Origin of the sequence: Ewingella allii, from assembly GCF_044430645.1 — a bacterium.
Classification (GTDB): Bacteria; Pseudomonadota; Gammaproteobacteria; order Enterobacterales; family Enterobacteriaceae; genus Ewingella; species Ewingella allii.
The window spans coordinates 1,206,322-1,321,664 of the sequence record NZ_JAWUDN010000001.1 but is presented as its reverse complement, the minus strand read 5'-3'; the positions used below and the strand labels follow the sequence as shown (position 1 = coordinate 1,321,664).

Sequence of the window (115,343 nt, the reverse complement as noted above, 5' to 3'; positions counted from 1 at the left end):
CAGAAACCCGGCATAACCTGGCGGTAACGCTGTTTGTGACTAACCGCGACAACATGACGGCAGAACAGCAAGCGGCGCTGGCCAGCAACGCGGGAAACATGATCCGCTGTGCGTTTCGTGAGAATAGCGAGTTCGATGTGAAAAAGACCTGGCCCTATTCGCGTTTCTCTTTTTCTAACCTGGGCCGGGAGCTGCACAGGGCGTTTGATGATGTGGATTCGATCGTCTTCTCGCTGACCGATATTGTCAGTGAGCTGACGGTGCCGCGCCTGGCTTCCTTGGTGGTGGAGATTAAAAATGCCTAATTTTGCCGCCAAATTAAAAAGCCTGGTGTTGCCGTCATGGATGAATGAGGGCGAACCCGCCGCGCTGCTGCGTGCAAGCGGCACGTTCTGGCTGCGGGTGTATGACTGGGTTAACTGGCCGCTGCGCCAGTTCGACCCGCTGACCTGCGCCGAGCCGCTGCTCAAGCTTTTGGCCTATGACCGGGACATAACGCGGTTTAACGGTGAGCCGCTGGCGCTATTTCGCAAGCGCGTGGCCTACGCCTTTATCAACGCCAGCGAGGCGGGTTCTGTTGCGGGGTTTATCGCTATTTTTGCCCGCTTAGGGATTGGCTACGTTGAGCTGTTGGAGCGCCAGCCGGGCATTGATTGGGATGTGATCATTGTTCGCGTCACCGACAGCCAAATCGCCGGTAACAGCGATTTGTTGCTGGAAATTATCAAGAAATACGGCCGCACCTGCCGCCGCTATCAGTTTGAAGTCATGACCGCCCTGGGCGTAAACCTTCATGCAGGATGGTATCAGGGTGAATACATTTGCTACGCCGCCACGTTGGGCGACGCCACCACAGACAGCAGCGCAACGTTTAGCGCACGTTTATAAGGAAATAGGCATGTCTCAAGCAGTTATCACGAAAGCCTTTGTGGAATGGAAAGCCCGCCAGGCTATCGATAATCAGCCGGTTGTGTTGGATGAGTTTATTTTTGCCAACGTGCCAGGGCTGGATGTTAACAAGCCTATCGACAACACCGAGGGAGTACCGAGCGCCGATCATATTGTGCACCGCCAGGCGGTGAGCAAGGCGGGCGCGGTTAACGCGGGTTCGGTGGTGTATTCCGTGACGATGGGTGCGGAGGTGGGTGATTTTAGTTTCAACTGGATCGGGCTGGCCAACAAAGCCACCGGCGTGCTGGCCATGATTATTCACGCCCCAATGCAGCAGAAAATCAAAAACGATAATGGCCAACAGGGCAATGTCCTGGTGCGCTCGATGTTGATGGAGTACAGCGGGGCGCTCGCGGCGACCAACATCAACACCCCCGCCGAAACCTGGCAGATTGATTTTACCGCTCGCCTGGCGGGCATGGATGAGGCGGAACGCCTGGCCAATAAGGATATTTACGGCAACGCGGCCTTTTTTGATGCCGGTTTTTTAGTGGCTAAGACGGGTCAGCAATTCTACGTTACCCAGGGCGTGGGCTACGTTGGCGGATTGCGTGCCGGCCTGGCCAGTAACGAAAATATCACGGTAGGCGTGAAGCCGGTCAAAGTATGGGTGGACGTGTGCTATCAGGGGACGCTAACCAGCGCTTACCAGACGGTCATTAAATTTACCCTGGCTGAAGCGCTGCAAAATTACGTCAGCAATGGCATTGCCCACTACGTGTTTGCCCTGGCGAATATCGACGCCGCAGGCAATATCACCGACCTGCGCCCGAAAGGCTCGCTGAATGAGCAGGACGGAAACAGCACGTTTGTGCGTAAAGATAAAAATCTTGCGGATATTGCCGATCCGCAAACGGCCTTAAGCACCTTGGGCGGCGTGCCGAAAATCCGCAAAGTGAATAACAAAGCCCTGACCGATGACATTGCTTTGACGTCGAGTGACGTAGGGGCATTACCTTTAGGCGGCACGGCGGTGGCGGCCAACAAGTTAGCCACGCCGCGAAAAATTGCGGGCGTGGATTTTGACGGCTCTACAGATATCAGCCTGGCGGCGGGTAACGTCGGGGCGCTACCTTCAGGCGGCACCGCAGTGGCGGCCAATAAGCTGGCTACAGCGCGAAAAATTGCCGGGGTGGATTTCGACGGTTCGAAAGATATCAACATCACGGCGAGTAACGTGGGGGCAGTGCAGCAGGGCGGCGGCCAGAACATGGGGCCGAATAAAGTGATGCTAGGCTGGGACGGTGGCAAGCTGATTGCGCAAGTCGATGACACCCCTATGGGGGCACTTTATAGCGAGAGAAATAAGCCCACTGCTGAAGATACTGGCGCGGTATCAGTTAAGGGCGGGGATGTTGGGTATCTTAATAACGCCGATCATTACAAAATTAAACCAGCACTATGGGAGGGTTACGGCTCCCTTGCCGGTCAATACAGCAACGCCGCAGCACCATTTTTTATCCCACGGGGGCATCGCGCTGATGCCACTGTAGGCCAGTACGCCCCGATGATTAAAGCGATTGTTGAAACGGCTCAATATGGATTCCCTGCCGCTATCAGCCTGGGTGCATACACCGCGGGAGATAAGCGCTATCCGAGCGCGGTTATTCACGTCATCACCGACAACGGCACCAGCATGATTTGGCAATTTGACCCGAATAACGGCCGCTTGACCTGCCCCGGTGAAATTCATTCAGGTGGAAATATTATTTCGGCGAGCGGCGTCTACGAGGAGCGCGGCGCAACGCGGGTTTACAGCCCAAATTACCGTCCAACCCCTGCTGATGTTGGCGCATTGCCCGCAACGGGTGGACAGGTAAACGGCCCAATTAACACGGCGGGGGAACTTAAGGAGTGGGGACAGCGTGTTTTCAGCCCAAACAACCCGCAGCCAACGCCTCAGGGGCTGGGAGAGATTAATACTTACTTACTCGCTCTTACCCCGAATGCCCGTAACCCCGGCGACTTGGTGGCGGGGTCTGAATTGCAGCCGTCCACCGCTGACGGTATCGCGTCCGGGTGGGCGGTTAGCGGTACTTGGCGATGCATGGGTATGACCCGAACGATTAATGACCCTCACCGGACTACTTTATGGATGCGAGTATCATGAAATATTCATTGCTAACTAACCCACGCACAACCAACGTTAACACCCATATTGACTGTGACGTCACGCTGGAAGACGGGAGCGTTATCCCGTTCACGTCTGCCCCTGATGCCGATACGGAATACGGTATCGAAATCTATAAGAAATTGAAGACGGGTAAATTTGGGAAGGTGAACAAAGCCCCACAGAACGGGGGAATTTATTTTTGGGAGCGGGATGACTGGACGCTGTTCAAAACAGCCGATGCGGTTGCCGTTGAGCAGGCGGAAAAGATTAAAAGCGACAGATTGAGCGAAGCGGGCCAGGTACTGAGCGTATTAAGTGATGCCGTTGATTTGGGTATTGCCACAGACGAAGAAAAGCGCCGTTTTGACGAGTGGCGCAAATACCGCGTGGTTGTTAGTCGAGTTGATACAGCCTCGCAAAATATCGCTTGGCCCGAGGTGCCGCAGTAATGTGGCGTAAAGCGACGTTAAGTATTGGCCAGAACATGGCCGCTCTGGCGTGCTCTGTTTTGCCGGTGCATCCGTGGGTTTATGGCGTTGGCCAGGAGGCGGGCGAGGGCAGCTATTTAAGCCCGAAAAACGCCACGCATTACCTGGCCAGCAAGCTGACCGGCGACGATGGCGAGATCAGCGCAGTGGTGTTTATGGTCTGCGCAACGTCTCAGGCGGAATTCATGAATAACCTGGCGGCGTTTTCTACCGTCCTGCCTCTGCCGGTGTTTTCCCAGGTGGCACGCCGGGCGCAGGAAGCGGCAACGCTCGCCATTACAAAAATGCAGATCCCCGGCAAGCTGGCGGGCGGTTTGCCGCCAGCGGTACCGTTATCAACCGCCACTAACCGTTTGGCCATGAATGCGCAGCGCATTGCCGAGGCTAAGACAGAGGCGGCCACCGGCGCGAGCGTTGGCGGTCTAATTTCCGCACTATCCGATTTTGCCAAGGCCCGGAGCACGGCACTAACCGGCATTGGCCAGGCGTTAGCAGACTTGCAGGGCAAGGCGGCCCCGGCGTGGGTGTTTACCGCCAAGGGAACCCCGGCATTTATCGCCAGTGAGCTGCAAAAAAATATCCCACAGCAGGACGCTATTTTTACCCTGGCCACGCTCTTTACTGGCCCGGATTTATCGCCATTGGAGGGCATGATAAATGACAATCACCACGCTCGCGCTGAACGGTGAGGCCATTGCGCTGCTGGCCATGAAAGTGACGCCAACGCTGCAATTTCAGGAAAAAGACCAGTCCGGCCAGTCCTCGAGCACGAACAACGCGGAGCAGGGCATCAAAGCCAAGGAGCTGCGCATTTCCGGCATCATTCCTTTTCGTAAAGCCAATATTTTGAAGCGCATTTTTGAGCTGGCCGAAGCCAAAGACGCCAGCGGGAAGTTACAAACCTACCGCGTGGCCAACCTGGCGGCCCAGGCGGTTAACTTCCGGGAGGGTACATTTTCCGGCGCGGTGGACGCACCGCCGCAGGATGGGAAAATGGCCTGGCTGGTGACGTTTACCCTGCGCGAAAAGGGCAGCGTAGCCGAGAAGCGCGAAGCCCGCGCCGGTGGCAAAACGGCGACAACCAAACAGGGCGGAAAAGGGGGCAGCGGCGGAACGGCGGCGGCCGAGGGTGACGAAAAGCTAAGTTGGTTTGAAAGCAAAGTGCTGAAGCCAATCAATAGCGCATTGGGGCCAGAATGAAACCGGTAAAAAGACTCTACTTATCCAACACCGCCGCGCACCTGGTTGACGTCAATCTTGCGCTGGAATTAAGCGCGTGCGGCCGGGGATTTATCACGGCGCAAACCGATCAGGATTTTACGGGTAAATTGGTGCGCCTGGACGTGGGTTATCCTGAATTGGTGCTGCGCTGGTTCACCGGTTACGTGGAGCGCTCGCAACCTGCGGATAACGGCTATCAGCGCCTTTTTGTGCGCGAGCTGGTCGGCGTCTTCGAGCGCAATTGGCCATGTTCGTTCCAGCATCCTACGCTGCGTGACGTGGCCAAGTGGCTGACCGAGGAAAGCGGGCTGGAATTTACCGTTCCAGCGGCCACCTATGCCGATAAGCCGATCCCCCATTTCACCCACAGCGGCACCGGCTATCAACTTCTTGCCGCGCTGGGCCGGGCGTTTTCCATCACCGATTACGTGTGGTACCAGCTGCCCGATGGCGGCGTGTTTGCTGGTAGCGCGGCGGATGCACTTTTTGCAGGTAAGCCGGTGGAGATCCCCAACGAATTTAGCCAGGGCGCGGCGGCGGGCAACACCATGACCGTGCCGGTTATTCAGTCCCTGCGCCCAGGCGTTGAGGTGAACGGCCAGCGCGTCACCACGGTGAGGCTGCATAACGATGATATGGCGCTGACTTGGACGCCACGCAATAAGGCCACCGGCCAGGCGCTACAGAAGACGCCGATTCAGCGCCAAGTGGAGGGGGCTTTTCCTGAGCTGGCCAGCGGTCTGCACTTGCCGAAAATGGCCCGCGTCGAGGCCCACAGCGAGCCGGTGAGCAATGGCAATATTGCCGATCCGTATCGCCCGCGCTATGCCGTCGATTTGCAGCTGTTAGACGCAGACGGCAAGCCGGTGCAGGGAACGCCGGTTTACCCGGCCGTGCCGCTGCCCTTGCCGATGGCGGGCGGTGAGTCCGGCATGTTCCAGTTTCCACCGGTTGGCACGTTGGTAGAGGTAGGCTTTACGGATGGCCGCCCGGATAAGCCTTTTGTGCGCCAAACCATGGCCCAGGGCAACAGCTTGCCAGCGGTCAAGCCGGGGGAGCAGTTGCAGCAGCAGCGGGATGGGGTATCCCAACGCGTGACGGTTGCGGGCGACTGGGAGCGCCAGACAGACCAGACAATTAGCGAATCATCCATGCGCCGAGTGATCCAGGCAGACGATGAAAGCCGAACGCTGGTAGCCAGGGAAACCACCATTCAGGCCACGGACAAAACAACGGTGTTAGGCACGCACAGGCTGATGGCCGGTTCGGTGCAACAAATCGCGGAGGGGGATTACAGCCTGGCCACTCAGGCCAACTTTGTGGCCAGCATCAAGGGCAACGCCACTACTGACGTGATCGGGAATAGCAGCGTTAACGTGGCGGGCCAGCTGGTTGAGAAGGTCGGCAAATTGCGCAGCAGCGTGGCCGCTGTTCGCCAGGAAATCATCGCGCCGGTGGTGTGGGTAGGTAGCCAAAGCATCAACGTGTGCCAGCTGATGATTGAAACCCTGGACGTGGTGAAGCAGCTGGCAGAGCTGACCGCCGCCCATACGCACCAGGACACCGGCGCACCGTTAAATGCAGCGGCCATCAAGGCAACCGGCAGCACGGCCACCGGGCTGGCCAAGACATATAAACCCGTGATTGGATAGCATTCATCCCCGCCAAACCCAGGCCCGCCGCGCGCGGGCTTTTTTACGCCCGTCATTTACCCGCCTAGAACGGCCACCACGCGCCGCGCCCTTCAAAACGCAATCCGTGCCGACCAAAAACGATCAAGCCGACAGGGTGCGACAGGGGCGGGGGTATGGTGACGAAACAAAGCGAGACGTGACGAAAATTGCACTACACCGCACCCGCCTGCGGTTTTTGTGTTGGTTTATTTTTTCAGTTTCATTTTTCTACAAACCCTAGCGCCAGCCCGCGCCCCGCCTGGGACTTCGCACGCAAACCCAAACTGAAAATATTGAAAAGAATTTCAGTATTTTTCAAAATAAAGTCTGATACATTAATACGCGTAGGGTGTAATTAATTGATTTTAAGTGTTTTTTATTTTTTTTATGTGCTGTGATTTCGAATGGAGGTAATTGATTTTGTAAATTAACCTTTATTTATCAAAATGTTATAATTATTTTTTTTGAAAAAATATGTAAAAAAATTGCCAAGAGATATGTTGGAGTGTAGAAATAATATGTATCTCTGCTGGACGCATAGAAAATGTACTTTTTACCATTATGACAAACCGATAATCGAGTGATTCTCAATGGACACGAAACTAGATTTGAGCCCATCTAAACTTGCATCTTGGTCACATGCGGCTTTGATTTTAAGCAAAAAAGTTCAAACGGGCTCAAAAAAAGCTAATGATGAACTTAAATATCTGCTAACCGAATTTAAAAGCATAGAAGGTATTTATGAGCATTTTTTTTCAATGGTACCTATTGATCATGACCTAGCTACTAAGCTAGATTCATTGTATTCAAAAATAAAGTTTGAAATGGATTATTTGACAATTAATGATCCCGGCTATCCAAATACTTTAAGAGATATTAAAGGGGTTCCACCTATAATTTATTTTAGAGGTAACTCTGATATTTTAAAGCTATCTAAAAGCATTGCATTTGTAGGCACTAGGGAGCTCGATAATGACTTGCACCGTATTCAAGGTGTTGAAGCTATAAAACGATTGTTCAATGCAGGGTATAAAGTGATTGTTAGTGGTTTGGCTAAAGGGTCAGATACTTTAGGACATCGAACCGCTCTAGATTTGGGTGGTAAAACAATTGCAGTGTTAGGAACGCCCCTTGATAAAAGTTACCCGTCTGAGAATAAACTCCTACAAGAAGAAATTGCTAATTCTAATCTTTTAGTAAGTGAATATCCAATCGGAATACTTACGCAAGGTTCTTCTTTTGCAAATAGAAATTTAACTACAGTAAGTTTATCAACGCACGGTGTTGTCGTTGCACGTGCCAGTGATAAAAGTGGTACGCAACATGCTATAAAGGCATGTTTAGAACAGAATAAGCCACTTTACATTCTAGAAAATAATATTCATGAGCCTGAATATACATGGGTTGCTAAAAATAAAGCTATATTGAAATTAATAAAATAAAGGTACTTTAAACCAAGGAATCGCCATGAAGGCAATCATATTTGATCTAGATAAAACGTTATTTGATACCGAGTCTTGTGATGTTTACCTTAGAACACGTGCAGGCCGTGATGCCATCTGTGGACTTCTGAGGGCTGGCGTTTTAAATACTCCACCGGTTGACCCTAGGATCGTTGCATATGTTAACGCACTGGCCATCCATGAGGGAATTGATGTTTATATTTTCTCCGATTCCCCACAAGAATATTGCGAGACAGTATTAGAGATAAACGGAATTCGTATTGAAGAAAGTAAAGTATTCGGTGCGCAACATAAACCTTGCATTCCACCAAATCCTATTTTTTCAAATTATGAAAATGTACTCATCATTGGTGACTCACCAAGGGATATTTATCTAGGGCATATTAAAAAGTGTCCAACGATATTTTTTACGCCTTTAACTAATTTTGACATAAAGTTTATAACTGAACAGAGTCAGCCGACAGCAGTTGCTGAAAATTTAGATGTTCTGGCTGAAAAAATCAAAGCTTTTTATCAAAATGAAATGATCTATGTAGCTCCAGATATTGAGAGGCATTTTTTAAAAGCTTCAATTGATGAAAGTATGATTGTTGACATTCCATCAGAAGATATTGGTTATTCTAAACAATATATCCCGGACCCAGGCTCTTGGCGCCCTCATAATCAGCAAGATAAATATACTTGGTTTAATGTCAGGCGAGTGATTAAACCATCTAAAGATTTAACTCCAGAACAATTAGAAGAAAAATTTAAAATGCAGTTTTATAATGCAGATGGAAAAATTGGAACATCTGGTTACTTACATCAGGTTGCTTACCATAGCTGTCTTGATTTTATTACATGGATTCAGAGTAAAAATATTACAGGGGATATATATTTGATTGCCACACCTGCATCTGTACCATTGGAATGTAATCATTCGTTTCCAATGTATCAAGTTGCTCAATGGTGGTGTAAGTGGCTATACATGAAAAAAAAGAATGGGCAGATTAATTTTAAAGTCTCTAATGGATCTTGTGTTGAGCGTTTCTGGCCTACAGTCCCTGCGCATATGTCGACAGGAGTGCGGCTGGTTTTACCCCACCTTGATACCTTAGGGGTTTTCAAGGATACAAAACCGTTTCCTCAGACAGCATCAGCAGTGATTATACTCGATGATATAGTAACTTCTGGTTCTCAAATGAAAGCTGTAGCAACACTACTGAAAGCCACTAATATCGTTCCAGAGGAAGTACCCATTTATGGCTATGCACTAGCAAAAACATATCGACCGGGCTCAACCTTTGAAGCGACTATTGCTGCCTTTATTGCTGCAGAGAAAGCAGGTGCTTAACTTAATGTCGCCATCCCGTCGCCATTAGATGGCTTTATATTTATTAATTTATTGATTTAAAAGGAATTTAAAAATAGAAAAGAAAAAACCCGATAATCTTGAACCTAAACAGGCGGGATTATCGGGCTCTCCAAAGTGGGGACTTCAAAGAAAAGCAGTGGCATTAATTAAGACTGCCTTTCCTGAACAAAGTTCGTTCAATGCTGCAAAAATCTAAAAAAATTATTGATTTTTTTAACGCGCATTGCGAATCAATGGGTTACATCAGCCTCCCGGCCAGACAATCACTATCAAGGTACCTGCCAAGGTCAGCAATACGTTAGCGATGGCGTAGGTTCCGGCATAACCGAGGGCTGGAATGTTGCTGCGCGCGGTGTCGCTGATGATCTCCATGGCCGGTGCGCAGGTGCGCGCCCCCATGATGGCGCCGAACAGCAGCGCGCGGTTCATGCGCAGCACGTAAGCACCGAAGATAAAGCAGATAACCACCGGCACCAGACTGACGATTAACCCTGAAATCAGCATCTGGCCACCAATCGCGCCTAACCCTTGATTTATCCCCGCACCGGCACTCAGGCCTACTCCGGCCATAAATACCATCAGGCCGAACTCCTTCACCATGTTCAACGCGCCCTGCGGGATATAGCCGAAAGTAGGGTGGTTGGCTCGTAAGAAGCCGAGCATGATCCCGGCGAACAGCAGCCCGGCGGCGTTGCCGACGCCAAAACTGAAGTTCTTAAATTGGAAAGTGATTAGGCCAATCATCAGGCCAAGAATAAAGAAGGCGCAGAAGGCCAGCAGGTCGGTGACCTGACTGTGAATCGAGATAAACCCGATGCGATCGGCCACGGCTTTCACGCGACGCGCGTCACCACTGACCTGCAACACGTCGCCCTTGTTGAGTACGATGCTGTCGTCGATCGGCATCTCAATCTGGCTGCGGATAACGCGGTTTAAGAAGCAGCCGTGGTCGGTCAGGTTCAGTTGGCTCAGGCGTTTGCCCACCGCGCTGCTGTTCTTCACCACCACTTCTTCAGTCACAATGCGCATGTCCAGCAGGTCGCGGTCAAAGACTTCTTTACCGTTACGGAAGCTTGGATCAAGGCGCGAGTGGGCGTCAGGGTAGCCAACCAGCGAGATATCGTCGCCCACTTGCAATACGGCATCGCCATCCGGCGTCGCCAAAATGCCGTTACGGCGAATACGCTCGATGTAGCAGCCCGTCTGGCGATAAATACCCAGCTCGCGCAGGTTCTTCCCGTCGGCCCAGGCGACGAGTTCCTGACCCACGCGATACGCGCGGATCACCGGCAGGTAAACCTTGCGCTTGCTGTCAGTGTCGAGGCCGCGCTCGCGGGCGATCTGTTGGGCGCTGGTTGGCAGGTCCTGGTGCTGTAATTTTGGCAGATAGCGCGCGCCAAAAATCAGGCTCACCAGGCCGATTAAGTAGGTCAGGGCATAGCCAAGGCTCAGGTTATCCAGTTCCGGACCGAGCATTTTACTGCCACCGAGGGTGTTCCTGAGAGTATCTCCCGCCCCCACCAGAACCGGCGTGGAGGTCATAGAGCCAGCCAGCATACCGGCGGTCAGCCCGATGTCCCATCCAAATAGCCGCCCAAGTCCCAGCGCGAGGAGCATCGCCGTGCCGACCATCACCAGCGCCAGCATCAGGTAATTTTTACCGTCGCGGAAGAAAATGGAGAAAAAGTTCGGACCCGCTTCAACCCCGACGCAAAAAATAAACAGCATGAAACCGAGATTGAGCGCCTCAGTGTTAATGCTGAAATGTTGTTGGCCGAGAAGCAGGGAAACGACTAATACGCCTATAGAATTTCCGAGTTGGACCGAGCCCAATCGTACTTTTCCCAGACAAAGTCCGAGCGCTAAAACTACAAATAATAACAGGATGTAATTCCCGTTTAACAAACTAGCGACGTTTATGTTCACAAGGATAACTTATTGTTTACCAACAAATTCTTGATATAAGGGGTTGTAAGGGATAAATTCAATTGCATTATATTTTAACCGTTTATTCTAAGGCTAAGGATATTAACGATCACTAAAACAACGCAATTTAGCGCGTTATTTTAGTCATAGATTGTTCATTCAGCCAGATAAAAGCGGGTGTTAGCATCTTTTAAGCATGTTTTGTGTTGCACAGGCAGTGCAGCTTAGCAGGGGAACTGCGGGGCGGGGACGAATTGACTCAATTTTGTTGTCGCTTATGAGCAAAACTTTAAGGAGGAAGTACTGATGCATCTGCGTTCGCGCGTCGGACCTATCATTTGTTGCGTGCTTTTCACGCTGATTTTTGTCTTACTGAAAACGGAAGTGATTGTGGTTCGCCACATTACCCCGGGTCCGGAATATGGCCTGCTGCTGTTTATTTTTCCCGGCATCATCACGGCTCATCTGGTGCAGCGGTCGGCGCTGTTTTATGCCTTTCTCGGTGCGCTGCTTGCCATTCCGGTGTGCTACTTATTGCGCATTGTCTACTTCGTACGCGTGCGTACTTTTATACAAGAGATGGCTTATGCCGGTAGCGCCATTTTCTGGTGTGTGATGGGCGCGCTGTTTTACCTGCTGATTCGGGCCATCGTGCTACATATGACCAAAGAGTAGTGTGAAAGAAGTTAAAAAATAAAGGCGCTCATTGAGCGCCTTTTTGCTGTGTAGACTTTGCCACGTCTCAGTCAAATTAAGACTGGAACAGAGCCAGATGTTCTTTAGCGTAAGCTTCGAAATCTGTGCAACCACCAATGTGGGTGGAGTCAATGAAGATTTGTGGAACAGTTTCAACCGGCTTACCGACAGTTTTTTCCAAATCGGCTTTTGAAATGCCTTCAGCGTGGATATCAACATAACGGAAATTGAAATCATCACGTTCTTCAGTCAGTTTTTCAGCCAACTCTTTTGCACGTACACAATAAGGACACGCAGGGCGCCCGAAAATCACTGCAAACATGGAGACTCCTTGATTTTTTAATGCCAGTAAAATGAATAAGTTAAAGTGTGATGCATTTTTATTTTGTTAACTGCATCACCTTTTGATGTCGGTACTATGCCTGTTACGCACGTCAAAAAACAGTAGGATTTACCTGTCAGTTTGATGCACTGCGCCTATCAGGCCGACGAACAAACGGGTTTATCACCTTTTTTTGCCCTGAAAAACGCTGCGTTTTGTTACAGCATTTGGGGTTAATGGACTTGCAAAGCCGTGAGCTAGCATCAATGATTGTCGGCTATTAGGCTTTTATTTTGTTTTCGTTCAAGGATTTCCCATGACCCCCACGATTGACCTCCTGCGCTCCCACCGTTCTATTCGTTCTTTTACCGACCAGCCGATCACCGATGAGCAGCGCGAAGCCATTCTTAGCGCGGCTCAGGGCGCATCGACTTCAAGCTTTTTGCAGTGTTCGTCAATCATTCGCGTTACCGATCCCGCGCTGCGTGAGAAGCTGGTGGAATTCACCGGCGGGCAGAAATATGTCGCCAGCGCCGCCGAATTTTGGGTTTTCTGTGCCGACTTTAATCGCAATCAACAAATCAATCCGCAGGCCGAGCTAGGGTTAGCCGAGCAGCTGCTGCTGGGCTGCGTGGACACCGCGCTGCTGGCGCAAAACGCCATGACGGCGGCGGAGTCACTCGGGTTGGGCGGGGTGTTTATCGGCGGTATCCGTAATCAGGTTGAAGAGGTGATTGGCCTGCTGAAGCTGCCGAAGTTTGTCATGCCGCTGTTCGGTATGTGTATCGGCCATCCGGCGCAGGATCATCAGGTGAAGCCGCGTATGCCGCAATCTATGCTAGTGCACGAAAACAGCTATCAGCCGCTCAACCCCCAAACCTTGGCGGAGTATGATGAGCAGCTGGCCGCCTATTACTTGCAGCGTGACAGCAATGCGCGTCGCGATACCTGGAGCGATTTGATTATCCGCACGCTGAAAAAAGAGCAGCGCCCACACATGCTGGCTGCTTTGCACAAGCAGGGCTGGGCAACGCGCTAACACTCTCCATCCTTGACGGGGCGTCTGATGAAAATAGCTATTCTTTCTCGCGATGGCAGTCTCTATTCGTGCAAGCGGCTGCTTGAAGCGGCGGAGTGTCGCGGCCATTCGGTCGATATCATCGACCCCTTGTCCTGCTATATGAATATCAATCCGGCGGCGCCCAGCGTGCATTATCGCGGCCGCCAGCTGGATAAATATCACGCAGTGATCCCGCGCATTGGTTCGGCGATCACCTTCTACGGCACTGCCGTGCTGCGCCAGTTTGAGATGCTGGGCAGCTTCCCACTCAACGAATCCGTCGCCATCACTCGCGCGCGCGACAAGCTGCGTTCGATGCAGATTCTGGCTCGCGAGGGGATCGATTTGCCGACCACCGGTTTCGCCAACATGCCGGACGATACCGCTGACCTGATTGCCTTGGTGGGCGGCGCGCCGCTGGTGGTCAAGCTGGTGGAGGGAACACAGGGTATTGGCGTGGTGTTGGCCGAGACGCGTCAGGCGGCGGAGAGCGTGATTGACGCCTTCCGCGGGCTGAATGCGCATATATTGGTGCAGGAATACATCCGCGAAGCCGAGGGCAGGGACATTCGCTGTCTAGTCGTCGGCAAGAAAGTGGTGGGAGCCATTGAGCGTCAGGCCAAGCCTGGCGATTTCCGCTCCAACCTGCATCGCGGCGGCACGGCCAACAAGGTGGAAATCACCGCCGATGAAAAAGCCATTGCGGTGAAAGCGGCGGCAACCTTGGGGCTGGATGTCGCCGGTGTGGATATCCTTCGCTCTAATCGAGGCCCGTTAGTGATGGAAGTTAACGCTTCGCCTGGATTGGAAGGTATCGAAAGCACCACCGGCTTGGACATCGCGGGCATGATGATTGACTACATTGAGCATCGCGCTCGCCCCGGTTTTCGCCTGAAATCCGGCGGCTAAGCGCCTTCACCTGCATTAATGTGCAGCAAGCGCGTATTGATCATAGCGCTTACTGACATAATTCCGTAAGCTATGTCCCCTTCGCGCCCTTTAAGGGCGCGCTTTTCTGCTGTCGACTTCATTGATTTAAACTTGTGAGGCATTTTATGGATTCGCTCATCGTCCCTGATTTGGCGTTGCTCCGGCGCTGGCTGGATCAGTTGGGGATATCATTTTTCGAGTGTGATTCCTGTCAGGCTCTCCATTTGCCGCATATGCAGAATTTTGATGGCGTATTTGACGCCAAGTTGGACATTGTTGATAACGTGATCCTGTTCTCCGCGCTGGCCGAAGTGAAGCCAACCGCGCTTATCCCCATTGTGGCCGATCTCAGCCAAATCAACGCCAGTTCGCTGACGGTGAAAGCTTTTATCGACATTCAGGATGACAATTTGCCTAAGCTGATTGTCTGCCAGTCGCTGGCGATTGCCGTGGGTGTGACGGTGGAGCAGTTTGGCTACTTCCTGCAACAGGCGGAAGAGCAGATGTCGATGATCATCCTCGAAGCCCATGCTAATGACATGCTGTTCGTAGGCGAGCCGGACGAAGGCGAGCCGCTAACCAACCTCAATGTCCCCATTCTGCATTAATCCTCTCTCGCCTTAACACTTCCCCATTGCAAATTTCTCGCATAAGCCGCGAATTCCCGCGGCTTTGGTGATTTTTTCCGCTTCCACTACACTCTTTAACAAACAGTTATTCTGTTATTTGCACATTGTTGCCATACATTTCACTTTGTTAATGGCTTATGTGCCACAGGGCATAGAGCAAAATTGCATAATTAATCGATAAATTGCGGTTTTGCCCGTCCGGTCTAGTAGCGAGGGGGCGCAGGGGGTATTCTGCTGATTCTGCGCTATAAGTTAATTACACCGTAAAACCAAATGGTTATTCGGCTCGCAGCGTTGGGCCCGTCAATGCATGCTTATGCAGATTCGGGCGCGACGGTTGGTCTGGTTATGAAAGGTTTTGTATCCATTTGAGATACAAGTTTAATTTTCCTTTTCCCCCTGTATTGGAGGTAGTAACGGATGTTCACCCTGCGTAAAAAGTGGTTATCGGGTGTTGTCGCCGGTCTGGTTATGGCCGCGTCCGTCACAGCGTCAGCGGAAGAAAAAACGCTGCACGTCTACAACTGGTCTGACTATATCGCGCCGAATACGGTGCCGGATTTCCAGAAGGAAACCGGCATCAAGGTGATATACGACGTTTTTGATTCCAACGAAGTGTTGGAAGGCAAACTGATGGCGGGCAGCACTGGCTTCGACCTGGTGGTGCCATCGGCGAGCTTCCTTGAGCGCCAACTGGCGGCAGGGGTGTTCCAGCCTCTGGATAAGAGCAAACTGCCAAACTACAAAAACCTCGATCCCGCGCTGTTGAAAATGGTCGCGCAGCACGATCCGGGCAACAAATACGCCATTCCTTACCTGTGGGCGACCACCGGCATCGGCTATAACGTCGATAAAGTGAAGGCCGTGCTGGGCAAAGACGCGCCGGTGGACAGCTGGGATCTGGTGCTGAAGCCTGAAAACCTTGAGAAACTCAAAAGCTGCGGTGTCTCCTTCCTCGACGCACCGGCCGAAATCTACGCCACCGTGCTGAACTACCTGCACCTTGATCCAAACAGCACCAAGGCCAGCGACTACACCGGTGCGGCGAATGACCTGTTGTTGAAACTGCGTCCAAGCATTCGCTACTTCCACTCTTCCCAATACATCAACGATTTGGCAAACGGCGATATCTGCGTGGCGATTGGCTGGGCGGGTGACGTGATGCAAGCCTCTAACCGCGCGAAAGAAGCCAAAAACGGCGTCAACGTGGCGTACAGCATTCCGAAAGAGGGGGCGCTGGCCTTCTTCGACGTGTTTGCTATTCCGGCGGATGCAAAAAATCTGGATGAAGCCTATAAGTTCCTCAACTACCTGATGGAGCCTAAGGTGATTGCGCAGATCAGCAACACGGTTTACTACGCCAGTGGCAACCTTGCCGCCACGCCGCTAGTCAATGCCGACGTGCGTAACAACCCGGGGATTTACCCATCGGATGCCGTGCGCGCCAAAATGTTTACGCTGAAAGTTCAGGACCCGAAAATCGACCGTGTTATTACCCGTTCTTGGACTAAAGTGAAAACCAACAAATAATACTCTTCATTCTTCGAGCTGCCGCCTTGATGCATCTCAAATGATAGTGAGTATTACCCCAGTGGCTCTGCGAAATAAACGCGCCGAGCCACTGCTTCTATTTCGGTTCCTCAATCTATGCGGCTTTTTACCGCCTTCTGCCGGAGATGTTTCTGAGTGAATGATGCAATCCCCCGTCCTCAGCCGAAAACTCACAAAGGCTTCACGCCTTTGCTGGAAATCCGCAATTTAACCAAATCTTTTGATGGTCAGGTCGCCGTGGATGACGTCAGTTTGACTATCTATAAAGGCGAAATCTTTGCCCTGCTGGGCGCGTCTGGTTGCGGCAAGTCCACCTTGCTGCGCATGCTGGCGGGCTTTGAAACCCCAACGCAGGGACAAATCGTACTCGACGGCGTCGACCTGTCGCAGGTGCCACCTTATCAGCGCCCAATCAACATGATGTTCCAGTCCTATGCCTTGTTCCCGCACATGACCGTCGAGCAGAACATCGCCTTTGGCTTGAAGCAGGACAAGCTGCCGTCGGCGGAGATCAAAAGCCGCGTGGCCGAGATGCTGACGCTGGTACATATGGAAGAGTTCGCCAAGCGTAAGCCGCATCAACTCTCCGGCGGCCAGCGCCAGCGCGTGGCCTTGGCGCGCAGTCTGGCGAAAAGACCCAAGCTGCTGCTGCTCGATGAGCCTATGGGCGCGCTGGACAAAAAACTGCGCGACCGCATGCAGCTTGAAGTGGTGGATATCCTCGAGCGCGTCGGCGCGACCTGCGTGATGGTGACCCACGATCAGGAAGAGGCGATGACCATGGCGGGGCGTATCGCCATCATGAACCGCGGTAAGTTTGTGCAAATTGGCGAGCCGGAGGAGATTTACGAGCACCCGACCAGCCGCTTCAGCGCGGAGTTTATCGGCTCGGTGAATATCTTCGAGGGGGTGCTGCAAGAGCGTCAGGACGAGGCGCTGATCATCAGCAGCCCGGGCTTAGTGCATCCGCTGAAAGTCGATGCTGACTCCTCGGTGGTCGACGGCGTGCCGGTGTTCGTGGCGCTGCGGCCGGAGAAAATCCTGTTGTGCGAAGAGATCCCTGAAGATGGCTGTAACTTCGCCGTCGGCGAAGTGGTCAACATTGCCTATTTGGGCGATTTGTCCATCTACCATGTCAAGTTACACAGTGGACAGATGATCACCGCACAGCTGCAAAACGGCCATCGCTTCCGCAAAGGCATGCCGACCTGGGGCGACGAAGTGCGCCTGTGCTGGGAAGCCGACAGCTGTGTCGTGCTGACCGTTTAAGGGGAGTTGAAGCCATGTCTTTTATTTCCGCGCATCCCGAGCCTGCCAAACCACCGGGTGGGTTAAAAGCCTATATCGGCCGCCTGCAGCAAAAGCACGGCCGCAAGCTGGTGATCCTGCTGCCGCTGGTCTGGTTCCTGCTGCTGTTCCTGCTGCCTTTCCTCATCGTGTTCAAAATCAGCCTGGCGGAGATGGCCCGAGCCATTCCTCCTTACACCGATTTAGTCACTTTCTCGGACGGCATGTTGGATATTGCCCTGAATCTCGGCAATTACATCTCGCTGACCGACGACCCGCTGTATATCGAAGCCTATTTGCAATCGCTGGAAGTGGCGGCGATTTCCACGGTCTGCTGTCTGTTGATTGGCTATCCGCTGGCGTGGGCCGTGGCGCACAGCAGTAAGTCAATGCGTAATATCCTGCTATTGCTGGTGATCCTGCCGTCGTGGACCTCATTCCTGATCCGCGTCTATGCCTGGATGGGTATCTTAAAAGATAATGGGGTGCTGAATAACTTCCTGATGTGGCTGCACGTTATCGACCAGCCGCTGGTGATTTTGCACACCAACCTGGCGGTCTATATCGGCATCGTTTACTCCTATTTGCCGTTTATGGTGCTGCCGATTTACACCGCGTTAACCCGTCTGGACTACTCGCTGGTGGAGGCCTCGCTGGATCTTGGCGCGCGCCCGCTGAAAACCTTCTTCAAAGTGATTATGCCGCTGACCAAGGGCGGGATTATTGCTGGCTCGATGCTGGTGTTTATCCCGGCGGTGGGGGAATACGTTATTCCTGAGCTGCTCGGTGGGCCGGACAGCATCATGATTGGCCGAATTTTGTGGCAGGAGTTCTTCAATAACCGCGACTGGCCGGTGGCCTCTGCGGTGGCGGTAATTATGTTGCTGCTGCTCATCATGCCAATCCTCTGGTTCCACAAATACCAAAACAAAGAGCTGGGAGACAAAGAATGAACAATTTGCCGGTTGTTCGCTCACCGTGGCGAATTCTTATTCTGGTGCTTGGCTTCACCTTTTTGTATGCGCCGATGTTGATGCTGGTTATTTACTCATTCAACAGCTCCAAGCTCGTTACGGTCTGGGCTGGCTGGTCAACTCGCTGGTATACTCAATTATTACATGATTCTGCAATGATTAGCGCAGTAGGCATGAGTCTGAGTATCGCCACGGCGGCGGCCACCATGGCGGTGATCGTCGGCACGCTTGCCGCGGTGGTGATTGTGCGTTTTGGCCGTTTCAAAGGCTCCACCGGTTTCGCCTTTATGCTGACCGCGCCGCTGGTAATGCCCGACGTGATCACCGGTCTGGCGCTGCTGCTGCTGTTCGTGGCGATGGGGCACGCCTTTGGCTGGCCCGCCGAGCGCGGCATGTTCACCATCTGGCTGGCGCACGTTACCTTCTGTAGCGCCTACGTGGCGGTGGTGGTGGCAGCGCGACTGCGCGAGCTGGACAGGTCAATCGAAGAGGCGGCAATGGACCTCGGCGCGACGCCGTTGAAGGTGTTTTTCATCATCACGGTGCCGATGATTGCCCCGGCGCTGGTTTCCGGCTGGCTGCTGGCCTTCACGCTGTCTCTCGACGATTTAGTGATTGCCAGCTTTGTCGCTGGGCCGGGGTCGACCACCTTGCCTATGCTGGTGTTTGCCAGCGTGCGTATGGGGGTGAACCCGGAGATTAACGCACTGGCGACGCTGATTCTGCTGGTGGTTGGCATCATCGGCCTGATTGCCTGGTGGTTTATGTCGCGGGCGGAGAAGCAGAGAATCAAAGACATGCAGCGCGCTTATCGGCATTAATTTTTAACCTTATACATAAACCCAAAGTCATGGGCGTTGACGTTCTGAGCGCCGCGGCAACGCCCAAAACCCAGGGGATCTAAGGAAAGATGAGATTTATACCCGTACCCGTAATGATTGGCGCGTCGGCGATTGTCGCCACGCGCTGCCTAGAGTTTATTTTGCTGTTCGATGCCATGGGCGTGGCGGGTGTGGTGGATTTTGTTCAGGCCAGCGCGGAGTCGTGGCTTAACTGCTTTATCCTGCTCGCCAGCCTGCTGATTGTGTGGATTGAATGTCACGCGTCTTACGCCATGATGCGCGGGCGCAACTGGGGGCGCTGGGCCTTTGTCGGCTGTCAGGCGGTGGTGGTGAGTTACATGCTGCTGGCGTCGTTCGAGTGGTTCGGGCCGAAGATTTTCCGCTTTGAAACCGAGACTCAGGGGCAGTTTCTGCACGCGCTGTTAATGCAAAAAGTCCCCGACATGGTGGTGCTTCTGCTGCTGTTTGCGCCTCAGAGTAGCCGTCAGTTTTTCCTGCGCCGCAGAGCAGCCTTTCAGGCCGCACGGTGATACACTGCGCGCCACGTTTTTCTCCGCTCATTCAATAACGGTCAATTTTCATGCATTGCGCACTTTATACCGCCGGTACCTGCCGTTCCTGCCAATGGCTGGACAAGCCTTACGCTCGCCAACTGGTCGATAAACAACAGGATCTGCGTCAGCTGCTGGCCGACCTGGCGGTAGGCGAATGGCTGGAGCCGGTCACCGGGCCGGAAAGTGCGTTTCGCAATAAAGCCAAAATGGTGGTCAGCGGCAGCGTGGAGCGCCCGCTGCTCGGCATGCTGCATCGCGACGGCACGCCGGTGGATTTGTGCGACTGCCCGCTGTATCCCGCTAGCTTCCCCGAGGTGTTTGGCGTGCTAAAAAGCTTTATCGCCCGCGCCGGATTAACCCCCTATAACGTCGCCCGTAAACGCGGCGAGCTGAAATTCCTGCTGCTAACTGAAAGTCAGAAAGAGGGCGGTATGATGCTGCGCTTTGTGCTGCGTTCAGAAGCCAAGCTGGCACAGCTGCGCGCCGCGCTGCCGTGGTTACAGCAGCAGTTGCCGCAGCTGAAGGTGATTTCCGCCAATATTCAGCCGGTGCATATGGCAATTCTGGAAGGTGAGCGCGAGATTGCGCTGACCGAACAGCAGGCGCTGGAAGAAGAATTTAACCAGGTGCCGCTGTTTATCCGCCCGCAAAGCTTTTTCCAGACTAACCCACAGGTGGCCGCCGCGCTGTACGCCACGGCGCGCGACTGGGTGCGCGAGCTGAACATCGGCAGCATGTGGGATCTGTTCTGCGGCGTTGGCGGTTTTGGCCTGCACTGCGCCACGCCGGAGATGAAGCTGACCGGAATTGAAATCAGCGCCGAGGCCATTGCCTGCGCCAAAGCGTCGGCTGACAGATTGGGGCTGAAGCAGGTGGAATTTCAGGCACTGGATTCCACCGGTTTTGCCACCGGCAGGCAGAGCATTCCCGATCTGGTGCTGGTCAATCCGCCGCGTCGTGGCATTGGTCAGGCACTGTGCGACTATCTCAGCCGCATGGCCCCGCAAACTATTCTCTACTCCAGCTGTAATGCTCAGACCATGGCGAAAGACTTGGCCGCTATGCCGGATTACCGCGTCGCGCGCGTGCAGCTGTTTGACATGTTCCCGCACACCGCGCACTACGAAGTGTTAACGCTGCTTTCGCGCCGTTAGCGGTTCGCCATCTGGCCAAGGATAAGCACCAGCTTATCGAAGGTTTCACTGAACAGGTGCTCGCTGAACGGCGCGAGCATCGGCATCATCAGGCTTATCGCCAAAATCCCAATACTTAGCGTCAGCGGGAAACCAATGACGAACACCGACAGCTGCGGCGTGACGCGGTTAAGCAGGCCGAGGCATACGTTGAGCGTCAGCAGCAGGGTGACAATCGGCAGGGCCAGCATCAGGCCGCTGCTGAAGACCATACTTCCTCCTTTCGCCAGCGCCATAAAACCGTTGCCATTCAAGGGTTGAGAGCGAATAGGCAGGGTCTGGAAGCTGTCGGCCAGCAGGGAGATCAGCCACAGATGGCCGTCAAAACTCAAAAACAGCAGTACCGCCAGCAGGTTTAAGATCTGCGCCAAAATCGGTGAGTTAAGGCGGTTGCTGGGGTCGAAGAAGGTAGCAAAGGAGATACCCATTTGCAGGCCGATGATCTCGCCCGCCATGCGCACGGCGGCAAAGGCCAGCTGCATGGTTAAGCCCAGGGCGCTGCCGATAATAATTTGCTGAGCCGCCAGCCAGAGCGCGCCGCTAGAGAACATCGGCACCTCAATTGGTGGCAGGCTGGGGGCAATCAGGAAGGTGATCATCATGCCGAGGCCAAGTTTCACGCGCTTCGGCACCTGCTTTTCACTGGTCACCGGCGCGGTGCTGATCAGCGCCAAAATGCGCAGCAGTGGCCAGAAGTACATGCTGAGCCATCCGGCAAGCTGGGTGCTGTCGAAGGAAACCATGGCTAGCCGATGATGTAAGGCAGGCTGGTGAACAGCGTGCGCATGTAGTCCAGCAGCAGATTGAGCATCCACGGCCCGGCGATAACGATGGTTGCCACCACGGCCAGAATCTTCGGAATAAAGGACAGGGTTTGTTCGTTAATCTGCGTCGCCGCCTGTAACAAACTGACGACAAGACCCGTGACCAACGCGGCTAAAAGCAGCGGCGCAGCCACGGCCAGCGCTATTTTCATTGCCTGGTTGCCAATCGCCATTACCGATTCAGGAGTCATTTACTTTGTATTCCAATGTGAATGTGCTTGGGTTAGCTTACTTGCCATTTTGTCCCCCGGCAGTGCTCGCGCTCCTCACGTACTCATGTACGCTGCGGGCTCTGCGCGCTGGCGGTGAACAAACTGGCTACGACGCTGACACCCATTAAGTTAACTGCTTGAGTTAGCTATAAAAACTCTGTGCCAACGATCCCAGCAGCAGCTGCCAACCGTCGACCAAGACAAACAGCATCAGCTTAAAGGGCAGCGAGATGGTGGCGGGTGGCACCATCATCATCCCCAGCGCCATCAGCACGCTGGCGACCACCAGATCGATGATCATAAAGGGAATAAATACGGTGAAACCAATCTGGAAGGCGGTTTTCAGCTCGCTGGTGACATAGGCGGGTAGCAGAATACGCATCGGCACGGCTTCCGGGCCTGCCAGCGGCGGCAGGTTGGCTAAACGAGCGTACAGCGCCAGGTCGGTTTCGCGGGTCTGGCGCAGCATAAACTGGCGCAACGGCTCGGCGCCTTTGTCCATCGCCACCTGCATGCTGATCTTGTCTTCGCTGAACGGTTGGTAGGCATCGGTATAGATTTTGTCGAACACCGGCGACATAACGAAAAAGGTCAGAAACAGCGCTAGCCCGAGCATCACTTGGTTCGGCGGCGCAGAAGGGGTACCCAGCGCATTTCGCAGCAAACCCAGCACGATAATAATGCGCGTAAAGCTGGTACACATCAGCAGCATGGCGGGCAGCAGGGTCAGGGTGGTGATGAACACCAGCGTCTGCACCGGCAGCGACCAGCTCTGTGCGCCGTTCGACAGTTGCTGACTGACAATACCCGGAAGTTGCGCGAAGGCGGCAGGGCTTGCCAATAACAGCAGCGGCAGGCTCCAACGCAGAGAGGATTTCAGCACGCTCATTCTTTATTTCCCGGACGTTTCAGCACTTTGGTTAACAGTTGAGCAAAATCAATCGGTTTCTGTGACGTTGTCACCTCAACACTCTCCGGCATAACTGGCGGTGAAGTCAGGGTATGCAGCGGGGTGATTTGGTGCGAGGTCACGCCCAGCACCAGCCAAGTGTTATCTACTTCGACAATCACCACTTTCTCTGAGCGCCCGACCTGACAGCTGGCGGTGACTTTTAATAACTTAGAATTCTTGGTCTGCGGCGCGAAGCCCAGACGCTTTGCCACCCAGCCAATCAGCAAGATCAGCAGCAAAATGCCGCCGAGCACGGTGCTCACCTGTGTTAACGCCGAGCCGGTTGGAATAGCTGGTGCAGCCTGTTGCTGCACCGTGCCGTGCGTCGCGGCTGGCGTGATATAAGGTGAATCGCTGTTGGCCGAGCTGTTAGCGGTAGTCAAGGGAGTGTCTCACTAGCGGCTCAGGCGACGCATACGCTCTGACGGGGTGATGATGTCAGTGATGCGCACGCCGTATTTATCAGCAACTACCACCACTTCGCCTTGGGCAATCAGATAGCCATTGATCAGGATATCCAGCGGCTCGCCCGCCAGTCCGTCCAGCGCCACTACAGAACCCTGCGAAAGACGCAGCAGCTCTTTGATGGTCATCTTGGTGCGGCCCAGTTCCACCGTCAGCTTGACCGGAATATCCAAGATCATGTCGATATCTTGCAGGCTGCCGGTGCCTTCTTGCGCGCCCAGCGCCGCGAATACACCATCGGTTGAAGCTTTTTCGTTGCCACCGGCGGCTTGCTGTTCGTTAAACGCATCAGCCCATAAATCGTCTACGTTTTCCGATCCGCTGTCAGACGGTTTATTGATGTCACTCATGGGGCTGTTCCTCATCCAGGGAATTCAAAATTGGGTTAATCAAATGTTCAACGCGCAGGGCGTATTGTTCGCCAAGCGTGCCGTATTTACTGGTCAAGACCGGGACACCGTCGACGTGAGCGATCAGGCGGTCCGGCTTCTCAATCGGTAAAACGTCACCCGGCTGTAATTTGAGGATTTGCGACAGTCGCAGTGGAATATCGACGAAGTTCGCCACCAGTTCGAGCTGTGAATGCTTCACCTGATGTACTAAGTTTTCGCGCCACTGACTCTCTTCATTGCGAGAGTTTTCTACCGGTGGGTTGGTTAACAGCTCGCGTATCGGTTCAATCATGCTGAACGGGATACAGATGTTGAAATCGCCGCTCAGCGCGCCGATCTCCACATGGAAGGGGGTCGTCACCACAATGTCGTTTGGCGACGAGGTGATGTTGGTGAACTTCACCTGCAACTCGGCGCGCACATACTCCACGCTGAGCTTATACACGCCGCTCCACGCATCCTGATAGGCGTCGAGCGCCAGCGTCAGCATGCGTTTGATCACGCGCTGCTCGGTATGGGTAAACTCGCGGCCTTCCACTTTGGTGGGGAACCGACCATCGCCGCCGAACAGGTTGTCCACTGCGATAAACACCAGACTTGGCGCGAACACGAACAGCGCCGAACCGCGCAGCGGCTTAAGGTGAATCACGTTGAGGTTGGTCGGCACCGGCAGGTTGCGAGCAAACTCATGGTAGGGCTGGATCTTGATCGGGCCAACCGTGATATCCGGGCTGCGGCGCAATAAGTTGAACAGCCCCATGCGGAAGTGACGGGCAAAGCGCTCGTTGATGATCTCCAACGCCTGCAAACGCTCGCGGATAACGCGTCGCTGCGTGGTCGGGTCAAACGGCTTTACGCCATCGTCAGCCTTGAGGGGACTGGTATCAACCTGTTGCGCACTGTCGCCGTCGCTATCGCCGTTAAGCAGTGCGTCAATCTCGGCCTGTGAAAGAATGCTGTCGCCCATAATTTGATTATCGCAGTATGAAAGCAGTGAAAAGCACGTCGCTGATCACCTGATTAGGCTGACCTTTGACAAAAGGAGTACTCAAAGCTTGTTTAATGTCCGTGATCAGCTGCTGTTTACCCGCTTCGCTGACCAGATCAGAGCTTTTCTGGCGAGAGAGTAATAACAGCAGGCGGCTGCGGACTTCTGGCAAATATTCGTTCAGCGCGGCGCGGTTTTTCTCATCCGGCAGGCGCAACGTCAGGCCGATATATAGCACGCGATCCGGGTTGTTATCCGCGTTTTGCAGATTAACCGTGAAGGTGTCCAGCGCCAAAAAAACAGGCGGAGCAGGCGGTTCCTCTTTCTTAACCTGAGCTGCGCCCGGCGCAGACGAATGACCTTGCAGCATCCACCAGGCGTAACCACCTCCGGCCGCGGCAATCAGAGCCAGCAGAACCAATATGATGATTAATTTTGAGCGCTTACCTTTTCGCTTGGTCGCAATAGCAGAGTCAGACATGGATAAGGGAATTTCCTGTAAATGATAATTCTGTGGATGATTATCCCGCCTATCCCCAATTTCAATAGAGGGAATAGGCGGGTTAAACGCGGTTAGCTCTGCCGTTTACCCGCGATCTTTCAACGTATAGCGGGGGCAAATAGGGTCAATCAGGCGAAGATGTCAACGCCGCCTTTGCCGCTGGCTAACTGCTGAAGCGAGGCTGGAACGGGAAGGGCGTCGCTGGCGGAGGCCGCGCCAACGCCGTTAAACGCGGCCCAGCTGGCGTCGCTGCCTTGCGATGAACCTGACTGCTGGCCAAATTGCTGCTGTGCGCCGTTAGAGGCTTGCTGCCACTGCGAGGTATCGCTGCTGACGTTGGTCTGGTTCAGGTTGATGCCGCTATCAGCCAGCGAGGTGCGCAGCTGAGGCATGGCCGCTTCCAGCGCGGCACGCACGCCGCTGTGGCCGGAAACAAAGTGCATCTGCGCCTGACCGTCTTCAATCTTCATGCTGATCTGGATAGAACCCAAATCTTGCGGATGCAGGCGAAGTTCGGCGGTCTGCTGGCCTTGACGGTTAAACATCAACACCTGCTGACCTAGCTGCTGCTGCCACTCCGGGCTACCCAACTGGGCGTTGAGCTGCGGCACGTTAGGGGCGGATACCAGCGTGGTGCTGGTTGGCGTGCTGGACACCGGCACCGAAGAGGCCGCCATCGCCGCGCTATTGATCTGATTAATATTTTGCAGCAGTGCGCCGTTATCGCTGTTTTTCAACTCGCTATTCGGCTGCTGGCTGGCTGCGCCGTTAGCCGTGCTCATTGCCGTCAGGGCATTATTGAAATCATTGGCTTTGCCGGTTGCCGCGCGGGCATCGCCGTGCTGGCTGACCCCTTTGCCGCTGGTGTCGGTCACGGCGGTTTTGTGATCAGCAGCCTTGTCGTCACCCTGCGTGAGCAGTGATTTGGCGTCGCCGCTGAGTGACTGAAGAAGGGCGGTTTTATCTTTGCTATCGCCGCTATTTGGCAAAGCGCCATTTTGCGCCGTCGCTGGCGTCACCTGGGCCGCAGGCTGGGCGGCGAGCATGGCAAACAGTGCCTGAATCGGCAGGGCGTTGGCGTCTTGGCTTGTCGAGTCTTTGGCGTCTTCTTTATCGCTCAAAGCGGCATTTTTCAGCTGGCTGGCATCGGCGGTTTTTAAATTGCCGTTTGGCAGAGCTTGAATCGCCGCCATGATTTGGCTTAGCTGATTGTCATCGAGCGACAGCGTGCCCTCCTGCTCGCCGGTATTCACGGCTTGCGTCAGGCTGTTTTTATCCACCACCTGCCCCTTGGCTGCGAGCTGCTGGCCTAACTGACCCAGCTGGGAACTGAGTTTTGGCCCGAGCTGGGCTTCCAGCTGGCTGGCAAAATCCTGCGTCGCGTTACCGGCGTCGAGATCGGCCAGCAGGGCGGCTGCCCCGGTAGGTTTGCTGTGACCGGCACCTTTCACCGTGGAGGCCGCGGCGGGCTGAATATTCATATTCATGACTGTGATTTCCTATAGGTGCCGCGCTGGGCGAATTCATCCGTTTGCTTTTGATCCAGCCGATTGGCCTGTACGCGTTGCTGCTCGCTGGCGCGACTTTGCAGGGTCTGGTAGGCATTGAGCCGCTGCTGCTTGTCCTGCCACTGGCTGACGGCGGCGTCCAGACGCTGGTTCCACTGCATCAGCTGCTGGCGATGCTGGTCAATAGCCACTTCCAGCGTCGAAATAAACTGCTGGTAGTTCTGCCACGTGTTGGCGGCAATCCCGCCGGTCATGGTGGTGTTGAGCTTCTGCCGGTACTCATTCTGGTAATTGAGTAGCATCGACAGCTGTTCTTGCACCTGACTGTGCGACTGTCGGACCTGACCTAAATGGTTGGTCGCCTGATCCAAGGCTTTCTGCGCCAGAGAGCAGAGAGTGACTAAAGGTGATGAACTTTCCATACACAAGTCCTCTGGTTATTAGCTCGGTAACATCATCTTCAATTGCAAACAGGCATCTTCGTAGGAGCTGCGCTCCATGATGTCCTGCTGCAAGAAGTCTTCCATTTGCGGGTAGAGCCGAATGGCGCGATCCAGCATCGGGTCACTGCCTGCGGCATAAGCGCCGACGCTCACCAGATCGCGGTTGCGCTGGTAGCTCGACAGCAGCTGTTTGAAATCGCGCACGCGCCCGTACTGGGCATCGTCAATCAAGGCGGTCATGGCGCGGCTGATAGAAGCTTCAATATCAATCGCCGGATAGTGGCCAGATTCAGCCAGGCGGCGCGACAGCACCACGTGGCCGTCGAGGATGGCGCGCGCGGAGTCGGCAATTGGATCCTGCTGGTCATCACCCTCGGTCAGCACCGTATAGAAAGCGGTGATCGAGCCGCCGCCGCTGATGCCGTTACCGGCGCGTTCAACCAGCGCGGGCAGCTTGGCGAACACGGATGGCGGATAGCCTTTGGTGGCCGGAGGCTCACCGATGGCCAAGGCAATCTCACGCTGGGCCATGGCGTAGCGGGTCAGGGAGTCCATGATCAGCAACACGTGCTGGCCGCGATCGCGGAAATCTTCCGCAATACGGGTGGCATAGGCCGCGCCCTGCATACGCAGCAGCGGCGACACGTCGGCCGGGGCGGCGATCACCACCGCGCGAGCGCGGCCTTCGTCACCCAAAATATTTTCGATAAAGTCTTTAACTTCGCGACCACGCTCGCCAATCAGCCCGACCACGATCACGTCGGCCTGGGTGTAGCGCGCCATCATGCCGAGCAGTACCGATTTACCCACGCCGGAGCCGGCGAACAGGCCCATACGCTGCCCGCGGCCGACGGTCAGCAGGGAGTTAATCGCCCGCACGCCGACGTCGAGCACGTCAGTAATGGGCGTGCGCTGTAAGGGGTTGAAAGGAGGGGTTATCAGCGCGGCGCGATAGCCGGTATCCGGCGGCGGCAGGCCGTCGAGCGGCTTGGCACTGCCGTCGAGCACGCGGCCAAGCAGCTGTGGCCCGAGGGGCAGCTGTTTACCGGCGGTGTGGCCCTCTGGCGAGATGCGGGCATACACCCGCGCGCCCGGCAGAATGCCTTCCACTTCTTCCAGCGGCATTAAAAATAGGTGTTGGCCGTTAAAACCGACCACTTCGCTTTCGACTTCCTGCACGACGTTGCCGTCATGGCGTTCAATCAGGCAGGTCGCGCCAAGAGGGAGTTGCAGGCCGGTGGCTTCGAGCACCAGCCCGGTCGCGCGGGTCAGGCGACCGTAGCGGCGCAGCGCGGGAGTACGCTCCATGCGCTTTTCAGCGTCATCGAGGGTTTTCAGCAATCGGCTAAGGCGGGCGGTCATCAGAGATCACCCGGCGCCGCGAGGCGGCAGAGTTCGTGCCAGCGAGTGGCTAGCGAGGCGTCCATGTCGCCATCTTCCGCGCTGACTTTACAGCCACCGGCGTGGATCTGGCTGTCAGCCAGCAGACGCCAGCTGTGCAGGCTCAGGGTAACGCCAAGATGCTGCTCAACGCGTTCGAAATCGGCTGGGTTAACCCGCAGCTGCGGCTTGCCTTTGAACATCGGCTCTTGCTGGATCAGCTGTTGAATTTGGGTCAGCAGGGCGGAGCCGTCGCAAATCGGCGGCTGGCCGAGCACCTGCTTGGCGGCGGTCAGCGCCATTTGCATCAGGCGCGAGGCAATCACGCTGTCCAGCGCGTCCAGCGTTTGCTGGAAGTCAGTGACCAGATGCTGCCAGTGCTCGGTGAGCACCGCCTGATGCTGTTGGGCTTCTTGCAGACCTTGCTGCTGGCCCGCTTCCTGACCGGCCTGATAGCCAGCCTGATAACCTTGCTGTTTGCCCGCCTCAAAGCCTTGCTGATGACCCTGCTGCTGTGCCTGAATTTGCAGACGTTGCAGCTCGTTCTGATCAACCTGAAACTGGCTCAGGGGCTCGCTGCTCTCAGTGTCATGCTCTTCGCCATCTTCTTCACCAAACAGAGGTTCGATGGCGTTTTTATACTCTTTACTAGAGTAAGAGGGCGTATTGAGGTCGTTGAGCTTCCACGGCTGCCACGGCAGGGCGTTGAGCTGTTCGGCTTTGCGCTCGGCCAGCGTCTTTTTCTCGGCCGGCGGGTCTTGTGGCGTCAGGGCATCAGACATAGGTATCCTCACCTCCGCCAATCATCATCTCGCCAGATTCGGCCAGACGACGCACGGTTTGCAGAATGGCTTTCTGTTCGTTTTCCACCAGCGACATGCGCATCGGGCCACGGTTTGCCAAGTCGTCGCGCAGAATATCGGCAGCACGTTGTGACATGTTGCGCAGGAATTTCTCGCGCAGCGGCGCTTCGGCACCTTTCAATGCCACCAGTAGCGACTCGCCCTCGATCTCTTGCAACAGGCGTTGGATGCTGCGGTCGTCGACATCCACCAAGTTCTCGAACAGGAACATTTCGTCGATGATTTTCTGCGCCAGCTCGCCGTCGTAGCCACGCATGGCTTCGATAACCGCTTCTTCCTGCTGGCTTTTCATCAAGTTGATGATTTCCGCCGCAGTACGAATACCGCCCATCTTCGAACGTTTGAGGTTTTGGCCGTCGAGCAGGTTGTTAAGCACTTCGGTCAGCTCGGCCAGCGCCGCTGGCTGTACGCCGCCGAAAGTGGCGATACGCAGCATGACGTCGTTACGCTGGCGCTCGTCGAACAGGGCCAGAATATCGGCTGCCTGGCCGCGTTTCAGGTGCACCAGAATGGTGGCGATGATCTGCGGATGCTCGTCGCGGATCAGGTCGGCCGCAATCTGTGGCTCCATAAAGTTGAGGGTTTCCATGCCAGTGGTGGTTTCGCGCGACTCGAGAATGTCTTCCAGCAGGCTGGCGGCGCGCTCTTCGCCCAAGGCTTTGGTCAGGACCGAACGCAGGTATTCGCTGGTGTTGACACTCAGCGCGGCGTACTGCTCGGACTCATCTTCAAACTCGCTCAGCACGTCGCTTAGCTGTTTGTTGGAGATCTGATGGATGTTAGCCATCGCGCCGCTGATTTGCTGAACTTCACGCGGGTTGAGGTGCTTGAACACCTCCACCGCGCGGTCTTCACCCAGCGTGACCATTAGGATGGCGCTTTTTTCGGTTCCGGTCATAGTCATGGTTGTTCTGTACTCATCCATTGGCGGATAACCAGGGCGACGATGCGAGGATCTTTATCCGCCAGCTCCTGAATTCGTTGGGTTTGAACTTCAACACTGACGCGCTGCTGTGAACGGCGGCGCTTGGCCAGCTCGTCGTTAGACAGTTTGGCTGGCTGCGTGCCTTCCGGCGCTGGCATGGCTGCCGCGACGGTCGCCGCAGCCTGAGCTTCGCGGTCGGCCTGCTGTTTGAGCAGGAGAGGGCGAACCATCTTGCGCCACAGCAGCCAGGCAACAATCAGTACCAGTAACCAGCGACCGGCATTCAGCAGTTGATCGAAGAAGGCCGGAGATTTCCAGAACGGCAGTTCGGTGGATTCATCGGCGGTTTCATTAAATGGCGTGTTAACCACGTTCAGGGTATCGCCGCGTTCGGTGGAGAAGCCCATCGCTTCGCGCACCAGTGAGTCAACCTGCTTCAACTGCTCGTCGGTCAGTGGCTTGGCTTTGCCATCCACGCCCGGCTGATAGTTAACCACTACCGCCGCCGACAGGCGCTGGATGCCGCCCGCGCTGTGCTGGGTGTGGGTGATGGTGCGATCCAGCTCGTAGTTGGTAGTTTCATCATGGCGATTGCTGCTCGGACCGGATGGCGCGGCGGTGGCCGCATTGCGGTTAGCCGCGTTGTTCTGCCCATTCGCCTGTTGGCCGTTGGCGGCGTTCGGGTTATTAACGTTGGTCGCCTGATTAGTAATAGGCGCTGTCGCCGGAGCCGTGGGCTGGTTGGAGAGGGCGCCCGGCACGCCGCCGACGCCTGAACCGCCAATTTGCTCATTGGTGCTCAACTGGCGGGAGCGCACTGCGGCTTTATCTGCCGAACCGTTCGGCTGGTAGTTTTCGTCAGTCTGCTCGCGCACGGCGTAGTCAATCTGCGCGGTGATTTGTGCATGCACGTTGCCGCTGCCGACCACGGGTTGCAGGATGGCTTCGATCCGGCGTTGCAGGCGGCCTTCCACTTCATTGGCATATTTCAGCTGCGCGGCGTTGAGGTCACGCCCGTTGCCATCGGCCTGAGTCAGCAGGTGGCCGCTCTGATCAACCACGGTAACGCTGGCCGGAGGCAGGCCCGAGACGCTGCTCGATACCATATAAACGATGGCGTTGATCTGGCCGTCATCCAGCGCGCGGCCGGATTGCAGATTCAACGTCACCGAAGCTGAAGGGTTCTTCTGTTCGCGCACGAACAGCGAAGGTTTAGGGATAGCTAAGTGAACGCGGGCGCTCTGTACCGGCCCCAGAGTCTCGATGGTGCGCGAGAGTTCGCCTTCCAGCGCGCGCTGATAGTTGATCTGCTCGCTGAACTGGCTGATACCAAACTTCTCTTGGTCCATCAGTTCGAAGCCTACCGCGCCACCCTTTGGCAAGCCGGAAGAGGCCAGTTTCAGGCGAGTTTCATAGACTTTATCCGCCGGGATCAAGATGGCACCGCCGTTATCAGAGAACTGATAAGGGATGTTCATTTGGGTCAGCTGGGTGACGATGGCGCCACCGTCTTTGTCGTTCAGATTGCTGAACAGTACGCGATATGTCGGCGCTTTGGCCCACAGCGTCAGGACAACAACAATGGCCACTGCGGCGGCTGCGGCAATGGCCAGAGGGATTTTTGGATTCGCACGCAGGCGGTTGATAAACGCTGTCAATCCGCTTTCAGGGTTTTCTGCGCCAGCAATTGCAGAACTCATACCAGATCCCTATTCAGCTGTTGAACGTTGATGTTCGTGTTGTGTCGTGACAAAACAGACTCCCAAGTGCGCAATCCTGCTGATGTAAAACAGACAAGCGTGTCATTTTTTTAGCCCCTCTCCACAATAAGAGAAGAACCTGATTTTTCAGGTGAGCCATTATTTGCTGCTTTATGCAAAGTTAATGGCCCGATAAGCCATGGTTTTTGCGGTCAATTAGCGCGTTTAGGGAAATTCCTATGTGATAGGGTGTCGTTCCATGAAACACAAATCGGTTTCATCCCCCATTCAGAACCGTGCGAAAATTGAGGAATCTATGGCAATTCAAGGCATTGAGAGTGTTTTGCAGCAGTTGCAGGCCACCGCGCTGCAGGCAGGAATGAAGCAACCTGTTGAACCCCTACAGGAAGCCGGTTTCGCCAGCGAGATGAAAGCCGCGCTGGGCAAGATCAGCGAAACGCAAAACACCGCCAAATTGCAGGCGCAGAAATTCGAACTCGGCGTGCCGGGCGTAGGCTTAAATGACGTGATGGTCGATATGCAGAAATCATCAATTTCTCTGCAATTGGGCATTCAGGTGCGTAACAAGCTGGTGGCGGCGTATCAGGATGTGATGAACATGAGCGTCTGATTGCTCAGAAAGCTTTTTGCCCACATGCAGCGATGGCCTGTGGGCGGGGGGCGAAAAGGCGTGACGCTTACTCCGGCATCAATTCATTAAAATCTTCTTCATACAGTGCTTTACACTCGTCCATAAACTCTGGATAGCCAAGTTCAGAGGTTTGTACTTCGCGACCGAGGCGGGCTTCCAGATCAGCGTGGAACCACTCAAACTCGCCGTGGAGAATGCCGGTAAACCCGGTGAGGATCACACACTGCTCTTGCGTTAACTTTTGCATTTCAATTCCTTGTTTCGTTTCAGGCTGACGGTAGCGGGCCATCGACAGGACATTCATTTCACAAATCTTCCATCAGCAGAGATAAACACTCCGCCCTCGGGTGGTCAGGGATGCCGTCATTATTACGGCCATGGCTATGCCATGCAATCACCAATTCTCAGTATAGGTCGACGGCGTCAATCTCAGGTTACGCAGCGGCTCGCGGTGCAAATCCACGACGGTCTGCGACACGGATTCCAGAAGACTTTCATTTTCAAGCGGCGGCACCGGAATTGTTCTATCCTCTTATTAATCAACCTGAAAATAAGGAAAAGCCAGATGAATGAGGACATTTTCGAACAAGCTCCATTGCCGATGCTGACCCGCTGGCAAGTTGGGGATAAGGTGAAACTGCTGACTTTTCCCGTGGGTGATGACTCGGCGAGCTACCAGTTGGATGTCGCTATTCGCCAAATCATCGACGGCGAGTTTGAAGGGGAAGTGATTAAAGCCGCGCCGGTAGGGCGCATTCCGGCCTCGGCAAAACGCCATTTCGAAGCCGGGACGGTAGTGGAGTTCCGCGCCGCGCATATTCAGGGCAATGCCGGGTGAGATTAAGCATTCCGACCCGCTAAAAACAAGAAACCCCGCGAAGGCGGGGTTTTTACTTCATTGAATGTCACTTCACAGCGCTGATGAGAGTAGAACTTAGCAGCCGCTGTGTTACATCATGGGCTTAACGTTGTTATCCAGTATCAAATCAGTCAGTTCATCCACGGGGATCTCAGGTCTTGCCCCACAGTAACCGACCAGATACCAATTGCCGTCAGCACATTTCTCTGGAGATACTTTATAACGCTCGTTTTGCACTGCAAAAATTGCTGAGTCAGACTGACGCTCTTCGAGCCGATTGTCTGCCCAGAAATAGAGTGAAAACTGATGACAACGGTCGACATGTTTCTGTCCATGCCGACTTCCTCCCAGAAGCAAATAATGGTATTCAGACATTATTACTCCTCCAAATAAGTGATTGATGATACAAGCACTTTCTCCCACACGGGAACGCTCAAATGAGGCGCTGCGAACAATGAATGAAATCGCGCAGCAAAAACAGGACATCAAGCAACACGCCAATTACCTGCCTGAATGGCAGATAATTAGCTTGGTATAAATTATAGGGCAGGACTGAGAACACGACTTAAGCAAAAACTTAAATGTGATCGCTGTCACAAAATGTTTTTGGCAGTAGAAGGGCGACAATTACTGTTCGAGCATTTTCTTATGTAGCTGCGAGGTCAGGATTTCAATCCGTTCGCTTAGCTGTTTAGTGATATTGGTCAGGTCAGTATTCTGTTTTAACAGCTCGAGCATCTGCTGAGTGTGCTGCGCCGCCATCTCCTGTCGCTGCTCATTGGCCTGAGCTAACTCTTCGCGATGCTGGGCATCGGCATCGGCATGGGCCTTATCGCGCTCCGCCTGGCGAGTTTGCGCCAGTAGGATCAGCGGCGCGGCATAGGCGGCCTGCAGGCTGAAGGCCAGATTGAGTAAGATAAACGGGTAAACGTCGAACTTCACCAGCCCGGTGACGTTGATGATGATCCACACGGCCACCACCAGAGTTTGTGCGCCTAAAAACAGCGGCGTGCCGAAGAACCGGGCGAAAGCTTCTGCTTTCAGCGCAAACCAGCCCTCGCCGAAGGTCGGAGCTAAATGGGAATGTTTACGGTGAAAACGGAAGGGGTCGCGTTTTTTGGCTGGCGTATCTGAAGAGATGGGCTGCATAAATACTTCCTTTGTAGGTGCTGAGTAGCGTGCTGATAAGAGTCACCTTAGGATGAAATGCCAGAAACCGATATCTTATTATTGTCACCCTTGCTGTTTGTTGACTGATTATTTATCTATCAGGAAGCTCGGCAACTTTTCCCGAACTATCTGATTGTTAGGTCGGATTTACTGCGCTACTTTTAACTCAGCAATCATGAAAAGGAGAGAAGTATGGGTTTTTGGAGAGTTTTGATTACGATTTTGGTACCGCCGCTGGGCGTGTTGATTGGTAACGGCCTTGGCTTGCAGTTCCTCCTGAACATCGTGCTGACACTGTGCGGCTATTTGCCAGGTTTGATCCACGCATTCTGGATCCAGACGCGTAAGTAATGAATTAAGGCGATTTTTGCCGAAAAGTTCCTCAATTTCATAAGCCCGGCCAATAGGTCGGGTTTTTTATTGCCTAAATATCACAAACATTTAACACGAAACGAAAAGACTCTTTATTGCCTCTCAGGCATCATGTCGCCTCTAAATTGAGCTTTATATTGATGTTTTTGTTAGCCGCCGCGTGCATTGGGCAGGGTATTCGGCTGCTCTTTTTAATTGAAATCATGCCTCTCTGTGAAATAAGGAACTTTCATGTCTAATCCATACGCCGAGATATTCCGGCGCCCAGGAACCAAAGGCTTTTCTGCCGCAGGCTTTATTGCTCGTCTGCCTCTGCCGATGACCACCATTGGCATTGTGGCGATGTTATCCCAAACCCATGGTGAATATTGGCTGGCCGGCGCGGTGTCTGCCACCTTTGCCATGGCCAATGCCTTTATCGCTCCACAGATTTCGCGCTGGGTGGATGTCAAAGGGCAGGCGAAAGTGCTGATCCCGATGGTGACCTTGGCATTTCTGGCATTAATCGGTTTATGCCTGGCGGCGTGGCTCAATGCACCCAATGAAATGCTGTTTATACTGGCGTTAATCGCCGGCGTGATGCCGAGCATTGGCTCCATGGTGCGCGCGCGCTGGACCGAGATTTATCGCGGCAAGTCGCAGCTGCACGCGGCCTTTGCCTTTGAATCCGTGCTGGATGAGCTGGTGTATATGGCCGGGCCGGTGTTCGGCATCGGCCTGAGCATCGCGCTGTTCCCCGAGGCGGGCGTGCTGGCGGCGGCGACCTTCCTCGCCGTCGGGGCATTACTGTTTGTGGTACAGAAATCCACTGAGCCAAAAGTGAATCCTATCAAGCAGAAGCGCACGCAATCGGTAATGAAGCACGGCGCGATGTGGTACGTGGTGACGGTGTTTGTGGGTATCGGCATGATTTTTGGCACGGTGGAAGTGGCGGTCATTGCCTTCGCGCAGGATCTAGGTAACAAGGGCGCCGCGACCTATATCTTATCCACCTATGCTCTAGGTTCTTGCGGCATTGGGCTGGTATTCGGCGCCATCAAATTCAAAAAGCCGTTGGCGAATCGTCTGTTAATCGCAAGCGTGGTGGCGGTGCTGACTACCTTGCCTCTGCCTTTCGTCACGTCGCTGTGGATGATGACGCTGATGGTGTTTGTGGGCGGGGCTATCAGTTCTCCCACCTTCATTACCGGCATGACCCTGATCGAGCGTATCGTGCCTACCACGCAAATAACTGAGGGTATTACGTACGCCATGACCGGCGTGCTGATTGGCTTCTCCGCCGGATCGGCCGCGTCGGGCTGGACTATCGATAACTTCGGCGCTTCAAACGGATTCTGGATCGCGGTAGTGGGCGGCGGTGTGGCATTAGTCGCCATGCTGACGGGTTATCGCCTGCTGGCGGCCTTGTCGCAGCAGGGCGCGCAGGAAAATGACCTTCATCTGAGTCACGAGTAATAACACCCTTCCGGCAGAGAGCAATCTGCCGGAAGGGGCCTTGGCCAAAGCCTAATGGTGGCGCGTGCCTAAATCCCTGTCTTCATCCTCCCCTTCGAGCAAATGACTGAGTTCATCCACGCGACGAATCAGCCCATTTTCCACCTCATACAGCGCCACGACTTTCACTTTTAACCTCTGCCCATTGTGTTTGATGGCATCAACGATGTGCACGCTAGCCAGTGACTGGCCGCAGGCGATCACCTTTTCAAAAGTGACGGTGGCGTATTGAAGCGTGGCCTTTAAGGTGCGGGCGTGCTCGACGAATAAGGCGTGATCTAACACTTTCCCATCGGCGAATTGCTGATACTCCGGGGCGAAATAGCGGCCCGTTTGCTCCGCCGTTTCAGCAGGATCAAACAGCGAATTGAAAATCTGGCCGAGAAATTGGCGTGCCTGAGTGTGCGTCATAGGATGTTCCTCGCGTTGGTTGCATTGACGAGGTTGACTATAGAGGGTTATTTTTGGCGTCATGACTGCTATCAGGCCAACTTATACGGTGATTACGCCATGATCTCAGAATCTGACAGGGGGAACGGATTGCGCTGGACAGATTTCGTCGCGCCGCAGGGGAAAACGACGCCGGTGCATCATCACGCTGACGGTCAATTGCTCGGCACGCATGTGGGGTTGCTGAGTCTGGATTTTGAGCATAGCCAGCGGGCTATCCCTTCAAGCTACGCCGTCTGGGTGCCTTCTGGCTATCCTCACGGTATGCGTTCGCACGGCGCTTTTGACGGCTGGAGCCTCTACATCCGTGAAGATTTGACCCGCGAGCTGCCGCAAACGCCGAAAACCTTTCGTGTGGAAGGGTTACTGCGCGAAGCGTTAAAGCGCGTAAAAAGCTGGGGCGAAGAGAGTGTCCCGGAGCAGGCCAGAGGGGCATTGACGCAGGTCATTTTGGACGAAATCAGGACGTTGCCCGCAGCGGCGTTGGAACTGCCGATCCCCCAGGATCCGCGTTTAATGCGTCTTGTGCGGCAATTGCTGAGTGACGTGAGTGTGCAACTGCGGGAAGAGCAGTGGGCAGAGTATGCAGGGTTATCTGTTCGGACGCTGGTGAGGCTGTTCCCGGCGCAGACCGGTCTAACTTTTACCGCCTGGAGGCAGAGGGCCAGAATGATGCGGGCGATGGAGCTTTTAGCTCAGGGGATGGCGGTGCAGAACGTCGCGCTGGAGGTGGGTTACGACAACGCCAGCGCTTTTATCGCGGTGTTTCGTAAACTGTCCGGCACGACGCCGGGTAACTATTTCTGAACAATTCAGTCGTTAGAACAGAGAAAACAGCACCACCACGGGCAAACTCATTGGCCACGTAAAACCGATCAGCGCCGAGGTTAACAGACGGATTTTGAACGTATCGCGGCTGACCAACAGGGTAAACACCGCTGCCAGCGCCAAACCACCCCAGTAAATTGTTTTAATGACTTCCCACCACACGTGCACGACATACCCCTAATACAACCAAAATAGATAAAGCAGGGCATATTCTAGGGCGTTAACATTTGGTAATCAAATAATGTGTGTTTTAGGTCACATTTTTACAGAGTTTACATCTGCACATGAGATTTACGCGTTGAAATAACAGGGCGTTAACGTTCCACCCTGAAAGCTCACAGCGAGCGCAGGTGGCCGCGGATCGAGGTGGGCGCAAAGCCAAAGCGTTTGCGAAAACGTTCGGCAAAGCGTGAACTGCTTTCGTAGCCAACCTGATGGGCAATGTGGGAAATGGCTAAATCCGTGCATTGCAGCAGGCGCAGGGCGTGGGTCATGCGCACATCTATCATCAAATTACGCAGCACGCTGTTCTCTGTCGCCAGCCTGCGGCGCAACATCACTTCATTCATCATCAATTTTTCAGCCACTTCGGCAGCCGTAAATGACTTGTGCAGATTGTTGACCAGTAAATCGCGAACTTGCTGAGTGATGCTTTCACTATGCTGCCTCGAGTAACTGATCCCCAGATGAGACAGCCACAGCAGTTGCTCAATCATGCGATGGCGGGCAATGGTCGGCGGCAGGCTCTTATGCCACATCATCGAATGGTGGGTATCAGTAAACGATTGCCTAAAGGCCGGCGGAATGTGCGGGATGACGCGAATGTCTTCGACCTTAGTCAATACGCCTTCAAATGGCGAGACGTAGAGGCGGGAATCGCAAAAAAGCGAGCTGTCCCACGACATAATCGCGCAGCTGAAAATACCCTCATCAGAGGGAACATTGGTAATGCTCAGCGAGTGGCCGCTATTGACTGCCAGCATCTCGCCACTTTGAATGCGGCTTTCTTGCATACCGTGGCGCAGTGTGGAATGCCCCTGCAGGATTAATATGAGTTCGGGTTTATCGACGAAAATATCGCTGGTAAGCAGCTCACTGTGCTGAATAAGCAGTGAGGATGTACCAATCCCTGGAGATACTTTTATTTTACGAACCATCGCGATTTTGCCCGAAGCCGCACGTCATATTGCCGACGTTGTTCCAGAGTTTAATTACCCTTGAACAGTTGCCGATATTTTCGTCGGTGAAAACGATATTAGTGAGGGCGACAGAGAAAAGACACCGGGTAAGGGCGGCTTATTCTCTGTCTCTGAAGCCTTTAATATACACAAGAAGCTAAGAAAGTGGCTAGCAATGGTATTAGGGAAACTATTATTGATCGCGCATAGCGATTGCTCTGTCGGTAAAACGCCCATAGGTCGAATTGACCTCCTGCTGTTTTACGGACTGGCCAATAAGCTCAGCCAGCTGATCCATTCGTGCCTGCAATAGCGTTTTAATCTGAGTTTCATTATCCAGAATACGTCGCAGACTCTGACGAATAATATTCTGGATATTTAATGAGGTCTCTTCTGACAGCGGCAGTGTAGTGGTTGCCTCTACCGCCTTCAGGTAACTGACTTCAAGTTCTACCAATTCATCCCACTTTTCGTCTTTCGCCAGCAGTAACATTTCTTCGCTTAGCGTAAGGATCATCTGATACTCATTAACCAGGTACTGATGTCGATCCATTATATTGGTCCTGCGAGGGGTGATAGTTAGGGCCGATCTGCCGCCAGGCATCGGCTATATTTTCCAGCAATGCCATAACTTCAGTAATAGCCTGCTGATCGTTATGCAAATTGGCATGAATTAAACGGCGAACCATGTAGGAATAGAGCGCCTCCAGATTATCAACTAATTCTGGATCGCCTTTCTCACGGCTTAAGCCAGCAATGAGTCCGTTATCGATAATATTAATGGCCTTCGACAGCGCATTGCCTTTCCCTGGAATATCCCCCTGCTGGATAAGAATACCGGCGCGGATAAGGGCGCTGCGCGCCCCGTCAAATAACATCACCACCAGCTGATGGGGTGATGCACTCATTACCGCACTTTCCAGACCGACTTGCGCATAAGCTTTAGCGCCGGAGTTCTTGTACATAATCAGTCCTTATTGACTTCCACTCATCGCGGCAAATTGCTGCGTTAAGTAGCTACCGGTGTTGGTTAATTTGTTAACCAGTACGGATAGGTTAGTAAATTGGTTTTTGTAGTTAGTCAGATTGAGCGTGATGCTGGCTTGGGTCTTGGTCATCTGATCTGACAGGTTTTTCAGCGATTTATTGATACCGTCTTCAGCGGCTTGCACTGTGCCGTTGGTTGGGTCGAGCATCTTGGTCAGCATGTTGGTCGCTTGCGTACCGAAACCGGTAGTTTTGCCGTCGCCCGCGAAGAACTGCACCACGCTGCCCGGCTTTTTAGTGATCGCGTTGTTTAATTTAGTGCTGTCTACTGTCAATTTGCCATTGACGTCTTGGGTGATACCCATGCTGGCTAAGGTTGAGAAGTCAGTATTTGGCTGGGAAGACGCAATACTTCCGCGCAGCTGGGTAGAAATAGTACGCACGGTGCCGTCGCCAAACAGGGCGCCGTTGCTGGCGTTTTGGCTATCAGCCCCTTTATCAACTGCGGTGTAAGCAGTCTGGCTGGCGATAGTGGTTTGCAATGAGTTATAGGCATCCACGTAGTTTTGGATCGCCTTGGTCATCGCGCTAGGATCTTGCGTCAGCGTTAAGGTCTCAGGGCCAGAACTGTTGGCGTTGGCGCTGGTCAACGATTTTAAGGTCAGCGTCACGCCATCCAGCGCGTCGGAAATCACGTTGCTGCTACGGGTGATTTCAACATTATTATTGATAGTGAATTTGGCGTCTTGCGCTGCCGTGGTGACTTTCATGCCGTTGGTGCTGGAAGAGGGGTTGTAACCCACTACGCTGTTCAGCGCGTCATCACCAGATACGCTGACGGTCATGGCATTCGCTACGCCGGTATCATTTGCGGTGATAGACAAATAATAGGTGTTGTCGTTCGCTTTAATCACGCTGGCCGTGACGCCGGCCTGCTTGGCGTTGATGGCATCGCGCATACCGTTCAGGCTAGTTTGATCATCCGTCAGCGGAATAGTGACCGGATCTTTGCCCGTCTGCGCAATAGTGATAGAGCGGTTAGCTGCGCCCGTGGTGCCTAACGCGGCTTTTGGGTCAGACTTTGCAGCAGACAGCAGAGACTGCGCCTGCGCCAACTGCGTGACATTGATTTGATATGAGCCTGCCGGAGCAGAAGCATTTGGCGTCAACGCCGCGCTAAAAGAGGTATTGGTGCTTGTAACAGAAGTGCCCGCGATTTGGCTGGCGTTTTGCAGCGCGGTGGCGGCAGTCTTCAATTTATCCAGTGACGTTTGCAGAATACTGAAAGAGGTCAGTTTCGCTTTATAAGAAGTTTGTTGATTGGTCAGCGGTGTTAGACGGTCATTTTCAGCTTTGGTCAGTGAATCCATCAAGCTGTTAAGGTCAAGACTGGTACCTGCACCGAGAGAACTTACACTAGCCATTATTTATATTCCTTAGAGAGAAGGGTGTTACCAGTGTTATCGGCAAGGATGGCACGAAGTTTATACCCGGCTGGATAAATTTTATGGCAAGAATAACCGCGCATATTAGGGGCAATTTGCGCCATTATTTGCAGGTGCAATAAAGGAAGGAATTTGCGTTCGGGGATTATTTTATAATTTTTTTAAATTCTGACTAAAGGTTCTGGGTGTAGCGCCGATACAAGTTTGGACGGTGATAAAGCCGTAGGCCGAAAGCCTAAACCTAAATAACAGAATTTAAGGAAATCATACTATGGCGGTAATCAACACTAACAGCTTGTCCCTGATGACTCAGAACAACCTGAACAAATCTCAAGCATCCCTGGGCACCGCCATTGAGCGTCTGTCTTCAGGTCTGCGTATCAACAGCGCAAAAGACGATGCAGCGGGCCAGGCGATTGCCAACCGCTTCACTTCTAACATCAATGGCCTGACCGTTGCTTCCCGTAACGCAAACGACGGTATCTCTCTGTCACAGACCGCTGAAGGCGCACTGAGCGAAATCAACAACAACTTGCAACGTGTTCGTGACCTGACCGTTCAAGCGCAGAACAGCTCTAACTCCGCATCTGACATCGACTCCATCCAGTCTGAAGTTAACCAGCGTATGGAAGAGATCAACCGCGTTACTAAGCAAACTGACTTCAACGGCATCAAAGTTCTGGACAACCGTACTGCTGCTACCAGCAACTACGATTTCCAGGTTGGTTCTAAAGATGGCGAGCAAATCAGCATCGGTATCGGTTCAAGCGCTGGCTGGAACCTGGCTGCTTCTAACGGTGACGGCACTTCTAGCGACAACATCAACACTTACAAACCAACTACGCTGACTGCGTTGAAAACTGCACAAACTGCAGCAACCACGTCTAACACTGCTTACTTGGCAGCTAAAGCAATTTCTGACGCAGATCCAACTGATACAACTAAAGCTGGTAACACTGCAACTGCTAAAACTGACTTGGATGCTAAAAATACCGCAGTTACTACCGCTCTGAAAACCTCTACCGATGCTAAAGAAGCGGTAAACGGCAACGCGCGTACAGTGGCTGCAGAAGGCTTCGACGTTCTGAAAGGTACCGTTAAGAATGATGGTACTGCAGCAGGTTCAAGCCCACTGGCTGACATCGATGCTGCTCTGAAAGCGGTTGATACTCAACGTTCTTCTCTGGGTGCTTCTCAGAACCGTTTCGAATCTACCATCACTAACCTGAGCAGCACTGTTGATAACCTGACTTCAGCACGTAGCCGTATCCAGGATGCTGATTACTCTACCGAAGTTTCCAACATGAGCCGTGCGCAGATCCTGCAACAGGCTGGTACTTCAGTACTGTCTAAAGCTAACCAGGTTCCTCAGTCAGTGTTGTCTCTGCTGCAGGGCTAATCGCTTCTCAGTTTTAACGCTTATAAAGGCGGCCATTTGGCCGCCTTTTTCTTTGATTGAAAGTAAGACTCGCGGGGCATACTGCGGGTTGGTTATTGGAGGTATGATGCGATGAAAGAGATTCTGGTGAGCCAACCTGAGTATGTGCAGAATTTCCGCTGTATTGGTTCTGCATGTGAAGATCACTGTTGTAAGCAATGGAATATCACGCTGGATAAACCCACGTATAATAAGTACCTAAAAAGTGAAATCCCCGGCGTTAAAAATATTGCGGTTGAAAGCATTATCAAGACTAAAAAAAGCCACAGTAATTGGGCGCTGGTTAAGCTCAATGGGGAGGGTAACTGTTCATACTTAGAGTCCGATAATCTATGCAAAATCCATAAAACTATGGGGCCGGAAGCGCTGAGTGATACCTGTTCTGCCTACCCGCGACAATATGTATTATATAAAAAAGAGCGTATTGAGAGCCTCAGCCTCTCTTGCCCGGAAGCAACGCGCAAGGTGCTGCTCAATGACACCGCACTCAATATTAATAATCACTCTGTGGCGCAGACTAATTTCAATGCTAGAGCTGATATAAGCGTTGAAGGTAAAATTATTAATTTATTCTGTGCCAATCTCATGATGACCAACCAGAATAAAGTCGAGCATAATCTCTATGCTATGGCGTGTTTCCTGCTTTACGCGGAGAAACTAACGGGGTCGCTAGATCACAAATTCTCCAGTATGGAGCAGGTTTACACAGCACTCGCTCAGCAATTGTCCAATGGCGAAATTTCGCAATCTATTGCGAAAATCAATGGTGAACCTTTACTAGAACTTGCTCTGTTTAGTGGAATACATGGCGCGATTCAAACGAACCCTCATACACGTGGAAGAGGGACGTTGTACCAATATACTGAGAGACTCAACCAGCATTTTGTAGGCACTTTCACTCAGTTAGCGCTTGAAGAAAATCTGAGCGCACTCAAACAAAGTTGGGACAATATTGTTCTGCCTTGGCTGAAAGAGCGTCCGTATATTCTGCGAAATTACTTCCAGTATCGGCTTTACCATGACCGTTTTGCTATCGATAAATCGGTGCCCATTCTTAAGCAGTTCTACCTGCTGGTGGTGGACTATTTCTACGTAAAATCCTTGTTATCAGCCTATGCTCTTGAGAAGGGGCAAATCGATGAGAAGACGCTTGTCGAGGTCATGTATAGCTACCATTCTTATCGCCAGCATAGTGATACGACTAAAGCGGAATTCATGGCAGGCATCGACAGCGTCAAACGCAATGACGATCTTTCCGTCCTCCAGCTTCTGGTTTAACCCGCATTCGCGGGTTTTTTCGTTTTTCTTCATCACTTATTCACTTTTACTTACTTTTTTACTGTAATCTGCGCGGCGCATTCACTGATATAGTCACTGTGCGTTATTTGTACAGGTGCGCCGACATAATCCAAATAGCCGCGCTTTTCAGTCCTTATTCTGGCGATTGGAAAAAGCGGGCATACGCATAATAGTACAGACCCTCAATTTGCCAGGTTACGACAGTGAGCGATCTGTATACCGCCAGCGGCGTGATAGACAAAAATTCTTTGTGGCAGCGCTATGTTCCTCTAGTGCGCCATGAAGCCCTGCGTTTGCAGGTTAGGCTTCCCGCCAGCGTAGAGCTGGACGACCTGCTGCAAGCGGGGGGCATTGGGTTATTGAATGCGGTTGAACGCTTTGATGCCATGCAGGGCACGGCCTTTACGACCTATGCAGTGCAGCGCATTCGCGGCGCGATGCTCGATGAGCTTCGCAGTCGTGACTGGGTTCCGCGCAGCGTGCGGCGTAATGCGCGTGAAGTGTCTCAGGCTATGCATCATGCCGAGCAACGGCTAGGACGCCCACCGAGCGAAGGCGAAGTGGCACAGGCGTTAGATATTCCCATTGAGGAATACCGCCAGATATTGATGGATACCAATAGCAGCCAGTTGTTCTCTTATGACGAATGGCGCGAAGAACACGGCGATACCGCCGAAGCGTTAATGGAAGGGCACGAAGAGGCCAACCCATTACACCATTTGCTGGAGGGTAATTTACGCCAGCGGGTAATGGACGCCATTGACGCACTGCCAGAACGGGAAAAAATGGTTCTGACACTTTACTACCAGGAAGAGTTGAATTTAAAAGAGATCGGGGCAGTACTGGACGTCGGGGAATCCCGCGTTAGCCAGCTACATAGCCAGGCGATCAAGCGTTTACGCGCTCGCTTGGCAAATGACCATTGATCCGCTTTTTCCTGGCCGGTTTTACATTTGATCATCCTTCACCAGGAATAAGTTTATGCCAGCCGGACTCAAAACGCGGCCGTTAAGCCGTTACTTAAAAGACTTTAAACATAGCCAGACTCAATGTTCACAATGTGGCAAGGAGCTGGATCGCATGGCGTTGGTGTTTCGCGGCCAGATCATCAATAAAGAGGCCATCGCCAAGATGGACCAGCCTATTGATGACGAAGTCTGGAACAACCTGTCGCAAGAACTGACCGCACTTTGCCGCTTTTGCAGCGAAATTAGCTGTAACAGCCATTGGTCTTACTTCGACATCATGGCGTTCAAACAATATCTGTTCGAACAAACCGAGATGAACCACAGCACGGTGCGTGAATACGTTGTCCGATTGCGTCGTTTGGATGAGATTCTGGTTGCCCAGAACTATCCGCATGAGCGCACCAAGGGCGATAGCATTCACGAGCGTATTATCAATGACTTGCCGGTGGCAGCTCATGATAACTACCGTATCGCGCTGCGTAAGTATGACCAGTATTTGGCGTGGCAAAAATCAGCCTAATCGGCAGATTCGTTGCTGACATCATGCGAAATATAAGAAGCAGGCTCCCCCCGGGAGCCTGTTTTTTTTGCCTGACATCTGTCATCGCTTGTATAAATTCGCTATATAATTTATTGATATCAACCTGAACATCTTATCTCGATCTGACTTTATACATCATAACGATAGCGGCTTTCGCAAGCGCTTCAGGGGAACACTGTGCCTGCTCAAATTTCATTGCTTAAAAATCGGCTGGAAGCCTTCTCGCGCGTGGACTTGTTGGGTAGCGTCACGCCGCTCGAAAGACTTAACCGTCTTTCCGACTATTTTGGTCGCCCGATCTACATTAAACGTGACGACGTCACGCCGTTGGCGCTCGGTGGTAACAAACTGAGAAAGCTCGAGTTTCTGGCCGCCGCCGCGTTGGAAGAGGGGGCCGATACCCTGATCACCGCCGGGGCCATTCAATCTAACCACGTGCGCCAAACCGCCGCCGTCGCCGCCAAGCTGGGCTTGAAATGCGTCGCGCTGCTGGAGAACCCGATTGGCACCACGCAGGCTAACTATCTGACTAACGGCAACCGCCTGCTGCTGGACTTGTTTAATGCTGAAGTAGTGATGTGCGACGCGCTGTATGACCCGATGAGCCAGTTAACCGAAGAAGCCGAAAAGCTCGAAGCACAGGGTTTCCGCCCCTATATCGTGCCAGTGGGCGGCTCTAACGCGTTGGGTGCTTTGGGCTATGTGCAGTGCGCGCTGGAGATTGCCGAGCAGAGCGCGTCCAGCTTTGTTGATTTCAGCGCCATCGTCGTGGCATCGGGCAGTGCGGGAACCCATGCCGGGCTTGCCGTTGCATTAAAGCATTTGATGCCGGAAACCCAGCTGATTGGCGTGACGGTGTCACGGAGTGCCGAGGCTCAGCGCCCGAAGGTTGAAGCTATTGCTCGCGATGTCGCCAAAAGATTGCAGTTCGACGAGGCTTTGCCAGAGATCCACCTGTGGGATAGCTATTTCGGCCCGCGCTACGGTGAGCCGAGCGAAGAGGGGTTAGCCGCCATCAAACTCCTCGCTGAGAAGGAAGCCATGCTGCTGGATCCGGTTTATACCGGCAAGGCGATGGCAGGGCTGATTGACGGTCTGGAACGCGGGCTTTTCCCCGGATCCGCCCCGATTCTGTTCATCCATACTGGCGGCGCACCGGCGCTGTTTGCCTATCATCCTCAGGTTTAAAACTGTCCTAACTGGCTGATATTTATTGCAAGCGGGGGCAGCAATGGCATTGATAGGCCTAGCCTTTTGCCGCGCTTATGCTTGCTGGCTCCTACTTATGCATTTCTGCACTAAGATTAGAGGATTATATTCCTGATAATCTTTTCAACCGATGCTAACGTGCGCCACTAACAAAATAATTAATTCATGAGGTGAATATGGGTTTCTCAACACTGCGTCGTCGTTTACTTCTGGGTGCGGTCGCTGTCACGTTGACCAGCGGCATGGTTACAAGCAGCTTCGCGGCTGACGAAGGCCTGCTGGCTAAAGTCAAAGAGCGCGGCTCGTTGATTGTCGGCCTTGAGGGAACTTACCCGCCATTTAGTTTCCAGGGTGAAGACGGCAAACTGACCGGCTTCGAAGTCGAATTCGCACAGTCTCTGGCCCAGCACATGGGGGTTAAAGCCAAGCTGCAACCGACCAAATGGGACGGCATGCTAGCCTCGCTGGAATCTAAGCGTATTGACGTCGTTATCAATCAGGTGACTATCTCTCCTGAGCGCCAGAAAAAATATGACTTCTCCACCCCTTATACCGTTTCGGGTATTCAGGTGCTGACTAAGAAGGGCAACGAAGGCAACTTCGCCACGCCTGACACGCTGAAAGGCAAAAAAGTTGGCGTTGGTTTAGGCAGTAACTACGAGCAGTGGCTGCGCGCTAACGAGCCGGGCGTGGACATCCGTACCTATGATGATGACCCGACTAAATACCAAGACCTGCGCGTAGGCCGCATCGACGCGATTCTGGTTGACCGTCTGGCAGCATTGGATCTGGTGAAGAAAACTGGCGACACCTTAGCGGTTGCGGGTAAACCTTTTGCTCGTCAGGAATCTGGCGTGGCGCTGCGTAAGAACAACCCAGAGCTGCTGGCTGCGATTGATAAAGCCATTGCTGATATGCAGAAAGATGGCTCACTGGCCAAAATCTCCGATAAGTGGTTTGGTGCTGACGTAACTAAGTAATGTCGGCCAACGCTGGGGTTGTCTCTGCGCGAATAAGCGTGATTCAGCCCCAACGCTTTTGAGCTTAGAACTACGCTGAAGATGTAAAAAGACCTAAGGGTTATAGATGCAAGAAAGTATTCAACTGGTGCTGGATTCAGCACCATTTTTATTGAAAGGTACGCTGTTCACGCTGCAACTCAGTTTGGGCGGGATGGTGTTCGGTCTGCTGTTGGGCTTTATCCTCGCGCTGATGCGCCTGTCCAAGTTCTGGCCGCTGTCATGGCTGTCGCGATTCTACGTGTCTATTTTCCGTGGAACGCCGCTGATTGCCCAACTGTTTATGATCTACTACGGCCTGCCGCAGTTCGGCATTGAGCTGGATCCTATTCCTTCCGCGATGATTGGGTTGTCGCTCAATACCGCTGCCTACACCTCCGAAACCCTGCGCGCCGCGATTTCGTCGATTGAAAAGGGCCAGTGGGAAGCCGCCGCCAGCATCGGCATGAGCTCATGGCAGACCATGCGCCGCGTGATCTTGCCGCAGGCCGCCCGCACCGCGTTGCCGCCGCTGGGTAACAGCTTTATCGGACTAGTGAAAGATACATCCCTTGCCGCGACCATTCAGGTGCCAGAGCTGTTCCGCCAGGCGCAGTTGGTAACGTCGCGCACGCTGGAAGTGTTCACCATGTATCTGGCCGCCTCGTTGATTTACTGGGTATTGGCCACCGTATTGTCCTTCCTGCAAAATCGTCTGGAAGACCGCGTTAACCGTCAAGACAGGGAGCAGCCATGAGCACTATTGACGTTAAACAGCTGACCAAGAAATTCAACGGTCAGACGGTACTGCACGGTATCGATTTACAGGTAAATTCTGGTGAAGTGGTCGCCATTATCGGCCCAAGCGGATCGGGTAAAACCACCTTGCTGCGCAGCATTAATCTGTTGGAAGAGCCAAATTCCGGCACCATTAAGGTCGGTAATATTGAGATCGACGGCAGCCGCTCTATCAGTAAGCAGAAAGAGAATGTGCGTAAACTGCGCCAACAGGTGGGTTTTGTATTCCAGAACTTCAACCTGTTCCCGCACCGTTCGGTTCTCGACAATATTATTGAAGGTCCGGTCATCGTGAAGGGTGAGTCGCGCGAGAAAGCCGTCGCCTATGCCCGCCAGTTGCTGGAGAAAGTAGGGCTAAGCGGCAAAGAGGACGCCTATCCGCGCCGTCTCTCCGGCGGCCAGCAGCAGCGCGTAGCCATCGCCCGCGCACTGGCCATGAACCCGGAAGTGATTTTGTTCGATGAACCGACATCCGCGCTCGACCCCGAGCTGGTGGGTGAAGTACTCAACACCATCCGAGCCTTGGCGCAGGAGCACCGCACCATGGTGATCGTCACCCACGAGATGAGCTTCGCCCGCGACGTCGCCGACCGCGCGATTTTCATGGATCAAGGGAAGATCGTCGAGCAAGGCCCCGCCAAAGAGCTTTTCTCGAACCCTCAGCACGCGCGTACAAAACAGTTTCTTGAGAAGTTTTTAACTCGCTAGTTAAAAAGGTTTGGGCGGCTGCCCAAACCCGCAACTGCAACTTCAAAACCGTGGGCGCCGGCCCACACCGGCAAAACCTTGCGTTGCCACGCAAACTGGCCTTTAGGGTCAAAACCGTGCACTGCCGCCACACCGGCCTCAAGGGGCGCCTATCGCCGCGCCCCTTGAGAATCCCCGGCTCTTAACTACGCGCTCCGCTCGCTGGGCGGACGTGTTTCAGTTACTTCAGTTCTCCACCGCAAAATGTCGCCGCTTGGGCGGTGCCTTCGCTTCAGGATTACTCGGCCTCTGGCCTCGCCCTTTGGGTCGTTGCTACGCAACGCTGTCTCGCTTCGCTCGGCTCGAGCCATAGGTCTCGAACCATTCGCTCAGCGCCATTTTTGACTGCGGTTTTGAGACATCTCAACCGTGCCGTTTCAGTGTAGTGCCATTCTGCTCCACCCCCTGGTAAGGGGGAGGCAGGGATGAGGAGTGGTTTAAAACCGCGCTCAATGCAGCAAACCTCACCCCAGCCCTCTCCTTAAAAAGGAGAGGGAGTAAACCCAAAAACACTGAAACGGCAAGGTGTAAATGCCAGTAGGTCACGTTCAGAAGTGACGCGGAGGGAGTGGTTCGAGACCTATGGCTCGAAGCCCGAACTGAGGGAACCGCCTAAGCGGCGGCACTTCGCGACGAACACAATGGCCGCTGGAACACGTCCATTCCAACCCTGCGAAGCCTCGATCTTCCAGCAGCAAAAAAAAGCAGGATTCCAAAGGGTTTCGTTTAAAACCCTTTGGGCCAGTTTGCGTGGCAACGCAAGGTTTTGTTTTTTAAAGCAGGTTGCAGGGCAGCAAGCCCTGCGCTGCCCCTGACTATCAGCCAATAGTCATCAAACTCGCATTACCCCCGGCCGCTGCGGTATTCACACTCAGTGAACGCTCAATCAACAGGCGTTCCAGCAGGATATTATCCTCACCGCGTGCAAAACCTTGGACCGACACTATGGCACCTGCGCGTTTAGCGATGGTCTGGCAAAGTTCGCGCAGCTGATCGGCGTCGCCGTGGTAGATAACCGCGTCGAATTCCGGCGCTTCGGTCTGCCACTCTTTAGCGAAATCAACGCGTTCTTGAACCGCTTTTGGCAGCTGTTTGAACAGGTCGCGCTGTAAAGGGGCATCAGGCCACAGGATGCGACAGCCGGTGGCGGTGACGGCAGAGAGCTGGATCAGCGCGTCTTGCTGATTATCCGCCAGCGCCAGCACGCGCTCACGCGGTAGCAGGGCGTAGGTGTTGCGTTCACCCGTTGGGCCCGGCAGAGTGCGGACGGTGCCGCCCTGAGCCGACAGAGCGAAGCGTTCAGCCAGCGCGGCCAGTGAGTCATCCTTCTGCTCAACGGCCCACTGTTGCAGCGCACGGTGCGGCGCTAGCAGGGCTTCGCGCAGGGAGACATCCAATGGCAGCGACTTATCCTGCACGCTCAGGGTTTGCGCCACGGCTTCTTGTGGACGGCTGCACAGCAGGCGATATAAATACATTGGGCCACCGGCTTTCGGACCAGTGCCGGACAGACCTTCGCCGCCGAACGGCTGCACGCCAACCACGGCGCCAACCATATTGCGGTTCACATACAGGTTGCCGACGTTAGCTTTCGACGTCACGCGGTTAATGGTTTCATCGATACGGGTGTGGATCCCGAGCGTCAGGCCATAACCCGCGGCGTTGATTTGGTCGACCAACTTATCCAAGTCTTGACGGGCATAGCGCACCACGTGCAGCACTGGCCCAAAGATCTCTTTCTTCAGTTCGCCAAAGCTCTCCAGCTCAATCAGAGTTGGCTGGATAAAGGTGCCGCGTGACCACTCTTGCTGATCTTCACCTTGCTGCTGGGCGGCTTGATACACGGCGCGGCCCTTAGCGCGCATGGCGTCAATGTGCTTCTCAATGCCCGCTTTGGCTTCCTGATCAATCACCGGACCGATGTCGGTGGACAGGCGCTCAGGGTTGCCCATGCGGCACTCAGCCATCGCGCCGCGCAGCATTTGCAGGGTGTGCTCGGCCACGTCGTCCTGAATACAGAGCACGCGTAGCGCAGAGCAGCGCTGGCCCGCGCTGTCGAAGGCGGAAGCAACCACGTCGGTGACTACCTGCTCAGTTAAGGCAGAGGAGTCAACAATCATCGCGTTCAGGCCGCCGGTTTCAGCAATCAGCGGAACAGGGCGGCCCTGAGGATCCAGACGCCCGGCGATGCTGCGTTGCAGGATGCCAGCCACGTCGGTGGAGCCGGTAAACAGCACGCCGCGCACGCGTTCGTCATTCACCAGTTGAGCGCCGACGGTTTCGCCTTGACCCGGTAACAGTTGCAGCACCCCTGCCGGAACTCCGGCTTCGTGCAGAATGCGCACGGCCTGAGCGGCGATCAGCGGCGTCTGCTCGGCAGGTTTTGCCAGCACGCTGTTACCCGCGGCGAGGGCGGCGGCAATCTGGCCGCTGAAAATCGCCAGCGGGAAGTTCCACGGGCTGATACACACCACGGTGCCCAGCGGGCGGTGGGTATTGTTATCAAACTGCTCGCGAATTTGACCCGCGTAGTAGTGCAGGAAGTCGACCGCCTCGCGCACTTCGGCAATGGCGTTATTAAAGGTCTTTCCGGCTTCGCGTACCAGCACGCCAAGCAGGCTTTGCAGCTCGCCTTCCATCAATTCTGCGGCACGTTGCAAGATTGCAGCGCGCTCTTCGGGAGGTGTCGCAAACCAGATAGGGCCAGCGGCGGCAGCGGCGTCCAGTGCGCGGCTGACTTCACCCTCGGTGGCTTCGCGAACTTGGCCCACGACGTCAGTCGGTTCAGCAGGGTTAATCACATCCACAAATTGGCCTTCATCTAACTCGGCATCAATCATTGGCTGCGCGGTGATGGGCTGGGCCGCGCCGCTGAGCAAGGCGCTGGACAGGGAGGCCAGACGATGCTCGTTGGACATATCCAAACCGGACGAGTTGACGCGTTTTTCACCATATAAGTGACGCGGTAACGCAATGCGCGGATGGGGCAGGCCAACCTGACCTTCACTGGCAGCCAGAGTCTCTACTGCTTTAACCGGGTCGGCGACCAGCTCGTCTAATGGCAAGGTGGCGTCAGCAATGCGGTTAACGAAGGAGGTGTTCGCCCCGTTTTCCAGCAGGCGGCGCACCAGATAGGCCAACAGAGTTTCGTGAGTACCCACAGGGGCGTAAATACGGCACGGACGGTTGAGTTTTCCATCGGAAATTTTGCCCACCACTTGCTCGTACAGTGGCTCACCCATGCCGTGCAGGCACTGGAATTCATACTGGCCGGGATAGTAGTTGTTGCCCGCCAGTTGGTAAATCGCCGCCAGCGTATGGGCGTTGTGGGTAGCGAACTGCGGGTAAATCAGGTTTGGCACCGCCAGCAGTTTGCGGGCGCAGGCCAGATATGAGACGTCGGTATAGACTTTGCGGGTATAAACCGGATACCCCTCAAGGCCGTCAACCTGCGCGCGTTTGATTTCGCTGTCCCAATAGGCACCTTTAACCAGACGGATCATCAGGCGACGGCGGCTGCGCTGGGCCAGATTGGTCAGGTAATCAATCACCATCGGGCAGCGTTTTTGGTAAGCCTGAATAACGAAGCCGATACCGTTCCAACCTGCCAGCTCTGGCTCGAAGCAGAGTTTTTCCAGCAGGTCGAGGGAGATTTCCAGACGGTCAGCCTCTTCGGCGTCGATATTAATGCCGACATCGTACTGGCGGGCCAAGAGAGTCAGTGACAGCAGGCGCGGGTAGAGTTCGTCCATCACGCGCTCATACTGGGCGCGGCTGTAGCGCGGGTGCAGGGCGGAGAGCTTGATGGAAATGCCCGGGCCTTCATAAATACCGCGACCGTTGGAGGCTTTGCCAATGGCGTGAATCGCCTGCTGGTAAGAGAGCAGGTAAGCCTGCGCGTCTTTTTCGGTCAGGGCCGCTTCGCCCAGCATGTCGTAAGAGTAACGGAAGCCTTTCTCTTCGTGCTTGCGCGCGTTGGCGAGGGCTTCGGCGATGGTTTCGCCGGTGACGAACTGCTCGCCCATCAGGCGCATCGCCATATCCACGCCTTTGCGGATCAGCGGCTCGCCGCTTTTACCGATAATACGGTTCAGCGAGCGGGAGAGATTGGCTTCATTGTGAGTTGCCACCAGTTTACCGGTGAATAACAGACCCCAGGTCGCGGCGTTGACGAACAGCGACGGGCTGCGGCCAAGGTGCGAATGCCAGTTACCGGTGCTGATTTTGTCGCGGATCAGCGCGTCACGGGTCGGTTTATCAGGAATACGCAGCAAAGCTTCGGCCAGACACATCAGCGCCACGCCTTCCTGCGAGGAGAGCGAGAACTCCTGCAACAGGCTCTGTACCATACCGGCACGGCCATTGGCGCTTTTCTGGTTACGCAATTTGCTGGCGAGATCATAGGCCAGTTTGTGCGCGGCCTGGGCCATATCCGCTGGCAGGCGAGCCTGCTCGAGCAGCATGGAGACGGCTTCTGGCTCTGGGCGGCGGTAGGCAGCGGTGATAGCCGAACGGCTAACCGACTGCGGCAAAATCTGCTCGGCAAAATCGAGGAATGGCTGATGGGTTTCCAACAGGCTCAGGGCCGGTTGTTCTTCATGATCGCTCATGCCCGCCGCGTTTAAGGCAGGGATTTCCGGCAGAGCATCGCCATTTTCCAGGCGTTCCAGATAGGAATAAATAGCCTGCTTAATCAACCAGTGCGGCGTGCGATCGATACCCTGCGCGGCCACTTTCAAACGGTCACGCGTCGCTTCGTCCAGCTTCACGCCCATTGTCGTCATTCCCATCTTTCACTCCATAAGTCAGCCTGATAGGGCAATCGTTGATGTTTTCTGAGCAGCAATATCTTCTATGTTGCAACTTTGTGCAACCCTGTTAATTGCATGATGTGCAGCAATGCTAAATCTGGCTCAATTATTAACATTTTTAGCTGTGACGGGGATCGCTAAAGGCTTTGGTTAATGGGAGTTGTGGGCGGTACAACTGCGCGCAATGTAAGGTGCAACCCGCAATCATAATTAATGTGATAGGGGATCTGTTTCATGTGACTGGCATGTTAAAAATCTTGTAATTGCGGTTTATGTCGATAACTATCCTGCCGGATTGGATTTATACGCTGATATTTTTCACTAATAAAACGGCCCACAGAGGCATATCAGCAGACAGGGGTTTTTACAGATTGAAAATTACAAGTGGAGAACTTGCATGACAATGAATACACCTATGGCGGTGACGTTTTGCGTTTATATCTTCGGAATGATTCTGATTGGGCTGATCGCCTATCTGCGCACTAAGAATTTCGATGACTATATTCTCGGCGGCCGCAGTCTGGGCAGCGTGGTGACAGCGTTATCAGCCGGCGCCTCGGACATGAGTGGCTGGCTGCTGATGGGCCTGCCGGGCGCGATTTTTATCTCAGGAATTTCAGAAAGTTGGATTGCCATCGGCTTGACGATCGGGGCCTATCTCAACTGGAAGCTGGTGGCGGGTCGCCTGCGGGTGCACACTGAAGCCAACAACAACGCGCTTACCTTGCCGGACTACTTCACCCACCGTTTTGAAGATTCCAGCAAGTTACTACGCATTATCTCGGCCATCGTGATTTTAGTATTTTTCACTATTTATTGCGCTTCTGGCATCGTGGCCGGTGCGCGCCTGTTTGAAAGCACCTTCGGCATGACTTACGCCAACGCGCTGTGGGCCGGGGCTGCTGCGACTATCATCTACACCTTTATCGGCGGGTTCCTGGCGGTTAGCTGGACCGACACCGTGCAGGCCAGCCTGATGATATTCGCGCTGATCCTCACGCCGATTATCGTCATTCTGGCGGTTGGCGGGATTGATACTTCGATGATGGTGATCAACGCCAAAAACCCTGAATACACGGATATGTTCAAAGGGATGAATCTGGTGGCGATTCTGTCGCTGCTGGGCTGGGGGCTGGGCTACTTTGGGCAGCCGCACATTCTGGCGCGTTTCATGGCCGCTGACTCGCATCGCACTATTCGCAGCGCCCGTCGCATCAGCATGACGTGGATGATCCTATGCCTCGCGGGTACTATCGCGGTCGGTTTCTTCGGCATTGCTTACTTCCACAACAATCCGGCGCAGGCTGGAAACGTAACCGAAAACGGCGAGCGGGTGTTTATCGAACTGGCCAAAATCCTCTTCAACCCGTGGGTGGCAGGTGTGTTGTTGTCGGCGATTCTGGCGGCGGTGATGAGTACCCTGAGCTGCCAACTGCTGGTGTGCTCCAGCGCGATCACGGAGGATTTATACAAAGCCTTCCTGCGTAAAAATGCCAGCCAGTTTGAGTTGGTGTGGATTGGCCGCGTGATGGTGCTGGTGGTGGCGCTGGTGGCGATTGCGCTGGCGGCGAACCCGGATAACCGCGTGCTAGGGCTGGTAAGCTATGCGTGGGCAGGCTTCGGCGCGGCATTTGGTCCAGTTATTCTGATCTCAGTGATGTGGCGTCGCATGACCCGCAACGGCGCGCTGGCCGGTATGGTGGTAGGCGCGGGCACGGTGCTTATCTGGAAACAGTACGCCTGGCTGGACCTGTACGAAATCATTCCGGGCTTTATCTTTGCCTCACTGGCTATCTGGATTGTGAGCCTGATGGGCCGCAAACCTTCAATTGCCGTAGAAAACCGTTTCAACGCCGCAGAGGCAGAGTACAAAACCGTCTGATCACTGCCGTTTTGTATTGAACATGGGTCCTAAGTAATAGGGCGGAGAGGGGAAACCGGCTCCGCCCTTTTTTATCTCAGCCATTTTCTGGCGTTTTCTCTGAAATAATCAGCAATAAAATTTCCTGCTAAAAGCCCTCAGTTGGCGCAAAAAAGCGCGGGTAGCCACTTGTTTTTATTTTTGCAGGAATGATAATCACTATCGTTTTCATTTTTACTTATCTTTACATGCTTTACCTTGAACCTCGGCTGTTCGCCGGTGACAGGAAAGTGGGTAATCTTAGTTCTTCAGCACCGCGGTGCCGGGAGTTTTAGCTATGTTCGTTCCCTTTCTCATCATGTTTCGCGAAGGGCTTGAAGCCGCGCTAATCGTCAGTCTGATTGCCAGTTACCTCAAGCGCACCCAGCGCGGGCAGTGGCTGGGCGTCGTATGGATTGGCGTTTTCATCGCCGCCGCGCTCTGTCTGGCATTGGGCATTTTTATCAACGAAACCACCGGCGAATTCCCGCAGAAGCAGCAAGAGCTGTTTGAAGGCATCGTGGCGGTGATCGCGGTGTGCATTCTGACTTACATGGTGTTCTGGATGCGTAAAGTGTCGCGCTCAATCAAAGTGCATCTGGAAGGGGCTATCGATAACGCGCTGAACTCGGGGCGCGGGCAGGGCTGGGCGCTGGTGGCGATGGTGTTCTTCGCCGTGGCGCGTGAAGGGCTGGAGTCGGTATTCTTTTTGCTTGCCGCGTTCCAGCAGGATGTGGGCATTGCCGCGCCAATCGGGGCCATTCTCGGTCTGACCGCCGCCGTGGTGCTGGGCTTCTTAATTTATTACGGCGGTGTGAAGCTGCACCTCGCCAAATTTTTCAAATGGACCAGCCTGTTTATTCTGTTCGTGGCTGCCGGTCTGGCCGCCGGGGCAATCCGCGCCTTCCACGAAGCCGGTTTGTGGAACAGCATGCAGGACATCGCCTTTGATTTGAGCAACGTGCTGTCGACGCATTCGCTGTTCGGCACCTTGCTGGAAGGCATGTTTGGTTATCAGGAAGCACCGACCGTCAGCGAAGTCTCGGTCTACTTCCTCTACCTGATCCCAGCACTGATTCTGTTCTTCTTGCCGCAGGGGAAACAACCTTTGGTAGCGCCTGCCGCAGGCCAGAAGACCCCGCGCTAAGCGTGACGATTTCTTTAATAACAGTGGTTTAATAATTTTAACAACCGCCTTTAACAGGGCGTCTTTAATAGGGGTGTTACCCGATGTCCAAGTCAAACACGTTGTTCCGCCGTACCGCTTTGCAGGTTGCTCTGCTCTCCTTGCCGCTTTTCGGCATGAGCGCCAATGCGCTGGCGGCGGATATTCCACAAGTCAAAATCACGGTGAACGATAAACAGTGTGACCCAATGTCACTGACCGTGCCTGCCGGTAAAACGCAGTTTGTGGTACACAACGCCAGCCAGAAAGGGCTGGAGTGGGAGATCCTCAAAGGCGTAATGGTGGTGGAAGAGCGTGAGAACATCGCGCCGGGCTTCACCCAGAAGATGACGGCCAATCTGGAGCCGGGCGAATATGACATGACCTGCGGCCTGTTGAGCAACCCGAAAGGCAAGCTGACAGTGACCAGCGAAGGGGCTAGCACCGCCACCAAACCTGATGCTATGGCACTGGTTGGGCCAATCGCGGAATATAAAGTCTATGTGACTCAGCAGGTGGGCGAACTGGTTTCCCACACCAAAGCTTTCACTGACGCGATTAAGAAAGGCGACTTGAAAAAGGCGCAATCTCTCTATGCCTCGACCCGCGTTTATTACGAGCGCATCGAGCCAATCGCCGAACTGTTCTCTGATCTCGACGGCAGTATTGACGCCCGTGAAGATGACTTTGAGAAGAAAGCCGAAGACCCGAAATTCACTGGTTTCCACCGCCTGGAGAAAATCCTGTTTGCGGATAAAACCACCAAAGGTACCGAGCCTTACGCCGATAAGCTCTACACCGACGTACAGGATCTGCAAAAACGCATTACTGACCTGACCTTCCCACCGAACAAAGTGGTTGGCGGCGCGGCCGGTCTGATTGAAGAAGTGGCCTCCAGCAAAATCAGTGGTGAAGAAGACCGTTACAGCCGCACTGATTTGTGGGACTTCCGCGCCAACCTTGATGGTTCGCAGAAAATCGTTAACCTGCTGCGCCCACTGTTGGAAAAAGCCGACAAGCCGCTGCTGGATAAGATTGACGCAAACTTCAAAACCGTCGATGCGCTGTTGGATAAATACAAAACCAAAGATGGCTACGAGAGCTATGAGAAGCTGACCGATGCCGACCGCATAGCGATGAAAGGGCCGATCACCACGCTGGCAGAAGATCTGGCTAAGCTGCGTGGCGTATTGGGCTTAGATTAATTCCCCTGCATACTTCGCGCCGCAGGTGCGTTGGCTGCCCTTAGTTACCCGAATCACTGACTTGAGTCAGCTCATCGGGTTCCTTCGGTTGCCGCCTTCCTGCAACACGAATTATTTTGGGGAAAGGTAGGGCGTTTGAAATATCACAATAAAGGAGCGCCGCGGCGCTCCTTTCGCGTAGTGGCAAGCAGTAGAGTTTGTTGAGGCAAATCAATGAGTGACAAAAACGATAAAGTCCCTGAATCTCAGGACGTCTCTTCCTCACGCCGCCGTTTGTTGAAGGGCGTGGGTTTGATGGGCGGCGTGTTAGCCCTTGGCGGGGCGGCGGCGGCCGGTGTTGATAACCCGCAGGCGTCGAAGACCACGGGTTCAAAGCCGGGCTATGCGCCGGGCACGGTTTCCCCCGATGAGCGCTGGAGTAAACAGCCTTTCCACGGCGTGCATCAGGCGGGTATTCTGACCCCGCAGCAGGCGTCGATGATGCTGGTGTCCTTCGACGTGCTGGCAACCAGCAAGGCGGACCTTGAGCGCCTGTTCCGTTTACTGACCAGCCGTTTTGCCTTCCTCACCACGGGCGGCACCGCGCCGGAGGTTGACCCGAAATTCCCTCCGATGGATTCAGGCGTGATGGGTCCGGAAATTTACCCAGACAACCTGACCATGACGCTCTCCGTCGGCGACTCCCTGTTCGACCAGCGTTTTGGCCTTGCCGCGCACAAACCGCTGAAGCTGCAACGCATGGAGCGTTTCCCGAACGATTCGCTGGACGCCAAGCTGTGCCACGGCGACATGCTGCTACAGATTTGCGCCAACAACAGCGACACGGTGATCCACGCGCTGCGCGACATCATCAAGTACACGCCGGATTTGCTCAGCGTTCGCTGGCGTCGCGACGGCTTTATCTCTTCCCACGCCGCGCGCAGTCAGGGCAAAGAGACGCCAATCAACCTGCTGGGCTTTAAAGACGGCACCGCCAACCCAGACACCAAAGACGCGCCGTTGATGGATAAAGCCATCTGGGTGACGCCAGAGCAGGGTGAACCGGCGTGGACGGTGGGCGGCAGCTATCAGGCAATGCGCATTATCCCGATGCACGTCGAGTTTTGGGATCGCACGCCGTTGCAGGAGCAGCAAACCATCTTTGGTCGCCACAAACACAGCGGTGCGCCTTTGGGAATGGCGAAAGAGCACGACGTGCCGGACTACAGCAAAGACCCAGAAGGCAAGGTGATTCCGCTTGATGCCCACATTCGCTTGGCCAACCCGCGCACCAAAGCCACCGATGACAGCCTGATGCTGCGTCGCGGCTATAGCTACTCGCTGGGAGTGACTAACTCCGGCCAGTTGGAGATGGGGCTACTGTTTGTCTGCTTCCAGCACGACCTGGAGAAGGGCTTCCTCGCGGTGCAAAAACGCCTGAACGGCGAGCCGCTGGAAGAGTACATTCGCCCGGTGGGCGGCGGCTTCTTCTTCACGCTGCCCGGCGTGCAGGATGAGAACCACTATTTGGGTCAGTCGCTGATCGAAGCATAATTCAGCAAACCGCAGAATATCCCCCTTAGCTCTGTCAGGAGAAAGGGGGATAGATTTCAATTTCTTACGCCTCGTTACCGAATTCACCGCCTGTTAATACTCCCGCTAATTCATAAAAATCTGAGGAATGTCATGATGCTAAGTCGTCACGATGTCCGAGGAAACCCTGTTTATGACCATCAACCATCAGCGCCGAAAACTGCTTATTTTAGGTATGGGCATGGCCCTGACCGCGCCGCGCGTGTATGCCAAATCTGTTGCCGCGCCGGTCTCGCTGACCTCTGACGCCGCGCAAATTAACGTGACTATTCCGTCTGCTGATAAACGCAGCCGCGTGTTCACCCTCGACAACCCGCAGCGGGTGGTGATTGATGTGCCGATGGAGGCGTTTCCTCCCGCGCTAATCCACTCGCTGACCGTGTTGAAGCAAAAATTCCCGTGGCTGGTTCATACCGAGATTGCCCATTTCGCGCCGCAAATCACCCGGATTGTGCTGCAACTGAGCGCCGCGCCGCGTTTGCAGCGCACCAAGACGGCGGGCCAGTTGCAGGTCGGTATTAGCCTGCCGGGAGGGGCCGTCAGTCAGGCTCTGCCAACCGCCGCTGCGCCCGGGGCCGCCAAGAAGCCGTTGCTGGTGATGATTGATCCCGGCCACGGCGGTAAAGATCCGGGAGCAATTGGCAATGAAGGCACCTATGAAAAACACGTGGTACTGCATATTGCCAAACGGCTGCAAAGCCTGCTGGATCAGGAACATGGCATTCACGCCGTGCTGACGCGGCAAGATGATGTGTTTATCCCGCTTTATCATAGGGTGAGTCTGGCGCACCAACACCAGGCCGACCTGTTTATCTCGATCCACGCCGACGGCTTTACTAATGATGATGTCTCGGGCGCGTCGGTGTTCGCGCTGTCGCCACACGGTGCGGGGAGTGCCATGGCGCGCTATTTGTCGCAGAGTGAGAACAGCGTCGACGTGCTGTATGACGATGATTTCAAGACCGACGATCCCTATCTGAAGGAGACGCTGTTTGACCTCGACCAGCGTGAAACCATCAGCCGCAGTCTGGATTTCGGCCGCCATTTGGCGTCAAACATTATCAAGGTTCACCCTATGCACAGTCCCCACCCCGAGCAGGCGGGCTTTGCCGTGCTGAAGTCTCCGCGCATCCCGTCGGTGCTGGTGGAAACCTCCTTTATCACCAATAAGCATGAAGAAAAGTTGCTCGGCGAGCCGGTATTTCAGGAGAAGATGGCTCGCGCGATGGCCGAGGGGATCAACAGTTATTTCCTCAATGAAAAGAAAAATAATCTGTTGAGCTGAGCTGCCGTTTAACCGTTTTCTTGTAAATTGAATGAGTAAGCTAGAAAAATTTACTCGTTGGCGCAGGACCTTAGGCCAAATTACGGAGAGAACAGTTGAGTCAGACACCAATTTCCAGCCCGATTTGGCGCCTAACCCTCGCCACGGTCGCTACCGGCATTCTAGCCGGGCTAGGCGGCATGACCTTGGCGCTTATTCTTCACAGCATTCAGCACCTGGCGTTTGGCTACAGCCAGAACGCTATCATCAGCAATGAAAGCTTTTTGCAGGGGGTGACTGCCGCGACGCATGGGCGGCGCTTTGCCGTGCTGGTGGTGTGTGGCTTGGTGGCCGGGATCGGCTGGTGGGCGCTCTATCGCTGGGGCAAGCCGCTGGTGAGTATCGCGGCGGCGGTGAAATCCGATAAGCCCGATATGCCGTTCTTCAGCACCACGATTCACGCCTTGCTGCAAATCATCACAGTGGCGCTGGGTTCACCTCTGGGCCGCGAAGTGGCACCGCGCGAAATTGGCGCTATCTCCGCTAACTGGCTCTCCCAACGTTTTGCTCTCACCGTGCGTGAAACCCAAATCATGATTGCCTGTGGCGCAGGCGCGGGGCTGGCGGCGGTGTATAACGTGCCGCTCGGCGGGGCGGTCTTCGTGCTGGAAGTGCTGCTGGGTGCTTTTAGCTGGCAGCTGCTGCTTCCGGCGATCTGTACTTCTTCTATTGCCGCCCTGGTAGCCTGGATTGGGCTGGGCAATGAGTCCCAGTACCACCTGATGCCGCTGGATATCACGCCGTCGCTGCTGGTCTGGTCGGTGGTGATGGGGCCAGTGTTCGGCTTCGCGGCCTACTGGTTTACGCGCCTGACCAACAAGGCCAAAGCGCAGGCCCCGCGCGACGCCAGGCTGATCGCGCTCAATCTGATTAACTTTGCGATTATCGGCATTTTGGCTGGTTGGCTGCCGGAACTATTGGGCAATGGTAAAGGCCCGGCGCAAATCAGCTTCGACAATCAGATCACCATCGCGCTGGCGGCGCTGCTGCTGGTGGCGAAAGTGGCTATCACCTGGAGCACGCTGCGGGCGGGTGCGCAGGGCGGGTTGCTGACGCCGGGGCTGTCTAACGGCGCGTTGCTGGCCTGCGTGCTGGGCGGGCTGTGGAATATTTATTGGCCGGGCACCTCTCTCGGCGCTTTTGCGATAATCGGTGCGGCGGCCTTTTTAGCTTCCTCAATGAAAATGCCATTGACGGCGGTGGTATTAATTATGGAATTTACCCGCGTTGGGCATGATTTTTTGATCCCGATTTTATTCGCGATAACGGGTTCAATCGCGGTGCAAAGCCTTTGCAGCAAGGCCTTCGAGGCTAAAAAGAGTTAATCACTGCGTGCGGCAGGACAATAGGATCTTTTTTAGATCGTGAAAGATCCTATTGACCAACTCAACAAACTTTCTTACATTTCAGTAACAGGTTAGTAATGAAAATTCTTAGCAAAGATGGCAGCTGTCACTATACTGTCATTATCAGGCGGTACTTTTTAGTTAACGCTCAGTAGCTTTAAATTAATAAATTGAATTGAGCAGGATTAAAAAGTTTACTCGGTGAGCGGCCAAGGTCGTAAATATCACAGCGGGGATCGCGAATGAGAAAGTCCTATTTTGGGCTGAGTAACAAAAAAACATATTTACACCTCTCCACTCGTTGTCACTGCTTAACCGCAAACGAGGGACAAGACTTCGACTCTCTGATATTAACCGACCAAACCTTTTCCACGTCTTTATTATTTCGTCACTTTTCAACCACACAACAGCGCCTCCGTTCTTTAACTGACCCCACACTTACACTGCAACCAACTGGCTATTTGTCTGGCCGTTTAACTGGTTCTATTGCTTCCAAGGTCAGCGGTTTGTCATTAATGGCAATGCCTCCTCGTGAACAGACAGTATGTCTAAAGAAAATAGCAGGGCGCTCATTTATTAATCACCCGACGTTATTTTCCTCTTCACGTTATTCATTGGCTCAACTTGGTCTAAAAGGAGACCAAAACCTCATTTGTTAGTGAAACATAACCGTGCGGGCCTATGCCTTAGCGTTAAGTGAATCAAACTGTAAGGTGCCACTATGGGAAGACAGAAAGAAGTGATCAAAGCTCGTCGTGAAGCGAAACGTGTTATTCGTCGTGATTCACGCAGTCACCGCCAACGTGAGGAAGAATCTGTGACCTCTTTAATCCAAATGGGCGGTGTGGAATCGATTGGAATGGCGCGCGACTCTCGCGATACCTCTCCAATCCAGGCACGAACTGAAGCTCAAGGTCATTACTTATCAGCCATAGAGAATAAGCAGTTAATTTTTGCTACCGGCGAAGCAGGCTGTGGCAAAACATTTATTAGCGCGGCGAAAGCTGCAGAGGCATTAATACATAAAGAGATAGATAGGATTATTGTTACCCGTCCGGTATTGCAGGCCGATGAAGACCTCGGTTTCTTGCCCGGCGATATCTCTGAGAAGTTCGCACCTTATTTCCGTCCGGTATACGACATCTTATTACGTCGTCTGGGTTCATCATTTATGCAATATTGTCTGCGACCGGAAATAGGTAAGGTTGAAATTGCACCTTTCGCGTATATGCGCGGGCGTACTTTCGAAAACGCAGTGGTTATTCTGGACGAAGCCCAGAATGTCACGGCCAGCCAAATGAAAATGTTCCTGACCCGTCTCGGCGAAAATGTGACGGTAATAGTAAATGGGGATGTTACCCAATGCGATTTGCCGCGTGGGGTAGTATCAGGGCTTAGCGATGCAATGTCTCGCTTCGAAGAAGACGAGATGGTTGGCATCATTCAGTTTGGTAAAGAGGACTGCGTGCGTTCAGAGCTGTGTAAACGCACCCTGCACGCCTACTCTTAATTCTTCCCTCGCACCTGTCTCTAATAAAAAGGCCGCCCAATGTGAATTGAGGCGGCCTTTGTTTTATCAGTAAGCAGGCTTACAGCATGATGATCATCATGTACGCCACAAACAGCGCCAGGTGAGCAGTACCGTTTAATACATTGGTACGGCCAGTGGAGAAGGATATCTGGCACAAAATCAGCACTGACAGCATCACTACGATGTTCGCCGGGGCCAGACCGAAGATCAGCTCCTGGCCGGTCAGGGTGGCAATCAGGGTGACGGCAGGTACGGTCAGGGAAATAGTCGCCAGAACCGAACCAAAGAACAGATTCATCGCGCGCTGCACCTGATTCTTCATCACGGCTTTCAACGCACCCAGACCTTCAGGGGAGAGGATCAGCAGCGCGACCAAGAAGCCGGTGAACTGCGCCGGGGCGTTCAGCTCGGTTAACAGCTCTTCCAGCGGGTCAGCGTTGAATTTAGTCACCGCAATAACCAGCGCCAGATGGACAATCAGCCACAGGGTGTGGGTCAGATTGCTCTTGGAAGAAGGCTTGCCGTGGCCGTCTTCTTCACCTTCATCTTCGTGCTCATAAATGAACAGGCTTTGGTGCGTTTTAGTTTGAATCAGCAAGAACACGCCGTACATCGCGGCAGAAATCACGGCGACGATCAGCGCCTGCACGGTAGTGAAGTTACCGTCGGGCAGGGCGGCAGGCAGAACCAGCACGATGATCGCCAGCGGGAAAATCGCCATCAGGTACTGCTTAATACCACCCAAATTCACATACTGAGTCGCGAACTTACGGCCACCCAGCAATAAAGAGAAACCAACCAGACCGGCAGTCACGATCATGATGATCGAGAACAGCGTGTCACGCATCAGCGCCGGGGCGGCGTCACCCGTTGCCATTAGCGCGGAAATCAGACTAACTTCGAGGATAACCACCGACAGACTGAGGATGAGTGAACCATAAGGTTCGCCTAAGCGGTGGGCAAGAACGTCGGCGTGGCGCACAACGCTGAAGGCGCTGGCGAGAATACCCACCAGTGCGATGGTGTTGATGCCGATGACGGCGAGGAAATTGCTGCTATCACTCCAAAAGACCAAGACTAATAAGGCAGCAATAGGGAAAACGAGTGAATATTCTTGATGGCGGGATTTATGCTTCGGATGCTCCTGAGATGACACCATGATGATTATTCTCCTGTGCAAAACTTACGTGGCTCGGACGAACCGGCTTCACGAAACAGCAGTGTTTTCACTGCCAGCAAAGAACGCGTCATAGAGCACAACAAACTCGTTATGCCATGGCGCGTTAACTCGTTCACTATATAAGAAAAACGACTTAATTGATAGATATAAGCTTGCTTTGGTAATAAAAAATCATAAGACATCGATTTTAAGCGCTATAACTTAATATAAGGCGCTAATTAAGTCTGGTAGATGTGTTTTTTAATTCTTTAAATAATATTAAAAACAAAGAGTTAATTTGATAAGTTAGAGTTATGACGATGATGAGAAGTTTTCATCTGAGTCATCGAATAACCCCATTTTTTAATGGATTCCCTGCCCGCACTTACGCTGCTTTACGTTTACTGAATTATCTTTATCATTTTCAGCCCTATTGGGCTTATCGGAACATTACCTATAACCCTATTTAGCGTAGCAGCTAGACTTTGTTATGTAGCAAAACGGGTGATGAAACACCGATAGAGGCAGCAAAAAGTGGGGTTTTTAGACTTTGTTGCTTTATCAAATAACCCAGACGACTAACGAGGAGACTGGAAATGCCTTATGACAACCGATCATCTTTACCGGATTCCGTGCGTAATGTGCTCCCGCCTCATGCTCAAGACATCTATAAAGAAGCCTTTAACAGCGCGTGGGATGAATATGCGAAATCCAAAGACAGGCAGGGTGATGACAGCCGGGAAGAAACCGCGCACAAGGTAGCCTGGGCGGCGGTTAAGCACGGTTATCAGAAAGGGGATGACGATAAATGGCATCCCAAAAAGTAATGCATACCTTGGCTTTCTTACACTAAAAAGCTTTCCGCCCGGCCCTCGTGCCGGGCTTTATTTGTCTCTCATTGCCATTCCCGCCGCGCATTTATCAATGTTCACTAAATGTTCATCATATTTTCGTTTTGTGATCACCTTCAATCTTGATTGCTGACGCAGAAACGCATAAGGTTTGAACTATTAACGACATAAAGAAATTCTTATGTTTTTTTCCTTTTTTAGAGCGTTAAAAAGGAATAAAGCGCAATAACGGAGAAAACAGCGTCAACAGTATGGCAAGTTCTATAAGCAGTGGTTTTGAAGGAGGCGATGAATGTTAACCCGAGATTTTCTGCGTAACGCAGATTGCAAAACAGCATTCGGCAGCATCGACGAGTCGATGTTATTGACCTCCGAACAACGTTCCGCCTCGCTCGATTGCACGCTGGCGCGACGCCCGGACAATAGCCCGGTATGGATATTCGGTTACGGCTCTCTGATGTGGAATCCGGTGTTTGACTCGGATGAGGCGCGCCCGGCAACACTTAACGGCTATCACCGCGCTTTCTGTCTGCGCTTGACCTCGGGACGCGGGACGCACACCCAGCCGGGTCGCATGCTAGCGCTAAAAGAGGGGGGCCGCACCACGGGTCTGGCGTTCCGCCTGCCGGAAGATAAGCTGCGAGAAGAGCTGGAACTGCTGTGGAAACGTGAAATGGTCACCGGCTGTTACTGCCCGACGTGGTGCGAGCTGGATCTCGACGACGGCCGCAAAGTGACCGCGCTGGTGTTCATCATGGACCCGGCACACCCGCTGTTTGAAGCTGACACCTCATATCAGGTGATCGCGCCGCTGATTGCCAAAGCCAGCGGGCCGCTCGGCACCAACGCGCAATACCTGTTCGCGCTGGAGAAAGAACTGCAAACCTACGGTATGCGCGACGACTGCATGAGCGAACTGGTTAATCAGGTGCGCATGCTGCTGGCGGTATCTCCGGCAGAAGGGGTTCCCGGCCTCGGCTAAGACTTACTGCTGCAATTAACGCAACCCACTAAACCGCCATTGGATGCACTTCAAAAGGCGGTTTTTTTTATTACCAATTTTATTGCAATCGAGCAGTCAATGCGCATAATCCCAATCTTTATGAGAATCATTGGCATTCTCATTTTGTTCATTGGGGAACCTCTATGCAAACGTCACACCGCTCACCGTCGGCGGGTCGCCTGACCCGTAGCCTATTATCCGTGCTTATCTGTTCGGCTATCACTGCACCTCTGGCCCACGCCGCTGCGCCATCGCCAGCTGCGCCAGACAGCGTGAGCAGCCTAAAGGGAGAAGATACCCTGACCGTCACCGCCGTGGCGGATGACTTCAAGGCTGGGGGCAACACCCCGGTGCCAGCCTATCTTGACGGCGGCGTGGCGAACGGCGGAAGGTTGGGGATCTTGGGCGAGCAGGATGCTAAAAACGTGCCGTTCAACGTGATTAGCTTCACCGACAAACTGATTCAGGACCAGCAGGCGCGCTCGCTGGCCGACGTGCTGAGCAACGATGCCTCGGTGCAGAGCGGCTACGGCTACGGCAACTTCTCCGAAACCTTTATGGTGCGCGGCTTCTCGCTCAATGGCGATGATATCTCCTACGGCGGCATGTACGGCGTGCTACCGCGTCAGGTGGTCGCCAGCAACTTCGCTGATCGCGTCGAGCTGTTTAAAGGCTCCAACGCCTTTATCAACGGCGTCACCCCGGGCGGCAGCGGGGTGGGCGGTGCGATTAACGTCGAACCCAAACGCGCCTCTTCCGCACCACTCACTCGCGTCACGATGGATTACACCAGCTCCTCGCAGATTGGCACCGGCATTGACGTCGGCCGCCGCTTTGGCGACAACGACCAGTGGGGCGTGCGCGTCAACGCCCTGCACCGCGAAGGGGACGCGGCGGTGGACGATGAATATCGCCGTACGACCCTTGGCTCTATCGGCCTGGACTATCGCGGCGATCGTTTCCGCAGCTCACTCGACCTTGGCTATCAAAAGCAGGTCGTCGGCAATGGCCGCCCGCCGGTGTATCTCAGCCCGACGCTGACCAAAGTTCCAGATGCGCCATCATCAACCCTTAACTACGCGCAGCCCTGGTCGAACACCCATACCGAGAACGAATTCGGCATGTTGAAAGGGGAGTATGACCTCACCGATCACTGGACGGCCTACGCCGGGCTGGGTGCCAGCCATGCGCACGAAACCGGCGATTACGCCTCGCCAACCGTGACCGATGTTAATGGAAACGGCACTATTGGACGCCTCAGCGTGCCTTACTTCGCCGATCGCATCTCCACCATGGCGGGGCTGCGCGGGGACTTCGACACCGGCTTTGTGTCGCACAAGGTTAACGTCGGCTTCTCCAGCGTCTATGTGAAGACTCGCACCAGCTACACCATGCCGAAAACCGCCGATCGCGGACCGTTCAACCTCTATGATCCTGAGCCTATAAACTACCCGCCAACCAGTTTTACCGGCGGCCATATGGATGATCCGAAAGTGCGTAACCGCAGCCGCAGCAGTGGAATCGCGGTTTCTGACACCTTGGGCGTGTTGGATGACAAAGTATTGTTGACGCTGGGGGCGCGCCGTCAGGAGGTTCTGACGCGTGGCTACACCTATGACGGCGTGCAGAATGCGGCCTTCGACGACACCAAGGTCACTCCCGCTTACGGCCTGTTGGTCAAGCCGTGGGAGCATGTCTCGCTCTACGCCAACCACATAGAGGGCCTTCAGCCGAGCGATCCGGCGCCAAGCACGGCGTCCAACGCTGGCGCAGTATTCCCTGCCATTACCTCGAAGCAAAATGAAGTGGGTGCCAAGTTTGATTTCGGCACTCTCGGCGGCTCGCTGGCGCTGTTTGAAATCAAAAAACCGGCCTCTTACACCAATAGCGTGACGCACGAATATGGCCTGTACGGCATGCAGCGCAACCGTGGCGTCGAGCTGAGCGTGTTTGGTGAGCCGATGTACGGCGTGCGCCTGCTGGGCAGCGCCATGTGGCTTAAGCCGGAGCTGACGGACACCAACGGTGGTCTGAATGATGGTAACGACGCCATCGGCGTGCCGAATTATCAGGTGGTGCTCGGCGGCGAGTGGGATGTCCCGCGCGTGCAGAACGTGACGCTGACCGGCAAGGTGATCCGTACCGGCTCGCAGTATCTCAATGAAGCCAACACGCAAAAAATAGATGCCTGGACTCGCCTCGACCTGGGCGTGCGTTACGCTATGCCGATGCAGGAACATACTCTGACATGGCGCGCCAATCTGGAAAACGTCACCAATGAGAACTACTGGGCTTCGGCCACCGGCGGCTATTTGACGCAGGGCACGCCGCGCCAGTTTAAACTCTCCGCCACCTACGATTTCTAATCACCAATGCCTCCCTTGGGAACAGGGGAGGCAAGACTTTTCGGCACCTTTCCCTCCCCACTTTGATACTGAACATTTGGCTAAACGCCGCTTTAATAACCATACTCATAATCTTATGCGATAAAAGCATAAGGTTAGTCGTTAAACGACTTTCTTGTGAGTTAGCGACTCACATACACTCAGGAAATTATTAGCAATTTCGCTATGTTGGAGAGTCATCACCATGAAAGCCTTTATCCCTTCCGTTCTGTTCGCGGCTATCGCGGCCAGCTTTACCGTTCAGGCCGCAACGCCAGCGAATACCTTGGTTATTGCGCAATCTATCGATGACACGTCAAGCTTTGACCCGGCGCAGGGCTTTGAGCTGACAACCGTGCAGGCGTTCAACAATATTTATCAGCGTTTGGTGCAGTCAGACCCGAATAACCCAATCGATTTAAAACCGACGCTGGCGACCTCGTGGGAAGCAGGCAAAGACAACCGCAGCCTGACCTTCACCCTCGATCCGAAAGCCGTGTTCGCCAGCGGCAACCCCCTGACCGCCGACGACGTGATTTTCTCCCTGTCTCGCGTGGTGAAGCTCAACCTTGAGCCATCCTTCGTGCTGACCCAGCTGGGTTGGGATGCAAAAAACGTCGACAGCTTCCTGACCAAGGTTGACGATCACCACGTGAAGGTGAGCTGGACCGCCAACGTCAGCCCGAACTTCGTGCTGAGCCTGCTCTCTGCGCCAGTTTCTTCCATCGTCGACAGCAAACAGGTCAAAGAGAATGCCAAAGGCACCGACCTTGGCCATGAGTGGCTGGCCAGCCATTCCGCGGGCAGCGGCCCGTACAAAATCCGCACCTATGTGCCGCATGAAGTGGTGGTGCTCGACGCCAATCCAAGCTCGCCAGAGGGCGCGCCTAAGTTGAAAACCATCTTGATCAAAAACGTGCCGGATCCGGCTGCTCGCCGCCTGCTGATTGAGCAGGGCGATGCCGATATGGCGCGCAACCTCGGTGCTGACCAAATGGCCGCGCTGGAAGGCAAAAAGGGCGTGAAGCCGCTGGCGATCCCTTACGCGTCACTGTACTTCCTGCAATTTAACGCTAAAGCCTCTCCAGCCTTGGGCAACCCGGCATTTTGGGAAGCAGCACGCTACCTGTTTGACTACAAACACATCGCCCATGATCTGATGAAAGACACCTTTCAGGTGCATCAGGCGTTCCTGCCAGAGGGCTATCTTGGCGCGCTGAATGACAACCCTTACACCTACGATCCAGCCAAGGCTAAAGCCATTCTGGAAAAAGCCGGGCTGAAAAACGTCACCTTCACCATTTCAACCTCCAACCAACCGCCGTATTTGGACATCGCCCAAGCCTTGCAGGCGAGCTTCGCGCAGGGCGGGGTGACGGTGAAACTGGATCCGGGCCTGAGCCAGCAGATTTCTACCAAGGTTAAAGCCCACGAGTACGACGCGTACATGTCCTCATGGGGGCCGGATTACTTCGACCCGAACACCAACGCCTCTGCCTTTGCCTATAACGCAGAGAATGGCGGCCAGACGCTGGCATGGCGCGCCAACTGGTCAATTCCAGAGTTGAATAAACTGACGCTGGCGGCGACCGCCGAGCCTGATCAAGCTAAACGCGTGGCGGATTACCGTAAACTGCAATTAGAAGTGCAGAAAAGCTCGCCGTTCGTGATTGGTTTGCAGGCCAAGAGCCTGATTGCCGTGCGTGACAACATTCAGGGCTACGTGCAGGGTATCAACCCTGACATGGTCTTCTACAGCAAGGTCACTAAGTAATGACTGATAGTTCAACACCCGCCGGATTCGTCCGGCAGGGTTGGCGCTGGTCAGGCCGTCTGCTGACCGGCCTGATTTCACTGGCGCTGACGCTGCTCGGCCTGCTGGCGTTTACCTTTACGCTTTCCCACCTCGCGCCGATTGACCCCACGCTGCAAGTGGCTGGCGACCACGCCAGCGAATCGACTTACGCCCAGATCCGCAAAGATCTCGGGCTGGATCAGTCGGTGCCGGTGCAGTTTGGTCGCTATGTTGAGCATTTGGCTCACGGCGATATGGGTATGTCGCGCATCACCGCGCAGCCGGTAGCGAGTGATTTGGCGCGCACCTTCCCGGCTACCGTCGAGTTAGCTACCTGCGCCATCATCTTCGGCGCTTTCTTTGGTATTTCGCTGGCGCTGCTGGCGGTATGGAAACCGGGAAGCTGGCTGGATAACGCCGCGCGGCTGATTTCGCTGCTCGGCTATTCGGTGCCGATTTTCTGGCTCAGCCTGCTAGGGCTGCTGCTGTTTTACGCCGTGCTGCACTGGGCCGGCGGGCCGGGGCGGCTGGATGATGTGTATCTCTATAGCATGGAGCCAAAAACCGGTTTTGTGCTGATTGACACCTGGCTGTCTGGCGATCGCGAGATGTTCTTCAACGCTATCAGCCACCTGTGGCTGCCGGTGACCGTGTTGGCGCTGCTTTCCATGGCGGGGATCACCCGCCTGCTGCGCGCCTCAATGCTGGGCGAAATGAACAAAGAGTATGTGATTCTGGCGCGCTCGAAGGGCGCTGGCCGGGGCCGCGTGCTGCTGCGTCACGTCTTCCCTAACGTTTTGGGTACGCTCATCACCGTGTTAACGCTCTCCTACGCCAGCCTGCTGGAAGGTGCGGTATTAACCGAAACGGTATTTGCCTGGCCGGGCGTCGGGCGCTACCTGACCACCGCGCTGTTTGCTGCCGACACGCCAGCTATCCTTGGCGCGACGCTGCTGATTGGCACCTGTTTCGTGCTGCTCAATGCGCTGGCTGATGCCCTGACTTACCTTCTTGACCCGCGAACCCGATAAGTGGCTGACTGATATGACTCAACTTATTCCTGACCAGCCAACGCAGGTCGATGCCTCAACCGAATGGCGTCCGGCAAGGCGTATCACCACCTTGTCGATTGGCACCGTGCTGGTCATCATCCTGATTGCCTGCGCGCTGTTCGCGCCGCTGCTGGCACCTTTCGACCCGAACATTCAGCATATTGAATTTCGCCTGCTGCCGCCGTCTGACGAGCACTGGCTGGGCACTGACGGCTTTGGCCGTGATTTGCTCTCCCGCGTGATTTACGGCGCGCGGCCTACGCTGCTGCTAGTGTCGTTGATCCTGATCCTGACCATCCCCATTGGACTGCTGGTAGGGATCAGCGCCGGTTACATCGGCGGCTGGTATGAGCGCATTGTTATGCGCCTCACCGACATCGTGCTGTCGTTGCCAAGCCTGGTTATCGCACTGGCGCTGGTGGCCATTCTTGGTCCGGGCTTGATGAATGGCGCGCTGGCGCTGGCTTTCACCAGCTGGCCGCCGTTTGCCCGTCAGGCGAGGGCGGAGACGCTGGCGCTGCGCCGCAGTGACTATCTGGCGGCGGCGCGTATGCAGGGCATTGGCGGCTTACGCCTGATGTTCGGCCATATTCTGCCGCTGTGCCTGCCTAGCGCCGTGGTGCGCGCGGCGCTGAGCCTCGGCGGCATCATTCTGGCCTCTGCCGGTTTGGGCTTCCTCGGCATGGGCATCCAGCCACCGACCGCCGAATGGGGTTCGATGGTTGCCGAGGGCAGTAAAGTGATTTTCGACCAGTGGTGGGTCGCCGCCGCGCCGGGCGGTGCCATCCTGTTCGCCAGTCTGGCATTCAACCTGCTGGGCGATGGCCTGCGTGACAAAATGGACCCGCGACATGGCAAATGATTTCGAGAAGAACCAACAAAAGACGCTGCACAATGACGTGCTTGTTGCCAAAGACCTGACGGTCTATCTGCCCGGACCGCGCCCGGTGGAGCTGGTGAAGTCGCTCTCTTTCAGCGTCGGCAAAGAGCGCGTGGCGCTGGTGGGGGAGTCCGGCTCGGGTAAATCCTTAACCGCCCGCGCCCTGATGGGCCTGTTGCCGCACCCGTGCGAAGTGCGCGCCAGCCAGCTGACCTTAGGCGACCAAGACCTGCTGACCCTGCGCGAACGCCAGTGGAACCAGCTGCGCGGAAATCGCGTCTCCATGGTGATGCAGGATCCGAAACACGCTCTCAACCCGTCGCAGCCGATTGGCTGGCAGGTGGAGGAGCCGCTGCGCCTGCACACGCGCCTTGGTCGCAAAGAGCGGCAGGAGAAGGTGCTGGAGATGCTTAACGCCGTGGGCCTGCCAGACCCGAAACGCCTGTGCAAGCAGTATCCCCACCAGCTTTCCGGGGGCATGGGACAGCGCGTGATGCTGGCGATTGCTCTGATCAATGATCCACAGTGGCTGATTGCTGACGAACCGACCTCGGCGCTGGACTTTGACATGCGCGAGCAGGTGCTGGGGTTGATTGAGCGTCTGGTGGAGCAGCGCAACATGGGGCTAATTTTGATTAGCCACGACTTGCAGCAGGTGTCGCAGTTCTGCGAACGCGTGCTGGTGATGTACAAGGGCGACCTGCTGGATGAACTGCCAGCTGACCAACTGGCGCACGCCACGCATCCTTACACTCACACTCTGTGGTCATGCCGTCCGAGCAAGTTCACCCACGGCGAGCGCCTGCCGGTGCTTGACCGCGCGCTGCTTGAGTCTTTGAAATCCGCTTCATCGAAAGATGCTTGCTCACAGGAGCCACAGCCATGAGTCAGGTCGTTGCTGAATTAGACCACCTCAGCGTTTCACACCGTCACGGCTATGAGCTGCGCACCGTGGTGCATGACGTGCGTCTGAGCATTAAGCAGGGCGAGTGCTTCGGGCTAGTCGGGCCATCCGGCTGCGGTAAATCCTCGCTGCTGTGGGTGTTGGCTGGGTTAAACGGCCAGTGGTCAGGGAACTTAACCATGCTTGGCCAACAGCTGGTCCCGGGCAAGCCGTTCACCGGCAGCCTGCGCCGCGACGTGCAGATGGTGTTTCAGGACCCCTATGCCTCGCTGCACCCGAAACATCGCCTCAGCCGTACTCTGGCCGAGCCGCTGAAAATCCTTAAAGAGCAGGATATCGAGCAGAAAATCGCCGAAGGTTTTCGTCAGGTAGGACTCGATCCCAGCCTGATGAGTCGCTATCCACATCAGCTTTCCGGCGGCCAGCGCCAGCGCGTGGCGATTGTTCGCGCTCTGCTGCTTAAGCCGAAATTGCTGCTGCTGGATGAGCCGACGTCGGCGCTGGATATGTCAGTGCAGGCCGAAATCCTCAACTTGCTCAATGACTTGAAAGCTTCAACGGATCTGACCATGCTGCTGGTCAGCCACGACGCGGATGTGATTGACCACATGTGTGACCGAGCCGTGCATATGGCGAAAGGGCATATTGTCGGGTGATGTAGTCTACCGGCCCTAGCGCGAGGTAAGCGAGCGTTAGGGCCGGTGACTCATTAGCGCGCCAGCCCAAAGCCAATTTCATACAGCGGCGATTGGCTGTCGTGCGGCATATCGGACTGCTGCTTGAGCACGGCTTCCATGGAGGAAGGTAGCTCGAAAGGCAGTTTGCCGGTGAAGGCTTCGCTGCTGGTCAAGTGGCTAAACAGCACCGAATCACTGACCCCAAAATTGCCGATAATGGCTTTGGCTTTATCTTGTACATTGCTCAAAATCGCCGGGCGATCCAGATACAGGCTAACCACCGTCGGGACGTGCTTACTGGCATTAATGAGTGCCCGATAATCAGCATTGTCCTCAGTAAAGGCCAGCGAACCTTCGTGGTGGCGTTTGCCAAAGAACCAGTTCTGATGCAGCTTTTCATATGGCGCCTGGGCGCGGATCAGCGCGACATCGGCCTTTGCCGGCGAGTCGACGACGGTAAATCCTGCGTCCTGTGCCGCTTTCGTCGCCACGCCGTACAGCCAGATTTTTTTGCCTTTTTTCAGAGGTAAAATGGCGTCTTTGTTCTGCAACAGCACCAGCGAGCGCCACTGTGCGGCATCGGCCTCTTTCTGCCAGTCAGCCCGGCCCACGGTTTGCGCGGCTTTCTGCACATCAACGTACGGATTTTCAAACAGGCCGGTTTGGAATTTTTGCTGGAGAATGCGCACCACGGACTCATCAAGCCGCTGTTCGGTCAGCTGTTTTTCATTGACTGCGTTGACCAAAAGCTGGGAGTCGGTTACGCCGCCAAACTGATCGATACCGGCTTTCACCGCCTTAACAAAACGCTGCTGGGGGGTAAGCTGCTCGACGCCCCACGACATTCCGCCAGGTACCGGTTCTTTGCCGTCCGGCTCGCCGTTGATACACACCTCATCGCAGTCATTGGTGATCAGCCAGTCGCTGAGGATCACGCCCTTAAAGCCATATTGCCCGCGTAAAATATCCGTCAGTAGCTGGTGGCTAAAGCCCGCGCCGACCTGCTCCAGCGGTTTGCCCTCAATCGATACATTTTTCAGGATGGAGTAGGTGGGCATGACGCCAGCAACTTGAGATTCAAACGCGCCGGTGAAGGGGTAAATATGCTCTTTAAGATTGTTGCCGGCGAAAACGGCGTTCTTACCATAAACGCTGTGGCTGTCGAAGCCGTTTTCCGCCGCGCCATAGCCTACCCAGTGTTTAACCACCGAGATAACGCTGCCCTGATTCAGCCCGCTGTTGCCGTTTTGCATGCCCGCAATGTAGCCACGCACCATGTTATGGACGCGAGTCGGATCTTCGCCAAAGGTGCCGCTGATTCGCGCCCAGCGGGGTTCGGTCGCCAGATCGGCCTGCGGAGACAAGGCTTCTCTAATTCCCACTGCCAGATATTCCTGACGGACAATATCGGCATAGCGGCGAGTGGTTTTTTCATCGCCGATGGCGGCCAGGCCCAGTGTTTCCGGCCATTTGGTGAATTTACCGGCTGACGAGCTGGCACCCACTAAATACTCAAACGCGTTGCGGGGATCACTGCTGATGGTGATGGGAATACCCAGCCGCGTTCCTTCGGCAATCTGTTGAAGTTTGTTATTTTCTTCAGCCATCGCCGCCGGATCCTCCCCGGTTAAACGGGTGATCAGGCTATTCACCTTGGCCCCGGCAATCATCTGTTTCGCAGCGTCAAGATCATAGTTGCTACCCGCGCCGATCGGGCTGTTAGCCGTGGGGGCAGAGCCGTGCATCATCACTCCGGCTTTTTCTTCCAGCGTCATGCGCTTCACCAGATCCGCTGCGCGCATCTCCGGCGTCAGCCGCCAGTCTTCATAAGGTTCCAGTTTTCCCGAATGATTGAGGTCTTTGAACTTCAACCCATCGACGGTCAACAGGGTGACATCGCGCTGGCTGAGTTCGGGCTGATCATCATTGGCGAAAGCCGAAGGGGTGGAGAGCAGTAAGGCCGAAACGGCGAGGCTCAGCGGTGTGATTTTCATCATTATCATCCTTAATAGTTGATTTATATACAAACAAGCCGCTCAGTAATAACCTACTTAGGGGATTGATTTTGCGATAGAAGTCGCATATCCGAGGTGGCCGAAAAATCAGCACCCGCCATTAACCGCGCTTTAAATTTGGCTTAACGCCGCCTTAGCTAATTTTCTGAATTATATTGCTTAATTTCATGGTTTTGCCTTGGAGAGAGTGTCCTTACACTCGAAAAACACTTAATTTTTCGGGAGTTTTGCCTTCATGAAAGTTCGTCTTCCTTCTTTGCTTTTCTTGGCCGTTGCGGCGGCGTTCAGTGCTCATGCGGCGACGCCGAAAGATACGCTGGTGATCGCCAGCACCCTTGAGGGCATTATCAGTCTCGACCCGGCCGAAAGCTTTGAAACCGTGAGTTCGGGAAATTTAATCAATATTTATCAGCAGATTGTCTCTCCAGACCGCCAGCACCCGGACACACTGGACCCGGACGTGGCCTCAAGCTGGACCAAAGGCGATAGCGAACACAGTTTGGTGTTTACCATCAAGCCGGGAGCGAAGTTCGCCAGCGGCAATCCGGTGACGGCGGATGACGTGATTTACTCTTACACCCGCGCAGTGAAGCTCAACAAAAGCCCGTCGTTTATCCTCGGCGAGCTGGGCTGGACGCCGGACAACGTTGATGCCCAATTCAAAAAAGTCGGTGACGATAAGCTGCAAATCAGCTGGCCTGCGGATATCGGCAGCGAGCTGGTGCTGCGCGTGCTGACTGCGCCAGTGGCGGCGATTGTCGACAGTAAATTGGTGAAATCCCACGCGGAAAATAACGACTTCGGCAACAGCTGGTTGCGCTCTCGCTCGGCGGGCAGCGGTGCCTTTGAAGTGCGCAACTACGTGCCGCATGAGGCGCTGGTGCTGAAACGTAACCCGAATGCGCACCCGCTGGCTAAGCTGGAAAACGTGCTGTTTAAAAACGTCGCGGACCCGGCAACCCGTCGCCTGCTGGTGCTGAATGGCGACGCAGACATTGCCTATGATTTGGGGGCCGACCAGTTCGCCTCGCTGCAAAAAGAGAAGGGCGTGCGCGTCTTTGAATTCCCGGCCGCCAAGGTGTTCTATCTGGCCTTTAACACCGGCGACACCTCTCAGCCCGCGCTGAATAACCCGGCGCTGTGGCAAGCGGCTCGCTGGCTGGTGGATTACAAAGGCATCTCGCAGGACCTGCTGAAAGGTCAGTACGCCATCCACCAAACCTTCCTGCCGGACGGTCTGGCTGGCGCGATTGACGACCAGCCGTTCAAGCTGGATGTCGCCAAAGCGAAAGAGATCCTGAGCAAAGCGGGTATCGCCGAAGGCACCAAAATTGACCTGCTGGTGATCAACCAGCCGCCCTATTCGGATATCGCCCAGTCGATGCAAGCCAGCTTCGCCAAGGCGGGGATTAACTTAGTGGTACATCCGCTGGTGGAAAGCGACGTGCTGACTCGCATGCGTGCCCACAAGTTCCAGTCCATCTTCACCTACTGGGGCGCGGATTACCTCGACCCGAATACCAACGCCAGCACCTTCGCTTACAACGTGCCGGACGGTCCGAAAACCCTGGCTCAGCGTATTCAGTGGGTGATCCCGGAAATCAGCAAGCAGACCCGCGAAGCGGCGGCGGAATCTGACCCAACCAAACGACTGGCGCGCTATGCCGATCTGCAACGTGAATTACAGAACAATTCGCCATTTGTGGTGGCGCTGCAAAGCAAATTACTGGTGGCTTTACGTGACAACGTAACGGGCGCTAGCCAAAACGTGGCAGGCAGCCAGCTGTATTTGGATACGGTGAATAAATAAGGCCAATAGTGCGACCTAAATCGCGTATCAGGTCGCGCCAGCCTTAGCTTGAGCAGTAAATAGGGACCTTCTTTTCTTCATGGAGTATCCCTATGTTTGGTCGTCTTAGTTCTTTCTTGCTGTTGTGGGTTTGTTTGACTCAGGTTGTCAGCGCCGCCTCTCAGGTGGGTTTTCGTGAAACAACGCTGGGTGAAACAAGCCCACGCCCTCTGCACATTGCCATGTGGTATCCCACTCAGCAAACTCAACCTGTGACGCTAGTAGGCGATAACCCAGCCTTTGTCGGCCTTGCGGTTATCCGTGACGCCAGCCCGCAGGCGGGCAGCCATCCTCTGGTGGTGCTGTCTCACGGCTATGGCGGTAATTGGCGCAATCTCAACTGGCTGGCGGACGATTTAGCGGCTCAAGGCTATATCGTGGCCGCGCCGGACCACCCCGGCACCACCACCATGGACCAAAGCCCGGAGAAAGCCGCGCAGATGTGGCTGCGCCCTCAGGACCTCAGTCGGACGATCGACGCGCTGCTGGCGTCTGCGGAATGGGTGGGAAAGGTGGATAGCCAGCGGATTGCCGCCGTGGGACACTCATTGGGAGGCTGGACGGTAGCCGAGTTGGCCGGAGCGCGATTCGACACCGCGCAGTTTGTCAAAGATTGCCAGCCCGCTCCGCAAACGCGCATTTGCAGTTTGATGGCTGAAATGGGCATTAACCGTTCGCCGCAGTTCACCCAACTGCTGGATGCTGATTTGCGGGATCCACGAGTGAAAGCGGTGGTTTCCCTCGATTTGGGCTTTGCCAGAGGCTTCTCCAAACCCAGTCTGGCGGCGATAAAAGTGCCTTTTTTAGTGTTAAGCGCGGGAACCAATATCGCCGAATTGCCCGCCGAACGGGAATCAGCTTATCTCGCCGCTGGGTTGCCCGCCTCCAGCTCGCGCTATATGAATTTGAACGACGCCTCGCACTTTAGCTTTATGCAGCAGTGCAAACCGGGCGGAGAGGCGCTGATTGAAGAGGGGGCGCCCGGCGACGGTATTATCTGCCACGACGGCGCGGGACGTTCGCGGCAGGTCATTCACCAGCAGGTTGCACAGCTTATTGCTGAGTTTCTGGCTCAGGCCGTGCCAGTGCATTAGCGCGTCGATAGTCACCGGGGTTCATGCCCGTCTGTCGCAGGAATTCGCGGTTGAAGTTGGACTTGGTGCGGAAACCTGACTCAAAAATAATGCTGGTGACCGTCAGCTCGGTTTCTCTCAGCAGGCGACAGGCTTCCTCCACGCGGTAACTGTTGAGCAGTTGCGATACGCTGCATTGCAAAACGCGGTTTACCGCATGTGAAATCTGTCGAGTGGGGATTAACGCCTTGCGCGACAGGCGATCGAGGGTGATGTCGGGATCGAGAAACAGGGCTTTGTCGCGGATCAGCGCCCGGATTTGCTCGACAATAACCCGGTCATCATCCGAAGCCGCCACGGCTTTTTCAGCCATGGGCGCGGCATCGGTCGGTTCGACCTGTGGAGCAGGCACGCTCTGTTGGCCAAGCGCCGCGCTCAACACCAGTAGCGGCAGGACCAGTAAGTTACATATCGCGACCAGCAGCGCGGCGTGCTGGCCGCTAAACAGGGTGAAATCAGCCGCGATCAGCGCATCTGAGAGGCCGGAGAGGCAGAGTAAAACGCCCGTCAGTAACAGCGTTCTGCGGGCGAGACGGGCATCAGAGAGGCGAACCGCAGGCAGATTGTCGCTGCTGCCCAGCCCTAATCGGCCAAAGGCCACGCCATAACCGAGATACAAGCCCGACAGGGCCGAGTCGAGAGGCGCGGGCCAGCCGAGGTGGGTTAAGGCGACCAGCAGGGCGAAAATCAGCGGAATGACGACGGGCGCGAGGCTCATCGAGCGACGCTGGGTGATATCGGCAAAGCAGGCCCAAGCCAGCGGCGGCAGTAGCGAGGCGACCACCGGCTGAATCAGGGTAACCAGCGGCCAATGAAAGCTCCAGCGCAGTCCAACCAGACTGGTCAATATTACGCAAAGTGCGATAAACAGTAGGCTGTGAAAACGGTGGGGCGCGCAGCGCGTAAACTCACGAACCCACAACACGACAAGCAGCAGAGAAATAACAAACGGCAAGGGGATGGCAATCATGGGTTTACGCTGGCTGAGAATAAAGCGTGAAGTGTAGCTTTTGTCACTCCTCCCGCCAAGTTGCACGCGCCACTGGGCGAGAGGAGTGGTTAAACGCTGTTAATCCAGCTTATAAACCTGCGCAGAAATCGCGCCAGCGTGGATGGCATCGCTCTGATCGCCCGGCTTATAGCTGCCTTGGGCATTATCTCCGGCCACCAGTTTGGCGGTTTTTACCTTCAACGCGGGGACGGAAACATCGCGCGGCTGCTCACTTGGATTGAGCACCACCAGATAGCGGTCATCGCCCGAGGAGCGCAAATAGACCATCGGGTAGGGCTGATTGACGTCGCTCACCAGCTTCCACTCGCCGTCCGCCGACAGTGCCGGAGAGTCTTTGCGCAGCGTCAGCAGTTGGCGGGTGTAGTTGAGCAGCGAGGCAGGGTCTTTGTCCTCCTTAGCTACTGTCGGGCGATTAGCGTCTTTATCCACCGGCAGGTAGAGATTCCAATAATCCGCCGTGGAGAATCCGGCGTTTTTCGAGTCATCCCATTGCATTGGCGTCCTTGAACCCGCGCGGTTCTTGGTGGCACGCCCCTGACTGCCCTCTTTGTTCCACAGCCCGGTCTGGAATTTCATCCCAATCTCATCGCCATAGTAGATAAACGGCGTGCCGGGCATGGTGAGGAAGAAGGTCATGGTGACTTTCAGCTGGTCGAGGGTGTTACGGTCACCGGCGTTCAGGCGCTGAATATCATGGTTGCCGGTTGGCAGGGAGATATAGCTCTTACCCTTGGTAGCGTTGTATTGCTCGGTGTAAAGATCGTACCACTCCTTGATTTGGCCTTTGCCCTGCTTGGCGAAGTAGCTGACCTGCGGCTCGAACTCGCCGCCGACCTTATTAAAGAACAGCGAGGAGAAGTTATATTTGCCGGTATGCATCATAAAATCGATGTTGAATCCGGCGGCGGAGGACTCTTTCGGGTTGCTCCATTCGGAGATAAGCACCCCCTCGGGATACTTGGCTTTGTACCATGAGGAGATGTCCTGCCAGACCTTGATTGAGGCCAGTTTGCCCGGATCATTTTTCACCACGCTTGAGGCCATATCCACGCGGAAACCGTCAGCGCCCTTGTCCATCCAGAACGCGATGATATTTTCAATTTCACGGCGGACCGCCATCGGGCCGGGGGCGTCAATCGGCTGTTCCCACGCGTGTTGCGGATTCGGATTAGCGTAGCCGTAGTTCAGCGCTGGCTGGGAATCGTAGTAGTTTTTGATGTAAAACGGCGAGCGCCCTGAGTCGGTTTTTACAAAGCTATCTTCACCAATCACGCCGCTGATTTGGTCTTTCTGTTTTCCTTTGACGTCGTCAGGAATTCTGTCCGGCCAGATGTAGTAGTCGCTGTAGCGCTGGTCCGGGCCTTTTTTCGATTCTAAAAACCAAGCATTTTGGTCGGAAGTGTGTCCCGCCACCAAGTCCAAACAGACGCGCAGGCCGCGCTTGTGGGCCTCTTCCACCAGTCGTTTGAAGTCGGCGTTGGTGCCAAAGCGTTTGTCGATGGAGTAGAAGTCGGTGATGTCATAGCCGCCGTCTTTGAATTCAGAGGAGAACATCGGGTTGAACCACAAGGTGTTCACGCCGATGGATTTTATGTAATCCAGCTTGTCGATCACTCCCTGAATGTCGCCGACGCCGTCGCCGTTTGAATCTTTAAATGAGGAGGGGTAAATCTGGTAAAAAACCGCTTTGCTGACCCATTCCGGCGCGTCGTTTTTGGCCTGCGCCTGCCCTGAAATTGCCGCGACGGCTAACGCGGTGAATATCGCAATGCTATGCTTCTTCATGTCACTTTCTCCTGAGTAAAAAAATAATAAAAAGTACCAATCGCGTTTCATTTTTAATACGAGGAGTTATGACAGTAGCAGCTATTTAGCCACGTCATTTCAATAGGCTAGGGCAGAGCATAGCTTTGTGAGTAGGGTCACAATCAATGATCGCGCTAATGAAATGTTGCAAGTTGATAGAGGTTTTATCAGCTGAACTTTGAAGATTTAAGGGGCTTATGCAGCAGGTAAATAAGAGTCAAATTGGCGGCGCGCTGAGCTTTATGCTTGGCGGGCTGATCTACTTATTGGCAGAGAAAATCGCCGCGCTGGGTTGGCGGCAACCGGCCTACAGCTACGTTAATAATTACATCAGCGATCTGGGTGTTGCCGAGTGCGGCGTGATGCCGGACGGACGAGACATTTGCTCGCCGCTGTATGGCGTGATGAACGCCGGTTTTGCGATAGAAGGCGTGCTGTTTTTCATCGCCTGCTGGCTGTTACGGCCGTTGTTTAGCGGCCTGTCGGCAAGGCTGATGCTGCTCTTCGGCCTGCTGCACGGCATAGGCGGAATTCTCATTGCTCTGTTCCACAGTGAACCTTCAGACACAGTTTTTCATGGTGTGTCACTGCATCAGTTCGGCGCATTTCTGGCGATTGTCGGCGGGAATCTGACCTTGCTGTGCGCGGGCTGGAGCCAGTGGAATAAAGCCTCTTGGCTGATTTTCAGCAGGTTAAGCTGGCTGTTGGGCATTTTCGGTTTGCTCAGCCTGGTGGTGCTAACGCGGGGTATTTTACCCACCGGCGTTGCTGAGCGAGGCTCGGTTTACAGCATCACGTTTTGGCAAATTTTTACCGGCATCTCTCTGCTGGCGGCGCGGAGAAATAAGCAGCAGGCGGCCTGAAACCGCCTGCCAGTCGGCTTATTTGTTACCGAAACGGCCAATAATCCCGGCGGCACCTTTGCTGTGTCCGTCGAGTTTTTCCAACAGCTGTTCGCGCGTCAGGCCCGCAGGCAGGGCATCCGGCGTCAGGTCGGTGGCGATCAGCGTGAAGGTGTAGTGATGAACTCCGGCGCTGACCGGCGGGCAAGGTCCGTTGTAATGTCCGTTACCCTGGGTGCTTTTGCCGCCGACAAAGCCTTTGCTTTTCGCCAAATCGTTTTCGGCAAAGCCTTTGGCATCCGGCGCAATCCCGTAAGCCACCAGATGATTCACCCCCAGTCCGCCGCGCCCCTCTGGGTCAACCATCGTCAACGCCAGACTCTTGGTGCCTTCGGGCACATTTTCCCAACTTAGCGCCGGAGAGGCGTTTTCACCGGTACAGAACTGATTGCCTTTGATATTTCCTGCGAACTTCTGCGCCATCATCTCACCATCTTTGAAGTCGCCAGAGGTAAGGGTGAAGATACCCGCCGCATTGGCGAGCGGTAACCACGCAGCGAGCGTGACGGCGAGAGTCGTTTTTAACACTGTTTTACATGCGGGCATGGTGAATCCTTCGGATGGGAATGTGTTTGAAAGCATAGCAGGAGGGGGGAGTTATGCGCATAACAGGCAGGGAGAGGAAAAGTGATGAATTGTTATTGAGGGGTTTTAATTGCGAATTTTGGGGGGGGGAATTCAAGACCGTGGGCTCGCCGCCCACACGGGCCCAAAGTTCAAGGTCGTGCGCTGCCGCCACACCGGCCTTAAAAGGCGCCTATCGCCGCGCCTCTTAAGAATCTCCGGCTCTTTACTGCGCGCTGTCGCTGGCTGAATGGACGTGTTTCAGGTACATCTGTTCTCCACCGCAAAATGTCGCCGCTTAGGCGGTACCTTCGCTGCGGGATTCAAGCCTTAGGTCTTGAACCTCTTGCTCAGCGCCATTTTTGACTGCGGTTTTGGGGCATTTCAACCGTGCCGTTTCAGGGTGCCTTGTCTTGGATTTGGGTTTTGCTCCTTCTCCTCTCAGATGAGAAGGCAGGGATGAGGAGTGGTTTAACTCAACGCACAATGCGGCAAACCTCACCCCAGCCCTCTCCTTAAAAAGGAGAGGGAGCAAACAAAAACCACCTGAAACGGTACGGTATAAATGCCAGTAAGTCGCGTTCAGAAGTGACGCCGAATGAATGGTTCGAGACCAAAGGCTCGAAGCCTGAAATTCGGGAACCGCCTAAGCGGCGGCACTTCGCGACGATCACTAAAGTGCCTGAAACATGTCCATTCCAACCCTGCGCAGCCTCGATCTCACAGCAGTAAAAAACGCAGGGTTCCAAGGGAGGCGCGTTTACGCCTCCCTTGGTCGGTGTGGGCCGACGCCCACGACCTTGACCTTAAGAAAAGTTCCTTCGCTTCCAAGCGAAAAAAAAGGGCGCTTTTCAGCGCCCCCACTTGAGGATTATTAAGGTGAAACCTTAATAACTATTTCTTCAATTCAGCTCTCAAGTCCTTAACATCCGAACTCGATACGGCTGATGCTGAATTACCCCAGCTGTTACGGATATAGGTCAGCACGTTGGCGACATCCTGATCGCTCATCACACCATCGAAGGATGGCATTGATGGGGCGGTTGGTGCTGCTTTGGTAGCGACAGGGCGGCTGCCGGCCAGCACGACGCGGATGAGCGACGTGGCGTGATCCTGATTGATCAACGCGGAGTCGGCCAGACGCGGGAACAGACCTTCCTGACCTTGGCCGTTTGGCGTATGACAAGCTGAACAACGGTCGGCGTAAATCTGCTTCCCGGCGATCATCGCTTTATCATCGGCTTTGATTGGCTCTGGTGCTTTAGAACCGCTGTCGTGGCCGCTGTCTTTCAGGTAAACCGCGATCGCTTTCAGGTCGGCGTCGGTCCAGTGCTGGGACGAGTGATCCACTTCTTCAGCCATTGGGCCAGAAGCGATATCGAAACGGTTTGCGCCGGTTTTCAGATATTGCATCAGGTCTTCTTCGGTCCACTTACCAATCCCGGTGTGCTGGTTCACGGTGATGTCTGGAGCAACCCAGTTTTCAATCACCGCGCCTTGCAGGAACTGGCTCTCCTTGTCGCCGCCAATCAGGTTCTTCGGCGTGTGGCAGGTGCCGCAGTGGCCTAAACCTTCAACCAGATAAGCCCCACGGTTCCATTCAGCAGACTTATCCATTTTCGGCTTGTATTCACCCTTGGTGAAGTTCAGCCAGTTCCAACCCATCAGGCTGGTACGGACGTTGAAGGGGAAGGGCAGCTGGTTGCTTTCGATTTCGTTATGCACCGGCTGAACCGTCTGCAAATAGGCCCAGATCGCGGCGTTATCTTCGCGGGTGACTTTGGTGTAAGCCGTGAACGGCATGGCGCCGTACAGGCGTTTGCCGCCGTGGCCGATACCTTCGGACATCGCGCGTTGGAAGTCGTCGAAGCTCCATTTACCAATGCCGGTTTCTGGGTCAGGCGTGATGTTCGCGCCCACCAAGCGGCCGAAAGGCGTTTCGATTGGCACGCCGCCAGCAAAAGGTTTGGCATCTGGGGTGGAAGCCGTGTGGCACGCGGCACAGTCGCCGACGGTCGCCAGATAGCGGCCGCGCTCAACCTGCTCGAAAGCGCCATCGCCCGCGGCGTGGGCCAGACCAGATAGGGTTAAGGCCACCAGTCCGAGTGAGAAGGAAGCTAAAGTTTTCATGCAATCATCTCTCCCGGTTTCTTCAGATAATACTTGCGAATCGCTTCTGCGGCCTTGAACGCCAGTGCGCCAACGGTGCCCGTTGGGTTATAGCCTGGGTTCTGCGGGAAGGCGGAAGCGCCGACCACGAACAGGTTCGGCACATCCCACACCTGCAGGTGTTTGTTCACCGAGCTGGTTGCCGGGTCTGCGCCCATTACGAAGCCGCCCACCACGTGAGAGGACTGATACGGCGCGCCGTTCCAGTGGCCTTTCATCGGGTTTTCGACATATTGGCGCGGGTTCATGGCTTTAGCGATTTCGCCGACTTTCCCAGTACAATACGCGGCCATTTTCAGGTCGTTTTCTGGGAAGTCGAAGGTGACGCGCAGCAGCGGACGGCCTAAACGATCTTCGTAGTTCGGGTCAAGAGACAGATAGTTGGTGCGCGTGGTGTAGCTGCTGGCTTCACAACCAATCGACATGCTGCTCAGGTAGTTGTTTACCGTAGCTTTCTTCCACTCTTTACCCCATTTCGGCGTTCCCGGTGGGACAGGGCGATAGCCGATAGGTGCGCCGCCGATTGGCGTGACGCGAATACTGCCACCGCCGAAGAAGCCTAAGCCGCTGTGGTCGAAGTTGTCATTGTTGAAGTCGTCGATACCCATGCCCACGGCACCTGCGCCGATGAACGGGTTGAAGTTCTTGTCATCGAAGAACAGCTGCACGCCGTTGGCGGTTTGGTAGGCATAGTTACGCCCGGTGGTACCGGTCCCGCTGATAGGATCGTATGGCTTACCGATCCCCGACAGCAGCATCAGGCGCACGTTTTCAAAGGTAAACGCGGTGACGATCACTAAGTCAGCCGGTTGCTCCCACTCGTCGCCGGAGGAGTCGATATACACCACGCCAGTGACCTGTTTGCCGTCTGGAGATTTCACCACGCGCATCACTTCACAGCTGGTACGGGCTTCGAAATTCTCTTTGCGGATAAGCGCGGGCAGCACGGTGGTGATGGCGCTGGCTTTCGAATAGTTGGCACAGCCGTAGTTGGTACAGAAACCACAGTAGGTGCACGGGCCCATCTTGACGCCCAGCGGGTTGGTGTAGGCTTCGGACACCAGTGAGGATGGTACCGGGAAGGCTTTGTAACCCATGTTGCGCGCGGCTTCGGCGAACAGGGTTGGGCCATACGGCATGTCCATTGGCTTGGTTGGATATTCGATGGAGCGCATACCCTCGTAAGGATTGCCGCCTTCGTGGTGCTCGCCGTTCACATTGCTGGCTTTGCCGGAAACGCCCGCCAAACGCTCAAAAGAGGAGTAGTGCGGTTCCATCTCTTCCCAGTCCGTGCCCCAGTCTTGTAGCACTAACTCTTCTGGAATGGCCTTCGCGCCGTATTTCTCTGTCAGATGGCTTTTCAGGCGGAACTCGTCAGGCTGGAAGCGGAAGGTGATACCCGCCCAGTGGTTACCCGCGCCGCCGGTGCCGTTACCCGGGTGGAACGAACCCCATTCGCGCATCGGCAGTGCGGTTTGCGATGGGTTGTTACGGATGGTGATGGCGTTTTGCGCTGTCTGCACCATCAGCTCCTGGCGGCTGTTGTAGCGCAGTTCATCGGTGACGGTGGCGACGTTAAAATCACGCGCCGTATCACGCCACGGGCCGCGTTCAATAGCGACCACGTTCAGACCTTCGTCGGTCAATTCGCTGGCGATAATCGATCCGGCCCAGCCGAGACCAATCACCACCACGTCAGTTTTGGGTAGTTTCTTTGCCATAATCTGTTCTTTCGCCCCTAGCTTTTCATCTTCCATGCATCTCCACCGGAGATACTCAGCGGTTCCAGATCTAACTTCTGGTTATGTTTGCCGATGTATTCGCGATAGTCGTAACGCGCGCCCGGGAACCCAAGCATTTTCCATGACACCATGTTGCGGTTTCCGCCATAAATCGGGTCGGCGAAGAAACCTTCCATGGTGTTCTTCAGCGCGATATCGAAGAACAGTTTGGAATCGATGCCATTCAAAGCTATTTTTCCGGTTTGCAAGCCAGCCAAGATTTCATCCTGTTGGTCGCCGGTCAGATCTTTGAAGGATTTTTTGTGTTCCGTCTGGGTGTATTGCTCTAAAGCGGCCAGACCCAAACGGTAGCGCTGCTGAGGAACCAGAGGTGACTGGTCGCCCTGTTCCGGCGTGCCTTGCTTGAACGGGCCTTGCATATACAGACGGGAGTAGGTGCCGTAGAAACCGGCTAGCTGGCGGTCAATAAACACGGCACAACCGGCATCTTTGCCCCCAACGCTCAGTTCATCAGCGGGGATCAGACGGTCAACAATGGCTTCCAGCGCGGCGGCTTCGGCGTCGGTAAAGAACACCCAACCTTCGGTTTCAATCTGCGGGGGAGGACTGGCGTCAAAGGGGCTCCACACGGGCGTTCCTTTGAGCGTAATGGCGTTTGCTGCCTTGGCGACGCCGAGAGCGGCGGACGCGGCGGAAAACGTCAGGATCTGCCGACGCGTAACGCCGGGCAAGGTTTTTTTGCTCATCTATGTTCCCTTGTTTTATAGAATGCGCACTTCTCATCAGACAATCTGTGCTGTCTGACGAGGGGATACGGCGTGCAAATTTGTCATTATGTGTAGATCGTTAATTGTGATCATAGTCACGCGATGCAAAGAAAAATCTGCATTCGGGTGGCGTAACTAAAATCAAATTTACCTAGACAGGATAGATGATTAATCCTTGTAACGAGAACGGTCTTAGATGTTAAAAATGTTATGAAATGTGTAAATTTGGGTAAAGCTGTTATAGGAACCGTGTTTAATTTACACAACTTAAGGGCTACAAAGTGCGGCGAAATTCCTCTGCAGCCCCTGTCATTACTGACGTTGTGGTTTTGCTGACGCAGGGAAGATCCGTAGCAGAAAATTGCGCATCCGCACGACAAACCTTTCTTGGAAGATCACACAAATTGCCACAGTAAGTAGCAGATAAATCACATAACCGGTCACGCTGAGCTGCACTTTACCCGCCGCATCAACACAACCTTGCCAATCATTAAAGCAACTCATCGGCGCGCCGCGCAGTAACTGTTCCAGTGTGCGGAACAGGCTGAACAGCGGAACGTGCAGGGCGAAAATCGACAAAGAGGCAGCGCCAAGCCGTGGCGACCAGTGTCGCAGCCAGGCGCTTTTTGGATCGTGTGCCAAGGCACTCAGGTAGACCAAACAGACCTGCGAGGGAAGTAATAATCCATTGTGCAGCAGGAAGTACCAGTGCCGACCGTTGCCGTGAGTAAACAGCGCGGTGCCAATCAGGAAGCAGAGCAAAATCCCCAGCGCCAGCAGGGTGCGCGTCGAACGACCAATCACCAGATTGGCTCTCTGGTGCTGGCGGAAAATGCCATAACCGAGTATCCCCGCCAGAAACTCCGGCAGGCGGAACAGCGGCCCACGCTGCAACAGGCCAGTGAAAGGCATACCGTACTGCTGCTGCCAAATCACCCAAATGGGCGGCAGCAGGTAGAGGGCGCAGATGATCGCCATCCATAGCCATTTATGGCGCAGCGCCAGCAGTTTCGGGCCGAGCCACGGGAAGAACAGGTAGAAGAAAAACAGGGTGGAGAGTGACCAGAGCGGCGCATTGAAAGTCAGGAAGTAGGGGTTCCAGGCTTGCAGCATCAGCAGCTGTAATACGCCGTTAAATGCCAACTGGGCGTTAGTCATATAGTGGCGGAAAAGTTCGGGATTAGTGCCGGCCAGCTCGGAGTTGGTGTCATACACCACAAATCTCAGGCTTGAGCCGGGGCCTTCGGGCGGAATCGCAAGCCACTGCATCAGGCTGACCACCAAAATTGACGACGCCAGCGCCACAATATGGATTGGGTAGAGGTTGCAGAAGCGCTTTTTTAGAAAGCTTCTGCCCGACTCGCGCATCTGGTTGCCGTTAAAATAGACGTGAGTAAGCAGAAAGCCGGAAAGCACAAAGAAGGTGCTGGTGGCGAAGAACCCCATGCTGGTGAGTTCAGCCAAGAAGGGCACCGAACCGCGCTGCGGGTACTGATGAACCGTGTGGTAAATCATCACATAACAGCCGAGCAGGAAGCGCAGCCATTCCAAACCAATAAAACGTTGTTTTGATGCTTTCTGCATCCGTTGTCTCCGCAACAATAAAGCGACAATCCGTCGTTCCCAGACGTCATCAGGGAATGACAGCGTGCTCACGGATCAGGTCAACGAGGTATAACTGACGGGAGGTGAACGAAACTTAAACCAAATGTAAAAAATGTTTCAGAATTTACCTAAAGCGTTACCGAAAGTGGCCTAAAGTGCTCTTGTGCCTTGATAAATGTCCTCTGTAGGTTAAGATCGTTGTTCACTCTTTATTTGTGCAGGACATGACAGACGTCACAGAAGTTTTTCCCAATTTATTGAAGCGAATTGCGCCGCCACTGCGCACCTCACTGCTTATTCTGTGGGGATCGGCTTTCTATACTGCAAGCGCCAATGCGCTGACGGTAGACGCTTACCAGCGATTTTCTCCCGATGCTGACCTCTCAGCTCCCGCTGGTGATGCCAATTCGATGTTCAATGCCGGTACTCCTGCCCAAGATCCCAACACCTTGCCCAGTCTGGGTAGCGCTTATTACAAGCCCGCCAGCGGCGCGACGGCGGCTGAAACCAAAATCGCCAATACGCTGAAACAGTTTGGCGAGCAGAGCACCTCCAGCGACAGTCAGGACCCATTGCGCGAGCAGGCGGAAAGTTTGGCGCTAACGCAGGCCGCCAAGCTGGTGCAGAAAGAGACCAGCAGCTTACTCTCGCCGCTTGGCACCGCCAGCATGTCGCTCGACGTCAGCGGGCGAAATCTCGATGGCAGCCGGGGGCAGCTCTTCAGTCCGCTTTACCAAAACGACCATTTGTTGACTTACAGTCAGGTGGGGCTGGTCAGCGCCACGGACGCCACTGTGGGGAACTTCGGGCTGGGGCAGCGCTGGAATGAGGGCAGTTGGATGCTGGGCTATAACGCCTTTGTGGATAACGACTTCGACCATCAGCTAAGCCGTGGCAGCTTGGGCGCCGAGGCGTGGACCGATTACCTGCATTTCTCCACCAACTATTATCATCCGTTTTCCTCTTATAAGGCGGACAGCAGCAGTTCGCCGCAGCTTCGCCGCCAGGCGCGGGGCTATGACATCACCACCAAAGGCTATCTGCCGTTTTATCGCCAGATTGGCGCCTCGCTGAGCTTCGAGCAGTATTATGGCAATCAGGTGGACCTGTTCGGCAACGGCACGCGGCAGACCAATCCTTCGGCCATGACCTTTGGAGTGAATTACACGCCGGTGCCTTTGGTGACGGTGAAGGCCGCCCACCAGGCCGGGCAGGATGGCGACAATCAGGACAGCGTCGAGTTGACGCTCAATTACCGTCTTGGGGTGCCGCTCTCCCAGCAGCTTTCTGCCAACAATGTGGCCGAGGCGCACTCGCTGCGCGGCAGCCGGATGGACGTGGTCGAGCGCAATAACATGCCAGTGATGGATTTCAAACAGCGCAAAACGCTGTCGGTTTATCTGGCGACGCCGCCGTGGAATTTACAGCCGGGTGAAACCGTCGAGCTGAAATTGCAGGTCAGGGCACTCAACAGTGTCAGCGCGCTGAGCTGGCAGGGCGACACTCAGGCGCTAAGCCTGACGCCGCCGCACAATAACCGCGACACCGATGGCTGGAGCCTGATTGTGCCGCCGTGGGATAGCTCGCCGGATGCCAGCAACAGCTACCGTCTGTCCGTCACCGTGGTGGACAGCAAAGACCAGCATGTCACATCTAACTGGATCACCCTTAACGTCACGCCGCCGCCGCTGAGTGAAGATATGCAGCAGCAGAAGTTTAATTTTTAATGGGTGATTCACCGGCGTTTGATTAAGCTATTTATAATGGCTTTTTAATCTTGAGAACTTACCCATGCTAAAGCGCGCAGCGATCGGCATCTGCCTACTCAGTTCCTGTTGGACACTGGCCGCATTGGCCAGTGATAGCTTCTATATTAATCCCAACTCTTCTGCCGCCCAGTGGGTGAAAGCTCACCCTGACGACCCTCGCGCCAAAACCATTAACACCGCCATTGCCCAAGTGCCTTCGGCGATGTGGTTTACCGGCACCAGCCAAAGCAACGACCAACTGGCGCAGGCGGTGAGCCGCTATGTAAATGCCGCCAGCCAGGCTCAGCGCATTCCGCTGTTGGTAGCCTATAACCTGCCGGGACGGGATTGCAGCGGCGGAGCTTCTGCCGGAGGAGCGAGCGATGCCCAGAACTATCGCGGTTGGATCGATAATTTCATCAGCGGCGTCGGCAGCCAACCGGCGATGGTGGTGCTCGAACCCGATGCGCTGGCCGATAGCGACTGCCTGACCCCCACCAAACGCCAAGAGCGGCTGGGGCTAATTCACTATGCTTTGCAGCAGTTTCAGCAGCACGCGGTAAAGACCAAGGTGTATCTGGATGCGGGAAATGCAGGCTGGAAGCCCGAAGATGCCATGGCGGATCTGCTTAACGCGGCGGGCATTAATCTGGCGCAGGGCTTTGCGTTGAACGTGTCAAACTTCTATCGGCTTGAGCAATCGACGGCTTACGGCGAGGCGATTAACGCCCGGCTGGCGGCCAATTATGGTTATCGTAAATCGATGCTGATAGACACCGGACGCAGCGGCAACGGCTCTGAAAACGGCCAGTGGTGCAACCCGCCGGGGCGCAAAATTGGCAGTTTGCCGGGCAAGATTTCAGCTGACGCGATGGCAGTTTGGGTCAAGCAGCCCGGCGATTCCGACGGCGCGTCTTCCCCCAGCGCCGACTGCCACAACGGCCCGGCGGCGGGCGTTTTTAGCCCGGAACTGGCAGTGCGGCTAATTGAAGGGAAGTGATGGTCAGCAGCGATTTTGGGCGGATGCGGAAAGTTAAAAATAAGGCCATTCAGCTCCTCCCCTCCTGAAAGGGAAGGAGTAAAAAACCAAAACCAAACAAAAAAAGTTACCGTTAAATCACATTACTTTGCAGCACCCAGACCGCCGCTTCGACGCGGGATTTGAGTTTCATCTTCTTCAGCAGGTGCTTCACGTGAACTTTTACCGTGCTTTCGGTGATGTTCAGGCGGCGGGCGATCACCTTGTTGGGCAAGCCTTCGGCGATCAGTTTGATGATATCGCGCTCGCGCGGCGTCAAGGATTGAATGTCGCGATCGCCACTCGGGCGACTCTCGCGCAGGCTGGCCGCCAGCACTGGCGTCAGGGCTTCGCTGAGCACCATCTTGCCGCCTGCCGCATTGTGTAGCGCGGCGAGCAGGTCTTCCGGCTCCATATCTTTAAGCAGATAACCGTCGGCGCCGCGTTTGAGGGCGGTCACCACGTCATCTTCATGATTCGACACGCTAAACACCACGATGCGCCCAGAGAGGTCGGTTTGGCGCATTTTATCCAGCGTATCGAGGCCGTTCATGCCGGGCATATTGAGATCTAACAGGATTAAATCCGGGTCGAGCTGTTTTGCCAGTTCAACGCCTTGCTCGCCGTTACTCGCTTCGCCAATCACCTGCAGGGTAGTGTCCAGCGCGATAAGTTGCTTAACGCCGTTGCGCAGCATCGGGTGGTCATCAATCAATAAAATAGTCGAAGGGGTCGCGTCGTTCATACTTGCTCCTGGGGATTAATCGGCAATGCGTCTGGACGGAAGCGGACGGTGACCTGTGTCCCGCCGCTTTCCCGGCTGGTGATCTGGCATTGGCCGTGCAAACTTTTGGCGCGATCTTGCATGATGATCAGGCCGTAATGGTGCTGTCTTTCGATATTTTCTGGGATGCCATGACCGTCGTCGGTCACTTGCATCATAATTTCGTCGTGCTCACAGCTGAGTCTTAGGGAAATTTGCGCAGCATTGGCGTGCTTAAAGGCGTTGTTCAGGGCTTCGCGGGCAATGTGCAGCAGGTGAATCGCCTGATTGGCCGGTACCGATCGCGGCGGTAACTGGTAGTCAAAAGCGATAGTGATCCCCATGCGGGCCGAGAACTCATCTACCGCGTGCTGCAAGGCGGCGCGCAGGCCGGGGGTGTTCATCTGTAGGCGGAAAGTGGTCAGCAGTTCGCGCAACTGGCGATAAGCCGTATTCAGTTCGTCGCGCATCTGCTGCACCAACTGGCCGTTTTCTGCCGTCAACTCGCTCCCTTGCATTTGCAAACAGGCAATTTGGATTTTCAGGCAGGAGAGGGACTGCGCCAGCGAGTCGTGCAGCTCACGGGCAATGGCGGAACGCTCTTCCATCAGCATCAATTGCTGCTGATGTTCAGCCTGTCTTGCCAGCATTAAGGTGCTGGTCAGTTGCTCCAGTAGGGTCGTCACCAAACGCTGCTGGTCGCGCGTTAGCGAGGTGCCCTGTGGAAGCTGCGCCAGCAGAACCCCGTAATTCTCGCGCTCGTCTTGCAAACTCCAGCTGAGAGGTTGCTGGTGGCTATTTTCAGCAGATGCGTTGTTGTCGCTATATAAATGGTGCTGGCTCGCAGCCGGACTGCCGATATCATTAAACAGCTCGGCGCTGTTGTTCTCATACAGCCGCAGCTGCACGGACTGTAGCGGCGTCAGCTTCTGTAACTCCTCCAGCACCGGCACTAAACGCTGCTCCAGCGGGGCGCTGGTATGCAGCTGGCGGCTGACGCGATAGAGAAAATCCAGCACCTGATTCTTCTGCTGTAAATCGGCCGTTTTGTTATCTACCAGCTGCGCCAGGCTGTCCACCGTGCGCTCCAGCGCCTGCGACATACTGTTCAGCGACTGGCCGAGAATATCCATTTCATTGTGCGGGCGGGTCGTCTGGCTTACCTGATAACGCTGGCTAAAATCGCTGGCGCTCACCGCGTTGGCCTGCGCCAGCAGCCGTTTCCACGGCTCCAGCAGCCGACGGCGTAGAAACCAAATCGTCAGCCCCAGCAGTAAGAGTGTGACCAGCAGCAGGCCGCGCTGGACCAGTGAAATCAGCGTCAGGTGGTATTCGGTTTTATGCTCCAGCGCGGCCACCAGTTTGTCTAACTGGCCGACATACACCGCCACGTTGGAGGCCACCTGCGCGGGGGTCTGTGCCTGACGAATTTGATCCTTCAGCGTGGTAATCCAGTAGCGGCGCAGGGCGTCGAATTCTGGCTGGAGATCTTCACTTTGCACCGCGCGGCGCAGATCGAGATTGTCCTGATCTTGCTCCATCTGGCGCAAATAGGCGTTATTGGCCGGGGTCAGAGGCACCGAGGCCAGCAGGCGATAGCTCTGCATACGCAGCGAACCGGCCTTGTTGATGGCATGGGCGTTACCCTGAATGCTCTGCGCCATCCACGCGGCGACGCTCATCCCGCCAATGCCCAACAGGCCGAGCAACAGCATCAGCAGGGCAATTTGGCTGACTAGCGACAGCGGCGTCACAGCGCGTCTAAGCATCTTGTCATTCCTGTCAGTAACGTTAAGGGATAAGGGCATTCGGTTAGTGTGGGCATATTTTTTATTATCCGGCGTGATATCCCTATACTCCTATGGGAGTACCTATTTATTTCCACCGGAATAACGCCTGCTATCAATAGATATGCATAATGACATCAACTCTATGAATTATAGTCAATTATCAATCATGGCGGGGATACCCATAAAGGACGCATGGTGATTTTGAGGCCGAAACTTAACCACCATCTGCTTGATTTGCATCAACATCCCACAGGGGAGCACTACCTAGTGTTGGCAGCATTAATAACAACAATGCTCTGCCAATTCGAGGTTTTCCATGCCCCATACTTCAGCAACACCCGCGTCTAAACCGTCGAGACTCCTTCAGGACTGGCGACCGGAAGACTCCGCGTTCTGGGAGAAAACCGGCCATAAAGTGGCCAGCCGTAATCTGTGGATCTCTGTTCCTTCGCTCTTGTTAGGGTTCTGCGTCTGGATGTTGTTCAGCCTGGTCGCGGTCAATCTCAACAAGGTGGGTTTTAACTTCACCACCGACCAACTGTTTATGCTGACCGCCATTCCATCGGTGTCCGGTGCCATTCTGCGCGTGCCTTACTCCTTTATGATCCCGCTATTCGGCGGACGTCGCTGGACCGCCATCAGCACGGTATTTTTGATTATCCCATGCGCCTGGCTGGGTTTTGCGGTGCAAGACACCAGCACGTCTTACAATACTTTCCTGATTATCTCTTTGCTCTGTGGTTTCGGCGGCGCGAACTTCGCATCCAGCATGGCAAATATCAGCTTCTTCTACCCGAAAGCCAAGCAGGGCGGCGCTCTGGGGATTAACGGCGGTCTAGGTAATATGGGCGTCAGCGTGATGCAGTTGCTGGCTCCGTTAGCTATTTCACTGGGCATTTTTGGTGCCTTTAGCCAGCCACAGACCTTGGCCGATGGCAGCAGCATGTGGCTGCAAAACGCCGCGTGGATCTGGGTGCCTTTCCTGGTTATCTGCACCGTCGCCGCGTGGTTCGGCATGAACGATTTGGCGTCGTCGAAAGCCTCTATTCGCCAGCAGTTGCCGGTGTTAAAGCGCGGTCACCTGTGGATCATGTGCGTGCTGTATCTGGCGGCGTTCGGCTCATTTATCGGCTTTTCCGCCGGTTTTGCCATGCTGACCAAAACCCAGTTTCCTGAAGTGAATATCATGCACTACGCCTTCTTCGGCCCGTTCTTCGGTGCACTGGCGCGTTCCGGCGGCGGCATGTTGTCTGACCGTTTAGGCGGCGTTCGCGTGACGTTCTGGAACTACGTGGTGATGGCGATTGCCGCCGCCTTGCTGTTCTTAACGCTGCCAAGCGGCGGCGCGGGTGGCAATTTCCCAGCCTTCTTCGGCGTGTTTATGGTGCTGTTCCTGACTGCCGGTCTGGGCAGTGGTTCGACTTATCAGATGATCGCGGTGATCTTCCGCAAACTGACCACCGACCAAGCACTGGCTCGTGGCGAAACGGCAGAATCCGCCCAGCGCGAAGCCATCACCGACACTGCCGCGGCATTAGGCTTTATCTCCTCCATTGGCGCCATTGGCGGCTACTTCATCCCGAAAGCCTTCGGCACATCCCTCGCCATGACCGGCTCTCCGGCGGGCGCAATGAAAGTGTTCCTGGTGTTTTACGTGGTGTGCGCGGTGATCACATGGGTGGTTTACTGGCGGAATTTGGATAAGGGGTTTGCGACGAAGAAAGCTCGTTGATACTTTTTGAAGGTCAACTTCAAGGTCGTGGGCGTCGGCCCACACCGACCAAGGGAGGCGTAAACGCGCCTCCCTTGGAACCCTGCGTTTTTCCTGCTGGAAGATAGAGGCTTCGCAGGGTTGGAACGGACATGTTTCAGCAGCCTTGATGATCGTCGCGAAGTGCCGCCGCTTAGGCGGCGACATTTTGCGGTGGATAACAGAAGTCCCTGAAACACGTCCGCCTCACGAGCGAAGCGCGCAGTAAAGAGCCGGGGAGTCTTGAGGGGCGCGGCGATAGGCGCCCCTCGAGGCCGGTGTGGCGGCAGCGCACGACCTTGCCCTTAGCGGCCCAGGGACGCCCCCCGTCCCATCACCGACACCACTTCTCAATCGCTAAAGCAATCGCCTTCGTGCAATTCACCAGATCCTCGACCGATACGCGCTCATTGGGCTGGTGCGACTGCGCCGGGTCGCCGGGGCCGAAGTTGACGGTTGGCGTGTTGCCTATGCCGGTTGGCAGGCCGATGTCGCTGTGCGCGCCGAAGCCGGAGAGCACTGGCGACAGATTGGCTTCTACTACCGCCTCTTGGAAAGTCTGCACGAAAGGGTGATCCGACGGCACTTCGGCGCAGTCGGCGTCCAAAATCCATTCGATATAAGCCGGGTGGGCGCGCAGGTAAGGGTCGGCTTCGCACACGCGGGCGATGTGTTCTTCGACCTCGCGCTTCACGTGTCCGCCTAGGCCAAACTCATCTTTCTCATGCGGCAGATACTGGACGTCGATGATGATTTCCCCGTGTCCGGCGGTGGAAGAAGGGTGCTCGCCCACTTTAAGCTGGGTGATCATCACCTTGTTCGGCATCTCCATCAGCGGGTGATTCTTCTTCGGATCGTACTGCCAGCGGCGGTTGAGAATGTCGATTCCGTCCATGATCTGGCGACACAGCTCGACGGCGTCCACCGGGCCGGTGCTGTCCCACGAATTTGGCGTCAGCTCAGCGTGACCGCCCACGCCGTTGACGATGATTTTGCCCCACAGAATACCGTGGCAAATTGGCGCGATTTGGTTAGCGCTTGGCTCAGTCATGATCCCCGCGTCGGCGCGGAAACCGCGGTCGACCATGGCGAGCGAGCCCATGCCGCCAATCTCTTCATCGACCACCGTGGTGAAGACCACATCGCCGGACAGCTCGACGCCCAGATCTTTCAAAAACTCCACGGCCATTAACATGCAGGCGACGCCGCCTTTCATGTCCACCGCGCCGCGCCCGTAGACGAAATCGTCAATCACTTCTGGCAAAAACGGATCGGTGCGCCAGTGGGAGCGCGCGCCCGGTGGCACCACGTCGATATGCCCGGTGAGCATGATGGATTTGCCGCCGCCGGTGCCTTTTAAGGTGCCGCCAAGGTTGGGGCGACCTTCAAAAGTGCGGCCTTTATTAGCGCCGGGGCGGCCTTTGTATTTCTCATATAATGCCGGACCATCTGGGTCCCACAGGTCAGTCTCCATGCCCAACTGGTGCAGGCGCTGTTGTAGATAGAGCTGGCAATCGCGCTCGCCCGGCCCGGCCTGAGTAGGGTCTGCCATCACGATCGAAGGGAATGACAAAATATCGCACAGCGTCTGGACGATGCGCTGCTTGTTGGCGTCGATATGGTCCGCCAGCGCCTGAGTAGAAAAGGTCATTGATTAGCTCCGGGTTTTTGAAAGACGATCGGCCAGCAGCACCGCGATCAGTAACAGACCGACCACGCCCACTTGCCAAACGGTGTTAATACCAAACTGCAACATGCTGGTTTTAAGCGTGACCAGCAGCAGGACGGCGGCGAATACTCCCGCCACGCCCCCTTTGCCGCCAAATATCGCCACGCCACCCAGCAGGGCCGCGGTTAATGATTCCAGTTCAAGATTGACCCCCGCATTCGGCCTGCCGCTGCCGAGCCACGACAGGGAAACAAAGCCCGCACCGCCCGCCAGCATGCCGCACAGGGAGTAGAGCAGAATGCGCGCGCGGTCGACCGGGATGCCCACCAGTCGCGCCGAGTGTTCGTTAAAGCCCATGGCGTAAATCCAGCGCCCCCAGGAGGTAAACGACAGCAACAGAGCGGCAATCACAAACGCGGGAATAACCAGCGTGAGGAATGGCAGGGGGATGTCGGCCAGCACGCCGCGTCCCCAAGGCAGGACCCACGCCGGAACCCCGGCCTGCGCCGCGCCGCCGGTGAGCGACAGCGCCAGACCGGAATAGGCGTAGAAGGTGCCGAGGGTGACAATCAGCGGGTAGATTTTCAGCCTGGCGATCAGTAGGCCGTTAACCGCGCCGAGCAGGAAGCCGCACAGCAGGCACACCATCGGCAGCAGCACAGCCGGAACGCCAGCCTGGAGCGCCATCACGCCAGCAATGGCCGACAGCGACACATTGCCACCCACCGACAGGTCAATCCCCGCGCCGCCTGCCAGCACCACCAAGGCTTGCCCCAGCGACACCAGCGCCAGCAGCGTGGCGAACTGCAAGATGCTGGTTAAGGTTGCGCCAGACAAAATCGACGGTTGCCCAATCAGCAGGGTTAACGCCAGTGCCACCCACAGCCCGCAGAGCAGAGTGAGCACCAGGTTTTTACGATAAAGGCGGGAAGCTCCCGCGGTGAGAATCATGTGGTTCCTTCTCCTTTAAGACGATTTTTACGCAGGTTCATGTTGTGAATGCGCAACCTGCCGCTGAGCACTTCGGCGGTGAGCACCAGCAGCAGCAGGCCGCCGGTGACTACGGTTTGCCACAGCGACGGCACGCCAATCAGCAGCAGGCCGTTTTGCAATATACGCAGCAGGAACACGCCGAGTACCGTGCCCAGCAGGCTACAGTGGCCGCCCATAATGCCGGTTCCGCCCAGCACCACGGCGGCAATGGCTTCCAGCGCCAGCTGGCTGCCGATAGTCATTTCGACGTTGCGATAGGTGCCGACATAGAAGGTAGCCGCCAGCCCGCACAGCAGGCCGCTGATGATGAACGTGGCGAAACGAACGCGGGTGACCGCAATGCCGGAAAGTCGTGCTTTATCTTCCGAATTGCCGATAGCCAGCAGGTGCAAGCCATAAGGCGTGCGGCGCAGCGCCAGCCAGACCAGTCCGTAAGCCAGAGCAATCACCCAGACAGTCACGGGCAGGCCGAGCAGCGGCGCGCTGACTAACTGGGTCAGCGAGTCCGGCAGCCCCGACAGCCACTGGCCGCCGAGCAGGGCAAACACCGCCGTGCGATAGACGCCATACAGCCCCAGCGTGCCGACGATGGCGGGAATGCGACCTGCCACCACCACCAGCGCGCTAATAACGCCAATCACCGCGCCTACCAAGGGGCCGGAAAGGGCGGTCAGGCCGGGAGAAACGCCCGCGTTGAGCAACTGTCCAATGACAATCGCCGCCAGCCCCATCACCACGCCGACCGAGACGTCCACGCCGCCCATTGCCAGCAGCAGCGTCATGCCCAGCCCAATCAAGAGTAATTCTGTGCTGTTGCGCAGCACGGTCGTCAGGTTATCCAGCGTGGCAAAATAGGGCGATGCCAGACTGAAAATAACGATGGCGACCAGACAAACGCAGGCCAGCGTCAGCTCCCGCCCCGAGAATTTCAGGGCGGGCGTGAAGGATGTTGCCACGGCAGTGTCCCCTCAGTGTTGCGATTCAGTTTTGCGATAAAAATCAGAAGTGGAATTGGTCGACGTTTTGCTTGGTAAACACCGCCGGTGCGCCGAGCAGCAGCACGCCGGTTTTCGCGTCGTAAGCCACTTTCTGATCCAGACCCGGCACGCTGTTTTCGGCACTAAAGGTTTTACCGTCGATCAGCTGTTTGCCCGCCCAGACGGTGAGGTAGCCGAGTTTTTCCGGGTCCCACAGCACGGAGAAGCCAAAGGAGCCGCTTTTCAGGTAGGCGCGCGCGGTGTCTGGGCTGCAATAGCCGGTGCCCACCACTTTGCCAATTTTTCCGGCGGTCTCGATGGCCTGCGCCACGCCCGGACAGGTGGTAGAGGCGACGGCGATAATGCCTTTCAGGTCAGGGTTGGCGGCGATCATGTCGGCGGAAATTTGCGCCGCGCGGCTGGAGGTGCCGCCCGCAAACTGCGGTTTCAGCAGCGTGACATTCGGGTATTTGGCCTTGACGCGCTGCTGCATAAAGCTAATCCACGCGTTGAGGTTTGAGGCAGTGGCTTCGCCGGAAACTATGCCAATCTTGGCGTGGTCTCCGACGCGTTTCACCATCTCGTCAATCACCGTATCGCCCAGCCCCTCGTCCGTGGCCTGCGCCACGTAGACCGCGCGGCCGCTGTCCGGCGCGTCGCTGTCACTGGTGAAAAGCTTGATATTTTTGGCTTTGGCCTGCTCGACCACCGGCGCGATGCTCGAGGCATCCAGCACGCTGACCGAAATAGCGTTAACGCCCTGAGCAATCAGGTTTTGCACGATTTGCAGCTGGTCCATCGGGTTGGTATCCACCGGCCCCGAGTAGATGAAATCCACGCCAAACGCCTTAGCCGCGCGGTTGCCGCCGTCCTGCATCGCTTTGAAATAGGGAATACCGACGATTTGCGGCACAAAGGCCACTTTCGGTTTGTCTTGGGCGAAGGCGCTAAAAGCCGTCGCGCCGAGCAGAGCAGATGCCACCATGGTGCTGATCATTTTTTTCAACATAGAAAGCCCACCTGTCATGAATGTGAGAGATAACTGCTGTGTTTTTTGGTTTTGTAATGTGGATCTGGTGTTGTGTTGTTTGGTGATGCAACGTTGTGGATCTCAGGTCAGGCCGTTGCGGCCTCGAACGCTCGTGCTTCGGGGTGCGCGCCGGTGATCAGCGACACAATCTCTTCCGGCGTGGTGTCGGCGCGTCGGCGCTCGGCAATTTTTCTGCCGCGACGGAACACCACCATGCGATCGGCGACTTCAAACACGTCGGCGATGTTGTGGCTGATAAGCACCACCGCGCAGCCGCGCTCCGCCAGTTTGCGGGTGAGGGCCAGCACTTTGCGGGTTTCAGCGACGGCCAGCGCGGCGGTCGGTTCATCCATAATCACCAGCTTGGCGTTAAGGTTAAGCGCGCGGCAGATAGCCACCGCCTGCCGCTGGCCGCCGGAGAGGCTGCCAACCGGCGCTTCCGGGTCAGAAATATGGGCTTCCAGCTCGTGCAGCAGCTCGGCGACCTTTGAGCGCATCGCCTGCTGGCGCAGAAAAGGAATGCCTAAGAAGGAGTGTTTCAACTCGCGCCCAAGAAAGACGTTTTCCGCGATAGACAGATTTTCGGACAGCGCCAGCTCCTGAAAAATAGTGGCGATGCCGCAGTCCGAGGCGTCTTTCGGTGAGTTGAAACTCACTGCTTTGCCATCCACCATCAATTCGCCGCCGCTGGCCGGATGCGCGCCCGCCAGCACTTTGGTGAAGGTGGATTTACCGGCGCCGTTATCACCCAACAGGGCCAATACTTCGCCGGGATAAATCTCCAGATTGACGTCGCGCAGGGCGGTTAACGCCCCAAAGCGCTTAGTAATGTTAACGGCCTGAACGTAGGGCTGAGCCATGGCGAATCTCCCGTAGAGTCTTGGGCTATCAGGCGTTGTCGAGGTGGGTGAGCCAGCTCAGACAGTTTTTCCACAGCTGGTCATAGCCCGGCCATGCGATGAATTCGCCAGGTACCCAGTGCGGTCCGATGTCCGAGGTCCAGGCAATGGAGCGGCCTTGGCCATAGGTACCGGTGACCAACAGTGGGTGTCCGCCTTCGTCGTCCGGCAGGGTAGCCAGCACTTCCGCGCCTTCTTTCAGCACCACTTCGTTAGCGCCGAGCAGCAGCGGCCATGGGCCTTCGATGCCGCGCAGGATGGCGTGGTTTTTATCGCCGGTGATTTTAGCCGAGAAGCCTTCCGGCACTTCAAGACGGTCGTCATACGGCAGGCAGGTGACCGGCAACACGTCTTCCACCGGGGTGTTGCGCCAGCGCGCTTTGCCGTCAATGCCTTGGAAGGAGAAGTAGCCGCCAATCATCATCAAGCCGCCGCCTTCTTCGGTCCATTGACGTAATAATTTCAGACGGTTAGGCATAGGTTTGCTGTGCAGCCAGACTGCAGGCGGCAACAGCAGGGAGTTAGCGCCAATGTCCGACAAGATAATGGCGTCGTAGGCTTTCAGGCTTTCAAGATCGAAGGGCATTTTTTCCACCACTTCATGAGCCGGTAGATAGGTCAGCTCAAACTCGCTGCCTTTTAGCGCATTAACCAGCGGCTCCGCGCCTAAGTGGAAAGTGACGCTACCGAACTGATCAAAACCTTTATAGTGAGTCGCGGAACTGACCCAGCTTTCACCTAACAACAGCACGCGTTTAGTCATACCCATATTCTCCTGAATGAATTCCCCTGGTGAGGGCCTCTTTAGAACATCTCCGTAGCAAGGTGATAACAAAGTAAACCGGTTTAGTAAAGCGGTTTAGTGGTCAATATGTGAGCTGGGTGGTCAAATATAAGACATTTATATGAATCTTTTGCGAAGCATCAAAGTGGGCGAAAAAGGCCACGTGCCGTGCTGCCAGCAGGTGCGATGAGGGGGAGGAAAATGCTACTCTGCGTCACCGGCCGCTATCCCCACCATACGGAAGAACTATGACGTTGAAAGTGCTTGATGCCTGGCAGAAGGGCGACTTGATTAATTTGCTGATTGCTATTCCGGCGGGGATCATCGCCGCCTTGATGACTATTGCTTTTCGCAGCGCCATTTCCGGGATCAACGACCTGATGTTCACCGACGGGACGGATATCACCAAGGCCTTCCTTGAATACCCCAAACTGGTCTGGCCGATTATCACCACGGTGGGTGGCGTGATTGCCGGTTTTATCCTGCTATGGGCGCTGAATGTCGAACGCAAGCACGGCAAGATGCCGGATTACCTCGACGTAATTGACCAGCGCCTGCCGGGCATTCCGCTGCGCAGCACCTTGCTGCGCGCGGCGTCTTCTCTCGCCAGTATCGCCAGCGGCGGCTCTATCGGCCGCGAAGGGGCGATGGTGCAGCTTTCGGCCCTCAGCGGCAGCCTACTGGGGCGTTTCTCGCGGTTACGCGCGTTGCATCAATCCGACCTGATTGCCATGGCGGCGGCGGGCGGTCTGGCGGCGGTGTACCACGCTCCTCTGGCCGGGGCGCTGTTTGTGGCGGAAATCGCCTTCGGCGTAACGGCGGTGCAGCGGCTGATCCCGCTGTTTATCTCCGCCTCGGTGGCGGTGCTGACCGTGCGTTCGGTAACTGACTACGAGCCGCTGTATCTCTACTCGTCGGCTACCTTTAGCCCGTCTCCCGGTGCGCTGCTTACCGTGCTGGTGATTGGCGTGGCGACCGGCACCCTCGGGCCGCTGTTTATTGGCTCAATCGATAAAGTGCGTCAGTGGATGAAGCCAATTTCCCACCCGGCTTTGCGCCTTGGGCTCGGCGGGCTGGGTGTCGGGCTGGTGGCGATGGTGTCGCCGCTGGTGCTGGGTAACGGATTCGAAGTCATTGATTTGATTCTGAATGACGGCGATTTGCACACCGCGCTGTGGATGGTGCTGCTGCTCAAAATTGTCGCGACGGCGATCACCGTCGGCTCCGGCGCGGTGGGCGGGCTGTTCACCCCTTCATTGCTGATTGGCGCAGCCAGCGGGGCGCTGGTCTGTACTTTTCTCCAGTGGCTGGGCTTCGATCCTGGCCCCATTGGGCTATACGCGGCGATTGGCATGAGCGCGCTGCTGGCGGCAACCAGCCATGCTCCGCTGATGTCGATCATGATGGCCTTTGAAATGACTCTCAACAGCTCGCTGCTGTTCCCATTGATGCTGGCGACGGCTATCTCCTACGTGGTGGCGTCGAGGCTCAAGGCGGCGGGAACCTATCCGGTGCTGGCTCGCCACAATGCACGCTTTATGGCGAAAAATGAGTTTGAAAACAGCTCGGTGGCGTCGCTGATCACCCCCTGTTCGCGAATGGTGGTGCACTCGACGCTGGCAGAAGTGGTGGGCGAAGGGCTAAAACAGCGCACGCGATATGTCTATATGGTGGACAGCCAAGAGCGTTTTCTCGGCGTGGTGCCGACCAACGTGCTGGCCAGCGGCATCATCGACGGCAGTCTAAAAGCCGACGAGCCGATTGATAGTTTTATCGAGCAGGAATTCACCACTCTGTACCAAAACGCCAGCTACGAGCAGGCTTGGGCGACCTTCAGCGATTCCCCCCTCGAGCGTCTGCCGGTATTAGAAAACCCCGAAACCCGCCGCCTGTTAGGCGTCATTACCAAAGCGGCGCTATTGAATAAGGCGAAGAATTTTCTTTAACTATCATCCCGCCGCCGCAGCGCCCACCAGCCTGCCAGCAGGGTAAATACCCCGACGATCACCACCAGCAGCAGGAAGCCGTGGTGGTTATTGGCGAGGGGGATGCCGCCAACGTTCATACCGAAAAAGCCCGCCACGATGTTGATTGGCAGCGCCAGCACGGTGATCACCGTCAGCACGTAGAGGGTGCGGTTGCTCTGTTCCATCTGCCTTGAGGTGATCTCTTCCTGTAGCAGCCGGATGCGCTCGGTAAGGGCGATCAGGTCATTGAGCACCACGGAAAACTCTTCGGTGAATTGGCGGAAGTTCTGCACCACCTCGGGGGCAATCCACGCGGGTGGGCGATTTAACAGGCGGAAAAGGGCGGTTGGCTCAGGTGCCAGCAGGCGCTGAAAGCGCAGCAGCATGCGGCGCAAACGGCCAAGGTTGGCGCGGTTTTTCTTCACATGGTGGGTCAGCAGGCACTCTTCGATGCGATCGACATACAGATTGGCGCGCCGCACAATGTTTTCCAGCAAATCTTCCTGCTCTTGCAGCAGATAGACCATTAGCTCGGTAGGCGAGCTAATGCTGATGTAGTCCAGCCGTTTATAGAGCAATTCAATCAACCGCACCGGCTTGTGGCGCGCGGTGACCACCAACTGCGGGTGGCAGCTAACCCACAGGGTGGAGGTTTCATCGACGCTCTCTTCAGGGTTGAAAATCACGTCATTAAGCACCGCCAGCAGGCTGTTTCCCTGTCGCTCAATCCGTGTACTGCGCGAGCCTTCGCGGATCTCTTCAAAGAATAACTCATCAATGGTGAAATGCTTTTTCAGCCACTTTTCCGCCATCGCGTGGGTCAGGTTGACGTGCAGCCAGATAAACCCCTCGCCGTGGCAAATTTGCTGATAAGCCTCTTGCACCTGTTGTGAAGAGACGCGCTCCGGCGGCCTGCCGGGGCGGAAAATAAAGCCATAAATCAGCCCGGTCACTTCATCATTAAAATTGAGTACGGCAGGTCTTTCGCTCAGCATGAAATGGGTTTTCTGCAGGTGGAAAACGGATTGGCTTATTACGCCAGTATTCGGCCTAAATACAATATGCAGACAGCGAGTTTCATATTTCTGTCACAATGCAAAACCGCCAATACCCCCAATTTTCCTGCGTCATGCCTGTGGCAATCAATAACAGTCCGTATTCATATTAAGTAATTATTAATCAATATCTTAAGTGGTTTTCATGGTTTACCCCTTTGGGAGTATTCATCGCTATGTAAATAGTTGCTTAACGACGTGGGATTGATCGCAATCAAGTAGAGGCACTCTGGGGCTGTTTACCCTCCTGATATTAAAAGCAATGTCGACATTCATAACGACAGCCTGCTTCAGGCGGCTGCACAGGAGAGTCCCGGATGAGCAAATTCCTTGACCGGTTTCGCTATTTTAAAACCCTAGCTGAACCCTTCGCTGACGGCCACGGCCAGACGCTTAACACCAATCGTGATTGGGAAGATGGTTATCGCAGCCGTTGGCAGCATGACAAAGTGGTGCGTTCCACCCACGGCGTGAACTGCACCGGCTCCTGTAGCTGGAAAATTTACGTCAAGAACGGTCTGGTCACTTGGGAAACCCAGCAGACTGACTATCCGCGCACTCGTCCTGACCTGCCAAACCACGAACCGCGTGGCTGCCCGCGCGGCGCCAGCTACTCGTGGTATCTCTATAGCGCCAACCGACTGAAATACCCATTAATGCGCAAAAAGCTGATTCAGCTGTGGCGCGAAGCCAAGTTGCAGCACAGCGACCCGGTAGATGCCTGGGGCTCTATCGTCAATCAGCCGGAAAAAGCCAAACAGTATAAAGCAGCACGCGGGCGCGGTGGTTTTGTGCGCTCCAGCTGGCAGGAAGTCAATGAGCTGATTGCCGCGTCAAACGTCTACACCGCCAAAACCTTCGGCCCGGATCGCATTATCGGCTTCTCGCCAATTCCGGCGATGTCGATGGTGTCTTACGCCGCCGGGGCGCGCTATCTGTCGCTGATTGGCGGCGTATGCCTGAGCTTCTACGACTGGTATTGCGACTTGCCACCGGCCTCGCCGATGACCTGGGGCGAGCAGACCGACGTGCCCGAATCTGCTGACTGGTACAACTCTTCTTATATTATCGCCTGGGGTTCGAACGTCCCGCAGACCCGTACCCCGGATGCCCACTTCTTCACCGAAGTGCGCTACAAAGGCACCAAAACCGTGGCAATCACCCCGGACTATGCCGAAGTCGCCAAGCTGTGCGACCATTGGCTGGCACCAAAACAGGGGACAGACAGCGCGCTGGCGCTAGCCATGGGTCACGTCATTCTTAAATCTTTCCACCTTGATAACCCAAGCCAATATTTCATCGACTACGTGCGCCGCTACACCGACATGCCAATGCTGGTGATGCTCGAGCAGCGCGAAGAGGGCTATTACGCGGCGGGCCGCATGCTGCGCGCTTCTGACTTGGTGGATAATCTGGGTCAAGAAAATAACCCGCAGTGGAAAACCATCGCCATTGATGAAACCAGCGGCGAGCTGGTGTCGCCGCAAGGTTCAATTGGTTATCGCTGGGGGCAGAAGGGCCAGTGGAATCTTGAAGCGCGCGAAGGCAAGGCGCAGCACGAAGTCAGCCTGACGCTGAGCCTGCTGGACAACCACGACGAAGTGGTCAGCGTCGGTTTCCCATACTTCGGCGGCGCGGTCAGTGAGCATTTCAACAGCGTGGCGCTGGAAGAAGTGTTGCAGCACAAACTGCCGGCTAAACGCCTGCAACTGGCCGACGGCAGCAGCGTGCTGGTGGCCAGCGTCTATGACCTGACTCTGGCAAACTACGGCGTCGAGCGCGGCTTGAACGATGAAAACTGCGCGCAAAGCTTTGACGAAATCAAAGCCTACAGCCCGGCGTGGGCGGAAAAAATTACCGGCGTTTCTCAGCAAAATATCGTGCGTATTGCCCACGAGTTTGCCGAAAATGCCCATAAAACCCATGGCCGTTCGATGATCATCGTCGGTGCCGGTATGAACCACTGGTACCACATGGACATGAACTACCGCGGCCTAATCAACATGCTGATCTTCTGCGGCTGCGTCGGTCAAAGCGGCGGCGGCTGGGCACACTATGTCGGCCAAGAGAAGCTGCGCCCGCAAACCGGCTGGCAGCCGCTGGCCTTTGGTCTGGACTGGCAGCGCCCGCCGCGCCAGATGAACAGCACCTCCTTCTTCTATAACCACTCCAGCCAGTGGCGCTATGAAACCGTCGCGCCGCAGGAGCTGCTTTCCCCATTGGCGGACAAATCCCAGTTCACCGGCAGCATGATTGATTTCAACGTGCGCGCCGAGCGAATGGGCTGGTTGCCTTCTGCGCCGCAGCTGAGCGTCAACCCGCTGAATCTGGCGGCCATGGCGAAACAGGCGGGCAAAACCACGCAGGAATTCGCGGTAGAAAGCCTGAAAGATGGCAGTCTGCGCTTTGCCGCAGAGCAACCGGATAACCCGCAAAACTTCCCGCGTAACCTGTTTGTCTGGCGCTCGAACCTGCTAGGTTCTTCCGGCAAGGGCCACGAGTACATGCTGAAATACCTGCTAGGCACCGAACACGGTATTCAGGGGGAAGATCTCGGCGTGCAGGGCGGCATCATGCCGGAAGAGGTGGAGTGGCAGGCGCAGGGCGGCGAAGGCAAGCTGGATCTGGTGGTGACTCTCGATTTCCGCATGTCCAGCACCTGTCTCTATTCCGACATCGTGCTGCCGACCGCCACCTGGTACGAAAAAGACGACATGAATACCTCGGATATGCATCCGTTTATTCACCCGCTGTCGGCCGCCGTGGACCCCGCTTGGGATTCAAAAAGCGATTGGGAAATCTATAAAGGCATCGCCAAAGAATTCTCCCGGGTCTGCGTGGGGCATTTAGGCGTTGAAAGCGACTTGGTGACCTTGCCAATTCAGCACGACTCGGCGGCGGAAATGGCGCAGCCGTTTGGCGTCGAAGATTGGAAAAAAGGCGACTGTGAGCTGATTCCGGGCGTCACCGCGCCGCACTTGATGGTGGTTGAGCGCGACTACCCGAACACTTACGAGCGTTATACCTCCCTCGGCCCGCTGCTCGACAAACTGGGCAACGGCGGCAAAGGCATTAACTGGAATACCGACAGTGAAGTCGAGCTGCTGAAAAAGCTTAACTACACCAAGGCAGATGGCGCAGCCAAAGGCCGTCCGAACATTGACACGGCAATTGACGCGGCGGAAGTGATCCTGACGCTGGCCCCTGAAACCAACGGGCAGGTGGCGGTAAAAGCCTGGGCGGCGCTGAGTGCTAATACCGGCATCGACCATAGGCATCTGGCGCTGAATAAAGAAGACGAAAAAATCCGTTTCCGCGACATTCAGGCCCAGCCGCGCAAGATCATCTCCAGCCCGACATGGTCAGGTTTGGAAGATGAGCATGTCTCCTATAACGCCTGTTACACCAACGTTCATGAGCTGATCCCTTGGCGCACGCTGTCCGGCCGCCAGCAGATTTATCAGGACCACGCGTGGATGCGCGCCTTCGGCGAAAGCATGCTGGTTTATCGCCCGCCGATTGATACCCGCGCGGCACAGCCTTTGCTCAACGCCAAGCCAAACGGCAACCCGGAGATGGCACTGAACTTCCTGACGCCGCACCAGAAATGGGGCATTCACTCCACCTACAGCGACAACCTGCTGATGCTGACCTTAGGGCGCGGCGGGCCGATTGTCTGGCTGAGTGAAGACGATGCCACCCAACTGGGCATTGAAGATAACGACTGGATTGAAGCTTTCAACGCCAACGGCTCGCTGAGCGCCCGCGCGGTGGTCAGCCAGCGCGTACCGGCGGGGATGACCATGATGTACCACGCGCAGGAGCGCATCGTGAACATTCCGGGTTCCGAAATCAGCGAGCAGCGCGGTGGTATTCACAACTCAGTGACCCGCGTCTGCCCGAAACCAACCCATATGATTGGCGGCTATGCGCAGCTCTCTTACGGCTTCAACTATTACGGCACCGTCGGCTCGAACCGCGATGAGTTCGTGATTGTGCGCAAAATGAACCGTATTGACTGGTTAGACGACGAAGGTAACGACTACGTGCAGGGCGCGGTTGCGCAGGAGAAAGCCAAATGAAAATTCGTTCACAAGTCGGCATGGTGCTGAATCTCGACAAATGCATTGGCTGCCACACCTGTTCCGTGACCTGTAAAAACGTCTGGACCAGCCGTGAAGGCATGGAGTACGCCTGGTTTAATAATGTGGAAACCAAGCCGGGGCTGGGTTATCCGCATGATTGGGAAAACCAACAGAAATGGAAGGGCGGCTGGATCCGCAAAATTAACGGCAAATTGCAGCCGCGCATGGGTAACAAAGCCAATCTGCTGCACAAAATCTTTGCTAACCCGCATATGCCTGAAATCGATGATTATTACGAACCTTTTGACTTCGACTATCAGCATCTGCACACCGCCAAAGAGGGCAAACACCAGCCCGTGGCGCGCCCGCGCTCGCTACTGACTGGCAAACGCATGAACAAAATCGTCGGCGGCCCGAACTGGGAAGATGATTTAGGCACTGAGTTCAGCAAACGCTCTGCCGACCAAAACTTCGAAAACATGCAGAAAGAGATGTATGGCGAGTTCGAAAACACCTTTATGGCTTACCTGCCAAGGTTGTGCGAACACTGCCTGAACCCGGCCTGCGTGGCGACCTGCCCGAGCGGCGCGATTTATAAACGCGGCGAAGACGGCATTGTGTTGATCGATCAGGATAAATGCCGCGGCTGGCGCATGTGCCTGACCGGCTGTCCGTATAAGAAAATCTACTTCAACTGGAAGAGCGGCAAGTCGGAAAAATGTATTTTCTGCTACCCGCGCATTGAAGCCGGGCAGCCCACCGTCTGCTCTGAAACCTGCGTCGGGCGTATTCGCTACCTCGGCGTGGTGCTGTATGACGCCGACCGTATCGAGCAAGCCGCCTCGGTGGAAAACGAGAAAGACTTGTACGAAAGCCAGATGAGTATCTTCCTCAATCCGAATGACCCGGAAGTGATCGCCCAGGCCGAAAAAGACGGCATTCCGATGTCGGTCATGGACGCGGCTCGTCAGTCCCCGGTGTACAAAATGGCGATGGAGTGGAAGCTGGCGCTGCCGCTGCATCCTGAATATCGCACCCTGCCGATGGTGTGGTACGTGCCGCCGCTGTCGCCAATTCAGTCTGCCGCCGACGCGGGCGCATTGCCGCACACCGGCGTGCTGCCGGATGTCGAAAGCCTGCGTATTCCGGTGCAATATCTGGCCAATCTGCTGACCGCCGGAGACACCGCGCCGGTGCTGCTGGCCCTGAAACGCATGTTAGCGATGCGCCACTTCAAACGCGCCGAATCCGTCGATGGTGTGGTGGATACCAGCGCGCTGGAGCAGGTGGGCTTGAGCGAAGCGCAGGCGCAAGAGATGTACCGTTATCTGGCCATTGCCAACTATGAGGACCGTTTCGTGGTGCCATCCAGCCATCGGGAACAGGCGCGTGAAGCCTTCCCGGAGGCCAAAGGCTGCGGCTTCAGCTTCGGCGACGGCTGCCACGGCAGCGACACCAAATTCAATCTGTTCAACAGCAAACGTATTGACGCAATTGATATGAGCGCAAAAACCTCGCGAGGTGATCAATGAACAGTCTACGCATTCTCGGTTTGTTGCTTGATTATCCCGACGATCTGCTGTGGGAGAGTCAGAGCGAGTTGCTGGAGATCATTGGCGAAGCGGCTGAGCTAAATGGCGGGCAGCAAGCCGAGCTGGCGGGCTATATTCGCCAATTCTGCCAGCAGGATCTGCTCGACGCGCAGTCTTCCTATACGGGGCTGTTCGACCGTGGCCGCGCCACCTCGCTGCTGCTGTTCGAGCATGTTCACGGCGAGTCGCGGGATCGCGGTCAGGCGATGGTGGATTTGCTGGCGCAGTATCACGCCGCCGGATTGGATATCGACAGCCGCGAGCTGCCGGACTATCTGCCGCTGTATCTGGAGTATTTATCCACGCTGGCGGCTGATGAAGCCCGTTCAGGCTTGAACGATATTGCGCCGATTCTGGCCCTGCTGGGGGCGCGTTTGCAGGAGCGAAACAGCGCCTATTCCCAGCTGTTCGACCTGTTGCTGTCGCTGTCCGGCAGTGCATTGGCCAGCGAAGACGTGCGCCCAAGCTTGCAGCAAGAGGCGCGGGATGACACGCCCGCGGCGCTGGACGCCGTGTGGGAAGAGGAGCAGATCAAGTTCCTCGGCGAGCAGAGCTGCGCCAGCGGTGAAGAAGCCGCGCACCAGAAGCGTTTTGTCGGTGCGGTGCAACCACAATATCTTGACCTTGATTCCGCCAACGCTGGGGAGGCACGTCCATGAATTTCTTCAATATGTTCTTGTTTGATATCTATCCCTACATCTGCGGCACGGTGTTTCTGGTGGGCAGTTGGATGCGTTATGACTACGGCCAATACAGCTGGCGTGCGGGCTCCAGCCAGATTCTGGAGAAGAAGCTGCTGCGCATTGCTTCGCCGCTGTTCCACGTGGGGATTCTCGGCATTATCGCCGGTCACGCCTTCGGGATGCTCACTCCGCACTGGATGTATGAGTCTTTCCTGCCAGTGCCGGTTAAACAGCAAATGGCCATGTGGGCGGGCGGCGCCTGTGGCGTGTTGACGCTGATTGGTGGGCTGATGCTGGTTTATCGTCGTCTAAGCAATGACCGCGTGCGCGCCACCTCGAGCTTTGGCGACATTATGATCATCATTCTGCTGGTGGTGCAGTGTGCGCTGGGCCTCGGGACCATTCCGTTCTCCGCGCAGCACATGGATGGCAGCGAGATGATGAAGCTGGTGGGCTGGGCGCAAGCCGTGGTTACTTTCCACGGTGGGGCATCTGCCCATCTTGACGGCGTGGCGCTGATTTTCCGCATCCACATCGTGCTGGGTATGACGCTGTTCCTGCTGTTCCCATTCTGCCGACTAGTGCATATCTGGAGCGCGCCGGTGGAGTATCTGACTCGCCGCTACCAGCTGGTGCGTAACCGCCGCTGACCGTCAGGGTTGTGGCAATAAACAGAAGGGCGCTATGATGCGCCCTTATTTTTTAATTTGAATGCCACTTCATCAAGGATGCTCATCATGGCTATCGAAAGAAAACAATTCTCCCTACCGCGCCGCCTGCTGCGTAACAGCCTGATTCTGATCGTCATCGGGATAGTCGCCGTGGTGCACGGTTTAGTGGTCGGCAACCCCGACGCCACCAATGGCGAAATGCCCCCACAGTTCGCCTTAGGAATTTGGTTCATCATCTTTGGTGGCGTTTTGGGGCTGATTAGCTGGTTTGTATTGAAGAAGAAGGCGAAAACGCCTAAAGAGTGAGTTTTCAATTTCAACTCTGAGGTCAAAACCGTGCGCTGCCGCCACACCGGCCTTAAGGGGCGCCTATCGCCGCGCCCCTCAAGACTCCCCGGCTCTATACTGCGCGCTTCGCTCGTTGGGCGGACGTGTTTCAGGGACTTCAGTTCTCCACCGCCCTCCCTATCAATAAAGAATGTCGCCGCTTAGGCGGTGCCTTCGCCACGGGATTACTCAGCCTCCGGCCTCGCCCTTCGGGTCGTTGCTACGCAACGCTGTCTCGCTTCGCTCGGCTCGAGCCATAGGTCTCGAACCTCTCGCTCAGCGCCATTTTTGACTGCGGTTTTGAGGCGTTTCAACCGTACCTTTTCAGTAAATTTCAGATTTTTTGTGAATGAAACGGCTCGGAGTAAGTGCCAGTAGGTCGCGTTCAGAAGTGACGCCGAGCAAGAGGTGGAAAACCGCGAGTCTTTTGCGCGGGTTGGAATCCCGCAGCGAGGGAACCGCCTAAGCGGCGGCAATTCGCGACGATCGCCGCGGCCACTGAAACACGTCCATCCCACCCCTGCGCAGCCTCGATCTCCCAGCAGCAAAAAAACGCAGGATTCCAAAGGGTTTCGTTTAAAACCCTTTGGGCCAGTGTGGGCGGC

103 protein-coding genes, 2 other RNA genes and 1 pseudogene (2 of these 106 only partly in view) are annotated in these 115,343 nt (G+C 55.0%); 60 read left to right on the top strand and 46 right to left on the bottom strand.

Annotated elements, in window-relative coordinates; genetic code table 11:
- The 9 genes from SBO83_RS06260 to SBO83_RS06220 form a co-directional block, all read left to right on the top strand.
- A protein-coding gene (locus SBO83_RS06260; protein ID WP_396130829.1) for a baseplate J/gp47 family protein crosses the window boundary here: on the top strand, positions 1–305 show its 3' portion. It extends 880 nt beyond the left edge of the window; only the last 305 of its 1,185 coding nucleotides appear in the window; its start codon lies beyond the left edge, outside the window; it ends in the stop codon at positions 303–305.
- The gene (locus SBO83_RS06255) at positions 298–888 is read left to right on the top strand and encodes a hypothetical protein (protein ID WP_396130828.1); all 591 of its coding nucleotides are present in this window, start codon (positions 298–300) and stop codon (positions 886–888) included. Before SBO83_RS06260 ends, SBO83_RS06255 begins: the two co-directional genes overlap by 8 nt.
- A gap of 10 nt (positions 889–898) precedes the next feature.
- Positions 899–3,061, top strand: coding sequence for a phage tail-collar fiber domain-containing protein (locus SBO83_RS06250; protein WP_396130827.1), 2,163 nt, complete (start codon positions 899–901; stop codon positions 3,059–3,061).
- Positions 3,058–3,513, top strand: a complete 456-nt coding sequence (locus SBO83_RS06245; protein WP_396130826.1) for a tail fiber assembly protein — start codon at positions 3,058–3,060, stop codon at positions 3,511–3,513. Before SBO83_RS06250 ends, SBO83_RS06245 begins: the two co-directional genes overlap by 4 nt.
- Positions 3,513–4,241: a hypothetical protein gene (locus SBO83_RS06240; protein WP_396130825.1), complete on the top strand. Its 729-nt coding sequence runs from the start codon at positions 3,513–3,515 to the stop codon at positions 4,239–4,241. The genes SBO83_RS06245 and SBO83_RS06240 overlap by 1 nt, the downstream gene beginning before the upstream one ends.
- On the top strand, positions 4,210–4,752 hold the full coding sequence (locus SBO83_RS06235) for a baseplate complex protein (protein WP_396130824.1): 543 nt from the start codon (positions 4,210–4,212) through the stop codon (positions 4,750–4,752). The genes SBO83_RS06240 and SBO83_RS06235 overlap by 32 nt, the downstream gene beginning before the upstream one ends.
- On the top strand, positions 4,749–6,425 hold the full coding sequence (locus SBO83_RS06230) for a hypothetical protein (RefSeq protein ID WP_396130823.1): 1,677 nt from the start codon (positions 4,749–4,751) through the stop codon (positions 6,423–6,425). The genes SBO83_RS06235 and SBO83_RS06230 overlap by 4 nt, the downstream gene beginning before the upstream one ends.
- Positions 6,426–7,036: 611 nt before the next feature.
- Positions 7,037–7,888 (top strand): DNA-processing protein DprA, encoded by an 852-nt coding sequence (locus SBO83_RS06225; RefSeq protein ID WP_396130822.1) that lies wholly within the window; start codon positions 7,037–7,039, stop codon positions 7,886–7,888.
- Positions 7,889–7,913: 25 nt separating this feature from the next.
- On the top strand, positions 7,914–9,242 hold the full coding sequence (locus tag SBO83_RS06220; RefSeq protein ID WP_396130821.1) for an HAD family hydrolase: 1,329 nt from the start codon (positions 7,914–7,916) through the stop codon (positions 9,240–9,242).
- A 264-nt stretch (positions 9,243–9,506) separates the two neighbouring features.
- On the opposite strand, the gene SBO83_RS06215 is transcribed toward SBO83_RS06220, so the two are convergent.
- Positions 9,507–11,189: an aspartate:alanine antiporter gene (locus tag SBO83_RS06215; RefSeq protein WP_353501896.1), complete on the bottom strand. Its 1,683-nt coding sequence runs from the start codon at positions 11,187–11,189 to the stop codon at positions 9,507–9,509.
- Positions 11,190–11,495: 306 nt separating this feature from the next.
- Between SBO83_RS06215 and ybjM the strand changes: the two genes are divergently transcribed.
- Positions 11,496–11,864: an inner membrane protein YbjM gene (gene ybjM / locus SBO83_RS06210; RefSeq protein WP_396130820.1), complete on the top strand. Its 369-nt coding sequence runs from the start codon at positions 11,496–11,498 to the stop codon at positions 11,862–11,864.
- A 76-nt stretch (positions 11,865–11,940) separates the two neighbouring features.
- Here the strand turns inward: ybjM and SBO83_RS06205 are convergent, their stop codons facing one another.
- The gene (locus SBO83_RS06205) at positions 11,941–12,207 is read right to left on the bottom strand and encodes a GrxA family glutaredoxin (protein WP_034790052.1); all 267 of its coding nucleotides are present in this window, start codon (positions 12,205–12,207) and stop codon (positions 11,941–11,943) included.
- 316 nt (positions 12,208–12,523) lie between these two features.
- Here SBO83_RS06205 and nfsA point away from each other — a divergent pair, with 316 nt between their 5' ends.
- The 9 genes from nfsA (at position 12,524) to rlmC (ending at position 21,188) form a co-directional block, all read left to right on the top strand.
- The gene (gene nfsA / locus SBO83_RS06200) at positions 12,524–13,246 is read left to right on the top strand and encodes an oxygen-insensitive NADPH nitroreductase (RefSeq protein ID WP_396130819.1); all 723 of its coding nucleotides are present in this window, start codon (positions 12,524–12,526) and stop codon (positions 13,244–13,246) included.
- 27 nt (positions 13,247–13,273) lie between these two features.
- Positions 13,274–14,176: a 30S ribosomal protein S6--L-glutamate ligase gene (gene rimK / locus SBO83_RS06195; RefSeq protein WP_396130818.1), complete on the top strand. Its 903-nt coding sequence runs from the start codon at positions 13,274–13,276 to the stop codon at positions 14,174–14,176.
- 146 nt (positions 14,177–14,322) lie between these two features.
- The gene (locus SBO83_RS06190) at positions 14,323–14,805 is read left to right on the top strand and encodes a YbjN domain-containing protein (RefSeq protein ID WP_034790058.1); all 483 of its coding nucleotides are present in this window, start codon (positions 14,323–14,325) and stop codon (positions 14,803–14,805) included.
- Between the two features lie 441 nt (positions 14,806–15,246).
- Entirely contained in the window at positions 15,247–16,356 is a 1,110-nt protein-coding gene (potF, locus tag SBO83_RS06185; protein WP_396130817.1) for a spermidine/putrescine ABC transporter substrate-binding protein PotF, read from the top strand.
- 156 nt (positions 16,357–16,512) lie between these two features.
- A complete protein-coding gene (gene potG / locus SBO83_RS06180) occupies positions 16,513–17,646 on the top strand; it encodes a putrescine ABC transporter ATP-binding subunit PotG (protein WP_396130816.1) in 1,134 nt (377 codons plus the stop codon).
- Positions 17,647–17,660: 14 nt separating this feature from the next.
- The gene (potH, locus tag SBO83_RS06175) at positions 17,661–18,617 is read left to right on the top strand and encodes a putrescine ABC transporter permease PotH (RefSeq protein WP_396130815.1); all 957 of its coding nucleotides are present in this window, start codon (positions 17,661–17,663) and stop codon (positions 18,615–18,617) included.
- Entirely contained in the window at positions 18,614–19,459 is an 846-nt protein-coding gene (gene potI, locus SBO83_RS06170; protein WP_396130814.1) for a putrescine ABC transporter permease PotI, read from the top strand. Before potH ends, potI begins: the two co-directional genes overlap by 4 nt.
- Before the next feature lie 89 nt (positions 19,460–19,548).
- Positions 19,549–20,010, top strand: a complete 462-nt coding sequence (locus tag SBO83_RS06165) for a YbjO family protein (RefSeq protein ID WP_396130813.1) — start codon at positions 19,549–19,551, stop codon at positions 20,008–20,010.
- A gap of 50 nt (positions 20,011–20,060) precedes the next feature.
- On the top strand, positions 20,061–21,188 hold the full coding sequence (rlmC, locus tag SBO83_RS06160; protein WP_396130812.1) for a 23S rRNA (uracil(747)-C(5))-methyltransferase RlmC: 1,128 nt from the start codon (positions 20,061–20,063) through the stop codon (positions 21,186–21,188).
- Here the strand turns inward: rlmC and fliR are convergent.
- From fliR to fliF, 13 genes are all read right to left on the bottom strand, one after another.
- Positions 21,185–21,970, bottom strand: a complete 786-nt coding sequence (gene fliR / locus SBO83_RS06155; RefSeq protein WP_353501906.1) for a flagellar biosynthetic protein FliR — start codon at positions 21,968–21,970, stop codon at positions 21,185–21,187. The genes rlmC and fliR overlap by 4 nt on opposite strands.
- 2 nt (positions 21,971–21,972) lie before the next feature.
- A complete protein-coding gene (gene fliQ / locus SBO83_RS06150) occupies positions 21,973–22,242 on the bottom strand; it encodes a flagellar biosynthesis protein FliQ (RefSeq protein WP_353501907.1) in 270 nt (89 codons plus the stop codon).
- A gap of 163 nt (positions 22,243–22,405) precedes the next feature.
- Entirely contained in the window at positions 22,406–23,152 is a 747-nt protein-coding gene (fliP, locus tag SBO83_RS06145; RefSeq protein ID WP_034790072.1) for a flagellar type III secretion system pore protein FliP, read from the bottom strand.
- The gene (fliO, locus tag SBO83_RS06140) at positions 23,149–23,598 is read right to left on the bottom strand and encodes a flagellar biosynthetic protein FliO (RefSeq protein ID WP_396130811.1); all 450 of its coding nucleotides are present in this window, start codon (positions 23,596–23,598) and stop codon (positions 23,149–23,151) included. The genes fliP and fliO overlap by 4 nt, the downstream gene beginning before the upstream one ends.
- A gap of 12 nt (positions 23,599–23,610) precedes the next feature.
- The gene (gene fliN, locus SBO83_RS06135) at positions 23,611–24,030 is read right to left on the bottom strand and encodes a flagellar motor switch protein FliN (RefSeq protein ID WP_353501909.1); all 420 of its coding nucleotides are present in this window, start codon (positions 24,028–24,030) and stop codon (positions 23,611–23,613) included.
- Positions 24,023–25,039: a flagellar motor switch protein FliM gene (gene fliM / locus SBO83_RS06130; RefSeq protein ID WP_353501910.1), complete on the bottom strand. Its 1,017-nt coding sequence runs from the start codon at positions 25,037–25,039 to the stop codon at positions 24,023–24,025. Before fliM ends, fliN begins: the two co-directional genes overlap by 8 nt.
- A gap of 7 nt (positions 25,040–25,046) precedes the next feature.
- Positions 25,047–25,541 carry a flagellar basal body-associated protein FliL gene (gene fliL / locus SBO83_RS06125; protein ID WP_353501911.1) on the bottom strand — a complete coding sequence of 165 codons (495 nt, stop codon included), beginning with the start codon at positions 25,539–25,541 and terminating at the stop codon, positions 25,047–25,049.
- A 149-nt stretch (positions 25,542–25,690) separates the two neighbouring features.
- Entirely contained in the window at positions 25,691–27,049 is a 1,359-nt protein-coding gene (locus SBO83_RS06120) for a flagellar hook-length control protein FliK (RefSeq protein ID WP_396130810.1), read from the bottom strand.
- The gene (gene fliJ, locus SBO83_RS06115) at positions 27,046–27,492 is read right to left on the bottom strand and encodes a flagellar export protein FliJ (protein WP_353501913.1); all 447 of its coding nucleotides are present in this window, start codon (positions 27,490–27,492) and stop codon (positions 27,046–27,048) included. Before fliJ ends, SBO83_RS06120 begins: the two co-directional genes overlap by 4 nt.
- 18 nt (positions 27,493–27,510) lie before the next feature.
- A complete protein-coding gene (gene fliI / locus SBO83_RS06110) occupies positions 27,511–28,875 on the bottom strand; it encodes a flagellar protein export ATPase FliI (protein WP_353501914.1) in 1,365 nt (454 codons plus the stop codon).
- A complete protein-coding gene (gene fliH / locus SBO83_RS06105) occupies positions 28,875–29,675 on the bottom strand; it encodes a flagellar assembly protein FliH (RefSeq protein WP_353501915.1) in 801 nt (266 codons plus the stop codon). Before fliH ends, fliI begins: the two co-directional genes overlap by 1 nt.
- Positions 29,668–30,660, bottom strand: coding sequence for a flagellar motor switch protein FliG (gene fliG / locus SBO83_RS06100; protein ID WP_034790081.1), 993 nt, complete (start codon positions 30,658–30,660; stop codon positions 29,668–29,670). The genes fliH and fliG overlap by 8 nt, the downstream gene beginning before the upstream one ends.
- Positions 30,657–32,381, bottom strand: coding sequence for a flagellar basal-body MS-ring/collar protein FliF (fliF, locus tag SBO83_RS06095; protein WP_396130809.1), 1,725 nt, complete (start codon positions 32,379–32,381; stop codon positions 30,657–30,659). The genes fliG and fliF overlap by 4 nt, the downstream gene beginning before the upstream one ends.
- A 316-nt stretch (positions 32,382–32,697) precedes the next feature.
- On the opposite strand from fliF, the gene fliE reads away from it, so the two are divergent.
- Positions 32,698–33,012 carry a flagellar hook-basal body complex protein FliE gene (gene fliE / locus SBO83_RS06090; RefSeq protein ID WP_353503957.1) on the top strand — a complete coding sequence of 105 codons (315 nt, stop codon included), beginning with the start codon at positions 32,698–32,700 and terminating at the stop codon, positions 33,010–33,012.
- A 67-nt stretch (positions 33,013–33,079) separates the two neighbouring features.
- Here the strand turns inward: fliE and SBO83_RS06085 are convergent, their stop codons facing one another.
- Positions 33,080–33,280: a DUF7736 domain-containing protein gene (locus tag SBO83_RS06085; protein WP_396130808.1), complete on the bottom strand. Its 201-nt coding sequence runs from the start codon at positions 33,278–33,280 to the stop codon at positions 33,080–33,082.
- A gap of 318 nt (positions 33,281–33,598) precedes the next feature.
- On the opposite strand from SBO83_RS06085, the gene SBO83_RS06080 reads away from it, so the two are divergent.
- Positions 33,599–33,871, top strand: a complete 273-nt coding sequence (locus SBO83_RS06080) for a hypothetical protein (protein ID WP_353501918.1) — start codon at positions 33,599–33,601, stop codon at positions 33,869–33,871.
- A 111-nt stretch (positions 33,872–33,982) separates the two neighbouring features.
- Here SBO83_RS06080 and SBO83_RS06075 read toward each other — a convergent pair whose 3' ends face one another.
- Both SBO83_RS06075 and SBO83_RS06070 read right to left on the bottom strand, forming a co-directional pair.
- A complete protein-coding gene (locus SBO83_RS06075; protein ID WP_034790093.1) occupies positions 33,983–34,267 on the bottom strand; it encodes a hypothetical protein in 285 nt (94 codons plus the stop codon).
- Between the two features lie 252 nt (positions 34,268–34,519).
- Positions 34,520–35,041: a DUF1003 domain-containing protein gene (locus tag SBO83_RS06070; RefSeq protein ID WP_396130807.1), complete on the bottom strand. Its 522-nt coding sequence runs from the start codon at positions 35,039–35,041 to the stop codon at positions 34,520–34,522.
- A 213-nt stretch (positions 35,042–35,254) separates the two neighbouring features.
- On the opposite strand from SBO83_RS06070, the gene SBO83_RS06065 reads away from it, so the two are divergent.
- Both SBO83_RS06065 and SBO83_RS06060 read left to right on the top strand, forming a co-directional pair.
- Entirely contained in the window at positions 35,255–35,413 is a 159-nt protein-coding gene (locus SBO83_RS06065; RefSeq protein WP_034790096.1) for a YqaE/Pmp3 family membrane protein, read from the top strand.
- A gap of 252 nt (positions 35,414–35,665) precedes the next feature.
- Positions 35,666–36,889, top strand: coding sequence for an MFS transporter (locus tag SBO83_RS06060; protein ID WP_353501920.1), 1,224 nt, complete (start codon positions 35,666–35,668; stop codon positions 36,887–36,889).
- Between the two features lie 51 nt (positions 36,890–36,940).
- Here the strand turns inward: SBO83_RS06060 and SBO83_RS06055 are convergent, their stop codons facing one another.
- Positions 36,941–37,339: a nuclear transport factor 2 family protein gene (locus SBO83_RS06055; protein ID WP_396130806.1), complete on the bottom strand. Its 399-nt coding sequence runs from the start codon at positions 37,337–37,339 to the stop codon at positions 36,941–36,943.
- Between the two features lie 99 nt (positions 37,340–37,438).
- Between SBO83_RS06055 and SBO83_RS06050 the strand changes: the two genes are divergently transcribed.
- Entirely contained in the window at positions 37,439–38,185 is a 747-nt protein-coding gene (locus SBO83_RS06050) for a helix-turn-helix domain-containing protein (RefSeq protein ID WP_396130805.1), read from the top strand.
- Positions 38,186–38,197: 12 nt separating this feature from the next.
- On the opposite strand, the gene SBO83_RS06045 is transcribed toward SBO83_RS06050, so the two are convergent.
- The 5 genes from SBO83_RS06045 to fliD all read right to left on the bottom strand — a co-directional run bounded on the left by SBO83_RS06045 (position 38,198) and on the right by fliD (position 41,795).
- On the bottom strand, positions 38,198–38,374 hold the full coding sequence (locus tag SBO83_RS06045) for a GhoT/OrtT family toxin (protein ID WP_034790125.1): 177 nt from the start codon (positions 38,372–38,374) through the stop codon (positions 38,198–38,200).
- 167 nt (positions 38,375–38,541) lie between these two features.
- Positions 38,542–39,363 carry a helix-turn-helix domain-containing protein gene (locus SBO83_RS06040; protein ID WP_396130804.1) on the bottom strand — a complete coding sequence of 274 codons (822 nt, stop codon included), beginning with the start codon at positions 39,361–39,363 and terminating at the stop codon, positions 38,542–38,544.
- Positions 39,364–39,577: 214 nt separating this feature from the next.
- Positions 39,578–39,937, bottom strand: coding sequence for a flagella biosynthesis regulatory protein FliT (gene fliT / locus SBO83_RS06035; RefSeq protein ID WP_396130803.1), 360 nt, complete (start codon positions 39,935–39,937; stop codon positions 39,578–39,580).
- Entirely contained in the window at positions 39,912–40,349 is a 438-nt protein-coding gene (gene fliS, locus SBO83_RS06030; protein WP_034790131.1) for a flagellar export chaperone FliS, read from the bottom strand. Before fliS ends, fliT begins: the two co-directional genes overlap by 26 nt.
- Before the next feature lie 9 nt (positions 40,350–40,358).
- On the bottom strand, positions 40,359–41,795 hold the full coding sequence (gene fliD, locus SBO83_RS06025; RefSeq protein WP_396130802.1) for a flagellar filament capping protein FliD: 1,437 nt from the start codon (positions 41,793–41,795) through the stop codon (positions 40,359–40,361).
- 292 nt (positions 41,796–42,087) lie between these two features.
- On the opposite strand from fliD, the gene SBO83_RS06020 reads away from it, so the two are divergent.
- From SBO83_RS06020 to tcyN, 8 genes are all read left to right on the top strand, one after another.
- Positions 42,088–43,215 carry a FliC/FljB family flagellin gene (locus SBO83_RS06020; RefSeq protein WP_396130801.1) on the top strand — a complete coding sequence of 376 codons (1,128 nt, stop codon included), beginning with the start codon at positions 42,088–42,090 and terminating at the stop codon, positions 43,213–43,215.
- Between the two features lie 111 nt (positions 43,216–43,326).
- Positions 43,327–44,532 (top strand): flagellin lysine-N-methylase, encoded by a 1,206-nt coding sequence (gene fliB, locus SBO83_RS06015; RefSeq protein WP_396130800.1) that lies wholly within the window; start codon positions 43,327–43,329, stop codon positions 44,530–44,532.
- 224 nt (positions 44,533–44,756) lie between these two features.
- The gene (locus tag SBO83_RS06010; protein ID WP_034790139.1) at positions 44,757–45,479 is read left to right on the top strand and encodes an RNA polymerase sigma factor FliA; all 723 of its coding nucleotides are present in this window, start codon (positions 44,757–44,759) and stop codon (positions 45,477–45,479) included.
- Between the two features lie 55 nt (positions 45,480–45,534).
- Entirely contained in the window at positions 45,535–46,041 is a 507-nt protein-coding gene (gene fliZ, locus SBO83_RS06005) for a flagella biosynthesis regulatory protein FliZ (protein ID WP_034790141.1), read from the top strand.
- A 198-nt stretch (positions 46,042–46,239) separates the two neighbouring features.
- On the top strand, positions 46,240–47,250 hold the full coding sequence (locus SBO83_RS06000; RefSeq protein ID WP_396130799.1) for a D-cysteine desulfhydrase: 1,011 nt from the start codon (positions 46,240–46,242) through the stop codon (positions 47,248–47,250).
- Between the two features lie 197 nt (positions 47,251–47,447).
- Entirely contained in the window at positions 47,448–48,251 is an 804-nt protein-coding gene (tcyJ, locus tag SBO83_RS05995; protein ID WP_353501929.1) for a cystine ABC transporter substrate-binding protein, read from the top strand.
- A gap of 106 nt (positions 48,252–48,357) precedes the next feature.
- Complete coding sequence (tcyL, locus tag SBO83_RS05990; protein WP_353501930.1) at positions 48,358–49,026, top strand: cystine ABC transporter permease; 669 nt, start codon at positions 48,358–48,360, stop codon at positions 49,024–49,026.
- On the top strand, positions 49,023–49,775 hold the full coding sequence (tcyN, locus tag SBO83_RS05985; protein WP_100938354.1) for an L-cystine ABC transporter ATP-binding protein TcyN: 753 nt from the start codon (positions 49,023–49,025) through the stop codon (positions 49,773–49,775). The genes tcyL and tcyN overlap by 4 nt, the downstream gene beginning before the upstream one ends.
- A 275-nt stretch (positions 49,776–50,050) precedes the next feature.
- Here tcyN and SBO83_RS05980 read toward each other — a convergent pair.
- Positions 50,051–50,148, bottom strand: a non-coding RNA gene (locus SBO83_RS05980) — RtT sRNA.
- Positions 50,149–50,632: 484 nt separating this feature from the next.
- Positions 50,633–54,604, bottom strand: a complete 3,972-nt coding sequence (gene putA, locus SBO83_RS05975; protein ID WP_396130798.1) for a trifunctional transcriptional regulator/proline dehydrogenase/L-glutamate gamma-semialdehyde dehydrogenase — start codon at positions 54,602–54,604, stop codon at positions 50,633–50,635.
- A 418-nt stretch (positions 54,605–55,022) separates the two neighbouring features.
- Between putA and putP the strand changes: the two genes are divergently transcribed.
- From putP to phoH, 8 genes and pseudogenes are all read left to right on the top strand, one after another.
- Positions 55,023–56,507, top strand: a complete 1,485-nt coding sequence (gene putP, locus SBO83_RS05970) for a sodium/proline symporter PutP (protein ID WP_353501932.1) — start codon at positions 55,023–55,025, stop codon at positions 56,505–56,507.
- Positions 56,508–56,823: 316 nt separating this feature from the next.
- A complete protein-coding gene (efeU, locus tag SBO83_RS05965) occupies positions 56,824–57,672 on the top strand; it encodes an iron uptake transporter permease EfeU (RefSeq protein WP_396130797.1) in 849 nt (282 codons plus the stop codon).
- 83 nt (positions 57,673–57,755) lie between these two features.
- A complete protein-coding gene (gene efeO, locus SBO83_RS05960; protein WP_396130796.1) occupies positions 57,756–58,895 on the top strand; it encodes an iron uptake system protein EfeO in 1,140 nt (379 codons plus the stop codon).
- A 213-nt stretch (positions 58,896–59,108) separates the two neighbouring features.
- Positions 59,109–60,428 (top strand): iron uptake transporter deferrochelatase/peroxidase subunit, encoded by a 1,320-nt coding sequence (gene efeB / locus SBO83_RS05955; RefSeq protein WP_396130795.1) that lies wholly within the window; start codon positions 59,109–59,111, stop codon positions 60,426–60,428.
- 151 nt (positions 60,429–60,579) lie between these two features.
- Positions 60,580–60,885, top strand: a pseudogene (locus SBO83_RS05950) (N-acetylmuramoyl-L-alanine amidase); the annotation flags it as partial.
- 21 nt (positions 60,886–60,906) lie between these two features.
- Positions 60,907–61,752 carry an N-acetylmuramoyl-L-alanine amidase gene (locus SBO83_RS05945; RefSeq protein ID WP_396130937.1) on the top strand — a complete coding sequence of 282 codons (846 nt, stop codon included), beginning with the start codon at positions 60,907–60,909 and terminating at the stop codon, positions 61,750–61,752.
- Between the two features lie 95 nt (positions 61,753–61,847).
- Positions 61,848–63,116 (top strand): chloride channel protein, encoded by a 1,269-nt coding sequence (locus SBO83_RS05940; protein ID WP_396130794.1) that lies wholly within the window; start codon positions 61,848–61,850, stop codon positions 63,114–63,116.
- A 742-nt stretch (positions 63,117–63,858) separates the two neighbouring features.
- On the top strand, positions 63,859–64,647 hold the full coding sequence (phoH, locus tag SBO83_RS05935) for a phosphate starvation-inducible protein PhoH (protein ID WP_034790157.1): 789 nt from the start codon (positions 63,859–63,861) through the stop codon (positions 64,645–64,647).
- Between the two features lie 79 nt (positions 64,648–64,726).
- Here phoH and chaA read toward each other — a convergent pair whose 3' ends face one another.
- Positions 64,727–65,827: a sodium-potassium/proton antiporter ChaA gene (gene chaA / locus SBO83_RS05930; protein ID WP_396130793.1), complete on the bottom strand. Its 1,101-nt coding sequence runs from the start codon at positions 65,825–65,827 to the stop codon at positions 64,727–64,729.
- A 596-nt stretch (positions 65,828–66,423) separates the two neighbouring features.
- On the opposite strand from chaA, the gene chaB reads away from it, so the two are divergent.
- The 8 genes from chaB (at position 66,424) to SBO83_RS05890 (ending at position 75,352) form a co-directional block, all read left to right on the top strand.
- The gene (gene chaB, locus SBO83_RS05925) at positions 66,424–66,654 is read left to right on the top strand and encodes a putative cation transport regulator ChaB (protein ID WP_396130792.1); all 231 of its coding nucleotides are present in this window, start codon (positions 66,424–66,426) and stop codon (positions 66,652–66,654) included.
- 316 nt (positions 66,655–66,970) lie between these two features.
- Entirely contained in the window at positions 66,971–67,660 is a 690-nt protein-coding gene (locus SBO83_RS05920) for a gamma-glutamylcyclotransferase (RefSeq protein WP_353501938.1), read from the top strand.
- Positions 67,661–67,824: 164 nt separating this feature from the next.
- On the top strand, positions 67,825–70,047 hold the full coding sequence (locus SBO83_RS05915; RefSeq protein WP_396130791.1) for a TonB-dependent siderophore receptor: 2,223 nt from the start codon (positions 67,825–67,827) through the stop codon (positions 70,045–70,047).
- Positions 70,048–70,270: 223 nt separating this feature from the next.
- On the top strand, positions 70,271–71,839 hold the full coding sequence (locus SBO83_RS05910) for an ABC transporter substrate-binding protein (protein ID WP_396130790.1): 1,569 nt from the start codon (positions 70,271–70,273) through the stop codon (positions 71,837–71,839).
- Positions 71,839–72,891, top strand: a complete 1,053-nt coding sequence (locus SBO83_RS05905) for an ABC transporter permease (protein ID WP_353501941.1) — start codon at positions 71,839–71,841, stop codon at positions 72,889–72,891. Before SBO83_RS05910 ends, SBO83_RS05905 begins: the two co-directional genes overlap by 1 nt.
- 13 nt (positions 72,892–72,904) lie before the next feature.
- Positions 72,905–73,774, top strand: coding sequence for an ABC transporter permease subunit (locus tag SBO83_RS05900; protein WP_396130789.1), 870 nt, complete (start codon positions 72,905–72,907; stop codon positions 73,772–73,774).
- Entirely contained in the window at positions 73,764–74,678 is a 915-nt protein-coding gene (locus SBO83_RS05895; RefSeq protein WP_396130788.1) for an ATP-binding cassette domain-containing protein, read from the top strand. Before SBO83_RS05900 ends, SBO83_RS05895 begins: the two co-directional genes overlap by 11 nt.
- Positions 74,675–75,352: an ATP-binding cassette domain-containing protein gene (locus tag SBO83_RS05890; protein WP_396130787.1), complete on the top strand. Its 678-nt coding sequence runs from the start codon at positions 74,675–74,677 to the stop codon at positions 75,350–75,352. The genes SBO83_RS05895 and SBO83_RS05890 overlap by 4 nt, the downstream gene beginning before the upstream one ends.
- Before the next feature lie 53 nt (positions 75,353–75,405).
- Here SBO83_RS05890 and SBO83_RS05885 read toward each other — a convergent pair whose 3' ends face one another.
- Entirely contained in the window at positions 75,406–77,367 is a 1,962-nt protein-coding gene (locus SBO83_RS05885) for a glycoside hydrolase family 3 N-terminal domain-containing protein (RefSeq protein ID WP_396130936.1), read from the bottom strand.
- A 256-nt stretch (positions 77,368–77,623) separates the two neighbouring features.
- Between SBO83_RS05885 and SBO83_RS05880 the strand changes: the two genes are divergently transcribed.
- Both SBO83_RS05880 and SBO83_RS05875 read left to right on the top strand, forming a co-directional pair.
- Positions 77,624–79,198, top strand: coding sequence for an ABC transporter substrate-binding protein (locus tag SBO83_RS05880; RefSeq protein ID WP_396130786.1), 1,575 nt, complete (start codon positions 77,624–77,626; stop codon positions 79,196–79,198).
- 92 nt (positions 79,199–79,290) lie between these two features.
- Complete coding sequence (locus SBO83_RS05875) at positions 79,291–80,331, top strand: alpha/beta fold hydrolase (RefSeq protein ID WP_396130785.1); 1,041 nt, start codon at positions 79,291–79,293, stop codon at positions 80,329–80,331.
- Here the strand turns inward: SBO83_RS05875 and SBO83_RS05870 are convergent.
- Positions 80,291–81,340, bottom strand: a complete 1,050-nt coding sequence (locus tag SBO83_RS05870) for a helix-turn-helix domain-containing protein (protein ID WP_396130784.1) — start codon at positions 81,338–81,340, stop codon at positions 80,291–80,293. The two genes, SBO83_RS05875 and SBO83_RS05870, sit on opposite strands and share 41 nt — an antisense overlap.
- A gap of 99 nt (positions 81,341–81,439) precedes the next feature.
- Complete coding sequence (locus SBO83_RS05865) at positions 81,440–83,167, bottom strand: alpha-amylase family glycosyl hydrolase (protein ID WP_396130783.1); 1,728 nt, start codon at positions 83,165–83,167, stop codon at positions 81,440–81,442.
- A gap of 218 nt (positions 83,168–83,385) precedes the next feature.
- On the opposite strand from SBO83_RS05865, the gene SBO83_RS05860 reads away from it, so the two are divergent.
- Positions 83,386–84,051 carry a DUF998 domain-containing protein gene (locus tag SBO83_RS05860; RefSeq protein ID WP_396130782.1) on the top strand — a complete coding sequence of 222 codons (666 nt, stop codon included), beginning with the start codon at positions 83,386–83,388 and terminating at the stop codon, positions 84,049–84,051.
- 18 nt (positions 84,052–84,069) lie between these two features.
- Here the strand turns inward: SBO83_RS05860 and SBO83_RS05855 are convergent, their stop codons facing one another.
- The 5 genes from SBO83_RS05855 to SBO83_RS05835 form a co-directional block, all read right to left on the bottom strand.
- Positions 84,070–84,636 carry a YbhB/YbcL family Raf kinase inhibitor-like protein gene (locus SBO83_RS05855; protein WP_396130781.1) on the bottom strand — a complete coding sequence of 189 codons (567 nt, stop codon included), beginning with the start codon at positions 84,634–84,636 and terminating at the stop codon, positions 84,070–84,072.
- A 912-nt stretch (positions 84,637–85,548) separates the two neighbouring features.
- Complete coding sequence (locus SBO83_RS05850) at positions 85,549–86,784, bottom strand: c-type cytochrome (RefSeq protein ID WP_396130780.1); 1,236 nt, start codon at positions 86,782–86,784, stop codon at positions 85,549–85,551.
- On the bottom strand, positions 86,781–88,544 hold the full coding sequence (locus tag SBO83_RS05845; RefSeq protein WP_396130779.1) for a GMC oxidoreductase: 1,764 nt from the start codon (positions 88,542–88,544) through the stop codon (positions 86,781–86,783). The genes SBO83_RS05850 and SBO83_RS05845 overlap by 4 nt, the downstream gene beginning before the upstream one ends.
- 17 nt (positions 88,545–88,561) lie before the next feature.
- The gene (locus tag SBO83_RS05840; RefSeq protein ID WP_396130778.1) at positions 88,562–89,311 is read right to left on the bottom strand and encodes a gluconate 2-dehydrogenase subunit 3 family protein; all 750 of its coding nucleotides are present in this window, start codon (positions 89,309–89,311) and stop codon (positions 88,562–88,564) included.
- 333 nt (positions 89,312–89,644) lie between these two features.
- Positions 89,645–90,916: an acyltransferase family protein gene (locus tag SBO83_RS05835; RefSeq protein WP_396130777.1), complete on the bottom strand. Its 1,272-nt coding sequence runs from the start codon at positions 90,914–90,916 to the stop codon at positions 89,645–89,647.
- Between the two features lie 245 nt (positions 90,917–91,161).
- Here SBO83_RS05835 and SBO83_RS05830 point away from each other — a divergent pair, with 245 nt between their 5' ends.
- The gene (locus SBO83_RS05830; protein ID WP_396130776.1) at positions 91,162–92,664 is read left to right on the top strand and encodes a YchO/YchP family invasin; all 1,503 of its coding nucleotides are present in this window, start codon (positions 91,162–91,164) and stop codon (positions 92,662–92,664) included.
- A gap of 64 nt (positions 92,665–92,728) precedes the next feature.
- Complete coding sequence (locus SBO83_RS05825) at positions 92,729–93,685, top strand: glycoside hydrolase family 6 protein (RefSeq protein WP_396130775.1); 957 nt, start codon at positions 92,729–92,731, stop codon at positions 93,683–93,685.
- Positions 93,686–93,797: 112 nt separating this feature from the next.
- Here the strand turns inward: SBO83_RS05825 and narL are convergent, their stop codons facing one another.
- A complete protein-coding gene (gene narL / locus SBO83_RS05820; RefSeq protein WP_185690010.1) occupies positions 93,798–94,448 on the bottom strand; it encodes a two-component system response regulator NarL in 651 nt (216 codons plus the stop codon).
- Positions 94,445–96,235: a nitrate/nitrite two-component system sensor histidine kinase NarX gene (narX, locus tag SBO83_RS05815; RefSeq protein ID WP_396130774.1), complete on the bottom strand. Its 1,791-nt coding sequence runs from the start codon at positions 96,233–96,235 to the stop codon at positions 94,445–94,447. Before narX ends, narL begins: the two co-directional genes overlap by 4 nt.
- Before the next feature lie 337 nt (positions 96,236–96,572).
- Here narX and SBO83_RS05810 point away from each other — a divergent pair, with 337 nt between their 5' ends.
- Positions 96,573–97,988 (top strand): NarK family nitrate/nitrite MFS transporter, encoded by a 1,416-nt coding sequence (locus tag SBO83_RS05810; protein ID WP_396130773.1) that lies wholly within the window; start codon positions 96,573–96,575, stop codon positions 97,986–97,988.
- A gap of 352 nt (positions 97,989–98,340) precedes the next feature.
- On the opposite strand, the gene SBO83_RS05805 is transcribed toward SBO83_RS05810, so the two are convergent.
- From SBO83_RS05805 to SBO83_RS05780, 6 genes are all read right to left on the bottom strand, one after another.
- A complete protein-coding gene (locus SBO83_RS05805; RefSeq protein ID WP_396130772.1) occupies positions 98,341–99,657 on the bottom strand; it encodes an ArgE/DapE family deacylase in 1,317 nt (438 codons plus the stop codon).
- 3 nt (positions 99,658–99,660) lie between these two features.
- Positions 99,661–100,626 carry an ABC transporter permease subunit gene (locus SBO83_RS05800; RefSeq protein ID WP_396130771.1) on the bottom strand — a complete coding sequence of 322 codons (966 nt, stop codon included), beginning with the start codon at positions 100,624–100,626 and terminating at the stop codon, positions 99,661–99,663.
- Complete coding sequence (locus SBO83_RS05795) at positions 100,623–101,624, bottom strand: ABC transporter permease subunit (RefSeq protein WP_396130770.1); 1,002 nt, start codon at positions 101,622–101,624, stop codon at positions 100,623–100,625. The genes SBO83_RS05800 and SBO83_RS05795 overlap by 4 nt, the downstream gene beginning before the upstream one ends.
- 43 nt (positions 101,625–101,667) lie before the next feature.
- A complete protein-coding gene (locus tag SBO83_RS05790; protein WP_396130769.1) occupies positions 101,668–102,654 on the bottom strand; it encodes an autoinducer 2 ABC transporter substrate-binding protein in 987 nt (328 codons plus the stop codon).
- Between the two features lie 107 nt (positions 102,655–102,761).
- Positions 102,762–103,535, bottom strand: a complete 774-nt coding sequence (locus SBO83_RS05785; RefSeq protein WP_396130768.1) for an ATP-binding cassette domain-containing protein — start codon at positions 103,533–103,535, stop codon at positions 102,762–102,764.
- Between the two features lie 28 nt (positions 103,536–103,563).
- Entirely contained in the window at positions 103,564–104,337 is a 774-nt protein-coding gene (locus tag SBO83_RS05780) for a glutamine amidotransferase (protein WP_396130935.1), read from the bottom strand.
- Positions 104,338–104,606: 269 nt separating this feature from the next.
- Here SBO83_RS05780 and SBO83_RS05775 point away from each other — a divergent pair, with 269 nt between their 5' ends.
- Positions 104,607–106,304, top strand: coding sequence for a chloride channel protein (locus SBO83_RS05775; protein ID WP_396130767.1), 1,698 nt, complete (start codon positions 104,607–104,609; stop codon positions 106,302–106,304).
- On the opposite strand, the gene SBO83_RS05770 is transcribed toward SBO83_RS05775, so the two are convergent.
- Positions 106,301–107,320: a transporter gene (locus SBO83_RS05770; RefSeq protein ID WP_396130766.1), complete on the bottom strand. Its 1,020-nt coding sequence runs from the start codon at positions 107,318–107,320 to the stop codon at positions 106,301–106,303. The two genes, SBO83_RS05775 and SBO83_RS05770, sit on opposite strands and share 4 nt — an antisense overlap.
- A gap of 377 nt (positions 107,321–107,697) precedes the next feature.
- Between SBO83_RS05770 and SBO83_RS05765 the strand changes: the two genes are divergently transcribed.
- The 5 genes from SBO83_RS05765 (at position 107,698) to SBO83_RS05745 (ending at position 114,717) form a co-directional block, all read left to right on the top strand.
- The gene (locus tag SBO83_RS05765; protein ID WP_396130765.1) at positions 107,698–111,462 is read left to right on the top strand and encodes a nitrate reductase subunit alpha; all 3,765 of its coding nucleotides are present in this window, start codon (positions 107,698–107,700) and stop codon (positions 111,460–111,462) included.
- A complete protein-coding gene (gene narH / locus SBO83_RS05760) occupies positions 111,459–112,997 on the top strand; it encodes a nitrate reductase subunit beta (protein WP_396130764.1) in 1,539 nt (512 codons plus the stop codon). The genes SBO83_RS05765 and narH overlap by 4 nt, the downstream gene beginning before the upstream one ends.
- Entirely contained in the window at positions 112,994–113,716 is a 723-nt protein-coding gene (gene narJ / locus SBO83_RS05755) for a nitrate reductase molybdenum cofactor assembly chaperone (protein WP_396130763.1), read from the top strand. The genes narH and narJ overlap by 4 nt, the downstream gene beginning before the upstream one ends.
- Positions 113,713–114,390, top strand: a complete 678-nt coding sequence (gene narI / locus SBO83_RS05750) for a respiratory nitrate reductase subunit gamma (RefSeq protein WP_396130762.1) — start codon at positions 113,713–113,715, stop codon at positions 114,388–114,390. The genes narJ and narI overlap by 4 nt, the downstream gene beginning before the upstream one ends.
- A gap of 87 nt (positions 114,391–114,477) precedes the next feature.
- The gene (locus tag SBO83_RS05745) at positions 114,478–114,717 is read left to right on the top strand and encodes a hypothetical protein (RefSeq protein WP_278880545.1); all 240 of its coding nucleotides are present in this window, start codon (positions 114,478–114,480) and stop codon (positions 114,715–114,717) included.
- Between the two features lie 189 nt (positions 114,718–114,906).
- Here the strand turns inward: SBO83_RS05745 and SBO83_RS05740 are convergent.
- Together SBO83_RS05740 and SBO83_RS05735 are read right to left on the bottom strand one after the other, a co-directional pair.
- A non-coding RNA gene (locus SBO83_RS05740) (RtT sRNA) lies at positions 114,907–115,035 on the bottom strand.
- Positions 115,036–115,123: 88 nt separating this feature from the next.
- Positions 115,124–115,343 carry the 3' portion of a hypothetical protein gene (locus SBO83_RS05735; RefSeq protein WP_396130761.1) on the bottom strand. The gene runs 137 nt beyond the window's last position, so the window shows 220 of its 357 coding nt (coding positions 138–357); its start codon lies off the right edge, out of view — the gene reads right to left on this strand; the stop codon is at positions 115,124–115,126.

Coding starts and splice junctions, on each gene's coding strand:
- SBO83_RS05785 (WP_396130768.1), bottom strand. CDS start 103,535: ATGGCTCAGCCCTACGTTCAGGCCGTTAACATTACTAAGCGCTTTGGG.
- SBO83_RS05830 (WP_396130776.1), top strand. CDS start 91,162: ATGACAGACGTCACAGAAGTTTTTCCCAATTTATTGAAGCGAATTGCG.
- fliS (WP_034790131.1), bottom strand. CDS start 40,349: ATGTACAAGAACTCCGGCGCTAAAGCTTATGCGCAAGTCGGTCTGGAA.
- efeO (WP_396130796.1), top strand. CDS start 57,756: ATGTCCAAGTCAAACACGTTGTTCCGCCGTACCGCTTTGCAGGTTGCT.
- SBO83_RS05800 (WP_396130771.1), bottom strand. CDS start 100,626: ATGATTCTCACCGCGGGAGCTTCCCGCCTTTATCGTAAAAACCTGGTG.
- SBO83_RS06220 (WP_396130821.1), top strand. CDS start 7,914: ATGAAGGCAATCATATTTGATCTAGATAAAACGTTATTTGATACCGAG.
- SBO83_RS05910 (WP_396130790.1), top strand. CDS start 70,271: ATGAAAGCCTTTATCCCTTCCGTTCTGTTCGCGGCTATCGCGGCCAGC.
- SBO83_RS05805 (WP_396130772.1), bottom strand. CDS start 99,657: ATGACCTTTTCTACTCAGGCGCTGGCGGACCATATCGACGCCAACAAG.
- SBO83_RS06190 (WP_034790058.1), top strand. CDS start 14,323: ATGGATTCGCTCATCGTCCCTGATTTGGCGTTGCTCCGGCGCTGGCTG.
- fliG (WP_034790081.1), bottom strand. CDS start 30,660: ATGACTATGACCGGAACCGAAAAAAGCGCCATCCTAATGGTCACGCTG.
- SBO83_RS06065 (WP_034790096.1), top strand. CDS start 35,255: ATGGGTTTTTGGAGAGTTTTGATTACGATTTTGGTACCGCCGCTGGGC.
- fliN (WP_353501909.1), bottom strand. CDS start 24,030: ATGAGTGACATCAATAAACCGTCTGACAGCGGATCGGAAAACGTAGAC.
- potH (WP_396130815.1), top strand. CDS start 17,661: ATGTCTTTTATTTCCGCGCATCCCGAGCCTGCCAAACCACCGGGTGGG.
- fliB (WP_396130800.1), top strand. CDS start 43,327: ATGAAAGAGATTCTGGTGAGCCAACCTGAGTATGTGCAGAATTTCCGC.
- rlmC (WP_396130812.1), top strand. CDS start 20,061: ATGCATTGCGCACTTTATACCGCCGGTACCTGCCGTTCCTGCCAATGG.
- fliP (WP_034790072.1), bottom strand. CDS start 23,152: ATGAGCGTGCTGAAATCCTCTCTGCGTTGGAGCCTGCCGCTGCTGTTA.
- SBO83_RS05770 (WP_396130766.1), bottom strand. CDS start 107,320: ATGCTGAGCGAAAGACCTGCCGTACTCAATTTTAATGATGAAGTGACC.
- SBO83_RS05840 (WP_396130778.1), bottom strand. CDS start 89,311: ATGAGCAAAAAAACCTTGCCCGGCGTTACGCGTCGGCAGATCCTGACG.
- fliR (WP_353501906.1), bottom strand. CDS start 21,970: ATGGTTTCCTTCGACAGCACCCAGCTTGCCGGATGGCTCAGCATGTAC.
- fliJ (WP_353501913.1), bottom strand. CDS start 27,492: ATGGAAAGTTCATCACCTTTAGTCACTCTCTGCTCTCTGGCGCAGAAA.
- putP (WP_353501932.1), top strand. CDS start 55,023: ATGACAATGAATACACCTATGGCGGTGACGTTTTGCGTTTATATCTTC.
- fliD (WP_396130802.1), bottom strand. CDS start 41,795: ATGGCTAGTGTAAGTTCTCTCGGTGCAGGTACCAGTCTTGACCTTAAC.
- SBO83_RS05780 (WP_396130935.1), bottom strand. CDS start 104,337: ATGACTAAACGCGTGCTGTTGTTAGGTGAAAGCTGGGTCAGTTCCGCG.
- putA (WP_396130798.1), bottom strand. CDS start 54,604: ATGGGAATGACGACAATGGGCGTGAAGCTGGACGAAGCGACGCGTGAC.
- ybjM (WP_396130820.1), top strand. CDS start 11,496: ATGCATCTGCGTTCGCGCGTCGGACCTATCATTTGTTGCGTGCTTTTC.
- fliQ (WP_353501907.1), bottom strand. CDS start 22,242: ATGACTCCTGAATCGGTAATGGCGATTGGCAACCAGGCAATGAAAATA.
- SBO83_RS06205 (WP_034790052.1), bottom strand. CDS start 12,207: ATGTTTGCAGTGATTTTCGGGCGCCCTGCGTGTCCTTATTGTGTACGT.
- chaB (WP_396130792.1), top strand. CDS start 66,424: ATGCCTTATGACAACCGATCATCTTTACCGGATTCCGTGCGTAATGTG.
- SBO83_RS06080 (WP_353501918.1), top strand. CDS start 33,599: ATGAATGAGGACATTTTCGAACAAGCTCCATTGCCGATGCTGACCCGC.
- SBO83_RS05915 (WP_396130791.1), top strand. CDS start 67,825: ATGCAAACGTCACACCGCTCACCGTCGGCGGGTCGCCTGACCCGTAGC.
- SBO83_RS05765 (WP_396130765.1), top strand. CDS start 107,698: ATGAGCAAATTCCTTGACCGGTTTCGCTATTTTAAAACCCTAGCTGAA.
- narL (WP_185690010.1), bottom strand. CDS start 94,448: ATGAACGACGCGACCCCTTCGACTATTTTATTGATTGATGACCACCCG.
- SBO83_RS06085 (WP_396130808.1), bottom strand. CDS start 33,280: ATGCAAAAGTTAACGCAAGAGCAGTGTGTGATCCTCACCGGGTTTACC.
- SBO83_RS06040 (WP_396130804.1), bottom strand. CDS start 39,363: ATGGTTCGTAAAATAAAAGTATCTCCAGGGATTGGTACATCCTCACTG.
- SBO83_RS05905 (WP_353501941.1), top strand. CDS start 71,839: ATGACTGATAGTTCAACACCCGCCGGATTCGTCCGGCAGGGTTGGCGC.
- efeB (WP_396130795.1), top strand. CDS start 59,109: ATGAGTGACAAAAACGATAAAGTCCCTGAATCTCAGGACGTCTCTTCC.
- SBO83_RS06235 (WP_396130824.1), top strand. CDS start 4,210: ATGACAATCACCACGCTCGCGCTGAACGGTGAGGCCATTGCGCTGCTG.
- potI (WP_396130814.1), top strand. CDS start 18,614: ATGAACAATTTGCCGGTTGTTCGCTCACCGTGGCGAATTCTTATTCTG.
- SBO83_RS05855 (WP_396130781.1), bottom strand. CDS start 84,636: ATGCCCGCATGTAAAACAGTGTTAAAAACGACTCTCGCCGTCACGCTC.
- SBO83_RS06255 (WP_396130828.1), top strand. CDS start 298: ATGCCTAATTTTGCCGCCAAATTAAAAAGCCTGGTGTTGCCGTCATGG.
- SBO83_RS06250 (WP_396130827.1), top strand. CDS start 899: ATGTCTCAAGCAGTTATCACGAAAGCCTTTGTGGAATGGAAAGCCCGC.
- narH (WP_396130764.1), top strand. CDS start 111,459: ATGAAAATTCGTTCACAAGTCGGCATGGTGCTGAATCTCGACAAATGC.
- narI (WP_396130762.1), top strand. CDS start 113,713: ATGAATTTCTTCAATATGTTCTTGTTTGATATCTATCCCTACATCTGC.
- fliE (WP_353503957.1), top strand. CDS start 32,698: ATGGCAATTCAAGGCATTGAGAGTGTTTTGCAGCAGTTGCAGGCCACC.
- SBO83_RS05850 (WP_396130780.1), bottom strand. CDS start 86,784: ATGAAAACTTTAGCTTCCTTCTCACTCGGACTGGTGGCCTTAACCCTA.
- SBO83_RS05745 (WP_278880545.1), top strand. CDS start 114,478: ATGGCTATCGAAAGAAAACAATTCTCCCTACCGCGCCGCCTGCTGCGT.
- SBO83_RS05880 (WP_396130786.1), top strand. CDS start 77,624: ATGAAAGTTCGTCTTCCTTCTTTGCTTTTCTTGGCCGTTGCGGCGGCG.
- SBO83_RS05920 (WP_353501938.1), top strand. CDS start 66,971: ATGTTAACCCGAGATTTTCTGCGTAACGCAGATTGCAAAACAGCATTC.
- SBO83_RS05775 (WP_396130767.1), top strand. CDS start 104,607: ATGACGTTGAAAGTGCTTGATGCCTGGCAGAAGGGCGACTTGATTAAT.
- fliH (WP_353501915.1), bottom strand. CDS start 29,675: ATGTCTGATGCCCTGACGCCACAAGACCCGCCGGCCGAGAAAAAGACG.
- SBO83_RS05865 (WP_396130783.1), bottom strand. CDS start 83,167: ATGAAGAAGCATAGCATTGCGATATTCACCGCGTTAGCCGTCGCGGCA.
- SBO83_RS06225 (WP_396130822.1), top strand. CDS start 7,037: ATGGACACGAAACTAGATTTGAGCCCATCTAAACTTGCATCTTGGTCA.
- fliZ (WP_034790141.1), top strand. CDS start 45,535: ATGCCAGCCGGACTCAAAACGCGGCCGTTAAGCCGTTACTTAAAAGAC.
- fliM (WP_353501910.1), bottom strand. CDS start 25,039: ATGGGCGACAGCATTCTTTCACAGGCCGAGATTGACGCACTGCTTAAC.
- SBO83_RS05895 (WP_396130788.1), top strand. CDS start 73,764: ATGGCAAATGATTTCGAGAAGAACCAACAAAAGACGCTGCACAATGAC.
- SBO83_RS05860 (WP_396130782.1), top strand. CDS start 83,386: ATGCAGCAGGTAAATAAGAGTCAAATTGGCGGCGCGCTGAGCTTTATG.
- nfsA (WP_396130819.1), top strand. CDS start 12,524: ATGACCCCCACGATTGACCTCCTGCGCTCCCACCGTTCTATTCGTTCT.
- efeU (WP_396130797.1), top strand. CDS start 56,824: ATGTTCGTTCCCTTTCTCATCATGTTTCGCGAAGGGCTTGAAGCCGCG.
- SBO83_RS05790 (WP_396130769.1), bottom strand. CDS start 102,654: ATGTTGAAAAAAATGATCAGCACCATGGTGGCATCTGCTCTGCTCGGC.
- SBO83_RS06050 (WP_396130805.1), top strand. CDS start 37,439: ATGATCTCAGAATCTGACAGGGGGAACGGATTGCGCTGGACAGATTTC.
- phoH (WP_034790157.1), top strand. CDS start 63,859: ATGGGAAGACAGAAAGAAGTGATCAAAGCTCGTCGTGAAGCGAAACGT.
- fliF (WP_396130809.1), bottom strand. CDS start 32,381: ATGAGTTCTGCAATTGCTGGCGCAGAAAACCCTGAAAGCGGATTGACA.
- tcyN (WP_100938354.1), top strand. CDS start 49,023: ATGAGCACTATTGACGTTAAACAGCTGACCAAGAAATTCAACGGTCAG.
- SBO83_RS06060 (WP_353501920.1), top strand. CDS start 35,666: ATGTCTAATCCATACGCCGAGATATTCCGGCGCCCAGGAACCAAAGGC.
- fliL (WP_353501911.1), bottom strand. CDS start 25,541: ATGTCTGACTCTGCTATTGCGACCAAGCGAAAAGGTAAGCGCTCAAAA.
- SBO83_RS05890 (WP_396130787.1), top strand. CDS start 74,675: ATGAGTCAGGTCGTTGCTGAATTAGACCACCTCAGCGTTTCACACCGT.
- SBO83_RS05825 (WP_396130775.1), top strand. CDS start 92,729: ATGCTAAAGCGCGCAGCGATCGGCATCTGCCTACTCAGTTCCTGTTGG.
- SBO83_RS05900 (WP_396130789.1), top strand. CDS start 72,905: ATGACTCAACTTATTCCTGACCAGCCAACGCAGGTCGATGCCTCAACC.
- SBO83_RS05845 (WP_396130779.1), bottom strand. CDS start 88,544: ATGGCAAAGAAACTACCCAAAACTGACGTGGTGGTGATTGGTCTCGGC.
- SBO83_RS05835 (WP_396130777.1), bottom strand. CDS start 90,916: ATGCAGAAAGCATCAAAACAACGTTTTATTGGTTTGGAATGGCTGCGC.
- SBO83_RS05875 (WP_396130785.1), top strand. CDS start 79,291: ATGTTTGGTCGTCTTAGTTCTTTCTTGCTGTTGTGGGTTTGTTTGACT.
- SBO83_RS06120 (WP_396130810.1), bottom strand. CDS start 27,049: ATGAATATGAATATTCAGCCCGCCGCGGCCTCCACGGTGAAAGGTGCC.
- tcyJ (WP_353501929.1), top strand. CDS start 47,448: ATGGGTTTCTCAACACTGCGTCGTCGTTTACTTCTGGGTGCGGTCGCT.
- SBO83_RS06240 (WP_396130825.1), top strand. CDS start 3,513: ATGTGGCGTAAAGCGACGTTAAGTATTGGCCAGAACATGGCCGCTCTG.
- rimK (WP_396130818.1), top strand. CDS start 13,274: ATGAAAATAGCTATTCTTTCTCGCGATGGCAGTCTCTATTCGTGCAAG.
- SBO83_RS05870 (WP_396130784.1), bottom strand. CDS start 81,340: ATGATTGCCATCCCCTTGCCGTTTGTTATTTCTCTGCTGCTTGTCGTG.
- SBO83_RS06055 (WP_396130806.1), bottom strand. CDS start 37,339: ATGACGCACACTCAGGCACGCCAATTTCTCGGCCAGATTTTCAATTCG.
- SBO83_RS06020 (WP_396130801.1), top strand. CDS start 42,088: ATGGCGGTAATCAACACTAACAGCTTGTCCCTGATGACTCAGAACAAC.
- SBO83_RS05810 (WP_396130773.1), top strand. CDS start 96,573: ATGCCCCATACTTCAGCAACACCCGCGTCTAAACCGTCGAGACTCCTT.
- SBO83_RS05885 (WP_396130936.1), bottom strand. CDS start 77,367: ATGAAAATCACACCGCTGAGCCTCGCCGTTTCGGCCTTACTGCTCTCC.
- SBO83_RS06230 (WP_396130823.1), top strand. CDS start 4,749: ATGAAACCGGTAAAAAGACTCTACTTATCCAACACCGCCGCGCACCTG.
- tcyL (WP_353501930.1), top strand. CDS start 48,358: ATGCAAGAAAGTATTCAACTGGTGCTGGATTCAGCACCATTTTTATTG.
- fliT (WP_396130803.1), bottom strand. CDS start 39,937: ATGGATCGACATCAGTACCTGGTTAATGAGTATCAGATGATCCTTACG.
- chaA (WP_396130793.1), bottom strand. CDS start 65,827: ATGGTGTCATCTCAGGAGCATCCGAAGCATAAATCCCGCCATCAAGAA.
- narJ (WP_396130763.1), top strand. CDS start 112,994: ATGAACAGTCTACGCATTCTCGGTTTGTTGCTTGATTATCCCGACGAT.
- fliI (WP_353501914.1), bottom strand. CDS start 28,875: ATGACCGCCCGCCTTAGCCGATTGCTGAAAACCCTCGATGACGCTGAA.
- potF (WP_396130817.1), top strand. CDS start 15,247: ATGTTCACCCTGCGTAAAAAGTGGTTATCGGGTGTTGTCGCCGGTCTG.
- SBO83_RS06070 (WP_396130807.1), bottom strand. CDS start 35,041: ATGCAGCCCATCTCTTCAGATACGCCAGCCAAAAAACGCGACCCCTTC.
- SBO83_RS06245 (WP_396130826.1), top strand. CDS start 3,058: ATGAAATATTCATTGCTAACTAACCCACGCACAACCAACGTTAACACC.
- SBO83_RS06165 (WP_396130813.1), top strand. CDS start 19,549: ATGAGATTTATACCCGTACCCGTAATGATTGGCGCGTCGGCGATTGTC.
- SBO83_RS06075 (WP_034790093.1), bottom strand. CDS start 34,267: ATGTCTGAATACCATTATTTGCTTCTGGGAGGAAGTCGGCATGGACAG.
- narX (WP_396130774.1), bottom strand. CDS start 96,235: ATGCTTAGACGCGCTGTGACGCCGCTGTCGCTAGTCAGCCAAATTGCC.